The sequence below is a fragment of the Paraburkholderia aromaticivorans genome (assembly GCF_012689525.1).
GTDB classification, from domain to species: domain Bacteria; phylum Pseudomonadota; class Gammaproteobacteria; order Burkholderiales; family Burkholderiaceae; genus Paraburkholderia; species Paraburkholderia aromaticivorans_A.
This window is the reverse complement of sequence record NZ_CP051514.1, coordinates 1,323,563-1,438,905: the sequence shown is the minus strand read 5'-3', so window position 1 is coordinate 1,438,905 and position 115,343 is coordinate 1,323,563. Positions and strand designations below refer to the sequence as shown.

Sequence of the window (115,343 nt, the reverse complement as noted above, 5' to 3'; positions counted from 1 at the left end):
GGATGCTGACGGATAAAGAGGGGCATTCTAGGCAGTAACCATTTTGTGGCGAATGTTGGCACAACTGCCACTTCGAGCGTTGCGCCGTGGCCGCGTTTTGCCATGAGTTCCAATGTATCCCGTTCTACATCATCGAGGCGCGACGCGACTTTGTGGCTATAGATGTGCCCAGCCTCCGTCAGGCTCACGCCGCGTCGATCTCGTCGAAACAATTTGACGCCAAGGAAATCTTCAAGGGAGCCGATCTGCCTACAGATCGCGCTTTGCGTGACGGCGAGTTCGTCCGCGGCCTTAGTGAAGCTTTGATGCCGCGCTGCTGTCTCGAATGCGGATAGCGCGGTCGTCGAGGGGATTTTTCGGCGCATTGCAATTACCAACTTAATTCGGTTGTGATGTGCGATTTTCGCACAGGTCAGTGCGAACAAATCGTTTGTGGAACTGTAGAGGGAGCTTTAGATTAGCGGCACAGTATTTTTCTAGCGAGCCCAGATGAGCTTACAGCACAAGTCACCGTCGCTTCGGTGGGATGATCCTTTGCTGCTGGAGCAGCAGTTGACGGAAGAAGAACGCCTCGTGCGCGATTGTGCCCACGCGTATTGCCAGGAGCGTCTCGCCCCGCGCGTGCTGGAGGCCTTTCGTAACGAATCCGCTGATCCGGGCATATTCCGCGAGATGGGTGAGTTTGGTTTGCTGGGCGCCACGATCCCCGAGACCTGCGGAGGAACAGGACTTAACTCCGTTTGCTATGGATTGGTAGCGCGGGAAGTCGAACGTGTCGATTCCGGATATCGGTCAATGATGAGTGTGCAATCGTCGCGGGTCATGGTGCCTATCAACGAGTTTGGGACAGAACCTACCCGACGGAAATATCTGCCCAAACTGGCGCGGGGCGAGTTGATCGGTTGCTTCGGCTTAACGGAGCCAAACCACGGTTCCGATCCCGGAAGCATGGTAAGTCGTGCGAAAAAGGTTGACGGCAGCTATCTGCTGTCCGGCAGCAAAACGTGGATCACGAACAGCCCGATCGCCGATGTGTTTGTCGTATGGGCAAAAGATGACGAAGGCTCCATTCGGGGCGTTGTGCTCGAGAAGGGCTGGAAGGGACTCTCCGCGCCTGCGATTCACGGCAAGGTTGGCCTGCGTGCGTCCATCACTGGCGAGGTCGTAATGGATGGTATGTTCTGCCCGGAAGAAAACGCATTTCCGGAAGTCCGGGGTTTGAAGGGGCCGTTCACCTGGCTGAACAGTGCGCGATATGGAATTGCGTGGGGCGGACTCGGCGCCGCCGAAGATTGCTGGCATCGCGCGCGACAGTATGTTCTCGATCGAAAGCAGTTTGGTCGGCCACTGGCTGCCAATCAGTTGGTCCAGAAAAAGCTTGCCGATATGCAGACGGAAATCACCCTTGGCCTGCAAGGCTGTCTTAGGCTCGGGTGCATGAAGGATGAAGGCGCCGCTGCGGTGGAGGCGACCTCGATATTGAAGCGCAATTCCTGCGGCAAGGCGCTTGACATCGCACGTGTCGCGCGCGACATGCTCGGCGGCAACGGAATCAGCGACGAGTTCGGGATCGCAAGGCACTTGGTGAACCTTGAAGTGGTGAACACGTACGAGGGTACCCATGACGTTCACGCCCTCATCTTGGGGCGTGCCATTACCGGCATCGCAGCTTTCTAACCAATCATGAACGAGACCTTGCAACAGGGAGCGCTTGATGGCCTGCGCGTTCTCGATCTTTCGCGCGTGTTGGCCGGTCCGTGGGCGAGCCAGTTGCTGGCGGACCTGGGTGCTGACGTAGTCAAAGTCGAACGCCCCGTCATGGGTGACGACACGCGCTCCTGGGGACCTCCATGGCTAGAAGACGAGGAAGGTAAGGCGACGGGCGAGTCGGCTTATTATCTATGCGCCAACCGCAACAAGAGGTCCATGACCATCGACATTAGCACGCCGGAAGGACAGCGACTCGTGAAGCAACTGGCCACCCGGGCGGACGTGCTGATTGAGAATTTCAAGGTCGGCGGACTTAGCCAGTATGGACTGGATTACGCGAGCCTCAAGGAATTGAATCCGCGATTGGTGTATTGCTCAATAACAGGATTTGGTCAGACCGGGCCGTATGCGGGACGAGCGGGTTACGACTTCTTGATCCAAGGCATCGGCGGCCTCATGAGCCTGACGGGGCGAGCGGATGGTACCGAGGGCGAGGGCCCGATGAAGGTGGGCGTCGCACTGACAGATGTCATGACGGGACTCTATGCAACGGTGGCCATTCTCGCTGCACTGACCCGGCGTGAACGCTCCGGGGAGGGACAGCATATTGACCTTGCGTTGCTGGATGTGCAGATTGCCTGCCTCGCAAATCAGGCTACGAATTACCTCGTCAGCGGCGTGATACCTCGTCGCATCGGTAATGCGCATCCGAACATCGTGCCTTATCAGGATTTCCCAACGGCGGACGGTCACATGATTATCGCCGTGGGCAATGACAGTCAGTTCACCAGTCTCTGCGCCGCACTTGGCAGACCGGAATGGGCAAAAGATGAGTGCTTCGCCACAAATCCGCAGCGGGTGAAGCACAGAGAGGCGCTGATCGGCAAAATTCGGGAGGTCACGGCGTGCCGCGCGACTGAGGAATGGATCTCCGTGATGGAAACGGCTGGCGTGCCGTGCGGTCCGATTAACAACCTCGACCAGGTATTCGCGGATCCACAGGTGCTGTCGAGAAAAGTGCGCCTTGAGATGACCCACCCCCTGGCGAAGCATGTCGCATTGGCCGCGAACCCGATCCGGATGTCGGAGTCTCCTGTTCAGTACCGCCAGCCTCCGCCGACGCTTGGAGAGCACACGGGTGAAGTTCTTCAGTCTTGGCTCGATATGTCGGACGCAGAAATCAAGGAATTGCGCAGGACGAATATTGTTTGACGGTTCAGCCAAGGATTGTCATCGCTGGAGCGAGCAATTGGGAAACTTAAGCTTGTTGTCGCGGTTTGCGGCAGGAGGATGCTGGATCGAGTATCACCTCGCACTGGATACGCTCATTGTGGCCAGCTCCTGCAATCTCATCGCGAACCTGAAATGGAATTGCGAGACATGAATTTTCCCGTGAATAGGGGTCCACGCGAGTCGATGGAATACGACGTCGTGATCGTCGGCGGCGGCCCGGCTGGCCTGTCCGCGGCGATCCGCCTGAAGCAGCTGGCGGCGGAAAAAGGCGTCGAACTTGGCGTGTGCGTACTGGAAAAAGGCTCGGAGATCGGGGCTCATATCCTGTCGGGCGCGGTGATGGATCCGCGCGCGATCAACGAACTGATTCCGGACTGGAAGGAAAAAGGCGCGCCGCTGACGGTGGACGTGACCGAGGACAAATTCCTGTTCCTGACCGAAACCGGTTCGAAGAGCGTGCCGACCTGGGCGTTACCGGACAATTTCAAGAATCACGGCAACTACGTGATCAGCCTCGCGAATGTCACGCGCTGGCTGGGTCAGCAGGCCGAGGCGCTGGGCGTAGAGATTTTCCCGGGCTTTCCGGCCGCTGAAGTGCTGTACAACGACGACGGCTCGGTGAAGGGCGTCGCGACCGGCAACCTCGGCATCGGCAAGGACGGCGAGCCGACCGAGAACTTCCAGCTCGGCATGGAGTTGCACGCGAAATACACGCTGTTCTGCGAAGGCGCGCGCGGTCACCTTGGCCGCCAGTTGAACGACAGGTTCAAGCTGCGCGAAGGCGCCGATCCGCAGGTCTACGGGATCGGCATCAAGGAACTGTGGGAAATCGATCCGTCGAAGCACAAGCCGGGTCTGGTCATGCACACGGCCGGCTGGCCGCTGGAAAAAGACACCTACGGCGGCTCGTTCCTCTATCACATGGACAACAACCAGGTGGTGGTCGGCTTCGTGGTAGGCCTCGGTTACACGAATCCGTACCTCTCACCGTTCGAGGAATTCCAGCGCTACAAGACGCATCCCGCGATCCGCGCGATTCTCGAAGGCGGTAAACGCGTGTCGTATGGCGCGCGGGCGATCACGGCCGGTGGCCTGATGTCGCTGCCGAAACTGGTGTTCCCCGGCGGGGCGCTGGTCGGCGACGATGCAGGCTTCCTGAACGCGTCGCGGATCAAGGGTTCGCACGCCGCGATCAAGACCGGCATGCTGGCTGCAGAAGCGGCTTTTGAAGCCGTACAGGCAGGACGCACCAGCGATGAACTGACCGCTTATCCGGAGAGCTTCAAGACCTCGTGGCTGCACACGGAACTGCACCGTGCACGCAACTTCAAGCAGTGGATGAGCAAGAGTCTGTACCTCGGCACGCTGATGGTCGGCATCGAGCAGAAGCTGCTGGGCGGCAATGTGCCCTGGACGCTGCATCACCAGCATTCGGATCACGAGATGCTCAAGCCCGCGTCGCAGTGCAAGCCGATCACGTATCCGAAGCCCGATGGCAAGCTGACGTTCGACCGGTTGTCTTCAGTGTTCATCTCGAACACGAATCACGAGGAAAACCAGCCGGCGCACCTGACGCTGAAGGATCCGTCGGTGCCGGTGAACGTGAACTGGCAGACGTATGCCGGTCCGGAATCGCGTTATTGCCCGGCGGCCGTGTATGAGTTCGTGAAGAACGACGACGGCAGCGAGCGGCTGGTGATCAATGCGCAGAACTGTGTGCACTGCAAGACCTGTGACATCAAGGACCCGACGCAGAATATCGTGTGGGTGACGCCTGAGGGCGGCGGTGGGCCGAACTATTCAAACATGTGATGGACGCATCTGATGCAAACAATTGGAATCGTCGGAGCTGGGCAAATGGGGAGTGGCATTGCGCTCGTTTCTGCCATCGCCGGTCTGGAAATCGTTATTAACGATGTCAATGAAAGTGCCTTGCAGCGCGGGATAAAAGGCACGGCGTCGAATCTGGAGCGCATGGTATCGAAGGGCAAGATTTCAGCAGACAAGGCAGAAGCAGCGCTGCGACGCATCAAGGGCAGCGTCGCGGCGTGTGATTTTGGACAATGCGATCTTGTAATCGAGGCAGCTACAGAGAACATTCGGGTCAAGGAGGAAATCTTGCGGCATCTGGATTCCGTTGTCTCCCCGAGTACGATGATTGCGACCAACACCTCGTCGGTATCCGTAACCAGGTTAGGTGCAGCGCTGGGCAACCCTGGTCGCTTCATAGGCATGCACTTTTTCAACCCGGTGCCTGTCATGTCGCTAGTTGAACTGATTCGCGGCGTCCAGACTAGTGATGCCACGTTTGATGCGGCTGTGCGGTTTGCAAGGCGCGTTGGGAAAACCCCGATCGCTGTAAAAAATGCCCCAGGTTTTGTGGTCAACCGCATTTTGGTCCCAATGATTAACGAAGCAATTTTTGTGTTACAGGAGGGTTTGGCAAGCGCCGAGGAAATTGATGTGGGTATGAACTTGGGCGCGAATCATCCGCTCGGTCCGTTGGCACTTGCCGACCTTATTGGGCTTGACACATTGCTCGCGATCATGGAGGTGTTGCACCGAGAGTTTGGCGATTCGAAGTATCGACCTGCGCCGATGCTCAGGGAGATGGTCGAGGCCAAGTATCTGGGCCGAAAATCCGGTCAGGGTTTTTTCGCTTATTAAGGACCGGAAGTCTTGTCTTTCTTCGATGCCCGAAGTCGAGCCGCATGTTCGTCGGCAGGATTGGGTGCCGTGTGGGGAGTCTGATGTCGAGGCGCCATGGCGTTAATCTGTTCGCATTGAAAGGAGTGAAATTCAAAGTGAAGGTGCTTGTCGCAGTGAAGAGGGTTGTTGATTACAACGTGAAAGTCCGGGTTAAATCGGACGGCACGGGCGCCGACATCGCGAACGTGAAGAGGTCGATGAATCCGTTCGACGAAATCGCGGTTGAAGAGGCGGTGCGTCTGCGCGAAGCGGGTGTGGCGACCGAAGTGATCGCTGTGTCGGCAGGTGTGACGCAGGCGCAGGAAACGCTGCGTACGGCGCTGGCGATCGGCGCGGATCGCGCGATCCTGATCGAGTCGTCTCAAGAACTGCAGCCGTTGGCCGTGGCCAAGCTGCTGAAGGCGCTGGTCGACAAGGAACAGCCTTCGCTTGTCATTCTCGGCAAGCAGGCTATCGACGACGATTCGAACCAGACGGGTCAGATGCTGGCTGCTTTGGCTGGTTTGCCGCAAGCGACCTTTGCTTCGAAGGTTGTCGTCGCTGACGGCAAGGCAACCGTTTCGCGCGAAGTGGACGGCGGCGCGGAAACGCTGTCTTTGAAGCTTCCCGCAGTTATCACGACGGACCTGCGCCTGAACGAGCCGCGCTACGTGACGCTGCCGAACATCATGAAGGCGAAGAAGAAGCCGCTGGAAGTCTTCAAGCCGGAAGATCTCGGCGTCGATGTCACGCCGCGCCTGAAGACGCTGAAGGTCGTCGAGCCGCCCAAGCGCTCCGCCGGCGTGAAGGTGCCGGATGTGAAGACGCTGGTCGAGAAGCTGAAGACCGAAGCCAAGGTGCTGTAAGGGAGACGGACGAAATGACGAATCTGGTAATTGCAGAACACGACAGCGCGTCGATCAAGGCCGCGACGCTGAACACGATTGCAACCGCGCAGAAGATTGGTGGTGATATCCACGTGCTGGTCGCAGGCCATAACGCGCAAGCCGCGGCTGATGCAGCGGCGAAGATTGCAGGCGTGAGCAAAGTGCTGCTGGCCGACGCGCCGCAACTCGAAGCAGGCCTCGCGGAAAACATCGAAGCCACGGTGCTGAACATCGCGAAGGACTACACGCACATCCTCGCGCCGGCAACCGCTTACGGCAAGAACATCACGCCGCGTATCGCCGCAAAGCTCGACGTCGCGCAGATCAGCGATATCACGGCAGTAGACAGCCCGGATACGTTCGAGCGCCCGATCTACGCCGGCAACGCAATCGCAACGGTTCAGTCCCAAGACCCGATCAAGGTCATCACGGTCCGCACGACCGGTTTCGACCCTGTCGCAGCCGAAGGCGGCAGCGCATCGGTGGAAAAAATCGAAGCGGCCGCCGACAGCGGTATCTCGTCATTCGTGAGCCGTGAAGTGACGAAGCTGGACCGTCCGGAACTGACGGCGGCGAAGATCATCGTTTCGGGTGGCCGCGGTCTGGGCAACGGCGAGAACTACACGAAGGTTCTGGAGCCGCTGGCGGACAAACTGAACGCAGCGCTCGGCGCATCGCGCGCAGCGGTCGATGCGGGTTTCGTGCCGAACGACTATCAAGTGGGACAAACCGGCAAGATCGTCGCGCCGCAACTTTACATCGCAGTCGGCATCTCGGGCGCGATCCAGCATCTGGCCGGGATGAAAGACAGCAAAGTCATCGTCGCGATCAATAAAGACGAAGAAGCGCCGATCTTCAGCGTCGCCGATTACGGTCTGGTGGGCGATCTGTTCACACTTGTGCCTGATCTGGTTGAGTCGGCGTGACAGAATCGGGCGCGCAAGTGATGCGTACATCTGGATCTCTTTAACGACCCGCTTTGGTGTGCTTCGCTTGAATCGCCTGCTTCTTCACGGGCTGCAAACCAGTGAGAAAGGTGTATACAGCCTTCACCAATGTGCGCGTGAAGCACCGTCCTTCAGGGCTCAGGTTTACCCACAGTTTTGCGAAGCATGCTATCCGCTTTGCCTGAAGAGCTGATACATCTTCGTAATTTCGTGCAGGACGAGAAATCCGCGCCATATGACCGTCGGTCCTGGTGGCCGGTCATGCTTGCGATTCAGGTAGCCGCCGAGTATGCCTATCCACACGATGGTTTGCTGCAGTGTTGGAACCTGCTCTGGCAGCTGCGTGGTTCGGTGGGTGTGGCAATAGAGCGCCTGCCACTCAACCGGTTGCAGCAATACTTCGCAGCACAGCTCCGTGTCAGTTCGCGCGAGCAGTGTTGCGTAGAGGATGTGCCACGCGATGACGGCAAACAGAGCAGTCGCTCTCACAAACCGGTCGAGCGTGCCGAACTGGCGCGCCTCGATACGGCAGCCGCTTTTGAGCACACGGTGCCACGTCTCAATGGTCCAGCGCCGCGCGTACCAGTCCAGCCGTTCGAGAACTTCATCAAGCGAGGTCGTGGGCACCGAACTCAGCAGCATCCATTCAAGCGGCTCAACGCCATGCGGGGGATTATTCTCAATGGCGTGAATTGCAAAGACGTCGACCTCAGGCAAGCTGCGGCGGCTTGCGCGCGCCCTCGGAGAGCGCAGTCGCACGCTCGCACAACGCAACGTCAGCCGCGCTGTACGCTGAGGAACTTTGCCACTGGCTGGCACCCGCAGTTCAGTATTGCCACGGGGCGTGGTGGCCAGAACAGCTTCCCAAAGGTAGCCTTGCGGATGACGCGCCACGCGGTTGTGTACCGCGCGGATCAGCCAATCCACTCCGGCGGGGCGTTCGGCGGAAAACAGTTCGTAAAGGTCACTCTCGCGGTCTCCAATGCAGACAAACCGCGTCTGTGCACAACGTACCTTGAGTGCCGCGAGATGTTCGATTCCTTCAAGCCATTTGATGCTTTCCTTCAGTTCGATCGGGCGCGTGACCGCAGGGGCCCGCTTGCCAAACTTCTCTTCGAGGCGCACCCAGGTCTTCATCCCCAGCACGCCTAACGGCAAGCCCTCGGGCGTGACTGCCAGCAGGCTGTGCATCATGAAGCCTTGCTCATTGTTGCCGGTGCCGCGCCAACCGAGCCATCAGTCGCGTGCAGATGCGACAGGTTGAACTCCGTTGTGTCCTGAACCGCCAGCACGATCGGCACCTGCCTCAAGCGATCGAGCGTTTGCGCAATATGGGGCGCGAGGATGCCGTCCTTGTCGACCTGCGTATTATCGAAGAAACGGTAGGCTGCCTTCAGTTCGGCTGGCTTGAGTGATTGTGGAAACGAACCTTGCGGACTGCACGCGAGTCGGCGAGCCAGCGCAACAAGACGCTGTGCCAGGCGTGCATCACCCAGATTCGCCTCGCCAAATTCGGCACTTGCCCAGTCATCCGTCTCGTTCTCGTCGACCAATCCCGACTACCGTTGCGAACAGAATGCGCCAAAGTTAACATCGACACCGACTGTTTACAAGCGGCCATTCATCACTTCGCTCACGAAGATGTGGGGAATCCTGAGTCCTTCAGGGCGGTGAGGTAGAGCGCGGGACTTGCCTTTTCGTATTGATCTGGTACTGTATATCCGTACAGCCAAAGTATATCCGTACAGCCAAACCGGAATGAGTCGACCCGTGACACGTTGCAAGGATCCAGTTCGAGTTCTGCGCATAAGAATCAAGGACAGGCATGCTTCGTCGCTTGCCGGGATGGCGCGGGCTGTGAACTTCGTCTGGAACTATTGCAATGACCTGTCGCTCCAGATCTTTCGCCGCGAGCGGCGCTTTGCCTCTGGCATTGAGATCCAGCGTTATCTGAACGGGGCCTCGAAAGAAGGCCTGGCGGTCGGCTCGGCCGTGTTTCAGCAGATCGCCGAAGAGTACGCGACGCGCCGCAAACAGCACCGCAAGGTAAAGCTTCGATGGCGTCGCTCGGCCGAGGCTGTGTCAAAACTCGAAATTACCCGGTTTTCGGGTGTCGCTTTACCCTTGCCGACGTGCTGCGAAGCCGATACAGAGCGTTCTGGAGGGTCGATTTTCGCGCTCGATGTCAGAGTCGCACGTTTTGACACAGCCTCGGCCGGCGCGCGACGCTCGCTGGGATGGATTCCATTCAAAGCCCGCTCGGTCGTATGGCGCCATGGTCAGGCCCACTTTCAGGGCCTGCATCCTGGCGTCTGGGACAGCTATGGCCTCGCCGGCTATGAGTTCGGCGCCGGTTGCATCTCCGAGGACAGCCGCGGCCGCTGGTATCTGAACGTGACGGTCAAGGTGAAGTCTGCCCGGCCCAATGAAGCCAACCTGGATCTGGGAATTGACCTCGGGCTCAAGACCTTTGCCGGCTTCTCGGACGAACGTCTTCCCAATGTCGACGCGCAGCGCTTCTACCGCGACCTCGAACCCGCGCTCGCCACTGCCCAGCGAGCACGCAGGAAGAGCCGGGTGAAGGCGATCCACGCCCGGATCGCGAACCGCAGGAAGGACTTTCTGCATCAACTCAGCAGCCGGCTCGCTTCGGCCCTCGCGAAAGGACAGCACAGCAAGTCTGTGCTCGACGCGGGCTGGTCGACGTTCCGGACCATGCTTCGGTACAAGTGCGATGACGCAGGCGTATGGTTCGATGAAGTCGATGAAGCGTTTTCTACCCAGACCTGTTCGTGCTGCGCGAGCCGCACGGGGCCGAAAGGTGTCGCAGGTCCTGGAATAAGAGAGTGGAAATGCATGCATTGTGAAACGACACATGATCGTGATCGCAATGCTGCCCGCAACATTCTCGCGGTCGGACGTGACCGCCTCGCAGGAGGAATCCCCGCCCTTTCCGCGCAAGCGGCAGTCGGTCACGACTGAGGGCGGGGAGATGGTATGAACACCTCCCTCCCCTCGGGGAAGTGCCAGGGCCGAAAGGGGCTCTCGCTTGACCGATGGCATCGATGTGCCAAAGTGAAAGTTCCACGAGTCACTTGAGGTAAGGAGAGCCCAAATGAATGCTACGACATATGGTCTGGATATCGCAAAGGCCGTGTTTCAAATGTACTGGGTAGATGGACAAAGTGGCGAGATCTGTAGTCGAAAATTCCGTCGTGAACAGCTGATCCGGTTTCTCGCAACCCGGGCACCAGGAAAGGTGGCGCTGGAGGCATGCGGAGGGGCGCACTGGTGGGCGCGAAAAATCCAGAGTCTCGGACATCAGGTGGTGTTGTTGCATGCGAAATACGTGCGTCCGTTCGTCAAAACCAACAAGACGGATGCGGCAGACGCCCAGGCGATCTGGACGGCGGCCCAGCAACCCGGGATGCGAACTGTGGCGATCAAGAGCGTAGACCAGCAAGCCATCCTGAGCCTGCACCGCATCCGGTCGGGCCTGGTGGCGACACGAACCCGCGAAACCAATCAGATTCGCGGGTTGCTTGCGGAATATGGACTGTACTTCCGATATGGCCGCAAGGCGCTCATGAATGAGCTCAAGGCACGTATGGCCGAGATAGAAGAGGTCGTGCCGCAGCTTGTCTGGCGGGCGTTGTTGCGTCAGCTCGAACAGCTCCAGCAGGTCGAGCAGGGGATTGACGAAGCCGAGCGGGAAAATCTGCAGTGGCTGAAATCCAGTCCCCAGGCAAAAACGCTCGATGACATAGCCGGCGTGGGTCCATTGACAGCCACAGCCACTGTTGCGGTCATGGGCTCGCCAAAGGCATTTCGCTCCGGACGCGCATTTGCGGCGAGTATCGGCCTGGTACCCCGTCAGAGTGGGACTGGGGGCAACGTCAGACTCGGCGGCATCAGCAAAAGGGGTGACCCCTATCTGAGACAGCTATTGATCCATGGCGCGCGAATGGTCGTGACCCATTCCAAACAACGTCCCCAGTGGGTAGAAGCGTTGCTGAAACGGCGTCCGGTCAATGTGGTGGTGGTCGCGTTGGCCAACAAGATGGCACGAACGGCGTGGGCGTTGCTCGCGCATAACCGGTCTTATGAGCGGGAATTTGTGAGCGAGCGACCAGCCGTCGCGGTATAGATTGAAACGATGAGTCTTTGAACACAGGAGTTGCGCAGAGCAAGGGTAACGTGTGATGGCAAACCAGGTCGGACCGTGGAAACGCAAACCTGATGACGTCCATGGGCGTGAAGCCCGCCGTGGGAGATGAGGTCGTTTCCAGCAGATTCCATCAAGGCCAGCGGGCACCGTCTCGCAATGAAGGTCGGATATAAGACTGCAACCGCTTCTGCTAGCCAAAACATCAACCCCCTGCCTTGCGGAACGGGAGGTGTTCATATAAGGACGTCAATCCGACTTCCTTCCGCTCAGGTCACCCTGCGACTCGAGTGCAGCAACCATCTCACGCACTGCCGTTTGAAGTTCGGGCACGTAACGCCGTTTCGCTTCCGCGAGCGTGACCGCTCGCGAAAGGAACACCACATTCAGACTCGCCAGCACACGTTCGCGCGATACGATCGCAACGGCAACCGCACCGATCTTGCTTTGCGCAGCCCAGTCGCCGTGATTTGAGCCGAAGCCATCCGTGCGTACCCGTTTGACCAGGCTTTTGATCAGCGCGTCGTTGGAGGCGAGCGCTTTCTGTTCTTCCCCGCCTGCACTCGAGCGCAGCAATTCGAGTATGTCCTCGCGCTCGCCGTCGGGACACATTGCAAAGTATGCGCGCCCCGCGGCGGTCAGCAGAATCGGCAGTCGGCGGCCCACCATCGAACGGTGAAACGAGAGCGGGCTGAAGCGATGCGTCGTCTCGCGGATGATCATCGCGTCGCCGTCCGGCGTGGTCAGGTCCGAAGGCCACGCAACCCGCTGCAGCAACTGTCCCATGATGCGCGGTGCTATGGTCGCAATTCGTTCGTTATCCGTAAAACCTTCGCTTAACGAGCGAACCTGCAGCGTCAAACGAAAACTGTCGTCCGACGCGCTGCGCCGCACGAACCCTTGCTCCATCAACGTCTCCAGCAGCCGGCGCACGGTGGTGCGATGCAGGCCGGTCAGGTCGCTGATCTGCTGGCTGGTGGCGCGGCCGCTTTCCATGGAATTGAGCGCCTGCAGCACTTGCAGGCCGCGCGCGAGACCTCGCACGCTCGTGTATTGGGTCACCGAAAAACCTCATTAAATCAATCCTGTGCATTCTATGCACATTTTCCACAAATTGTTGAGGCTGTACGGCATGCGCCATAGACTGCAAGCAAATCAACGATTCGAGGAGACGCGAGATGCCGCATCCCATGCGCGACTTTTTCGCCATGGCGATACGCAATCGTCACGCCGTGCTCTCCCTGGATATTTCAAACAAGTCCGCTATCTGACGCGGCGGCGCGCTGTGCCGCTCGCGAGCAAGGAGACAGTATGCTCCCACCCAATGATCCGGCGGCCGCGAGCGGCCGCAGCGAAACCGTGTCCGCCGACGTGGCGATTGTCGGCGCCGGCCCGGTCGGGCTGATGATCGCCAATTACCTGGGCTTGCAGGGCGTGCGCGTGGTGCTGCTGGAAAAGCTCGAGCAGATCATCGACTATCCGCGCGCCATCGGCCTCGACGATGAAGCGTTGCGCGTGTTCCAGTCGGTCGGCCTCGCCGACATCCTGTTGCCGCACACCACGCCTGACCACTGGATGCGTTTCGTCACGCGCACCGGTCATTGCTTTGCGTCGATCGAGCCGCGCACGGACGAGTTCGGCTGGTCGCGCCGCAATGCATTCATTCAGCCGCTCGCGGATCGCGTGTTGTACGAGGGGCTGAGCCGTTTTCCGCATGTCGAGGTGCTGTTCGGCACCAGCGTGAGCGCATTCACGCAGGACCAGACGGGTGTGACGATCGAGGCGGAAGTTCAGAAAGGCGGCCGTCGCACGGTGCGCGCGTCGTACATGGTCGGCGCGGACGGCGGCAATAGCTTCGTGCGCCGCGTGCTCGACGTGCCGTTCGAAGGACGCACGAAACCGAATCAATGGATCGTGGTGGATGTGCGCAACGATCCGATCGGCTCGCCGCACGTCTACATGCATTGCGATCCGCAACGGCCATACGTGTCTGCGGCCTTGCCGCACGGCATCCGCCGCTTCGAGTTCATGGTGATGCCGGGCGAAACCGAGGAGGAACTGTCGAAGCCGGAGAACATGGCCGCGCTGATCCGCAAGGTGGTGGCCGATCCGCAGAAGGTGGACTACATCCGCAAGCGCGTCTATACGCACAATGCGCGGCTCGCGAGCCGCTTCCGCGTGGATCGCGTGCTGCTCGCCGGCGACGCCGCGCACATCATGCCAGTTTGGCAAGGGCAGGGCTACAACAGCGGGATTCGCGACGCGAGCAACCTCGGCTGGAAGCTGGCGATGGTGGTCAAGCAACTCGCGAGCGACGCGCTGCTCGACACGTACACGGCGGAGCGCCGCGCGCACGCCCGCTCGATGATCCATCTGTCGGAAGTGGCCGGCGATATCTTCGCGCCGACGAGCCGCTTCGGCATCAAATTCCGCGACGCCTTCGTGCGGACCTTCAACGTGGTGCCCGCCATGAAGCGCTACTTCGTGGAAATGCGTTTCAAGCCGATGCCGCGTTACGAAACGGGCGTCGTCTTGCTGGCGGAGCGCACACGCAAGCATGGCGTGCTGGCTCGCGTGCTGGAACGCTCCGGTCATTCCGCACCCGGCCGGCTACTCGGCCTGATGAGCGAGAAACGTGAGTCTCTGCTCGGCCGCCTCGTGTATGGCGGTGACCCGCAGTGTCATTCGCCCGTCGGCCGCATGTTCATCCAACCTCGTGTGCGTACCGTGGACGGCAGCATCGTGCGCCTGGACGACGCGCTCGGCAATCGCTTCGCGATCATTGGCTGGGGTTCCGATCCCACGTTCGGGATGTCGCCAGCGGCGCGCGAAACGTGGCAGCGCCTCGGCGGCTGCTTCGTGCTCGCGAAACCCGACGCGCAGCTCGCTTTTCATGACGACGTGCCCAATGGCGTGATCGCTCTCGGCGACGTACAAGGGCGGCTGAAGGAATGGTTCGCGCGTGTGCCGGAGTCCGTCGTGTTGCTGCGGCCGGATCGTTTCGTTGCGGGTATGTGTACGCCGCAGCAGGTGTCGGCCTCGATTGAGGAACTGGCAGTCAAGCTGAGCTTTAAGCCTGCTGAACTGCCTGCGGCGGCGGGTGTCCCGAGTGAGCCGGTTGATGTGTCCGAAAGCGCGGCGACCATCGCGGCCGGAGCCTGACATGCCGATCCTGCTCGAATGTCTCTCCCACACGCCGCTCAGCGGATATTACGACCCGGCGCCGGATGTCGTCGCTGACGTCGGGCGGATTCATGCAGCGGCGCGCGCACGCGTTGCCGCCTTCGATCCGCAACTGGTCGTCGTGTTCGCGCCGGACCATTACAACGGATTCTTCTACGACGTGATGCCGCCGTTCTGCATCGGCGCATCGGCGAGCGCGATCGGCGACTTCGGAAGTCTGTCAGGGCAACTTGCCGTCCCCGCCGACAGCGCGCTCGATCTCGCGCAAGCCGCGCTCGCCGCCGATGTCGACGTCGCCGTGTCGTACCGGATGCAGGTCGACCACGGTTGCGCGCAGGCGCTGGAGATTCTCACGGGCGCACTGGATCGTTATCCGGTCGTGCCGGTGTTCATCAATTCGGTCGCACCGCCCATGGCGTCGTGCCGCCGCGCGCGTTTGCTCGGCGACGCACTGGGCCGCCGCCTCGCGCGTTCCAACCAGCGCGTGCTGGTGATCGGCTCCGGCGGCATCTCGCACGAACCTCCCGTGCCTGAACTTGCGGGTGCAACCGACGAAGTCGCCGAGCGCCTGATCGCCGGCCGCAATCCATCGGCCGAATCGCGGGCGGCGCGCCAGGCGCGCACCGTCGCGGCTGCTCGCGCATTCGCGGCGGGCGACAGCCGCCTGCATCCGCTCAATCCCGAGTGGGACCGCGCGTTTCTGAAGCTGCTCGAAGAGGGTGAACTGCCCGCGCTCGATGGCTTCACCGACACCGCGATCACACGCGACGCCGGCAAGTCCGCGCACGAGGTGCGCACGTGGATCGCGGCATTCGGTGCGTTGCAGGCGTACGGACCGTATCGCGCGACGCTCGATTACTACCGGCCGATTCCCGAGTGGATCGCGGGCTTTGGCGCGATGCACGCGCGGCCCATCGCCGAAACCATTTGACGAATCACGGAACCCGCCATGAACCATCGAAGCAACGCTGAAGCGCTCGCCCTGCGGCTGCGCGAATCCGAACGCACGTGTCAGACCATCGCGCCGTTGCGCGACGACGAGTGCTTCGCCCATTTGAACGCGGCCGATGCCGCCGAGCTCGCGTACGCCGTGCAACAGATCAACGTCGAGGCGCGAGTGGCCGCCGGCGAGCGCATCGTCGGCCGCAAGATCGGCTTGACCTCGCCCGCGGTGCAACGCCAGCTCGGCGTCGCGCAACCGGACTTCGGCGCGCTGTTCGCGTCGATGGCGTATGGCGACAGCCAACCCATCCCGCTCGGCGAACTCATCCAGCCGAAGGTTGAAGCTGAAATCGCACTCGTGCTCGAACACGACCTCACGCATGAAAAGCACACCTACGCCGATCTGATTCACGCGACGGCGTACGCGGTCGCCGCCATCGAAGTCGTGGACAGCCGCATCGACGGCTGGAATATCCGCTTCGTTGATACCGTCGCGGACAACGCGTCGAGTGCTCGCTTCGTGCTCGGCAGCCGGCCGGTGTTGCTGCGCGAGGTCGATCTGACGGCATGCGCGATGACCCTCTCGAACGATACCGAAGCGCTCTCGCGCGGCAACGGCGCGGCGTGTCTGGGCAATCCGCTGAACGCCGCCGTGTGGCTCGCGGACCGGATGCAGCAACTCGGCACGCCGCTGCGAGCCGGCGACGTCCTCATGACCGGCGCGCTTGGTCCGATGGTCGCGGTAACGCAGCCCGGCACTTTCAGCGCGCGGATCGAAGGCCTCGGCAGCGTTCGCGCAATTTTCTCCGCATAAGCATTCACCCGATTGAGGACTGACATGGCAAGCGAAAAACTCAAGGCCGCGATCATCGGCTCAGGCAACATCGGCACCGATCTGATGATCAAGATCATGCGGCACAGCGAGCATCTGGAAATGGCGGCGATGGTCGGCATTGACGCGGCGTCCGACGGTCTCGCGCGTGCCGCGCGGCTCGGCGTGGCGACCACGCACGAAGGCGTGGAAGGACTGACGCGTATGCCGGTGTTCAACGACATCGACTTCGTGTTCGACGCCACCTCGGCGGCCGCGCATGTGAAGAACGATGCGTTCCTGCGCGCGCTCAAGCCTGGCATCCGCCTGATCGACCTGACGCCCGCGGCGATCGGTCCGTACTGCGTGCCGGTGGTGAATCTCGACGACCATCTCGACGCGCGCAACGTCAACATGGTGACGTGCGGCGGCCAGGCGACGATTCCGATGGTCGCCGCGGTCTCGCGCGTGGCGAAGGTGCACTACGCCGAAATCGTCGCGTCGATCAGCAGCAAGTCGGCCGGTCCCGGCACACGCGCGAATATCGACGAGTTCACCGAAACCACCTCGAAGGCGATCGAAGTGGTGGGCGGCGCGGCCAAAGGCAAGGCGATTATCGTGCTCAATCCGGCCGAGCCGCCGGTGATGATGCGCGACACCGTCTACGTGCTGTCCGAACTCGCCGATCAGGCGCGCGTGGAAGCCTCGATCGAGGCGATGGCAGCCGCCGTGCATGTCTACGTGCCGGGCTATCGCCTGAAGCAGAAGGTGCAGTTCGACGTCATCCCCGCCGACGCACCGCTGAACATACCGGGCCTTGGCCGCTTCAGCGGCCTGAAAACCTCGGTGTTCATCGAGGTGGAAGGCGCCGCGCATTATCTGCCGGCGTACGCGGGCAATCTCGACATCATGACTTCGGCTGCGCTCGCGACCGCGGAGCGCATGGCGCAATCCCTCGTGCAGGCTTAAGGAGACTCTTCGCATGGACAAGAAACTGTATATCTCCGACGTGACGCTGCGCGACGGCAGCCACGCGATCCGCCATCAGTATTCGATCGACAACGTGCAGCAGATCGCGCGCGCGCTCGACAAGGCGAAGGTGGACAGCATCGAAGTCGCCCATGGCGACGGCCTGCAAGGATCGAGCTTCAATTACGGCTTCGGCGCGCACAGCGACCTCGAATGGATCGAAGCGGTCGCGGACGTGGTCGAGCATGCGCAGATCGCGACGCTGCTGTTGCCCGGCATCGGCACGATTCACGATCTCAAGGCCGCATACCAGGCCGGCGCGCGCATCGTGCGGGTCGCGACGCACTGCACCGAGGCGGACATCTCGAAGCAGCACATCGAATATGCGCGCGAACTCGGCATGGACACAGTCGGCTTCCTGATGATGAGCCACATGACCACACCGGAAAACCTCGCCGTCGAAGCGAAAAAGATGGAGAGCTACGGCGCGACCTGTATTTACGTGGTCGACTCCGGCGGCGCGATGAATATGAACGACGTCCGCGGGCGCTTTCGCGCATTGAAAGCCGTGCTGAAGCCGGAGACGAAGACCGGCATGCACGCGCACCACAACCTGAGCCTCGGCGTCGCGAACTCGCTCGTCGCCGTGGAAGAAGGCTGCGACCGCATCGATGCGAGCCTCGCGGGAATGGGCGCGGGTGCCGGTAATGCACCGCTGGAAGTCTTCATTGCCGCGGCCGAACGCGCCGGTTGGCATCACGGCACCGATCTCTACACGCTGATGGACGCCGCCGACGACATCGTGCGTCCGTTGCAGGACCGTCCGGTGCGCGTGGACCGCGAGACCCTGGCGCTCGGTTATGCCGGCGTGTACTCGAGCTTCTTGCGGCATTCCGAAGTGGCCGCGAAGAAGTACGGCCTGAAAGCCGTCGACATTCTGGTCGAGCTGGGCAAGCGGCGCATGGTCGGCGGCCAGGAAGACATGATCGTCGACGTGGCGCTGGACCTGAAACGCGCGGCCGGTGTTTAGCACATTTTTTCGAAGCCTGCCGGCGGCCCGCGCCGCCGTCGACACCACCCAGCGTTATCGCCGCCAAGAGCGATGCTGAAAACACATTGGAGACTTCTTATGCAGCGATCAACCAACACTCGCGCGAGCGGTGCCGTCACGATCGGCCTATGCCTGATCGTCGCGTTGCTCGAAGGGCTGGATCTGCAATCGACCGGCGTAGCCGCGCCACGCATGGCGCGCGAATTCCATCTCGCGGTTGCGCAGATGGGCTGGGCGTTCAGCATCGGCGCACTCGGCCTGTTACCGGGCGCGGCGATCGGTGGACGGCTTGCCGACAAGCTCGGCCGCAAGCGCGTGCTGATGCTGTCGGTGGCGCTGTTCGGCATCTTCTCGATTGCCACCACGCAGGTGTGGGACCTGAACAGTCTGCTGGCCGCGCGCTTTTTGACGGGGCTCGGTCTGGGTGCCGCGATGCCGAACCTGATCGCACTGTGCTCGGAAGCGGCGTCGCCGGATCAACGCAACACGGCGGTGGGCGCGATGTATTGCGGCATGCCGTTCGGTGCCGCGCTCGCGGCGGTGATCGGCATCGTGAGTCCGGGTGATGCGAGCTGGCGGCATATCTTTTATGTCGGCGGCGTTGGACCGCTGCTGGTGTTGCCGTTGCTGGCGATCTTCATGCGCGAGTCGGCGCACTTCATTGCCGCGCGCTCGGCAGTGGGCGGCTCGCGTGGTTTGGGCGAAGCGCAGTCCAGCATCGCGCAGGCCTTGTGGAGGGAAGGGCGAGCCGGCACGACCGTCGCGTTGTGGATCAGCTATCTGGGCACGCTGATCGTGCTGTACTTCCTGATCAACTGGCTGCCGTCGCTGGTGCTGAGCCGCGGACTCACGCGCGTGCAATCGGGCGTCGTGCAGATGATGTTCAACATCGGCGGCGGCATCGGCGCAATCGTGATCGCGAGCCTGATGGACCGGATCGGTCGGCGTCGCACCGTGACCGGCATGTACTTGGGCATCGCCGCGGCATTGGCGGCGCTTGTCGCGGCGAACGGCGGCGCGTCGATGGCGTGCGGCGGCTTGCTCGCGGGGCTGTTTCTGGTCGGCGGACAGTCGGTGTTGTATGCGCTCGCGAGCAGCATTTATCCGACTCACGTGCGTGGGACAGGAGTGGGCGCCGCGGTGGCGGTGGGGCGCATGGGCTCGATTCTCGGACCTTTGATCGCCGGGCAGTTGCTGGCGATCGGGCAGAGCGCGTCCGTGCTGTTGAGCGCGAGCATTCCGTTGATTGCGATTGCGGCGATCGCGGCGTGGCTCGTCGTCGGCAAGCCGGCGCCTGCGTATGCATCGGCCGCCGCGCAATAGCGCTGGCACGTCACGCAATGCCAATCGCGCGCGACCAGGCGGCGTGCGCGGTCAATCAACTCTCTTAAGATAAAGGAACGCAACATGACCTCGAATGTATCGGCCATCACTGAAACATCGACCAGCAGATTCGTGCGTATCAAGGAAGGCGATCGTGAAGTGCAGTTGCACTACAACGACGCCGGACAGGGCGCGCAAACCGTGGTGATGCTGCACGGCTCGGGCCCCGGTGCGAGCGGCTGGGCGAACTTCAACCGCAATGTCGAGCCGCTCGTGGCGGCGGGTTATCGCGTGATCCTGATGGACTGTCTGGGCTGGAGCAAGAGCGATCCGGTCGTGTGCGACGGCTCGCGCTCCGAACTCAACGCGCGTTCGCTGAAGAGCCTGCTCGACGCACTCGATATCGAACGCGCGCACATCATCGGTAATTCGATGGGCGGTCATAGCGCCGTGGCGTTCGCGCTTGCCAATCCGCAGCGCGTCGGCAAATTGGTCCTGATGGGCGGCGGCACGGGCGGCCCCAGCCAGTTTGTGCCGATGCCAACAGAAGGCATCAAGCTGCTGCAAGGCCTGTATCGCGAACCGACGATCGAAAACCTGAAGCGGATGATGAACGTCTTCGTGTTCGACACCAGCGCGCTGACCGACGATCTGATGCAGGCGCGCCTGGCCAATATGCTGGCACGCCGTGATCATCTGGAAAACTTCGTGAAGAGTCTTGCGGCCAATCCGAAGCAGTTCAACGACTACGGCCCGCGGCTTGGCGAGATCGCGGCGCCGACGCTGGTGATTTGGGGACGCGACGACCGCTTCGTGCCGATGGATGTGGGTTTGCGTCTGGTTGCCGGCATGCAGAATGCCGAAATGCATATTTTCAGCCGTTGCGGGCACTGGGCGCAGTGGGAACATGCGGAGAAATTCAACCGTATGGTGGTGGACTTCCTGGCGCATTGAGGCGCGGCGCGCGCCTGTGTGCGAGACGTGGCTACTCGCGTAGGGTACGGCCTTTTTTGAGGTCGCCGCGTCACGCAGTATCGGGGGCGTGCCGAACCAGTGCATCGCGGCTGCGGCATATTCCAGACAATATCTTCAGGCGGATTAGCGGCAAATAACTAGCTGCTGCTTGCTGCAATCCGGAGGCTCGAGAGCCAATTGGAGCGTGCCGGATCGATGTTCCTGCGCATTGATACACCTGACATTCCTTTCGTGCAACGACGCCTGCCGCAGATATGAACCGGCCGGGCGCGATGGTTGGCGTCAATCATCTGCTCTGAGCCGGTGCGTTGAGGGCAAACATTGCGATAACTGATTCAAGTTAATCGGGAACGCACTTAACGGCGTTTCCGAATCGGGATACGCATTGTGATCTTGAGCCAAACGGTAACCCATCTCCGATGTCGAGAGAGTCAAGTTGCATCAAGTTGCAATTTGAACTGTACGACATGGCGCCTGCGCCGTCGAACGACGTATAGACTCCTGCGTCATAGCGCTTGAGGCCACGGACGGAAATTTTCAAGCTAGATGTCGGTGTGCCAAGAAGGAAAGCGACAGTAAGTCGCTGTACATGCTGTATCCGTGATGAGGGCCGGCCCCTCGGTGTCGCCGATCAGGCGGTGATACCAAACCACCCAGAGCTGCACTCGTTAAGAGCTGTTAAGAGCGGGTGTGGTGAGCGTCTGTGGAAAAGGCGGGATGAATCCCGTCAGGTGTGCAGTAAGGAGGCGAACGAAAGTGAACCGTCGAAGAAGTGTCGATAATTGCAATGATGTCAAAACCGAGGACTCGACAACGCCTCGGGATCAGTCAAACGGCAACCTGAAGGCGGGTTTGACGGCATCCGGCATAGAGGTGGCGCGACCTTCCTGCAGGCGTGGATATGGAACTTGGGAACCTGTCGTCTCGATGTCAAGGGAGAAACTCAAGCGGAGAACCCGTGAGAGTGAGAGTACCGATGCGAGGCACAGGGGCCGAGTCATGCGTAGTAGCGTTGAAGGGGTTGTAATGACTTCCGGAGCGAAGGCATGACCTTGTCTGGTGGAGATCCTGGAACAACCGCGACGCGGGATGATTCCGGGGTTAACGCCAAGTCGTTCGAGATACCCAAGCGATTGATCTGGGAAGCCTGGAAACGCGTGGCTGCCAATCAAGGCGGTCCGGGCGTGGACCGGGAGAGTATTGAAACTTTCCGCAATCGTTTGGCAAGAAATCTGTACGCTCTGTGGATTTGAATGAGTTCGGGGAGCTACTTTCCTCAACCGGTCAAGGAGGTGCTGATTCCGAAGGGGGACGGGTTTCGTCCTCTCGGGGTACCGACAATCTCTGACCGAGTGGCTCAGATGGCGGTCAAGTTACTGGTTGAGCCGGGAATCGATGCGATATTCCATTCATCATCGTTCGGTTATCGTCCTAACAAATCGGCGAAGCAAGCCGTGGCGCAAGCGAGAAGGAACTGTTGGCGCTACGACTGGGTAGTCCGACATTGACTTGAAATCCTTCTTTGACACCCGTCGCGCGATACGCCTCGATCGCCCGCGCATGTTGCGACAAAACACTCCGAATGAATGCCACGTTCAATTATTGGTTGATCGAAAATGTGGGCGGTTTCAAGAGTGAAGCGCAACCGCGGGTTTAATGTTTAGAGCCATGAGGTTGACTTGCAGAAGCAAGGGTCGCAGCGAAGACCTCGAATGGCGAATGGAAGGCGTGAGTCGCGCGAGGCCGGCTGTTCAGGCTGTCGGCAATGGCGTCGAGTTCGTCCTGACTGTAGACCGAAAGGTCTGTGCCTTTGGGCAGATACTGGCGCAGCAGGCCGTTGGTGTTTTCACAAGTGCCGCGTTGCCATGGACTGTGCGGGTCGCAGAAGTAGACCTTCACGCCGGTCGCGGCGGTAAGTTCTTTATGCCGCGACATTTCTTTGCCCTGGTCGTAGGTGAAGCTCTGCCGTAATGGCGCGGCAATCGAATTGAGTTTGGCGGAGAAGCCCGCCAGTGCTGGAGCGGCAGTAGCGTCTTCCATCTTTGCGAGCAGCACCAGTCGGCTGGTCCGTTCGACCAGAACGCCTACCGACGACTGGTTGCCTGCACCCTTGATGAAGTCGCCTTCCCAGTGCCCGGCAGCAATCGGTCTTCGATTTCAGGCGGGCGCACATGGATGCTGACCATGTCCGGAATCTGTCCGCGACGGTCTGTGCCGCGTGTGCGCGGCATGCGCGTGCTGTGGCCATGGCGCAGGCAGGCACGGCGCAGTTCGCCGCGCGGCTGGGCATAGATGGCGGTGTAGATGGTCTCATGCGAGACGTGTTGGGTCGGGTCGGTCGGATACATACGCTTCAGTGTGCCCGATATCTGCTGGGGCGACCATTTCCACTCGAGCAGAGTGAGAACGATGCGCCAGCAGACGCTTTGCAGGCAAAGCTTTGTTGGGCGACGACCCGCACTGCGGCGTGCGGTACTGAGCGCTTCGGCCGGCACGCTCGCGTAGCCGGCAGGCGAACTGTTTCGCGCCAGTTCACGGCTAACGGTGGCTGGCGAGCGTCCGAGTATCCGAGCCATGGCCCGGATACTCGAACCCTGCAAAAGCAGACTCGCAATGGTCAAGCGCTCTTCGGGTTGCAGTTGTTGATACGGAGTTCTTTCGTGCATCGCAACACCTTATACGAAACAGGTGTTGCACTTCAGATTTGAGGCCGCCGTGTCATTCGACAGGTTAGCGAAGACAAGATGAATTGCCGGTGAGAGTGCGGTTTATGCAGACACAAATAAACCCTAAGGGGCAGCGGGGAATAGTGGATCAGTGTGTAGTGGTCGACGCGCCGACGCCGGCAGTTAATGTGGCAATCGTATTGTGCGACGGCTTCTCCCTGCTTGACGTTAGTCTTGTAGCTGAGGTGTTTCGGCAAGTAAATCAGGTTTCAGACATTGCACGCTCGATTGACAATCGTGCTTCAGTCACGATGCTTTCCTCGCGCGGAGGCTACGTTACAAATTCGCTATCGGTTCGTATCAAGACCGACGCAATCGACGAGCACTTATTCGAGCGTTTTGATGGGGTCTTCGTTTTTGGTGGGGACTCCGAGAATGCCGCCTCGATCGACCCAGCGGATCTTCGGGCATTGCGTAAAGTGCTTTTGAACGCGGACCTGGTGAAGTGGAGCGAGCAGGGATGGGAGATCATCGCGGCTTCAGGTTACAACCCCCCTTCGGCAGGTGCGGGGGGCAGGTTCGAATCATGTCGTCGGGAACAAGGTTCTTCGGGAAATAAGAAGTCAATCGTTGGTTGCGGTATGAGCAGTTCGCTTGCCGCCGCACTATCCTTTATTCCAGGGAACCTTTGTATAGAGATCGCACACCGAATTAACCGGCATGTTGTGCCCAGCCTCGATCTGTCCTGTGTCGATGAGGACGCGCTCAATGAGGTGAGCGTGACGGATAGAGTTCATTCGGCGGTGGAATGGCTTCGCAAGAATTGCAGGCGCTCAATCTCAATTGCGCGAGTGGCGGAGGTGGCTGGAATGAGTGAGCGAACTTTTCTGCGGCATTTCAAGCTCGTAACGGGCAAGACTCCATCTGAATATCTTCTGGATGTCCGTTTCGAAATGGTCTGTCGGCTTCTCCAGGAGACAACTCTTCCAGTCGATAAGATTGCACGGCGGTGCGGGATGGGCAGTGGCGAGCATATTTCGCGGGTTTTTCGCAGGCGCTTATCGCAGACGCCGACCGAATACCGGACGGCTCATCGTGCGAATGGGGACCGCCACCCAGTGTCCTGAGTTAAAAATTCATTGAATGATGCCGATCACGTACTAAAGTGTTCTGTGTAGCACTTGATACGCGGAGGCAACGATGAGTGGACGGCCCAAAGGGGAGCTCGTGCCGAGCGATTCGGAGCGCGAAGACCTGCAATCGCTGACGAAGCGACGCAAGACCGCGCAGGCCCTGGCATTGCGGGCGCGCGTCGTCTTGGCCTGTGCCGATGGCATGAACAACAAGACAGTTGCGGCGAAACAGCAGGTCACACAGCAAACGGTTTCGAAGTGGCGGTCGCGGTTCGTGATCCATCGTGTGGACGGCCTGGTCGATGCACCAAGGCCCGGCGCACCGAGGACGATTGATGACACGCGCGTCGATGCGGTCATCGCGAAGACGCTCGAGTCTGTGCCTGTCGGAGCGACTCACTGGAGCACGCGCACGATGGCTCGCGAAATGAAATTGTCGCAGACGGCGGTCACACGAATCTGGCGTGCTTTTGGCTTGCAACCGCATCGGCAGGAAACGTTCAAGCTCTCCAGCGATCCGATGTTCGTCGACAAGGTGCGAGATATCGTCGGGCTTTACCTGGGCCCACCCCTCAAGGCCATGGTGCTGTGCGTGGACGAGAAGAGCCAGATTCAGGCGCTCGATCGCACGCAACCCGTGTTGCCGCTTGCACCCGGCATCCCTGAGCGACGTACCCACAATTACATGCGCCACGGTACGACCACCCTGTTCGCGGCGCTGGACATCGCTACTGGTGAAGTAATCGGCGAGGTACATCGGCGCCATCGCAGCAGCGAATTTGTGCGCTTTCTGCGCACCATCGAAGCCAGCGTGCCGTCTCACCTGGAGGTGCATCTGGTAATGGACAACGATGGCACGCACAAAACGCCCTCGATCAAAGCCTGGTCCAATGGTTCGCGCGGGGTGGCTAACTCAGGAACTGACTTGGACGAATAGGAACCTTTTTGTACCTCGTCGTGAGGCCCGCCTACATCGCGGCAGAATGGGTTCGGTGCAATGACTCGCCAGCAAGCGCCTGAGCTTGGGCCGGGACACATGTTGTTGCTGGAACGACTCGGCCTCGGCCTCGGCTTCGGACGAGATGCGCGAAGCAATGATCCCGCAGTGCTGTGCTTCGTTGCGACCGTCGTCAATCTTGCGCAGATCGAGCGGGGACAGTGCATCCGTAAGCAGCCGCGCATTGATCCAGCCACGGATCACGCTGGCTATCCCGGCCGACGCACAATACAGAGAGACGTTCTGTGCAATGGCTCCACTGTCACAGCGGAAAAACGCTCGCGCTGGTGGACGGACATCGGCAGTAGGCGCGATGCGCGAACCACGTGGACCAGATCGAGCGGCGCCTCTCCGACGAAGTCCTGGTAACCAGTCTGTCCGCGCGCATCGATTGCGCGTTTGAGGACAAGTTGATGGTTCGGCGCGTCGTAACGATAGACACCGTTGGGCAGCGCGGCGTAGATGTCGATTTCGTTGAACGCGTGCGGCGACGATGCGGTGCGGCCGCCTGCCGGCGGCCGGTTGATCCCGTCGGCGGCCCGGAGTAACCCGCCCGGCACTGGGCGGCAATGCCGTCGGCGCGAACGCCCGGCAACTGGCGCGGTGCGCGAGCACGGCCATCAGCGGCGCGCCCGCCGTTCAAATCGGCCTTGGGCAGCGTAATGATGGCGGGCGTCTCGCCCTTGATAGGTGAAAGCCGCAAGACGGGCGCGGCCTGGTACGCGAGAAGTGGCATGTCGGTCATATCGGACTCCCTTATGGTGTGACCGTAAGACGGCCGCGGCGGCGCGTTGCCGAGGACGGTCTTCACTCCACGTTAGCCCCGAATCGCTGTTAGCCATTGATGCAAGTCAGCCGCAGCGCACCTTGGCTTGCGAAAGCGCAGCGCGTCAATAACGCACATACGTCTCACGCAAGGGAGCGAAACCGGTGCTTTCCTGCGTAACGATCGTGTCGATCTGATCGAGTCCAGCGCCTTCGCGCAGCGCCTGCCACACGGCGCTGGACCCGATCACGTCGCGAGTCGCGGAGACATCGAAGCGCGTAGGGTAGAGCGCATGCAGCGCCACGGCAAGTGCCAGGCCGAGGCGGCCGACACGCGACTCCGCGGCATTCGGGTCGCGCACGATCCGCACGCTGTGACACAAACGGCCGTGCCAGCTCGACTCAGATGGAACGAAGTCGACCGGCACAAAGCGGGCGCCGGTATCGAGGGCGTTCAACGCCGCCGCGAGACTCGTACTGTCGATCCACGGCGCGCCGACCAGTTCGAACGGCGTGGTTGTTCCGCGGCCTACGACTGACGTCGGCGCCTTCAATCATCGCGACCTCGGGATACAGATTCAGTTGCGTCAGTGTCCGCAGATTCGGTGACAGCGGCACCCAGCCCAGTCCCGTGTCCGCGAACCGCATGGCGCATAGCCGGTCATCGGAATGATGTGCAGATTCGCGCCGATGTGATGCTCGCGATTGAAGAGCATCGCAAGTTCGCCGACCGTCAGGCCCGGCTGGAGCGGCAAGGCGAAGTAGCCGGTGAACGATTGATGTCCCACATCGAGCACCGGGCCGCCGAATCGCTCCCCGCCCAATGGATTGGGCCGATCGAGTACGAAGAGCGGAATGCCGCAAGCCGCCGCGGCCTCGAGCGCGTAGCCAAGGGTTGTTTCATAGGTAAAAAAGCGCACACCCGCATCCTGTATGTCGAAGACGGGCGCGTCTATTCCGTCGAGCGAGCCAGCGGGAAAATGCTGTGTGCCGCCATAAAGACTGTGCACTGCGAGCCCGGTGGCCGCGTCGCGTGAATCGCCGATGCGTTCATCGACATCGGTATTCAGGCCCTGCCCGGGCGAGAACAGCGCCGCGAGCGTGACACCGGGCGCGTGAGCGAGAACGTCGACCGTGCGGGCGGCCGCTGCATCGAATCCCGTGCGGTTGGTGACAAGCCCGACACGCCGGCCGACCAGCGGCGTGAATTGCTGGTCCTCTAGCACGTCGAGGCCGCTCCTGACCGGGCCCGATGCGGCAGGCAACCGGTTTGCCTTGGTCAACGCAGGCGCAGCAGTGGATAGGGCTGCGCGGATATCGGCGGCAGTGACGTGCGGTGCCTAGCTCGCAATCGCGGCCACGATCTGCGCGCGTAGCGGGCGTGCATCGCCCTGATCGTTCGGGTGGACGCGATTGGTCAGAACGACGGCAAACCGGCGCGTGACGAAATCTACCCAGATAGCGGTGCCGGTATATCCGGTGTGCTCGACTGCGCCGATCGGCGGCAAGCGGTCACGGTTCGTCACCAGAGGGCTCGTGAGCGCCCAGCCGAGGCCTCGCCAGGGTTCGGGCGCGTAAGGGCGACGCGGCGGCCGCCATGACCTGGATGCGGACAGCACGCGTTTTGCCCGCGTCGTGCTGAGCCCGAGTCCCGCGTTTCCTGCAACGCCTTGCATCGAGCTTGCCAACGGGTCATGGACCTGGCCGCGGCGCATGCCGGGCCGCCCCGCTGTCGTGGGGGCGCTGCGAGCGGCGTGTTTCGCGTTGGGAAGAAAGCCGGGGTCCCGCATGCCTAGCGGGGCAAAGATATGCGCGCGGCAATAGCCGTCGAATGGCTGATGCGTCATGTCGCGCAACGTCAGGGAAAACTCTTCTGCGAACTGTCTGAGCGATTGAGCGTCTTCTTCCACAATCCAGAGTGGCGGCCGGTTAACGAGGCGGAAAAGCGCGGCGGGTTCGGGTGCCAGCAGCCTGCGCAGGCGCACCGTCGCGGCGAATGCCACCGAGGCCCGAACGGGTTGGCAGCCTGCCGGCGAGCAGCGTTTCATCCACGTCGTTGGCGGCTTGCGCTGCCGTGCGCACAATGCCAATGAGTACATCAGCCTGTTCCTGCAACAGATGAATCAGGAGCGCCATCGGACCGCGAAAGGTATCCCCTGCCTCGACTGCCTGTCTCAACTGACCGACTGAACGCAGCGGGGAGCTGCGCACGCTTAGCAGACAGCGAGCGCCGACGTTCACCCAGAGCGTCGCGACCTTGAGCGGCTTATTCCGCTCAAAGTCGCATTCGACATCGTTAAGCACTGCGATGAGGGTCTGGTAGACGTGCGTAATTCGTGTAGAGCGCGAGCCCTCCCTAAGGGTATCGCCGAACGCCTCGGGTAGTTGCATATGTTGCAACGGCCAACCCTCGAGTACGGTAGGGATGTCGTGAAAATGCAGCCAGATGAATTCCGTACTACAGTCGTCACGATGTTTCAACCATTCGATGGCTGTGTTTGCGTCAATCTCGCGGCTCGCGCCGTTTCCCGAGAACAGATAAACGCGATCCAAAGGGAAATGATCGGTGTTGTGCGCCGACAGAAGTTCGGTGGCCATTCAATCCTCCATCCTGCCGGACTTGTAACGTGTGAAGTGGTTAAAGTGGTTCTTGAGCCGCAGGCGTCAGTGCCAGGCAATATCCACACATCGTACGTTGACCGTGCCTCTACAAAATCTACCGGACGCTCGAATGCGGGGTTATCGGAAGCTGGTGCGACGGTCGTCTGCAGCCGCCACTGACGTTACGGCGGACGTAGCCATAGGCGAATCTTGTTGTGCGTTTAGTGTCCAAACTCTGAACTGAACCGATTCACGGAGCCCAGCATGAGATTCCACCGTCCGATAACGGACAGCCCAACATTGCGTCAGACGAGGTGCAGGTGCAGGTGCAGCGGGCTGGCCTGCGCGGCGCTGCTCGCGTTGGGCGCCTGTGCGCAGCCCTGGCAGGGTTTCGAGGTGGGCGAACCGGAATCTAATGTCATTGCAAAACTCGGCCAGCCGCGAGAGGTGTACGACCTGCCCAACGGCGCGAAGCGTCTGATGTGGCCGACGCAGCCGATGGGCGAAGTGACCACGGCTGCGGACATTGATGCGGCGGGCAAGGTGATCAGTGTCCGCCAGGTGCTCCAGCCGAGCGAATTCTATCGCGCGGAGGTCGGCAAGTGGACGAAGAAAGACGTGCTCGTCAACTTCGGACGGCCCGAGGAAACCGCGTATTTCCCGCTGATGAAGCGCGAGGTATGGAGCTATCGATATCTGGAAGACGGTGTGTGGTATCAGTTGTTTCATTTCTATTTCGACGACACCGGCATGCTCCGCTCAACCCAGAAGAGCCCTGACCCGCTCCACGAGCAAAACGACAATGACCATCCGTCCTGACAAGCAGAGGCTGTATGTCACCGGCGGCGTGCAGGGGCGCTGCCCTTCGTTCATCGGCTTGCCGTGAGCGAGGGATTGGGTGGCCTTGTACACGACGCAGCGCGTGGCAATCTCACGATCCGTCGCCCCATCCTGGTTGAAACGATGCGTGCGAATCGCATACCTAAGCGATCGCTAAGCCTACGACGGCAGTGCTTTCGTATAGAGTCTGTCAGGACATTGGAAGATTCGTCGTTGTGCTGGACGACCTGCGGGCGCCACGTCGCGTCTCGATCAACGGCGTCGTAAAGCGAACAGACCTTTCAACGAATGTCTGCCATACATGCCCGTCGCAATGAAGCCGCGTACCGAACGTGCAACTTTGCCGGCCTATCCGGATTGGTATAAAGTCAATCCTTGACCGCCACGCGATGGATGCGCATTGCCGCATCCGTTCCTCATGGGTGTGCCGCCTGTATGAAATACAAAGACTATTACGAGACCCTGGGTCTCGAACGCAGTGCGTCTCAGGAGGACGTCAAACGTTCGTATCGGAAGCTCGCGCGCAAGTACCACCCGGACCTCAGCAAGCACACCGACGCCGAAGATCGCTTCAAGGAACTGGGCGAAGCCTATGAGGTGCTCAAGGACCCGGAGAAGCGCGCAGCCTACGACCGCATGGGCAGCGAATGGCGCAACGGCCAGGACTTCCAGCCGTCGCCGAACTGGGACGAGGGCTTCGAATTCCGCGGCGCGGGCAACGAGACCGGCGAGCAAGCCGATCTCCACGATCTCTTCGAGAAGATGTTCGGCGGCGCGCGTGGCGCGCATCCGCGGCAGCAGCCTTTCAACGTGCGCGGCGTAGACCATCACGCGAAGGTACTGATTGATCTCGGAGACGCCTATCACGGCGCCCAGCGTTCGATTTCGCTGCAAATGCCGGTGATTGATGAACAAGGCCATGTTTCGCTAGAAACACGTACGCTCAATGTATCCATCCCCCAGGGGATTCGCGCGGGCCAGCATCTGCGGCTGAGCGGGCAGGGAGCCGCAGGCGCCACTCCCGGAACCGCCGGGGACCTCTACCTGGAAATCGCTTTTCGGGAACACCCGCGCTTTCGCGTGGATGGGCACGACGTCTCGCTCGAGTTGCCGGTGGCGCCGTGGGAAGCGGGCCTCGGCGCGCAGGTTACCGTGCCGACGCCTGACGGTTCGGTCGAGATGACGGTGCCGGCGGATTCTGCCGGTGGCAGGCGCTTGCGGCTCAAAGGCAAAGGCATTCCAGGCGACCCGCCGGGTGATCTGTATGTGATTCTGAACATCGTGCTGCCGCCGGCGAATAGCGACACTGCGAAGGCCGCCTACGATGCGATGCGGCGGGCGTTTAACTTCAATCCTCGCGCGAACTTCTATCGGTGATCATCGTGAAAGAGACGAGTACGACGACCTATTTGCAAGGGGAGATTGTCGATGAGAACGTCGAGTTCACTCTGGTTGAATTGAGCCGGGTGAGCGGAGCATCGGCGGAGGAATTGACGCTCTGGGTGTCTGAAGGCGTGTTTGAGCCGAGGGGCGAGCGGCCGCAGGAGTGGCGCTTCAGTGGCGCGGCGCTGCGGCGCGTGCGGACCGCGCAGCGGCTGGCGCACGACCTTCAGATTAACCCTCCGGGAGTCGCGCTAGTCCTCGATCTGCTCGATGAAATCGACGCACTGCGCTCGCCTGTGAGGCGCCCCCGTGTAAGCTAGTTTCCCGAGTTAGAAATTCATTGCCTTATTTGCGGTGTGTACTAACCTGGGTTGCAGGGCTCGCAAATAAGCGATGCGACGACGAGAGGAAGACCGAAGGCGCCACTGGTGTTGAGTGAAGGGGAACGCGAACAGCTCCCGGCGCTCACGATGCGGCGCAAGACCGCGCAGGCGCTGGCCTTGGCGAGCACGCATTGTGCTGGCCTGCGCCGAGGGCATCGACAACAAGGCGGTCGCGACAAGACAGCGTGTTACCTCGCATACGGTTTCGAAGTGGCGCTCGCGATTCATCAGTCACCGCGTGGACGGGTTGCTCGATGCACCGCGCCCGGGAGCGCCGAGGACGATCGAGGACTCCCAGGTAGATGCGCTCATTGCGTGCACGCTTGAGTCCGTGCCCACGGGCGCGACTCACTGGAGCACGCGCACAATGGCCCGCGAAATGGGGCTGTCGCAGACGGCCGTGACGCGCATATGGCGTGCCTTCGGATTGCAGCCGCATCGGCAGGAGACCTTCAAACTCTCCACTGATCCATTGTTTGTGGACAAGGTGCGCGATATCGTTGGGCTGTATCTGGACCCGCCGCTCAGGGCCATGGTGCTGTGCGTAGACGAGAAGAGCCAGATCCAGGCGCTGGACCGCACGCAGCCTATGCTGCCGCTGGCCCTGGCCATCCCTGAGCGACGCACGCATGACTATATGCGCCACGGCACGACCACACTTTTCGCGGCGCCGGACATTTCCACGGGTGAAGTCATTGGCGAACTGCATCGACGTCATCGTAGCAGTGAATTCCTGCAATTCCTGCGCACCATCGAGGCCAACGTGCCCCCGCAACTGGACGTGCATCTGGTGATGGACAGCTACGGTACGCACAAGACCTCCTCGATCAATACCTGGCTGGCTCGCCATCCGCGTTTCCATGCGCATTTCACCCCGACCTCGGCTTTCTGGACTAACCAGGTCGAACGATGGTTTGCCACGCTCGGCGAGACATACATCCGCCGTGGCACTCATCGCTCCACCCGGCAACTCGAGCAGGCCATTCGCCAATACATCCAGATTAACAATACTGATCCGAGACCTTTCAACTGGACCAAATCGGCCGACGACATCCTCGCCAGCGTCAAGCGATTTTGTCTACGAATTTCTAACTCGGAACACTAGGTGAGCGTGCGTCTGATGTTCTGCTGCACCGCCGTCAGGCGATCTGCTGTGATTCCGTTAGGGCCAAATTGCATACAGTCTCCGCAAAGGAGGGCGAGCGCTCCACTGCGACAGATAACCTCGGGAGATCGGCCTGCAAGGCCTGAGCAATGGATAGCCGTTCACGCTCTAGGGACGTCTCCGCCTTGTGGCGCGAATTACGAAAAGGCCTGAAGTTCCGCGGGGCGAGTGGCCGCACGTCCGGCTATGGCGATCATTCCATCGACGGCGGATCCATCGGTCCAGCAAACAGTGCGCGGTCGAAGAACGGGTCGTCCAGTTCCAATATTTCATCGTCGCCGAGAAGGACCACGACCAACTGCCGTGAACCGTTCCCGGGCACGTCTGCGATCTCCCCGATTGTTTGCTTCGGCGACCGGTCGTCCGTAAATCGCACCCAGTAGTATCCTGGCACTACGGGTCGTGTGTCCGTCCATTCCATAGCTGCTACCTCCTGAAATTCCGTGTAGTCGAGCGCTACCGCATCGTCGATTTTATCGCCGCGGCGTCGACGGCAGTTGCACGGCACGGTCAGCCAGGAATCATTGCGGTCTACGGGCGCTGACCCGATGGACACCATGTCAGTACCACCGTTGATCTCCATCAAGGCAGCGGCGAGTGCCTCTCCGAGCCGCAGCTATGCCTGCGGCTTCTTTTTGGGTGTCAGATATGAAAAAGCCCCGCGCGGGGCTTAATGCCGTTCAGTTAAGAGCTGAACGGCATTGTTGTTTTTGACGTGGAAAGTGGTTGTAAACGGTGCGCCGAGCTGCTAACTTTTCGGCACGATGCTGTCCAGCCACCTCACTTACTTGACCGAGGCGCAGCAGCCAGCCGACCTGCGGCGGTTAGCTGAGCATCTGCCCTACGAGTGGATCGAACGTGCGCTCCAGGCAACGGGCACAGCGCGCATCCGGCGCCGGCGCTTGCCGGTTGAACAGGTGGTGTGGCTGGTAATCGTACTGGCGATGTACCGTCACTGGTCGATCAGCGAGGTGCTCGACAGTCTCGATCTGGCGTTGCCCAACGAGGCCGCGCCATTTGTCAGCAAGAGCGCAGTGGCGCAGGCGCGCCAGCGCATCGGTGAGGCGCCGATGGCTTGGCTGTTTGAGCAGACAGCACGTGCGTGGACGACGCAGGACGCGGCTCACCATGCGTTCAAAGGGTTAAGTCTGTGGGCGATGGACGGCACCACGCTGCGCACGGCCGACAGCCCGGCCAACCGCGAGCACTTCGGCGCACAAGGTTACGCCAGCGGCAAGGTGGCCAGTTATCCGCAGGTGCGCGCAGTGACGCTCACCGCGATCCCGACGCATCTGGTCGCCGATATCAATTTCGGTCGCTACGACACCAACGAAATGGTGTACGCCAAAAGCCTGCTGCCGCAGATACCGGAAGACTCGCTGACCGTGTTCGACAAGGGCTTTCTGGCCGCTGAGATTCTGTGTGGCCTGACGATGGGAGCACGCAATCGCCACTTCCTGATTCCAGCCAAATCCAATACCTGCTGGGAAGTGATCGCCGGTACCGCTGACGATGCGACGGTGCGCATGCGCGTCTCGCCGCAGGCGCGCAGGAAGTGCCCGGCTTTGCCCGAATTCTGGAATGCGCGTGCGATCCGGACCATCGACGCGCGAGGACGCGAACGCGTGCTGCTGACTTCGCTGGGGGATCGCCGGCGCTTCAAACCCGCCGATATCGTTGCCTGCTACGAGCGCCGCTGGCAGATCGAAACCAGCTACCGGGAACTTAAGCAATCGATGCTTGGCTCGGAGTTGAGCTTGCGCAGTCGCACGGTCGAAGGGGTGTACCAGGAGATATGGGGTGCGTTGATCGCCTACAACCTGATTCGCCGTGAGATCGCCAGCGCCGCATGGGAGGCGAAACTCGCGCCGACCGATATCAGCTTCGTGCGCGCCCTCCACACGATCCAGCACGAAATGATGTGGGCCGCCCTCACTCCGGCCTATGCAAAATTGCCCGCATGCCTGCAGCGTCTGCGTGAACGGCTCAAGGCTTTACCCAACGGAAAACGACCCGGTCGCGCATGCGAGCGGGTCGTCAAATCTCGACCTAAACGTTACACCGTTCGATACTTGAAGAAGAACCTTAACTGAACGGCATTACCGCGCGGGGCTGGGCTTTGATCGGCGCCCAGAGCCTTCCGGACCGCTGCCGCACTTTCGCACGCAACACGAGCGGACTTCCCAATCGTCGCGCACCACGCAAGTTCTTGATCAATATGGATTTCAGCATCAAAGCGCCAGATTTTGTACGGAAAGTACGACAACCCCTGATACCGAGAGCTTGAGAGCCCGAGGGCCGGTGTCGAGTGCAATCTTTAGCTGTCCGCCATTGCAACAGGAGTCGCTCCTGGACGCGACGACGTATGAGCTGACCGGAAGGGGCGCCTACGGCGCGATGATCCGGGCAGGAGAGGGCGGCTACCTTGGCGCGTGTGCGCTGACAGGTCGATGCGGACGCAACGCCGGCCACGCGAGCAGTCAGGCCGTGGGCAGTCGAATCGTCATCCGCGGGTAAGCGGAATCAACGAGAGAGCCGAACTCTTCATTGACCGCCAGCTTTTCGTCGAAAGTCGGAACAGCGGCGACCGGGCGTCTCCATGTGTGTCGTTGCGGAACTCGACAATGAAAACCGCTCCTTTGGAATTGCGCTCCAGGTGTGCCGATGGCGGCAGCCGGGTAAAGGAGCCCCGTCCTCGAAATAGCGTTGCGAACCGCGATTCAGCATGGTAGAAGCACCGCACGAACGCGCCCGTTTGCGGCACGAAGAACACGACAGGAGTATGGGTGAAAAGGACCGCCGAAAATAAGCTGGAGGTAGTCGCGGTACGCGTCAACCCGCAAATCGAGCAAAGGTTGAGACTATTGGCAGAATTAACGGGACGCAGCCAGTCGTTTTTCCTGCAGCAGATGATCGAGAGCGGCATGGGCGCGATGGAGAATACCTGGCTGCCGCCGGATGTTCTCTCGCAGGTTCGGAGCGGCACGATGCCGCTGCGGCAACAGGCGAGCGACGCGATTTCAGACCTCTTTGGCGGCTCATTCCCCGACCAGGCGAGCCAATAGGGGTAGCGTTTGCGCAGAAAAGGGCGGCAGTAGGTCTGCGAAGACGCGCAGCAAGGGTTTGCGGTTCCGTGAATGTCGAGCCATTCGTTGATGTGTTGGATATTACTCGTGCGAACCACCAGAATTTTCACGACCAGTGTCTGTGCGGCGTGGAGGTGGGGCAGGCAAGTTCCGCAAGCCCAACGGGCCTGAACTGTCCACGAACGCCACGCCTGCGGGCGGCACATCGAATGCGATTGGGCATTGCGCTTGGCACAGTTGGACGCCTGCGGGCGTCCAGTTCAACATGTTTAGGGAACCTGACCAGACGCTGGGGGTTTACCGTGTACACGCGACGAGGGCCGGTCGGAAAATTCGAGCGGGTTGAACGGAAACTCTGACGGCCAACTTACTCCCGTCGCGGTTTGCCGCACCTTTTTCAATCCCGCAAAAGCTCACCGTTCGGCCGGATAGTACGAGATTAAAAGGCAACTAACTGTCCGCCGCTATTCTGTACGTGACAACGTCAAATCCAGCTTTCCAGACTGCCCGGCAGGGCAAGCGAGGCAATCTGGCTTGCCCACGCCAGATTGCCGGTCGCCGACGCGGCCTCGCGAAGGATTTGTCCGTTTGCAAAGAAAACTGGCCTCATTCACAGCGTAAGTCTGTTCAGCCACGCTCCATGGTCACCCAGTGTGCGGAGCAGTTGCCGATCGGGTTACGAAATCGTGTGCGTTGCGTATTGGCGGGACAGTTTTGTGCGCAACACGCGAGGCGGGACTTGTTCTTTCGTTAGTCTCGACGCCTTGCCGTGCCCGAGATGGCGGGAGCAACATTATGCAATTCATTGGTGGGGTAATATTATTCGCAATCCTATGCAATTTGACAAAAAAATGATCGATTTCATTGGTTGTAGATGCTAAGTTGTAGTCTATGGCCAGCCCGAATTTTGCAACCTCCGGTTTTGACGTTCGCGTGGCTTGCGCAAATCTATCCGGAATCCATGTTCCGCGATGAAAACCGCACCGGTCGATCCTTAGAATGTCGGCAGCTGCTTTGAGCTGTACAACTTGTCAGGTTCTTCGTCCGGTCGCTGTGCCGTTGGACCATCAAATTTCCAGCAGTCGCAAAACCTTGTTGGTGAAACGAAATTCAGACCTCGCACTCAAGACGCGATGCATCGTATGCGGTGTGCTTTGTCAGCACGGCCCTGGCGATGCGTGCAAGTTTGTTGGCGACGGCACAGGCGACAACGTTTGAGTGACGTCGCGTCAGCATCGACCGGATCCACGCGCCGAGCCTGTCAGTGCGCTGATCTGCACGCTGTATGACGGCTCGCGCGCCCTGGACAAGCAGATGGCGTAAATGCTTGTCGCAGCGCTTGCTGATTCCACACAAGGTACTTCGGCCCCCGGTGCTGTGCTGCCTTGGCACCAGACCTATCGACGCGGCGAAGTTTCGACCACACGCGAACTGCGCCACGTTACCCACCTCTGAAGCCAGCAGGCTCGCCGTAATGGTCCCGATTCCGGGAATCGATAGCAGCCGGGCCGCGTTCTCGTCTTCGCGCAACTGTGCGGTCAGGTCCCGCTCGACATCGGCAACCTGCTGATCGAGATAGCGATAGTGCTCATGAAGCCGGTGAATGATCTGGATCAGCCGCGGCGCCAGGTCGTGTACCGCTAGCGCGTCGGGCAGCCGCCGTAGCGTAATCTTCGACAGAGGAATCACGATTCCAAACTCAAGCAGTATTCCGTGAATGCGGTTGATGGTAGCCGTGCGTTCGATCACCAGACTTTCGCGCACTCGGTGCAACGCCGCCAGAAGCTGCTGCGCTTCCGTTCGAGGCTCGACGAAGCGCATCGAAGGCCGTGATGCGGCTTCGCAGATCGCTTCCGCGTCGACGAAATCGTTCTTGTTGCTCTTCACAAAAGGCCGCACATACTGCGGCGAAACCAGCTTGGCAACGTGCCCCATCGCGTTGAGTTTGCGAGCCAGCCAGTGCGAACCAGCGCAAGCCTCCATGACCACGGTGACCGCCTTGAGATTGCTGAAGAACGGGAGCAGTTGCGAGCGCGGAGGCTTCTTGCGGAACACCTCGCTACCCTTTGCATCCTGCGCGTGCAAATGAAAGACGTGCTTGCCCAGATCAATGCCGATCAGCGTGACCTCGTTCATGGCGCTCTCCTCTACCTTGGACAACTACCTATCGTAGACCGGTCGCTGGGATCGGGCTGGCCATTTTATTATGTCCGCTTTTTCGCAGCGTAAGCTGACCGGCTGCCGGCGTTTTGGCGCGGGAGGCTTTGATGGCTGCGACCGAACGGATAGCGATGACGATGCGCGAACTGGACAGGTTCAAGGTCATTCAGGACGTCGCCGAGGGCAAGCTCAAGCCGTGGCGCGCGGCGGAACGGCTTAGGCTGAAGCCGCGCCATATATCGGAATTGAGCGGAGGCGCATCATGCGGCAACGGCCGTAGCTTGCGCGGCGAGAGAGCTTTGGTACCGCGTGAGGTGACGGGTGAACGTTATGGGGCGGCGAGGAGCGTGGGACAGATCAGTCAGAAGTGTGAGCAGCAAAGTGATTGGGGTCCGGCTCGACACCTAATGCGCTGAATCAAAATGTGGAGTCGCGCAGGCGCGCATGTCCGGTGCGAAAGTCGGGCAACGTGTCAAAGTTGGTTACCCACCACGGCTGGATTGATAGTACGCACGATAAGGTGTATTCTTACCTCTAGCATATCGATCGACTTGGAGTAAAAATGACAGCGCTTGCCACGTTATCCAGCAAGTTTCAAATTTCCATCCCCAAGGAAGTTCGCGACGAACAGCATTGGGAAGCGGGCCAGGAATTCGTTTTTATTCCCAAAGGCAAGGGCGTGCTGCTAATGCCCGTGCCTGAGTTGGGGCAACTCGCTGGAATGGCGAAGGGGGCCGACACGAGTGATTACCGTGACCGGCAGGACCGGTACTGATGACGGCTCCGTTTCGAGTAGTGGACACGTCGGCCTGGATCGAATGGCTGACGGGTAGCGTGCTTGGCAAAAGGCTCAGCGACGTGCTGCCGGACAAGCGCTACTGCGTCGTGCCAACAATCGTGCAGCTCGAACTGTCAAAGTGGTTGGTACGGGAAGTCGGGGAGGAGAAAGCCGACGAAGTTATCGCCTACACACAAAAATGTCGGGTCGTCCCGCTGGACACGACGATCGCGTTGCTGGCCGCTGACCTGCATCGGGAATACAAGCTGGCGACGGCAGACGCGATCGTCTACGCAACGGCGCGACATCAAGACGCGGATTTACTGACCTGCGACCGGCATTTCGAGGGCTTGCCAAACGTCGTGTTCTTTCCGAAGACCAGCAACACCTAAGCGAGAAGTAATGCCGGGTTGCGTGGCGCATGCTTCGCTGATGCCGCAGTAGTGTCAGAAATCGATGACAAGTGGCGTCTGCAATTTACAACGCTTTTTGCTTATCGGTTAGGCAAATTCAACCCATGTGCGGTAAAAGCGAGACGTGCAAACAGACCGGTACTGCCAATGCCCAAGGCTGCGCCTATCGTTTTTGCAAGGGGCTCGGCGGCGAACGTGGCCGCTGCGAGCGATGTATTTGCGTCCGATCACTCAGCTTACTTCTGCGTTGTCTGCGGCAAAGAACTGCAGCGCACAGTCCCCGAAAACGGCTTTCCATATTTCAGACACGCACACCGGGCAACATGCCGACTATCGGCACACTATGCGTTGCGCGCAGCGGCCCAGCACATCCTTCTGGAAAGCAGGTTCATCAAAGCGCCGCTTGCCGGCGGGGAGCCGGGCGCAGGTCGCGTTCCGAGCTTCCTCATCCAGTGGACCGACTCCATAGCTGACATCGAGGTCGTTCATGTTCCGGTCGACTTTGTGGCTGAGACAGCGGACGGTCAGCTTATCGTTGAAATCGCCATCCCTGGATTGCCTCATACGGTGCCTCTCGATCGCGTTGGGAAGCTCAAGGTGCCGGCGCTTATTGTAAGCCTACCGGAACCCGCCCGGATCCACGGATGGGCTGACTTACGCCAGTACGTGCTTCACTCGATTGAGAACAAGAGTTGGCTCGCCCCTTTTGAGAAAGCTCCGCGACGCTCGGCGTCGTTGCCGGCCGGAGAGTGGCACGCCCCTTCTATTCCGGGCGCCGCTGACAAGGCGTCTTCGGCGTGGACGTCGCCTCTCGTTTTTGCCGACAATGCTTTCTTCCGACAGTTGAGCCGCGCGCAACAGCTGGAGGTGCTGCAGAAGCAAATGGCACTGCATTGTGACCAGTGGCCTGCCGAAGTCGATATCGAAGTTTGCGGGGAGGACGCGTTCGGCATGGACCGCCGCGGCTGGCAGGCTGATGCGTTTAGTCGCTTCATCGTGTCAACCAGCACTGGTGCAGCGGTGCGCGAAGTTGCGTTTTCCGATGTGCTGCGATATCTCAGCGAACGTTACTGGGTCGAGGCGGGCCAGAAAAGTGCGGCAAGAATCGCGGTCTTTTATTATCTGCAAGGCTTGGCCGAGCGTGGTGCTCTGTTGCCCTTTATCGAGGATATGGAGGAGCCGACTTATCTCGTGACGGGCATCAAGGCGTCTGTTGCCGCCGACGACCTTACGTGGGTGACGAATGCCACGCTGTCGGCGAGCCAGTTACGCGTGCTGTCTGTACAAGCGGGGCTTAAGGTTCCAATCGAACTTGCCCAGGAACTTCTCGAATCGTTCGATGACTGTCATCCGGCCTTTCCGGTTGGCGAGTATGCTTCGATGCTCGCCCGGAAACTGCATGCGCCTCCACGAAGCGTGCTCGCGTTCTTGAGGGACGCCGGTCTCGTAGTTGAAGGCCCGCTAAGGTCGGTTTCTGCGGCGCAGGAGACCTTGTTTTGACACTATCCATCGAACGAATTGGGGAGCCGGCGATGGCTATCCTGTAGCAGATTCAGCCGCGTCATGAAGTTGCCGACGAGGTCGAATCGATAATCGCGAAGCGCGCACGGGCGCTACTTGATGACATCAGTTTTGCTTCATTGAGCGCGCATACGCTCACGGCAAATGTCGGCCCTGGATTGTTGTCAAACGAACTAAGGTTGGTACGATTTAGTGGGACTGTTAAAAAGCGTGAGGTTTTCGACTGCGCTAGCATCGAACCTCGCCAGTGCCTACGTCGAGGTCGCGATGAAAATCGTCGTTCGCGTCGAACTGACTACCGATTGGGGTGATGTAAATGCGATCGAGGTGGGCCGCATCGAGCGGCCAAGCCAAACGCTCGATACCGAATCTGTAGGACTGTCATGGGCGGACGGAAAGCAATTGCTGCATAACTTGCAACAGGCGGTGATCCCAGCCCGGGCGGACGAGATCTGCGCCTTACGGTGCATCTGTCGACGATGTCTTTGGCCATTCCCTTTGTCGCGCAGCAGCTCGCCGTAGGTGCCAGGAATGGCTCTGTGCAAATAGCGCGGGGGCGAATCGGTTAAGGTGTCGGTCTGAACGAATTGAGAACCGCCGATGTGCAAGCTGAAGAGTCTGGAGGAACTGTTCGCGGGCCGTCATTTTGACCGCGATGTGATCATTCTGTGTGTTCGCTGGTACCTGCGCTACAAGCTTAGCCTGCGCGATCTGTTCGAAATGATGGCGAAACGGGGTCTGTCGTTGGCGCGCACGACGATCCTTCGCTGGGTGCGTCGCTTTGCGCCGGAATTCGTCAAACAGTGGAACCGCTTTTGCAGGTCCACCGGCCAGTCGTGGCGTGTCGACGAGACTTACCTCAGCTGCGCGGCAAGTGGGTCTATCTTTATCGGGCGGTGGATCGGGCTGGTCAGACGGTCGACTTCATGCTCAGCGCCAGGCGCGACGTGAAGGCGGCAAAGGCGTTTTTCAGGAAGGCAATCAAACATCAAGGCCAGCCACCGAAGACCATCACGCTTGATGGCTACGCCGCCTCGCACCGCGCCGTGCGCGTGATGAAGGCCTGAGGTTGACCCGGTTAGACGGATAGATTTGCAGTTGAGTTTAATGCGGTGTGGCACCTCCCGACAAGGTTGAATCGCGGGTTGTCCACGGCCGGGCGGTTTTCGAACTCGAGCGGCGAACAGTAGCCGATGCTGCTGTGCAGGCCGCGTATGTTGTACCAGCTCTCCAGAAACGAGAACAGACGCCGCCGTGCCTGTTCGTGGGTCGCGAAATGTTCGCGACAGAGCAGTTCTGCTTCGAGTGTGCCGAAGAACGACTCGCACATGGCGTTGTCATAGGCATCGCCGGCCGTGCCCATCGACGGCTGTACGCCTGCTTCGCGGCAGCGCCGTCCAAAGGCAATGGACGTGTATTGCTTAGGTTCAAGGAGTCGTTGCAACACCACAATTCATGCTGCGAATAGTAACTCTTCAAGCGCTTCCGTTGGTGTCTTCCACCCGAGGGTTTTGCGGGGTCTGCAATTAAGCGCATTCGCGACCGCATCAAGTTCACGCTCGGAGTATCTGCTCATGTCAGTGCCTTTAGGAAAGTACTGGCGTAGCAGACCGTTGGTGTTTTCATCAGTCCCACGCTGCCACGGACTTTGTGGGTCGCAGAAATAGATTGCCAGTCCTGTATCGATCTGTAGCTGCGCGTGTTGCGCCATCTCTGCACCCTGGTCCCACGTCAGCGATTTGCGCAAATGTTCGGGCAACTGGATGATCTTCGCAGCTATGGCATTGCGTACAGCCTCGGCGCCGTGACCGGACAACGCGGGCCCGTTCTTTACCCGAGCGCCAGGACCGTGGCCCGGCATCGGCGGGAGATGTAGCAGCATTGTGAACCGCGTTGTTCGTTCAACCAGGGTACCGATCGCAGTGCTGTTAAGGCCAATTATCAGATCGCCCTCCCAATGACCGGGCACGGCGCGATCGGCAACCTCGGCCGGGCGCTCACTGATCATCACCTCGGGGGTGATAAAGCCTTTACCTCGTTGTCGCGTTCTGGCGCGTGGCACACGGAGCGCCCGGCCGGTGCGCAAACACGCAGACAGTTCGCGTCGCAAAGCGCCGCGCCCCTGAATGTAAAGCGCCTGATAGATGGCTTCGTAGGAAATCCGCATAGACTCATCATCAGGAAAGTCCACCCACAATCGGCGACTGATTTGTTCTGGACTCCAGCAAGTGCCCCAGCGCCGGTCTGCCCGACGGCCATGCCGCCGCCCCTTCCACGGTACGTTGGGCCCCGGAATCGGCCTGCCTCGCGGTGCGCGCGTCAGTTCTCGACCCTACCTGGGAGGGCCTGCGGGTGCGATTCCCGTGGGCTACTCACCTAGACATAATTAAGTGATCAATCTTCGTGAACTTTTTAGTTCAAATCGTCCGCTGTCGGTAGCCGCTCGCTTGTCTGTTGGTTTCGCACTTGACCTCTGGGTTCACCGACCGGCGCGCTGCATCGCCCGCGATGCGCAACTGGACGAAGCCGCGTGCGGCGAATTCAGGGCGACGGACAAACGTTGTGAACTGCAGCGTATCTGGCAGTGGGCAAATCGACCATCCTGTTGACAAATCACGAGTAGCCGCGTTTTCAGACAAGCACTTTGCATAAAACCGAATTTGGTCTATATTCGGTCTAAGCGAAGCAACGAACGGAGGGTCACACATGCGTCTGTCAGACCACGTAAAGCCAATCAGCTACCTGAAAAGCGATGCAGCGCAGATTGTCAAGGATCTGACGGCTTCCGGCGAGCCTCTGCTCATCACGCAGAACGGTGAAGCCAGGCTCGTCGTTCAGGATGTGCAAAGCTATGAGGACACACAGCAAACGCTGGCGTTGCTCAAGATTCTGGCCTTGGGTCAGAAAGACATCGAACAGGGGAAATTCAAGAACGCGGATGCGTTTCTCGCGGAGCTCGACGACCTTGACCGGAAGGAACAGATCGGCTGATGGCGCAGACGACGTTTAAACTCCTCATACTTGAAGAGGCGCAGGAGGATATGAAGGATCTCCGCCGGTACATTCTCAGGAGCTTCGGTGCCGAGACGTGGAACCAGACATCGTCGCAGCTTGCGGTTACATTTCAAAACATCAAGCAAATCCCGCAGAGCGGTTACGTTCCAACGGAGCTTTCAGATTTTGGCGGTCTGAACTTTCGCGAAGCGTTGAGCGGTCAGAACCGGGTTATCTATGAGGTGCGCGGCGACACGATTTATATTCACGTCGTCACCGATACGCGCCGCGATTTACGCACGCTTCTTCAGAAGCGGCTACTGCGTTCGCGCTGATTTGACCGTGTTTCCGAGGTGCCATGCCGGGGTGCTCGCCCGGGATCGGCACACGGCGTCTCCCGAGAAGGCTCACCGTCATGAAGAATGTCGACTTTCAATATGAGACTACCGTCAATTCCGGCTGAGCACGCTATAGAACAAAAAGCCACTTGGCAACCAGGGCCAAAGGCGCTGGATATCCAAGCAAATGCGCTATGGATAAGCGACCACGGACGGCGGCCGCGCGCCAGATCGTTACGTCGTTGGCGATCGATGGGCTAGTGACTTCTGATAGATTTATCGCGGCGCGGCGCAGCACAAATACAAAGACCGCGAATGATATCGTCGAGGTGTGTCATGGAAGTTCTTGATCGCGCGCCCGCCGTTCGCCGGACGGACGCACCGTGGTTTCGTGCTGCCGGCCCGCGGCCGCGACGTCGGGAGGCATTCATTCCAATTCACGTGTCAATGGGATCGGTTTTCTGCTTCTCGAGTCAGGCGCCGCTTGATGACAATCCGGTCCGCTTCAGCGCGGACCACGAGCGCGATATTGTTGCTGTGCAGGATTGATTCCACTCAATTTATCCACGCGGGCCTCGTGGGCATTAAGTCAGTATCGGAAACTCTCGCTCTACGCCTGCAGTGCTACCGCAACGGCGGGAAGCCGGCTATATGATTGCCGGAATCACATTTCTCGCGTCCCGCCCGTGCGCTACGCAAGAAGAAAATATGCCTCAGTTCGCCTTTCAATTATCCAGATAGCGCCTATATTTCTAGGAATATCCCTGATATAAAAGGCCTTGCCATGAACTCCCTTCCGCGTGTAGCGCTCGGCGTCCTTGCCGCGGCGTGCTGTTTCGCGTCGGCTGCGGCGCAGGCTCAACCGTACGATACGTCGGTGCCGCTGACGCGGGCTCAGGTGCGCGCCGACCTGATCGAATGGCTACAGGCGGGCTACGATCCGCTCGACTGGATCAACTACCCGGAAAACGCGCAACGCGCGGGCGCCATCGTGGCGCAGCGGCGTGCGGCGGCCGGCGCTCCCACAGATCAGATGACCCAGTAGTAACGAACCGCAACACCGCATTCATCCGGCATCGGGCGCTGCAAGGGCCGACGCCTGTGACAGATCGTGTCCATCCCGATGGGCTTTGTGGTTGTGTTACGGTAAAGAAGATGGGACGGGCAAACACGCAAAATGACTAAGAGTAATATTTTGGGCTCTGTTGCAGTAAGGAAAACCGATCGAACAACGGCGATATGCGTAGGACAGCTTATGAAACAAACGAGTAAAATTGCTGGGCGACAGACAGCGCAGTCTTGCCCGAATCTTTCAACTGTCCTTTCTTGATCATGCGCATCAATTCGATGCCACTTAGAATGGTTCTGTCGCAATAACGATGTCACGGTAACGTTCGGGTTGCACTAACGTTGCTTCGGCCCACGATGAAGAAGACTGCGACACCACGAACGGCCCTTGCTGCAGGCGAGCTTTCGAACAATGTCTGACGATCGAAATCGGCAGACGGTACCACAAAAAAGCCCCCATCGCGGCCTGTCTGAACTTCCTCCGGCCGAGAAGTGGCGCGAACTTTCCAGGTCAGCCGAGTCCCGATATTTGCCGAGTGCACCGGATGCAGAACTGCAGTTTTTGATAAGGTTCCTGCCAGCCGAGCCACGAACAATACAGGCGGACGGCCTCAACTTATTTCGGATCCGGTACTGGCATCCGTTGTTCGCCGCGTGGCGGGAGCCACGCCGAGCTGTGACTGTTCGTTACCATCCCGAAGACCCGTCGCGGGTATTCGTAAGTGCGGGAAAGAAGAGCTACATAGAGGTACGTCACGCGGACTTGCGACGGCGTCCCATCTCGCTCTTTGAACAGCGGGCAGCCTTAAAATCGATCAGGGCGAGAGGACAGCGAACGATCTCCGAAAGGGAAATTTTTGAGACGGTCATGCAGCAGCGAGGCGGGATCGTGAATGCGACGCGACTATAGGGTCGGTAGCGGCCCTGACTGCGGCTCGGCGTGAGCAGGCCACGCTCCTCGTAATACTTGAGAGTCCGGGTGTCACGTCGAGCCGTTTGGCGGCATTACGAACCGTGATGAGGGGGTAGTTTCGGTTGGCATGGACAGGCGAACATCCGGAACCAATTGCCCATTATACTTAATCCTGTACGTTCACGGCCACGTTTGAAGGCAGCACTCCGGATCCAGGGACGCGGCAAAGGCAGGCGCGGAATTCGCCAGTTTGGCGATTATATTAGGTCCGAATTCGGCGATCAGACGAGTGCTAAAGCGGCTGCACTATCCGTTGGACGTGATGTTGCTATGCGTGCGCTGGTACGTCTCTTACCCTCTTAGCCGGCGCAATCTGGAAGAGATGATATGCGAGCGGGGTTTGTCCGTCGATCATTCGACGGTTCATCAATGGGCACTGAAACTGGTGCCCATACTGGAAAAGTGCTTTTGGCGGAAACGAACGCGGCAAATAAGGACTGCTTCTAGTTACAGGAGTCTCTGTCCGGAACGCATTACTGTAACGCGACAAAACCTGCCGATCCGATACAAGCGAACCATTCTGCTTATAGGTGATTCTTGTCAATTGATTCGTTTCGGCAGTGCTGCAATGAGCCCACCACCGATCGCCACGGCAGCCAGAAAATAGAACCCGTCCAGTATCGCAAGGAAGTTCGCCTGCTGCAGCACCACGCGATCGATCAAGGCAATAGCGATCGCGTGAGACTGGGACGTACCCCTGCTCGCGACAGCGGCGAGGGCCTCCAGCTTGTCCATTGTTTGCGAGAGGGCGGGGTTGAATGAATTGACAGATTCCGCCAAGCGTGTGTAATGGAGTGCTTCGCGATGCCGCTCAATGACGATCAGGGAACTGGTTGCGAAGGATACGACGAGCTGACGCACGATATTTTTCAGCCTGTAGGTGTGGGCGAACTCGTCAATCGAAAAGAGTCGGAACTTCAGGTCGGCAACCGGCACCGCGATGAACATGACAAGCGCACCTGCAGAACGAGGGGAACGAGGAGTGCTGGCTGGCTCGCGTCTGGTGGCATGCGCGTCATGATCCAGGCTGCGGCCGCCGCGATACCGAATCCCGGAACGATAAGCCATTTCTTGTGCACCACGCGCGACGAGTAGCGGAAATAGGCAGACAGCATTAGCACGGAGAAAAGTGATGTGACTCCTACAAACCAGCCTGCGTTTTCAACGGGTATGACAGACCGTGCTCGAGAAAACGCAAGGTCAGGTAACCAAAGCCGGTCGTCAAAAAATAATAAAACCGTACAGTGCCAATCCCACCAGAAACATTCTTTCCCGCAGGCCTTGGAGCTGCATGAGGGGGCGTGGGTGATGCCACTGTGATACACAAAATAGCCCAGCCCGGCGAGGCTCGTCAGCAGGAGCCCGCCAAGGACGGCCGACGAACTGAAGAGTTGGAAATGCAACTGCTGCAGGACGATCTGCTGTGCACCCTGTGAAACGGCAAAATCCAGATATGCCAAAAGTTGGAATTGGGGTCGATGCCGGTCTCGGCACGAACCTCGGCCTTTCCGAAGTCAGGCACTGCATACAGGACAAAACCGGCAAGCAATAGGGCTGGTGGTGCCGTGCAGACAAACAGCGCCTGCCATTCGAAGTGTGACAGCAGCACGCCTCCGACTATTTGGCGCCAGCGAATTGGCCATAACAATGGCTTTGAGAAAGAGACGTCGGCCGCTGGGGAGTTTGTTCCGGCAGAAAGCCGCCGTCCTGAAGCAGGATGCGGCAGGTTCCCATCATGGGGCCGACAGGATAGCCCTGTGCGGCGCGCGTCAGCATCAGTCGAAACGACGTTTGTGCCAAGGCAGACAGACTAGCCGCCGCAGCATAAAGGATCATGCATGCGGCAATATAACGCCTGTTTCCCAGCCGCTCCGCCCACCATTGCTGTTGCAGTATTCCGAGCACAGCACCGATCGCGTACGAACTGGAGGACCAGACGAGTTCATCCGGCGAAGCGTTGATTCCCCCGGCGATAAAGCTGGCAAAGTAGGAGAATAGCATTGTCGAAATAGTCGAGGGCGGTCACAAGTGACAGCGCCCATGCATAGGACGCCGGCCTGAGCGGCCGCACGGCTGTATTTGTCGACGGTCGTGCCGGAACTGGTGCGTTCATTATTGCCGCACCTGTTTTATCGGTCCGCCTTCCGGCATCGTCTGATCAGTGTCTGCGAAGCTCCCGCTGGTCGATTTTCCACTTGCTGCGAGCAATTTGGTCACGTCACTGCCAGCAAGCCTCGCTTCAACGTAGTCCAGATCGAAGCACAAGTCCTTGCGCAACTCTCGGACTTCGGCCAGTCCGCGCCGGACTGCCACAAGCCGGTTATCAATGAGTTCCAGCTGCTTCTGGAGTTCGTTGTGTATTTCCCGGAAGGTCGAATCCTCAGCCCATGCGATGCTTGCGTGACTGGCGCATCAGGTGGCTGTGAGTCTCTTCAAGGTAGATGCGCATGGTCGCGGCAGCGCCATCTGCGTCGCGCATTCGGATCTGCTCGATCAGCTTACGCCGCAAAGGCACAACGGAATCAATCGGCCGAGGGCCCGCAAGCACGATGAGATGACGCAGCACCTCGCTGAGTCCTTCGACGAGCGCGCCAAGGATGTAGTTGCGGGTAGCATCCGCCAAAAGCTTGTTGAATGTGATGGCGGTGAAGGTTCTGTCCTCAAATCGTCCAGCTTCGGTCAGGATTTCAGTCGTCTCCAGGTTAGCTTCCATCGCGCGGATGTCCGCTGCCGTGGCCCTTTCGCTTGCAAGGCGAACCACCATGTCCATGACCATAAAACGTGCTTCCATAAGCATCGGCAGTGAAGCACGGCCAAGGTCTATCATGTCGCGAATCTGTTGCGTGACCAGCTTTGCACTCGACTCGTTGACGAAGGCACCTCCGTGTCGTCCCTTTTTAAGAATGATGAGGCCGGCGACTTCGAGATTGCGCATGCCTTCGCGAACAGCCATCCGGCTGACCGCGAATTGCTCGGACAGCTCGCGCTCGGTGGGCAGGCGTGCGCCAGGCGGCAGCATGCCCGCCGCAATCTGCTCGCGGATACGCGCGCCGATTTCCTCGGAGATCCGGCGCGTTGTAATCGGACCGAATGGCGTGACCGTTTCGGCTGAAACGGTGGTTTCATCGTTGCCCGATCGGGATTGGCGCCCCGTGGCCGAGCTTGGCCGACTCTCGGAGGCTTCAGTTTTGGGACGGGCATTCCGTCGCGCGATTCGAGGTGTGTTCATGTCGTTCACTGTCGGTCGATCGAACCTGAAATACTAACGCATACGGCCCCGTACCATGCCGACCGGGGCGATACGCCAGGCAGAGTTGCACGTTATCGCCAAGGCGCAGCGACCATGTGCGGGCAAAATCTTGTAATGGACCGTCCATTAGCTTATTATAGGCCAAGTGGCCGGCACTGTCGAATCGTCACTGGACAGCCGCGCGGCGGTTGCATGTCTGACAGGGATTTTCTGTGCTCGCGAATGGACGCGAAACCTGATTGGCCGAAGAACCCCAAAGGCGCCGGTATTCGGCGTCACCGGTAATGGTCTCGTGCCCGATCTTTTCTCGTCCTTCCCGGAGCCGTCGCTGCAGTCCGTCCGAACTTGCAGCCGGCCGCGCAAATGTGTCAGAGGCAAAAGCAGAGGCCATACAGGTCGAGTTTGGAGAAATCGGTGGGGACACGGGAAAGGTCATTGCGCGCCCTGGTCGAAAAGTGGCTCGGACCGGATTCGGCGAGTAAAGCTCTCATAAGGCGGTTCAACCATCCCCGGGAGAGAGCGTGACGCTTCGTGCACGTGAAAACCTCCCATCCGTCTGGCGAGCTCGAGATTGTGTTCTTCCGGCACCAGGACGGTTCGTGGTTTGCGTTTCCGGCTGATAACAATCGCCCGACGATGAGCGTTGGTCAACCCGTGATCACGGGCGACGAGCTGAGGTTCGAAGGTGAAGAAGGCGCACAGACCAATCGTGTTTAGCCGGTTTTGACAAGAGTGGAGACGTTATTCTGTGTGCATTTCAACAGTCCTTGATGATGATTTCGCCGTCGAACGGGAGGCAATGGAATATGACGTGGTGATCGTCGTTGGCGGCCCTGCCGGCCTGTCGGCGGCCATTCGTCTGAAGCAGCGCGTGGCGGAAGAAGGCGTCGAAATCGGCGTCTGCGTGCTCGAAAAAGGCTCGGAAATTGGGGCGCATATCCTCTCGGGCGCGGTGATGGACCCGCGCGCGCTGAATGAACTGGTCCCGGGCTGGAAGGAAAAAAGCGCGCCGCTGGACGTCGAGGTGACGGAAGACCGCTTCCTGTTCCTCTCCGAGACGGGCGCGAAGGCCGCGCCGAACTGGGCGCTGCCGGAGAACTTCAAAAATCACGGCAACTACGTGATCAGTCTCGCGGACGTCACGCGCTGGCTGGGGCAGCAGGCCGAAGCGCTGGGCGTGGAGATTTTTCCAGGCTTTCCGGCCGCGGAAGTGCTGTACAACGATGACGGTTCCGTGAAGGGCGTCGCGACGGGCAACCTCGGCATCGGCAAGGACGGCGAGCCCACCGAGAACTTCCAGCCCGGCATGGAACTAGACGCGAAGTACAGGCTCTTCTGCGAGGGCGCGCGCGGGCATCTCGGACGGCAGCTGTCCGAGCGGTACAGGCTGCGCGACGGCGCCGATCCGCAGGTGTATGGCATCGGCATCAAGGAGCTGTGGGAAATCGATCCGTCAAAGCACAAGCTGGGTCTCGTGATCCACACTGCAGGCTGGCCGCTCGATACACAGACCTATGGCGGCTCGTTCCTCTATCACATCGACAACAACCAGGTGATGGTCGGCTTTGTGGTCGGACTCGGCTACTCGAATCCGTATCTGTCACCATTCGAGGAATTCCAGCGCTACAAGACGCACCCGGAGATCCGCAAGTTCCTCGAAGGCGGCCAACGCCTGTCGTATGGCGCACGTGCGATCACGGCCGGCGGCCTGATGTCGCTGCCGAAGCTCGTATTCCCGGGCGGCGCACTCGTGGGCGATGACGCGGGCTTCCTGAATGCGTCGCGGATCAAAGGTTCGCATGCGGCGATCAAGACGGGCATGCTCGCCGCCGATGCGGCCTTCGATGCGGTTCAGGCCGGTCGCCAGTCGGATGAACTCGCCGCGTATCCCGAATCGTTCAGGACCTCATGGCTGCACACGGAGTTGCACAAGGCACGCAACTTCAAGCAGTGGATGAGCAAGGGTCTGTACCTGGGCACCCTGATGGTCGGTATCGAGCAGAAGGTGTTCGGTGGCAACGTGCCGTGGACACTGCATCACCAGCGCTGGGACCATGAGATGCTCAAACCGGCCTCGCAATTCAAGCCGATCGTGTATCCGAAGCCCGATGGCAAGCTGACCTTCGACCGTCTCTCATCGGTGTTCATCTCGAACACGAACCATGAAGAGAACCAGCCTGCGCACCTGACGCTCCGGGACCCAGGTGTTCCCATCACCGTCAACCTAAGGACATACGCAGGCCCGGAAGCACGCTTCTGCCCGGCGGGCGTCTATGAATTCGTCAAGGACGACCAGGACGAAGACCGTCTGCAGATCAACGCGCAAAACTGTGTGCACTGCAAGACCTGCGACATCAAGGACCCGACCCAGAACATCGTGTGGGTCACGCCCGAAGGCGGGGGTGGTCCGAACTATCCGAACATGTAATCCATGCGATTCTTAACTCATGATGTGCGCGCGGCCTTCGCCGATCATGTCCCGGATCTGCAGGGTGTGATGACTGCGTCCGCCAATGAAATGGCACTTCCATTGTATTGTTATCGTGCGAGGAGCCTCCGCTGCTCAAACCGGCACAACGGCGACAGGAATCGCGTGCTTTTTTACCGCCGCGTGACCTGGTACGTTGCACGGCGCCATGAGCAGCACGCGGGCTTGACGGGCATAACGTAATGAACGCAGCCACGAACACTGCAACTGACGAAACTGTGCTGGAGCGCTTGCTTCAATTGCGTCACAGCTGCCGCGCTTTCCTGTCCGATGCAGTGGACAGGACGATCATCGAGCGGATTCTCGTAACGGCGCAGCGCGTGCCTTCGTGGTGTAACGCGCAGCCATGGAAACTGATCATCACAAGCGGCGATGCGACAGAAGATTTTCGCCGTGAGCTGCTAGAACACACCGCCGTATCGAAGCCTGACCCGGATATTGCCTTTCCCCGCGAATATCGGGGCGCCTATCTCGAACGCCGGCGAGCGTGCGGTTTGCAGCTATACGATACGGTCGGCATCACGCGCGGCGATCGTGAGGCATCGGGCAGACAGGCTCGGGAGAATTTCCGCTTCTTCGGTGCACCGCACGTCGCAATCGTCACGGCCGATTCGGGGCTGGGCACGTATGGCGCGATTGATTGCGGCGCATACGTGACGACGTTTCTACTCGCTGCCGCGTCGCACGGCGTCGCGTGCATCGCGCAGGCGGCGCTTGCGTCTCATTCGCCTTTCGTGCGCGAGCATTTCGACATCCCCGAAGACCGGGTCATCGTGTGCGGTATTTCGTTCGGTTACGAAGACCACGGACATCCGGCAAACCGGTTTCGTACGATGCGCGCAGCGCTCAATGAGGTCGTCGACTGGCGCAGCTAGTCATCCTCACTTTTCAGATGGAGAGTTCATTTCATGAAGCAAGGTCCGTTGGCGGGACTGAAGGTACTCGAATTGGGCGCGATCGGCCCGGTACCCTTTTGCGCAATGATGCTTGCGGACATGGGAGCCGACGTTGTCCATCTCGCGCGGCCACGCATGCAGCCTGATCCGGACGACATCCTGTTGCGTGGGCGACGGATCGTTCCGCTGGATCTGAAAACGTCACGGGATCGCGCGACTGCGCTCGAACTGGTTGCGCGTGCGGACATCCTGCTGGAGGGCAACCGGCCGGGCGTCATGGAAAAGCTCGGCCTCGGCCCGGATGTCTGTCTCGAACGCAATCCGCGCCTCGTCTACGGACGCATGACGGGCTGGGGGCAGCAGGGCCCACTCGCGTTGAAGGCGGGGCACGACATCAACTACATTTCGCTCACCGGCGCGCTCGATGCAATCGGCAGTGCGGGCGGTGCGCCCGTGCCGCCGCTCAATCTGGTGGGCGACTATGGTGGCGGCGCAATGTTCCTGGCGTTCGGCGTGCTGTGCGCGCATCTGGAAGCGCTCAACAGCGACAGGGGGCAGGTGGTCGATGCTGCAATGGTCGATGGATCGGCGATGCTCATGTCACTTTATTGCCGGATGTATGCGCAGGGGCGCTGGACGGATCAGCGTGGCGCGAACATGCTCGATGGCGGCGCGCCGTGGTATACGACGTACCCAACGTCCGATGGCCGTTATATCGCGGTGGGTGCGCTCGAGGAACCTTTCTGGCAAGAGCTGCTTGATCGCCTCGATATCGTCTCCGACGCGTTGCCGCCGAGAACTGATCGCGCCGGCTGGGACACGATCCGCGCCGTTCTCGCGCAGCGCTTCCTTCAGCGCACCCGTGACGAATGGGCGACGCTGTTCGCTGATTCGGATGCGTGCGTGAGCCCGGTGCTGGGCTTGCTGGACGCACCGGCACACGAGCATGTCGCGAGCCGGGGCACCTTCATCGATCTCGGCGGCGTGACGCAGCCCGCACCGGCACCGCGCTTTAGCCGGACGCCGGGCTGCGCGCGGCTTGCCAGATCGGGACCGGATGAGGTGGAGGCGGTTTTCGATTCCTGGGGCGTGCAACGCCCTTCACCGTATGATCGCGGCCATACGGCATAGCCACACGCAACCATTGCCCGCGCGCACGAGGCAGCGAACAGCTTTCGTCGCGCGCGGCATCTATCAATAGGGAGTCAACGAACCATGCCAAAGGGCTACATCATTGCGCGCATTGACGTGACGGATGAGAACGCGTACGCACATTACGCGAAATTGGCAACACCGGTCATCGAGCAATACGGCGGACGCGTGCTCGTGCGTGGCGGCACTTGCCATGTTCTGGAAGGCGAAGGACGGGCGCGGAACGTAGTGATCGAGTTCGATTCGCTGGAGCTGGCCGAACGCTATTACCATTCGCGGGAATATGGAGCCGCACGTGCCGCACGCAGCGGTGCGGCGATCGCCGATTTCATTGCCGTAGAGGGGGCTTAAGCGTTCACATGGCTCTTGGCGTTAACGAGACCAGGAGCCGGATTGCGCGGCCACGCTCACATCGGGCACAGCTCATCGAAAAGCCAGCCGCAGCCGGTCTCGTGCTCAAGCTGCATGAAGCGCGCCGCGTACGCGGCACTCGCTTCTGCCGACATCCGGTGGCCGGCGAGCCGCTGAAATTTCGCTATCACCTCTGCATCGACCAATGGATTCTGCGGTGATCCACGTGGGCTATCGGAGCGCGCGTGATGCACATCCGCGCCGTGCTTCGAAACCGTGACCCGACACTGGTGATAGTGCGTCAGTTCCGGATCCGAGACCACTTCGATATTGGCAATCATTGCGCGCACCTCGGGGCGGCGCAGATGCGCGTCGAAGTCCACGCTATGCTGCGGAACGATCACGTCGGCGCCGCACGCGGCGAGCGCTGTGCAATATTCCAGGTGAAAGCGTGCTTCGTTCGCGGTGCGAGGCAAGTCCCGCTTCGATACCGCCGGGATCACATAAGCCGGCAGTGCCACTTGCAGCGTACTGCCCTCGAGCACATTCGCACCCAGTTGCTGACGCAGGTCGACAACCAGATCGACTGCGGAATGCGTATAGCCGCAGCACGCATGCAACTTTCGACGCGGCTCGGCGAGGAACCAGCGGCTGTCATCCGCGATCACGCGTGGATCGTATTCGCGGCACAGCGTCGCGAACAGACCAATGCGACTCTCCAGCAGGCGGCCGGGTCCCGTCATCCCATGCTTCGCGTAGCCGGCTGCGCGCAGGCCGGTCGCCGCCGGCCATGCGCCAAACAGCATTGGCTTGACCGTGCCGCCCTCACCGAAGATAGTCTCGGCCGGGCACCATGTGGTCAACGCGCCAGCGATTGCGAGCGCTTCGCGGGTCTCATCGCGCGACATTCCGTGTAAGGAGGCCGCGACAGCTGCTGCACCGAACGCGGACACGAGGCCAGGTGTCACCATCGCGACGTCCGTGTAGGGCTTGAGCGCCGGATAGACACTCGCGTAGAGGCGAGACGTGACCTCGATGCCGGCGATAACCGCTTTGGTCAGCGCGGCGCCCGACGCCCCGCATCCCTCAACCAGTGCGAGTGCAGCTGCGACATTGCCGATGCCGGCGTGGCCCCCAATAAGATCGTTCAGCTCGAAGATATCGCCCCAGTAACCATGTACGCGGGCCGCTGCCTCGACTGGCAGGGCCTGCGTGTGACCGATGACGCGTGCGAGCGGTCCGCCGCCGCCAGACGCGCTTTCGGCATCAAGCAACATGGCACCTTCCGGCGTGTCGGCGCCGGCAAGCATGCAGCCGATCGTGTCGAGCACGCACAGCCCGGCCTGTTGCCGCACGATATCTGGCACATGTTCCAGATCGAGCGTCGTCACGAAGCGGGCGAGTGAATCGAGAAGCGATGTGCTATCGGCAGATGACTGGTCGGAAGATGTCTGCATAGGATTTTCCTTAATCAATAAAGCGTTGTTCGCACGCGCATGTTTTTTTGCTGAATCACCACCTGCACGAGGAGCGGTTCATCTATCGCTCAAACGACGGCTGCTAGCGAGGCAGATGGACAGCTCGCGCAGCGAACAGCGGCCCGTCGTCATGCCGCAATGCGATGATTTCGACGGCTTCGTCGAGTGCGAGTGGGGCATCGCCCCAGAGGCTGACCGCGATACGGGGACCCTCGTCGAGGTCGACGATGCCGACGCGATAGGGCGCGTCGGCCCGAAACGCGGCTGGCGCTGCGTGAATGGTTGTCGCCGAGTAAAGTGTGCCGCGTCCCGACAGGTCGGTCCAGCTTACCTGCTGTGACCAGCAATGCGGACAAAACGGCTTGGGCGGAAACGTGTACGCATGACAAACGTCGCAGCGTGTCGTGCGAAACTGGCCGTCGCGCAGCGCGTCCCAGAAGGCGCGCGTGAAAGGCGTTACACGTGGCGGATAGGCACGAGGACCGGCAACGTTGAGAGTTTCGAGCATTAGTGGACCCCCTCCATGATGTGAACGAGCGCTGCGTTGTAGTTACCGAGTTCGGCGCTCGTCATCGCGAGTTCCGCATTAGGAACCTGACGCGCGCCCGCGCGACCCCGCAGTTGGTCGGCGATTTCCACGAAACTGTAGAACGGCGTTACATATGCGGGATGCCCACGCGATTGCAGTCCGCCGGATGTGCAGATCGGAATGCGTCCGCCGAGGCTTGTCACACCTTCGGCCGCGCAACGCGCGCCACGGCCGCGCGGCACGAGACCGAGTGCTTCGCTCGCCAATACCTCGACGATCGTGCACGGCGCATACAGTTCGGCGACGTCGATATCCGCCGGCGTAACGCCAGCCGCCTCGTAGGCGACGCGTCCGGCAGTCTGCGCCGCGATGAAAGCGGTCATATCATTGGGCACTTCGCTGATCTGATGTGCACCTTCATGAAAGAAACCGCGGGAGCGGATCCGCACATAAGGACGCCCGAGCGAGCGTGCGACATCTTCTTCGGCAAGCACGAGGCACACTGCGCCGTCGCTGCGCGGCGGCACTTCATAAAGTCCCAGCGGCTCGACGATCATCGGCTGCGCGAGCACATCGTCCAGCGTGATCGGCTTGCGGAACTGCGCGAGCGGATTAAGCGCCGCGTGCGCGCGGTTCTTGACCGCGACGCTGGCCAGTTCTTCGCGCGACGAGCCGTGCTCGTAGATGTAGCGTGCGGCATCCATCGCATACCACGCGATCGGGGTGATGCCGAACGGCCCCTGAAAATCGACGTCGCCGACTGCGCGCATCGAACTCATCATGTGCTCCGCGGCTGACGTTGCAGTCTCGAAGTTTACGCCGAGCGCGAGCGCCACTTTCGAGCGCCCGAGCAGGATGTCGTTCGCGGCGTTCTCGAACGCGAGGCCTGCTGTCATGCCGTTGCCAAGAATCTCCGCGACGCTGCCAGTGCATGGCAGCCGCAGATGATGTGCCATGAATGTCGCGAAGTACTTCTGCAACGTATAAGGCCTGCATTGCGCCAGTGAAAGTGTGCCGATATCCGCCTTCTCCACGCCTGCGTCCTTGACCGCATCGAGCACGAGCCTGACGAGCACCTCATGTTCGAGCGTCTGTTCCGCAGCGCCCGGTGGCGACTGCCATTTGCCGACGGGCAATGCCGCAGTACCTACGATCGTCACTGTCCTACCCATACTGTCCAGCCTCCTCGTGCGCCGAAATACGGACCGTGCGGCCCGCGAAAGCCACCGCGTCTGCGGCAACGATTAACTAAAATATCAACGATCTAATGGACGGTCCATTGGGGTAATTGCCCGGTGGACGAGCCGTGCGAACGTGATGCTTAATTGAGTCAATGGACGGTCCAATAGATTTGGCTGAAATACGAAGCAAAGGAGAGTGACGGATGCATAACGAAAGAGCCGTGTACCGGATGAACGATCTTCGCCGGCTGATCGATCCACGAACGATTGCTGTCGTCGGCGCGTCGGAAACGCCGGGTTCATTCGGTCAGCGCACGCTCGCGAATCTGGCTGCCTTCGGTGGGAAGGTGTTCGGGGTCAATCCCAAGTACCGCGAGACCGTTGGCTTCCCATGCGTGCCGACGCTGGCTGATCTGCCCGAGTCGCCGGACTGTGTTGTGATGTGCGTGTCGCAGTCGCTCGTCGAACCGACGCTCGAGGAAGCGATTGCGATCGGCGCGGGCGGCGCGATTGTCTACGCGTCGGGGTATGCCGAGACCGGACGTCCCGATCGCGTCGCGGCGCAGGAGCGTCTCGTCGACATCGCGCGCCGCGGCGGCATCCGGATCGCAGGGCCCAACTGCGTTGGCCTCGCGAACGTGCGTTCCGGTGCGGCCATGAACTTCATGTCGGACTGCGGCAAGATGATGAAGGGACACGCGGGCCGCGTTGCCATCGTGTCGCAGAGCGGTGCGCTTGGGTACACGGTGTTGCAGGGGATGGCGCGGGGCGTGGGAATGAGCCACTACCTCGCGGCAGGCAATTCGTCCGATGTGGACGTCGCCGACTTCGTCGCAGCGCTCGCCGACGATCCGGAGGTCGGCGCGATCGTCTGCCTGTTCGAAGGCGTGAAGAGTGGAGCGCGTTTTCTGGAAGCGGCACGGCTTGCCGATGCGGCCGGCAAGCCGCTGATCGTCTACAAGGCTGGCAACACGGCCACGAGCGGCAAGGCCGCTCTGTCGCACACGGGCACGCTGGTCGGCTCCGTCGCCGCCTACCGCGCTGCTCTGGAAGAGGTGGGAGCCATCCAGACCGACGACCTCGAGGCCGTACTCGAACTGGCGAACTTCTTCGCGCGCAATGGAGCGCCGCGCAATGGCCGCGGCGTCGGCATCATGGCGACTTCCGGCGGCGCTGGTGTCATCAATGCGGACAAAGCCGAGCAAAAAGGGCTTGAGCTCCCGGCGCTCTCGCCGGCGACGCGCGAAGCACTCGTGTCCGTTGTGCCCGATTTTGGCTCGATTGCGAATCCGGCCGATCTGACCGCCGAAGTGCTCAAGACGTCGTCGACCTTTTCGCACTGCCTGAATGCGTTTGTCGATGATCCCGCATTCAGCGCGGTTGTCGTGCCGCTTGTGTTCGCACACGATGCAGCGACGGGTGCGCGCGCGCCGATCATCTGCGAGTCCGCTGCCCGGAAAAAGAGCGCAATCGCGGCCGTCTGGATGAACGACTGGCTCGAAGGGCCAGGAAGCGCGGTACTGGACGCCGACCCGAATGTGACGCTGTTCCGTTCCGCCGATCGCTGCTTCTCCGCAATACGCGCATGGTGCGACTGGCACGCGCGCCGTGCGTCGCGTTCGGATGCGGCACCGAGACGGTCGGCCGCCGACGCGCGCGATAACGCGCAGGCGATAGTGACGGCAGCGCACGAACGGGGCAAGGTGTTGAGCGAACAGGACTCGAAAAGGGTGCTTGCCGCGTACGGGATCAAGGTGCCGCGCGAAAGCGTCGCCTCAACGCCGGACGAAGCCGTGCAGGCAGCACAAGCTCTGCGTTTCCCACTCGTCGTCAAGATCGCCTCCCCCGATATTCCGCACAAAACCGAGGTATCCGGCATTCGTCTGAACCTGAAAGACACGCAGGCGGTGCGGGACGCTGCGCGCGATGTGCTGGCCTCTGCCGCGAAACATAAGCCGCAGGCGCGGGTCGATGGCGTGAGCGTCCAGGAAATGGCGCCGCCTGGTGTGGAGCTCGTGCTTGGCATCCAGCGCGACGCGCAATTCGGCACGCTGGTCGTCGTGGGTCTCGGGGGCGTGCTGGTTGAACTGCTTGGCGACGTGTCGATTGCGCTCGCACCGGTGACGCCGGACAAAGCGGCCGCGATGCTGTCGTCGCTGAAGGGCTACCGGCTGCTGACCGGCTACCGCGGACAGCCTCGCCTCGACATCGACAGCGCGATCGACGCAATCTGCCGCTTCTCCGAGTTCGCCGCCGACATGGGCGACGCGCTTGCCGAGGCGGACGTGAACCCGGTCATCGTAGGACAGGACGGCGTCGTGGCTGCCGACGCGCTGCTTGTCCTCTCATAAGAGGGGGTCCATTCAATGACTGGCAAATGTATCGAGGAGTTCGCCGAGGGCCAGGTCGATCTGAGCCCCGGACGCACGATCACCGAAACCGACGTGGTCACGTTTTCGTGGGTGTCAGGTGACGTCAATCCGATGCACACCGATGCGGAATACAGCGCAAAGTCCGCCCTTGGTCAGCGCATTGCGCACGGGGCACTCGGGCTGTCCGTGGTCACGGGGATGAGCGCACAGATGGGCCATCTGATCGGAACCGCTATCGCCGCGTTGGGCGTCGACGAATGGCGTTTCCTCGCCCCGATATTCCTCGGCGACACAGTGCATCTGCGCACGACCGTCATGTCGGCGCGAGCAACGTCGAAGCCCGATCGTGGCGTTCTCAAACGCCGCATGGAACTGATCAACCAGCGGGGTGAAATCGTGCAGACAGGGGTGATGACCACGATGGTACTGACGCGTTCGGGTCTGGACGCCCTCAGCGCCCGCCGCAATACAACCAGAATCGCAGAGGAACAGAAATGACCTTGATGAACACGTTTGGCCTGAATGAAGAACAGAAAATGATGCGTGAGAGCATTCTCACGCTGCTTGAGCGCCACTTGCCGTGGGATCGCGTGCGCAAGATGGACGAGACGAAGGAGTACCCGCACGAGGCGCATGCGGCGCTCGCCGAAGCGGGCTTTCTGAGCCTCTTCTATCCTGAGGAACTCGGCGGCAGTGGCGGCAGCTACAAGGACATTACGGTTCTGCTGGAGACGCTTGGCTACTACTACACGGGAATCGCGCAGGGCATCACGACGACCGCCATCTACGCGGGCATGCACGTGGCAAAGTTCGGCTCGGATGCGTTGAAGCAGGAAATCGTGCCGAAGATCATTTCAGGCAAGGCAAAGCTGTCGCTTGCGATGTCCGAACCGGGTACCGGCTCAGACGTCGCGGGCATCCGGACCACGGCCGTGCGCGACGGCGACGAGTATGTGCTGAACGGCAGCAAGGTCTGGATCACCTGCGCGCACGTCGCGGACTATATCGTCGTGATCGCAAAGACCGATCGCAATGCGCCTCGACATCAAGGCATCAGCACGATCCTCGTCGACGCGAAGGCGCCTGGCGTCACGATTCGTCCGCTGAACATGCTCGGCCGCCGCACGACGCATGCGAATGAGGTGTTCTTCGACAACGTGCGTGTGCCCGCATCGAACCTCTTCGGCGGCGAGGGGCAGGCGTGGAAAAACATCATGAAGTGTCTCGGCCTCGAGCGGATGGCGCTGGCCGCGATTTCCGCAGGCCACTGCTTCCGGATCACCGAGTATGCGCGCGACTATGCGCAGCAGCGCATCCAGTTCGACCAACCGATCTCGAGCTTTCAGGTGATCCAGCACAAGCTGGTCAACATGGCGATCATGGCCGAGACATCGCGTCAGTCGGTGTATCGGGTGGCGGAGCTGCTCGATGGCGGCGACCCGGCCATCAACGAGACGTCGATAGCGAAAATCGTCTGCACCGATAACAACTTCCGCTGCGCGGACGAAGGACTGCAGATTCTCGGCGGGGCAGGCTATTCGATGGAATATGACATGCAGATGTTCTTCCGCGATTCGCGCGTCGGCCCGATCGGCGGGGGCAGCAATGAGATCCAGCGCAACGTGCTCGCGAAGCGCATGGGACTGTGAGTGCGAGCGGCAACCAGGAATGCACGTTATGACTAACACGATGCTCTCACCGGAGCGGACCTGCGATGTGCTCGTCATCGGCTCGGGCGCAGGCGGTCTGTCCACCGCCATCACGGCGCGCAAACAGGGACTCGACGTCGTCGTCATCGAGAAAGAGCCGTGGTTCGGCGGCACCACGGCCTATTCGGGTGGCGTGCTGTGGATTCCCGGCAACCGGCACGCCGCGGCGAATCACGTCGAGGACACGACCGGGGCCGCGCGTCGCTACATGCGCAATGAAACCGGTGCGTTTTATGACGAGGTGGCGGTCGACGCATTTCTGCGCGTCGGTCCGGAAATGCTCGATTTCTTCGAGCGCGAAACGGAAGTCAAATTCCTGCCAACGCTGTATCCGGACTATCACCCGGATGTCGATGGCGGCGTCGACATCGGCCGGTCGGTGGTCGCCGCGCCGTACGATGCCCGGCGGCTGGGCGCGGACATCATGCGGCTACGGCCGCCACTGAAGACCATCACGTTCATCGGCATGATGTTCAACTCATCGAACGCCGATCTGAAGCACTTCTTCAACGCGACGAAGTCGCTGAAGTCGGCCTGGTATGTGACGCGACGCCTCGCGAGCCACTTGAAGGATCTCGCGCTATATCGCCGCGGCGTACAGATCACGAGCGGTAACGCACTCGCGGCGCGCCTCGCGAAGTCAGCGCTCGATCTTGACATTCCGATCCTGACGAACACGGCCGCACTGGAGCTTATCGTCAAAGGCACACGCGTATGCGGCGTCGTCGCACGAACCGCGAACGGGACGGTGAACATCGCGGCGCGGCACGCGGTCGTACTGGCATGCGGCGGCTTCTCGCACGATGTCGAGCGTATTCGCAAAGCGTATCCGCACGTTGCGCGCGGAGGTCAGCATGTGTCGCCGGTTCCGGTCGGCAATACGGGCGACGGCGGCCGGCTGGCCGAGCAGGTCGGCGGACGTGTCGACCTCCGGTATCCGCAGCCGGCGGCCTGGATGCCGGTATCGCGCGTGCCGATGAGCGACGGCAAGTTCGGCGTGTTCCCGCATCTCGTCGATCGCTACAAGCCGGGGATTATCGGCGTCACGCGTGGCGGCCGCCGCTTCACAAACGAATCCCATTCGTACCACGACGTCGGCGTCGCGATGATCGAAGCGTGCAAGAGCGAACATGAAACAGCGATGTGGCTCATCTGCAATCGACGAACGATTCGCAAATACGGCCTCGGTTACGCGAAGCCCGCGCCGGTGCCGCTCGGGCCGCTGGTGCGCAACGGCTACCTGGTGAAGGGGCGCACGCTGGCCGAACTGGCGACGCGCGCGGGTATCGACGCGCGTCAGCTCGAAGAGACCGTGCGCCGCTACGATGGAGACGCCGCGCGCGGCGTTGACACAGAGTTCGGGCGCGGTAGCACGTCGTTCAACCGGTACCTTGGCGACCCCGATCACTTGCCGAATCCATGCGTCGCACCGGTCGGTCCTGGTCCGTACTACGCGCTGAAGGTGGAGATGGGCGATCTTGGGACCTTCGATGGCATCGCAACCAATGTCTCCGGTCAGGTGCTGGCGAACGGGCTGACGGTTGAGGGTCTGTACGCAGTCGGCAACGACCGCGCGAGCGTGATGGGCGGCAATTACCCGGGTGCGGGGATCACGCTGGGGCCGATCATGACGTTCGGATTCATTGCGGGGCGGCACATCGCCGAGCAGGCAAGGGCGCCAGCGCGTGAGCCAGACCTGCGAATGGCTTCATAGCTGAACGGGCGGCGTATGCCGCGCCTGATTTTTGTTATCTAGCGTAACTGATTATTAGAGTGGAGGCAGACGAAAATGGAAAGAGGCAATGGCGGCTTGCGGCGCTTTCAGGCGACGCACTGTGCGATCAGCAACGGAGGCGATCGATGAGAGAGCCAATCAACAGGGGGCGCACGGTCGATGTGCAGGAGTTCATCGACGGACAGCGCTTCTCCGTGTTTCACAGTGTGCTGTTCGTGCTGTGTTTTCTGATTGTCGCGCTCGACGGATTCGATACGGGCGCAATGGGATTCATCGCCCCGTCTCTCGTTCAGGACTGGAAGGTGCCGCGCGAATCGCTGGGGCCGGTGTTGAGCGCCGCACTGGTCGGCGCCGGTATCGGCGCGCTTCTGGTGGGCCCGTTCGCCGACAGGATCGGCCGCAAGGCAGTGCTGGTGGCATCGGTATTCTTCTTTGGGGCGTTGAGTTGTGCGACCGCATTATCCAATTCGATGGACGCGCTCACGGCGATGCGGTTTCTCACCGGACTCGGGCTCGGCGCTGCCGTGCCCAACGCCGTTACGTTGATGTCGGAATACGTACCGGCGCGCATCCGGGGCTTCGTCGTCAACGCGATGTTCATGGGGTTTGCGGCCGGAATCGCGCTGGGCGGCGTGCTGTCCGCGTGGCTGATCCCCGTGTTTGGCTGGAAGAGCGTGTTGATGACGGGCGGCGTTGCTCCGCTCGTCCTTGCGGCGATGTTGATTCCGTTCTTGCCGGAATCCGTCAAGTTCATGGTCGCGAACGGGCGATCGCGCGAACGCGTCGCACGAATCCTGCAACGGCTCGCGCCGCAGGCCCGACTCGATGGCTGCACATTCATCTGCGAAGCCAAGGATCCGGCTGATACAACCAGGACGTCACCAGTATTGCAACTGCTGTCGAAGCGCTATCTGCTCGGCACGATGATGCTGTGGCTCAGCTATTTCATGTGCCTGACGGTTTTCTACCTGTTGACCAACTGGCTGCCGACCCTGTTCAAGGCATCGGGCTTCACGCTCCACGGATCCGCGATGGCGTCTTCGCTGTTCCATGTCGGCGGTTGCGTGGGCATTCTGCTCGCCGGCTGGCTGATGGATCGCTTCAGCGCCATTCGCTTAGTCGCGTTCTTCTACGTGCTGACGGCGGCGATTGTCTTCGTGATCGGCCGTAACGTCGCGCACGACGCGTGGCTTACCGCGCTGATCGCGATGACGGGCGTCGCGCTTTCCGGTGCGGCTGCATCGATGGCGCCGCTGGCAGCGGAATTCTATCCGACGACGAGCCGCGTTACAGGCGTCGCGTGGATGTTGGCGATCGGGCGGGTCGGCGCGGTGGTGGGCGCGCTCGGCGGCGCGATCTTAATGGGGTTGAGCTGGCAGTTTGCGTCGATTTTCAGTCTGCTTGCTATGCCGTCGCTGGTTGCTGCGTTTGCGCTCGTGGTAATGGGACGCAGTGCCGCGCATAACGAGCGCACGTCGACGGGCACCGCGCCTGTGGTGGCGACGAGGTCGTAGTGGGGGGCTGCACAGCACGTTGCATTGGCAGGAAGCGTGCTAATGCGCTGTGCACAAGAGCCGGTTGATTGGTTAGAGAGAGATTCGACTATGAAGATTCTAGTTGCAGTGAAGCGGGTGGTCGACTCCAACGTAAAGGTTGGGGCGAGGTCAGACGGTACGGGCATCGACATGGCGAATGTGAAGATGTCGATGAACCCGTTCGACGAGATCGCGGTGGAGGAAGCGGTGCGTCTGAAGGAAGCGGGCGTCGCGACTGAGGTGATTGCAGTGTCGGCGGGTGTCACGCAGTGTCACGAAACGCTGCGCACGGCGCTGGCGATCGGTGCGGACCGTGCAATCCTGATCGAATCGAATGAGGAGCTGCAGCCGCTGGCGGTTGCGAAGCTGCTGAAGGCGCTGGTCGACAGGGAGCAGCCGCAGCTGGTGATTCTGGGCAAACAGGCCATCGACGATGACTCGAACCAGACCGGGCAGATGCTTGCTGCGCTGGCGAACCTTCCGCAGGCGACGTTTGCGTCGAAGGTGACCATCGCCGACAGCGAAGGACAAATGCGGGCGACCGTCGCCCGTGAAGTGGATGGCGGCGCGGAAACCCTGTCACTGACGCTGCCGGCGGTGATCACCACTGACCTGCGTCTCAATGAGCCGCGCTACGTGACGCTGCCCAACATCATCAAGGCGAAGAAGAAGCCGGTGGAAACGCTCAAGCCTGAAGACCTTGGCGTTGACGTGAAGCCGCGCCTGAAGACGCTGAAGGTTGCCGAGCCGCCGAAGCGCTCCGCCGGTGTGAAGGTGCCGGATGTGAAGACGCTGGTCGAGAAGCTGAAGACCGAAGCCAGGGTGCTTTAAGTAAAACGCGGAGAAAGAGCAAATGACGACTCTGGTAATAGCTGAACACGACAACGCGTCGATCAAGGCGGCGACGCTCAATACGGTGGCTGCTGCGCACGCGGTTGGCAAATTCGTGGGCGGTGACATTCACGTGCTGGTGGCAGGTCACAACGCGCAGGGTGCAGCGGATGCGGCAGCGAAGATCGCAGGTGTTTCGAAAGTCCTGCTGGCCAACGCGCCGCACCTGGAAGCCGGTCTCGCGGAAAACGTCGAAAGGACGGTGCTGACGGTTGTGCAAGACCCGGCGAAGGACTACACGCACATCCTCGCGCCGGCGACCGCGTATGGCAAGAACATCGCCCCGCGCATTGCAGCGAAGCTCGACGTCGCGCAGATCAGCGACATCATCGCAGTGGGTAGCGCCGACACGTTCGAGCGCCCGATCTACGCCGGCAACGCGATCGCGACGGTTCAATCCCAGGATCCGATCAAGGTGATCACGGTGCGTACGACCGGTTTCGACCCGGTTGCAGCAGAAGGCGGCAGCGCAGCGGTGGAAAAGATCGAGGCGGCGACGGACACAGGTCTCTCGCAGTTCGTCAGCCGTGAAGTGACGAAGCTGGACCGTCCGGAACTGACGTCGGCGAACATCATCGTGTCGGGCGGCCGGGGGCTGGGCAGCGGGGAAAATTTCGCGGTGGTGCTGGAGCCGCTGGCGGACAAGCTCGGCGCGGCGCTCGGCGCGTCGCGCGCAGCGGTGGACGCCGGCTTTGTGCCGAACGACTATCAGGTCGGCCAGACAGGCAAGATCGTCGCGCCGCAGCTGTATGTGGCTGTTGGCATTTCGGGTGCGATCCAGCATCTGGCCGGGATGAAAGACTCAAAGGTGATCGTGGCGATCAACAAGGACCCGGAAGCGCCGATCTTTAGCGTCGCCGATTACGGACTGGTCGGCGATCTGTTTTCGCTAACACCCGAGTTGGTTTCAGCGTTGAACTGGCAAAACATCGGTGCAGCGAGGCTTGTTGAGCAACTCTTTTCGGACAGGGGATTATGTAAATCTCATTGATATATTTCGGTATACGAATCATTAAAAAGACCATGCCGTCAGACCGGGCGGCAGAAAAAACAGTGGAGACGTCATGAAGAAACAGCTTTATTGGCTTGGTCCAGCGGTCCTTCTCGCAACCGGTAACGCTTACGCACAAAGTTCCGTCACGCTGTATGGATTGATTGACGTCGGCCTGAACTACGTAAGCAACGCGCAGGTTGGCCGTAATGCGGATGGCAGTCTCGCCGGCAAGCAACTGGTTTCGATGAGCGACGGAGGCGCGCGCGGAATTACTGGCAGTCGCTGGGGTTTGAAGGGTTCCGAGGACCTTGGAGGGGGGTTATCGACGATCTTCACGCTGGAAAATGGCTTTAGCCTGAATAACGGCACGCTCTCCCAGGGCGGCGCGGAATTCGGGCGACAGGCTTTTGTCGGATTGAGCGGTCCGTTCGGTACGGTGACAGCCGGCCGTCAGTACGATACGGAGTCGGACTTCGTCGCGCCGTATTCGCCGAGCCTGATCGTCGGTATCTCCGGCTCGCTTCCCGGCGATGTGGATGGCCTCGGACATACGCGACGCACCAACAACGCGATCAAGTACGTCAGCACATCCTATGGTGGAGTGACGTATGGCGGCATGTACTCGCTCGGCGGCCGCGCAGGGAACTTCACCGCAAGCCAGATCTGGGCGCTGGGCGCAAGCTACTCCGCGAACAGCTTCTCGATCGGTGTCGGCTATTACAACGGACGCGACCCGAATCTCGCTTCATTCGGCAACAACCCGAATTCCGGTCCGGCGACCTCGAACAACCTGGGCTCGTTCGGGTCCGCAGAATTGGCACAATCGAATCCGATCTACGCCGGATACGCTTCCGCTCACACGTTCGAGATCTATTCCGGGGGCGCGAGCTACAAGATCGGTCAGGCAACCCTCGCGCTGTCGCTGAGCCACTCGGCATTCAAGGGAATCGGCGACCTGGAGGCCGGACCGAATCCGCGTGGCTATCATGGCACTGCGGTATTCAACAATGGCACCGCAACCGCTTCATACTGGGTGAGCCCCGCGCTGCAGGTGGGTGGTGCGTACACATATACGCGAGGCGGCGGCGTTAGCGGGCAGGATGGGGCGACTTACCAGCAGGGGATTCTGGGCGTGCAGTATTTTCTGTCGAAGCGGACGGAGATTTATCTCTTCGGCGTCTACCAGGTCGCAAGTGGGACGGATTCGCTCGGCCAGCGAGCCGTCGCGAACATCGAGTTGATGACGCCGTCGAGCAACAATCGCCAGTTTGTCGGGCGGGCGGGGATCGTGCAGCGGTTCTGAAGACGCTTGCGACGTGATGATGTGGCGACATACGTCACGTGGGCATGTCAACTTACCGACGGTGGGACGGCACACGGCAGCTGCGACGACCGTTCAGAAGGTAGTCGGCGGATTTTGGGCGAGTTCGGCCAATTCACGGCGAGGCCGACGTCCATATGCGGGAACCTGCCCGGGCGGCTTCGCGATGTACCGGATAGGCACGCCTTCCATCGCGGCGACACAGTCGCACAGCCTGATGAAGCAGCCGACCGGGCAGCCGCCACAATCCGCGATACGCGGCGCCGCCATGAGGAAACAGGGCGGCCGCCCCTGCACGAGGAGATGCTGAATCGCGCGGTTGAAGATCTCCTGGTGCGTCAGGAAGTTAAGGCTTTTCTTGTTCATTCACCCGCGCGTCTGCGCAGCGGCCATAGGTTGGGTCGTTCGAGCAATCTGCACTTACGGCGCCGGATCAGCGGCGTCGTCGCAAAAATGCGGCTGACGCGCAACCCGTCCCGCCGGCATCTGCGCATCAAAACATTATGGGTGGCTGTACATCGCGTCCGAGTCGGCCTTCGAAACGGCCGGGCGTCCCGCGTCGGACGAGCCACTCCCGACGCCGCCGACGCCTGTTGCGCCGTTCTGTGCAGCGACCTTGGCCAGGGCGGCCCGGATGTCGTCCGGATAATGCGGATCGGCACCGGCAGCGGGACGCCAGCCAGTCTGCTCAAGCTGAACGAGTTCAGCACGCACCTGCGCACGGGTGAGAGGCTGGTTCGATTGAGCGAACGCGGCAAGCGGAGCAGCAAGGGCAACTGCAACGACAACAGCTTGAATTAGGGACTTCATGGTACTTACCTCCAGATTCTGTTTGGTCCTGCTACGAACAGCCCTGTTCGCGATCAGTGGCTATAGTCTAGGTAGGCAGAAGCTTTAGAATAAGGACCATCTCTGGAGGGGACTGTTGCAAGATTCGGGAACAACGCTCAGTTATGTTGTGCTGCGGGGGTATGGTGCTATTGCGGCGCGTCAGTCTGTTACCCTTGAGCTTTTGACAACCACGAGCCAATGCGCAAGCTGAAAGATCTCGAATGGCAGTTCAACGCGCGTCATTTCGACCGCGAAGTCATCGCCCTTTGCGGGCGTTGGTATCTGCGCTACAAGCTCGGTACCACTGGCGACGCTTCGTCGCTTGGACCAAGTAAACGATCGATGCCGAGATCGGGAAACTGCTCGACGGCTATGGCCCAGATTTGAAATCCGTTTGAACACTGAGCCGGTTGTTACTCTCGACAAGCGACATCCTCGGCTAGCCGTCTATGGCGGCCGGACCTATCCGTCTACCGATGATCAGCCTGCGACACTAATGCTGACTGTCGTCGCAGGTTCTGCCGTACGCCTTGTGGCGCACAGCGTCAGGCATCCGCGCATCCATTCAATTCGAATGCCTTGCACGACATCATTAAAATTCATTGAATGATGCCGATCACGTACTAAAGTGTTCTGTGTAGCACTTGATACGCGGAGGCAACGATGAGTGGACGGTCCAAAGGGGAGCTCGTGCTGAGCGATTCGGAGCGCGAAGACCTGCAGTCGCTGACGGAGCGACGCAAGACCGCGCAGGCCCTGGCATTGCGGGCGCGCATCGTCTTGGCGGGTCACACAGCAAACGGTTTCGAAGTGGCGGTCGCGGTTCGTGATCTATCGTGTGGACGGCCTGCTCGATGCACGCGCTGACCCGATGGGCACCATGTCCGTACCACCGTTGATATCCATCAAGGTAGTGGCGTTGCTCGCTTTGATGTCCATGGGCCGATGGCTAGCATTAATGTATCGGCGCAGCTTCCTGCTCATCCCGCTGGGATGAGCAGCAAATCGGTTCGTCGATGCCTTTCATATTCTGCCGCGGAGTTTGATATGCAGTCTCAGGGACCGCGTAGTGCCATAGCCGTCATCCTTCATGAACACCAGCAGATGTCGACCGTGGTAGAGGGCATGCGGCGCTTCGTGCATCTGCTGGCAGCAGGCACGCCCACTCCGGGCCTTATGGTGTTACGGGGCGATGCTTTATTACATCCGCGAGTACCCCCAGCAGGTGCATCACCCTAAAGAGGATCGTTACCTGTCCACACCGCTGCGCGATCGGACTGATGAATACGCGCCGCGATTTGAGTACGCTTCTTCAGAAGCGACTACTGCGTTCGCGCTGATAAACACAGGATCGGCTATGTTTTCAAGGTGCCATGCCGGGGTGCTCGCCAGGGATCGGTCACACGGCGTCCCCGAGAAGCTCGCCGTCATGAGGAATGTCGACTTTCAAGTGGAGACTACCCGTCAATGCCGGCTGAGTGCGCAGTAATCCAAAAAACCGGTTACGACAGAGGGGTTACGGGGGGCCGGGGCGCGCAACGAACACTCCATGATAGTCTTCGTTACCGACGCCGGGCCGAGCTGAATCGTGAAACCGGCGACGACCGCACTGCTTGCCACTTCTGGTAAATTTATCGTTACGCGGCGCGGTACAAATACAAAGACCGCGAATGATCTCGTTGAGGTGTGTCATGGAAGTTCTTAATCGCGCGCCCGCCGTCTCGCCGGACGGACGCGCTGTGGTTTTCATCTTGTCCGCCCGCGGACGCGACTTTGAAGGCACGGTTGCCCGTGCCGCTCTCGAAGAACATTTCTGGCTTCCGCCTGACGCCGACGCGGCACGCCTGCTCAAGACTTTCGCGAACGGTCGCGACCGGATTGTCGCGGTAGCACAAAGAAAGCTGCTTGCGCGACCGGTCGAGCCGTTGTGGTTGACCGCCAGCGACTTCGTGACGCGGTGACCGAACGTCACCGGACAACGACTGCCAGATCGATGCACGATTGCCATATAAAAAAGCATGATCGCTCAAATGTTGGTCACTTCTTTTCTGTCAAATTCGGAATGACGCGGATGAGCCAATGAGCGGATGCGCGGGCAGGTAACGCGGTGACCCCGCCGGGGCACGCTGTATAGGCATGCGCAGTTACGCACGAAAAGCGCACCCTGGCTTTTGACAGATCCGGTCGTGCAATCAATTTGTGCCACGGCTGCAGCCTCCCACGCTTTGTACGCGGTCCTTTTGATTCCCGGCGGCGCCGCGCTTCGCCGCGAAAGCTTTTAGCCGGACTTATCCACTTTCCTGGTAAGGGTCGATCTGGCTACGCTGCCGCCTCGAGGCGGCGGTGCGTCACTTTGGGTGACCGTCACGAAGCAAATCGAGCGAGCTAGCTAGAGTCACGACACGGCACCATTCAACGACCACCGACCAAAATGGCTGCTCCTCTAAGCCCCGTTCCTGCGCAAACTGCAGTATGGCATCCAACTGTTGGCCGGAGCATCGAAAGGCTTCACGCGAGGCGAGGGAGGCGGTTCGCGTAGGCATGGCAATCCTTTGTTTATGATTTCACGCGGCGGCGAGTTGCGCTTGCCGACTAAATTATTTCCGCGTGCAAACGGATTACGCCATGCGACCATTGAAGCGACTGCGCGACACCGAACATATTAGACAGACATCGGGCAGCGCGAAGATACATTTATGATCGGCGACAGAGTAGCGGATGGGCATGCTGGTAATCCGATTCTGTATATCGTCTACGTGAGCGAAAGCTTCTGCGAGTACTTCCTGGAATGACAAATGTATATTGAGGAGTAAGCCGTCGCGCGGCCGCCGCCGATCCCGCGGATCGTCGACGTGTTTGCGGCGATTACGCTGATTGCGCCAACCTGGCCGCGCAAACTTCGTGGATGCCACAAACGACCGGCGACGCATAGTCGAGCATCCCGCCGTCAATGAAGAGCGGCACCAACGATTGCTCCATACTGAGCCCGAACGTCTCCATAACTTGCGGCGCAAGGTCTGCCGCTCTCTGTCCAAGCGGGATGCGTTCCTCCCAATCAAAAAGAGCGCTCCATTTGCCTTGCACCAGATGCGTCCTGATTCAACCAGGTGGTCGTGCGCAGCCATTCGCCAGTACGTGTCACCGCGACGAGCTGAGCGATAACGAGGTAGCACAGTAGCTCGACGCGGGCGTCGTCATCCGAGCTGGTCGAATAAGTTGTGTCGGCGGGTCCCAGTTCTGCCGCATCCTGTTCGCCTCATTAAGTACTGCCGAGGCATCTACGAGTTATCGTCAGAAGTGGTGTACGGGGATGAGTCGGGGATTTGAGAAGGCGGCGGCGGTTAGCTGAGAATGTTGCTTGTCGAGAGTAACGAACCAGCGAACCGGAATCCACCACCATGAAGAAGTTTACGGAAGAAACGAACGACGGTAAAGCAGCAGCAAGCGTTGGTAGCCTTGATGAGCTGATCCAGCAAGGCGCGCGACAGATCATCCAGCAGGCGATCGAGGCAGAATTGGCAACATTGCTCGAACAGTACGGGAACGTGAAGACACTCGACGGCCGGCGCGCCGTGGTGCGCAACGGCTATCTGCCGGAGCGTGAGGTCGTCACGGCGATCGGTCCGGTCCCAGTCAAAGTGCCGAAGGTACGCGACCGCTCAGGCTCGGGCGTGAAGTTCAATTCGAACATTGTGCCGCCCTACATCCGCAAGTCACCACGGGTGTCGGCGGCGCTGCCGTGGCTCTACCTGCGCGGCGTGTCGACCGGCAACATGAGTGAGGCGCTCAGCGTGCTGCTGGGCGAGCAGGCGAAAGGGCTTTCGCCGAACGTAGTCAGCCGCCTGAAGGCGCAATGGGCCGAGGAGCACCTGTTATGGAACCGACGCGACCTAGCAGACGCGCGCTGGGTCTACTGGTGGGCTGACGGCATTCATACCGGACTGCGCAGCGACGATTCCGAGGGCCAGTGCCTGCTGGTGATCATCGGCGTGAAGCCGGACGGAACGAAGGAGCGCGTGGCGATCGCCGACGGCTATCGCGAATCGAAGGACGCGTGGCGCGACGTGTTGCTTGATCTGAAGGCGCGTGGCCTGCAAGGCGGCCCGATGCTGGCAAGCGGGGACGGTGCCATGGGGTTGTGGGCAGCATTGGCCGAAGTGTTCCCGCAGACGCGGCACCAGCGCTGCTGGTTTCACAAGACCGGCAACGTGCTCAACGCATTACCGAAATCGCAGCACAGCCGGGCCAAGGAAGGACTACAGGAAATCTGGCAAGCCGCCACGCGCGAAGACGCGCTCGCGGCCTTCAACCGTTTCGTCGACGTCTATTCGGCCAAATATCCGAAAGCCGCCGGGAAGCTCACAAACGATCGCAATGAGTTGCTGGCCTTCTACGATTTTCCCGGGGAGCACTGGCAGCACTTGCGGACCACAAACCCCATTGAATCGACGTTTGCAACCGTCCGGCATCGCACGACGCGCACGCGCAATTGTGTTTCGCGAGCGACCTTTCTCGGTCTGGCATTCAAGCTGATCGAGTCGGCCGAGCAATCGTGGCGACGCATTCGCGCACCAGAGAAGATCGCCTCGCTGCTTGAAGGAATCCCTTTCAAGGATGGCGTACCGGTGACCGACAGCACACCGGCCCAGCAACCGTTGGCCGCCTGATCATGCCTGCCGCCCGTACACCACATTTGACTTTAACTCGGCATCTACACGGAGCCGCAAGATGGCTTCCCGAATCTCACACAGTTCGTCATATGCGTCGATGGTGTCGGCCGCATCCATCATGGTGGCGCAAAAGCGGATTGCGGGCTACGTCCTTCGTCAATTACGGCCGCTGCCTGACAGCGGTCCTCAGCGGATCATTCAGCGTGATTTTCCGTCACTGTAACCTCCGACGAGCGTGTGGTACGTGACCGTCACTTTCCTGCCACGGTATCCTTGCACCCGAACGTGAGCTCAGCCTCCTGCGGCGTCCACCCGCGAACACCATGCGTCTGCATCTCGACCTGATGCATTTGCTTGCCCTGTTGTGTGCAGTATTCATCGGCACGTTTGAGGCTTGACGCCTTGACTTCTCCCCATGGCGTCATCCCGCCGCGGATGTGTGTTGTAACAGTGTAGTGTCCGTCGCCGGCAGGTGTAACTTCGGAGACTGTTGTGCATGCAGCGAGGATGGTCAGTCCAACGAACGCTATTTTTGTTTTCATGTGCTTTTTACTTTTTCGAATTGTGTGAGGGACAGTTTATCGCAACACTGCGACTGGTCTATTCGTGCATGAGTTGCACCCGTGTGTTTGCCGGTCACCATTCCGCGAATGTCCAAAGTGCTTCCTGGATTTCAGCGGCGATCTGGGGCGCAGACCGCGCCGGCGGGAAGCGGGACGAATGGGTTGGATTGATGCGGTGCAGCAATCGGTGTTATAGTGTCAGACTGTAGTTTCCATGCGCTGTTTCTCGCGCTGTTCCAACCGGTCCGCCCATTCAGGCAGGCCGCGTCTTTTGCTCGCTGCGATCTATCATTCGTGTTCGCCTTCAGCCATCCATGTCGTGGCTCGCCGGCCGCAGTGCGGGTAGCCGCTGGTCTCGCTATCGCTGGGCAAGTCTGTCAAGAAAAATTTATTGACACGTTCTGATCGGGAAGATTCCAGGCTAAACACCGTCGCATCCGCGCCGAAAGCTGCGGGTCGACGCGCAATGAAGGGCAAGGCTACCGCGGCCTTGCTGTCGATCGACACAGTGTCTGTCGCGTTGCAGGACGAAGAGCGGCAGCGTCAGATGCGCGCACTCATCCAGTTAGGAAAGGAGCGCGGCTACCTGACTCACGCCGAATCAACGATCACTTGCCGGACAACTTCGCGCAGACCGCGGCCATCGAGACCATTGTCGTCACCTTCAATGACATGGGCGTAGCGGTCTACGAGCAGGCGCCCAATGCGGAGACGCTGTTCCTGAACGATGCTGCGCCGGCAGCCGTGTCGGACGACCAGGCCGATGAGGAAGCGGAAGTCGCGCTTTCCACGGTCGATTCCGAATCGGGCGCACCACCGATCCCGTACGGATGTACATGCGTGAAATGGGCGCGACCGGATTGTTGACGCGCGCGGGTGAGGTTGAGATCGCAAAGCGCATCGAAGACGGCCTTCACGAAATGATCCAGGCGATTGCGGCCAGCCCGGCGACTGTCTCCGCGATCCTTGCGAGTGCGAACCAGATCGAAGCCGGCGAACTGCGCATCGACGAACTGGTCGACGGCCTCAACGACGACTCCGCAGAGGCCGGGCTGTCGGTGCCGGACTCAGATGATGCACCGGATATCGACGCGGACACCGCCGCCGACGACGGGCAGGGCGATGACGACAGCGGGGTCGAGGAGGGGAACCCGGCGAAGGCCAACGAGGCGCGTCTGAAACAGCTCACGAGCGACAGCCTCGCGATATTTGCTCGAGTGTGCGAGTTGTTCGCTCAGATTCCGCGTGGTGACGCCGCGCAAGGCAAGGGGCAGGTCGCCTTCGCACGCATATGCGAAGCAATCCAGCGCGAACTGGCGCCAATTCGCTTCACAGCACGAGCCATCGATCGGCTGTGTGCCGGCGTTCAGCAAGAGCTGGCGCAGGTGCGCGCGGTCGAGCGGCGTATTTTGCAGATTGCCGTTAACCGTTGCGCGATGCCGCGCGAGAAGTTCATCGAGTCGTTTCCGGGGCACGAAACCGATCCCGGCTGGACCAACCGAGCCGCCGCGGTGTCGCGCAAGTATGGAGCCGCGCTCGAACGCAGTCTGCCCGCCATTCAGGCCGAACAGCAAAAGCTGATCGATATCGAAGCGAATGTGGGACTGCCGCTGCAACAGTTGAAGAAGATCAACCGGCGGATGATGGCGGCCGAGTCGAAAATGCGGCAGGCGAAGCGCGAGTTGATCGAGGCCAACCTGCGTCTCGTGATCTCCATCGCGAAGAAGTACGTGAACCGCGGCATGCATCTTCTCGATCTGATTCAGGAAGGCAACATCGGCCTGATGAAAGCCGTCGACAAATTCGAATATCGACGCGGCTTGAAGTTTTCAACCTACGCGACGTGGTGGGTGCGACAAGCCGTCACGCGTTCGCTTGCAGATCAGGCGCGCACGATTCGCGTGCCCGTGCATATGATCGAGTCGATCAACAAGCTCAACCGGATTTCGCGCGAGATTCTGCAACAGACCGGACGCGAGGCTCACCCCGCGGCACTCGCCCAGCGCATGGAACTGCCGGAAGGGAAGGTTCGCAGTATGTTGAAGGTCGCGAGGCAACCCGTGTCGCTCGAAACGCCGGTGGGCGAGGACGCCGACGCGACGCTTGGCGACATGATCGAAGATCCAATGGCGGCATCGCCCGCGGACGCGGCCGTGCATGCGAACCTGCGCGCCGCGATCGATGACGTGCTGGATGCGCTGTCGCCACGTGAGGCGAAGGTGCTGCGGATGCGTTTTGGGATCGATACCGCGTCGGACCATACGCTCGAGGAGCTGGGCAAACAGTTCGACGTGACGCGCGAACGGATCCGGCAGCTCGAAAGCAAGGCGATGCGAAAACTGATGCACCCGAGTCGCGCCGAGAAGCTACGGCAATTTCTCGAACATTGAGCCATAGACCCGCGCGTCGGCGCGTTGTGTTTGCCCCAGCGGAGCTCGCCCGTCCCGCGGCGGCCTTAGAGGGTAGCCACATTCCCTCTCGGAAACGCGGCCCCCGAAGAACGCAGCATGCGACTTTCACCGCACTGTATGTGCTTACCCACATACAGTGCGGAATGTGGCGGTCGTCCATATGTGGCGCCGATCCTCGGTACACCGTTGAAATGGGCAGAATGTCGGATCGGCCACCACATATATTTCCCGCTATAGTCCACGCAGGAACTCCATCAATCCTGGCTGTTCTCGCCAGGGCTTTCTGGATTTGCCGCTATCGGCGGGAGCACAAGTCGCCAACGCTCTCGCTTTGGTTTCCAGATCAATTTCGGCGTAGATGTTCGTCGTGTTAAGTGAGACGTGGCCCAGCCAGCCGCGGATCGTGTTGATATCGACGCCCGCCCGTAGCAGCGCCGTCGCGGTGGTGTGACGCTTATCTACTCGGCGATATAAGCGGCATACCTACGCGACTCATACCCTAGTCGCGCTTCAGCGATCGCGAGATCGCTACCGAATCGAACCTCTGGTGTTCCTACAGCGACAACTCGGGCATGCATCGGTGCAGACCACGATGGTGTACCTGCACTTGGTCAACGAGTTGGCGGATGACGCCGTGCTGACATATGACGACGAGCTTAATGATCTGGCAGACAAATTGAATGGGCAAGCGGAAGATCTTCACCAAGACTGACCTGACAACGCCTCAGGTGGACTACGAGCGCGACGCCAAGGGAGAGATCGTCATCGCTGCGGTGATGCCGCCGGCCTGCACCGAAGTAAAGTTCGGTCGGAACACCACCAAACACCGAACCTTCGACTTCGCACCCTGGTATGGGTTCGGTAGAGTTATCGTCAGAAGTGGTGTACGGGGATGAGTCGGGGATTTGAGAAGGCGGCGGCGGTTAGCTGAGAATGTTGCTTGTCGAGAGTAACGAACCAGCGAACCGGAATCCACCACCATGAAGAAGTTTACGGAAGAAACGAACGACGGTAAAGCAGCAGCAAGCGTTGGTAGCCTTGATGAGCTGATCCAGCAAGGCGCGCGACAGATCATCCAGCAGGCGATCGAGGCAGAATTGGCAACATTGCTCGAACAGTACGGGAACGTGAAGACACTCGACGGCCGGCGCGCCGTGGTGCGCAACGGCTATCTGCCGGAGCGTGAGGTCGTCACGGCGATCGGTCCGGTCCCAGTCAAAGTGCCGAAGGTACGCGACCGCTCAGGCTCGGGCGTGAAGTTCAATTCGAACATTGTGCCGCCCTACATCCGCAAGTCACCACGGGTGTCGGCGGCGCTGCCGTGGCTCTACCTGCGCGGCGTGTCGACCGGCAACATGAGTGAGGCGCTCAGCGTGCTGCTGGGCGAGCAGGCGAAAGGGCTTTCGCCGAACGTAGTCAGCCGCCTGAAGGCGCAATGGGCCGAGGAGCACCTGTTATGGAACCGACGCGACCTAGCAGACGCGCGCTGGGTCTACTGGTGGGCTGACGGCATTCATACCGGACTGCGCAGCGACGATTCCGAGGGCCAGTGCCTGCTGGTGATCATCGGCGTGAAGCCGGACGGAACGAAGGAGCGCGTGGCGATCGCCGACGGCTATCGCGAATCGAAGGACGCGTGGCGCGACGTGTTGCTTGATCTGAAGGCGCGTGGCCTGCAAGGCGGCCCGATGCTGGCAAGCGGGGACGGTGCCATGGGGTTGTGGGCAGCATTGGCCGAAGTGTTCCCGCAGACGCGGCACCAGCGCTGCTGGTTTCACAAGACCGGCAACGTGCTCAACGCATTACCGAAATCGCAGCACAGCCGGGCCAAGGAAGGACTACAGGAAATCTGGCAAGCCGCCACGCGCGAAGACGCGCTCGCGGCCTTCAACCGTTTCGTCGACGTCTATTCGGCCAAATATCCGAAAGCCGCCGGGAAGCTCACAAACGATCGCAATGAGTTGCTGGCCTTCTACGATTTTCCCGGGGAGCACTGGCAGCACTTGCGGACCACAAACCCCATTGAATCGACGTTTGCAACCGTCCGGCATCGCACGACGCGCACGCGCAATTGTGTTTCGCGAGCGACCTTTCTCGGTCTGGCATTCAAGCTGATCGAGTCGGCCGAGCAATCGTGGCGACGCATTCGCGCACCAGAGAAGATCGCCTCGCTGCTTGAAGGAATCCCTTTCAAGGATGGCGTACCGGTGACCGACAGCACACCGGCCCAGCAACCGTTGGCCGCCTGATCATGCCTGCCGCCCGTACACCACATTTGACTTTAACTCGGTTCGGTATTGATCCGCTCACATACGTATGCCAGCGGCAGATTGAACGCTTTCTCGACAAGCAAGACGCCGATGTGCAGCCGACGACTGTGGTGGGGTACTGCACGCAAGGTCTCGCGAAATTCTTGACGCACATGACCATGCTCAGTGCTGCAGTCGGCCGACCGATGCATCTCAACGACGTCACTCGCGAAACCATAGACAGCTATCTGCTTTTCCTGCGCGACCAAGGGATCGCCACAGACTCGCAGCGAACGGCTTACAGCTACACGAAGTCTGTCCTGCAAGCGTTGGGACGAAGGGGTCTACTTCACGTGATCGAGCGCGGCAGTGAAGCCACTTTCCCCAGGAACCCCTTTCCAGGTTCGCCCCGCCATGACAAGGGGGTGCGACCACTCTCTGTCACTGAGAAGAGGGCCTTCACGTTTGCCGTGAGAGCGGCGGTGCGACCACTGCTTGGAACGGACGAGGAACCCTCAGCGACGCTAGCGGCATACGCCCTACTGGTCGTGGCTTTGCATACTGGCCGGAACACCACCCCGCTGCTGGAGATGCGAACGGACTGCCTTCGCGCTCATCCAAAGGAGGGAATCGAATTCCTGGTGGTGTTCAAGCGCAGAGGCTTTACCTCAAGCAAAGTGGCTCTTCGGACTTCCAGCTCCGTGAATCCTATCGTGGAATCCATGCCAACACTGCGCGCCACAGTGGCACAACTGATACGTCGTGTTGTCGATCTGACGGCTGACTTGCGCCGTGAGGCGCCGGCCGACATTCGTGATCGGATATGGCTGTATCGGCGAAGCAGAGACAGTGAGCGCCGGGTCAGTGCACTGACATATGGCACGCTCGAGGAGGCGATTAAGAAGCTGGTCAAAACTTACGATCTGCGCGGCGATAACGGCGATCCGATGCGGGTCAACGTTAGCCGGCTGCGCAAGACCTTCGTCAACCGAGTGTACGAGATCCTGGACGGCGACGTTGTCGCCACTGCGACGGCAGCCGGGAATTCCGCTGTCGTAACTATGCGAAATTACTTGCGACCCAGCGAGGAGACCCGCAAAAACTGGCGTTTTATGGGTATCTTGCTCGTAGAGGAACTGCTGACGAACACGCTCGGGGCATCTGAGCGAACACCGGTTGGCCGATGCTCGGACACCACAGCCGGCGAGTATGCTCCCAAGCGAAATGGCGATATTTGCCAGAGTTTTTTGAACTGTCTTCGCTGCCGAAGTTATGCGGTGACCGGTGACGACCTGTGGCGGCTGTTCTCGTTTTACTTCCGCATCTTGCGCGAGCGGCCGCGCGTGGACAAGCGCCGGTGGGATCGCCATCTCGCCCACATTCCTCGCCTGATCGAGCGGGATGTCGTGCAGGCTGGCCTTCGCCGAAAGCTCTTCAAGCCTGAGCAGGTGAACGCAGCCAGGGAACGGGCGCGGCTCGATCCTCATCCCTTTTGGGCAAGTACCACCATCATTGACGAACTGAACTCACTGGCATGAAGTCCGTACCCTTGCGTGCACCAGCGCAGCAGCCTGATGACCATCCTGTCCTCGCCCACAAGAATCTCGCGACCACCATCATCTCGCCGCGCAAGATCAATGGTCAGATCGTCATTCTTAGTCGATACGGCGACCCGACGTGGCGTCTCGTCGGGCAGCCCACGAACAAAGGGGCATCCGAACATTGCGTGGACTTCAATCCGATACCGACCTGCTGGCAGACAACGATGAAGGCGCTCTTGTAGCACTACATGCTCCGCGGACGCGAGGGAAAGAAGCGGCCGTCGTGTCGCGCGGTGGTAAAGCTACTTGGCGACGCCAACCATTCCTGCAGCACCTGGGACGATTGAACATCACCAGACTGGCCGATGTCACGCCCTTCGTGTGTGCGTCGTTCGTCGACTTCTGCAGACAACACCGGCAGCGGGGCTCCGCCAGAGCGGGCAAGCCGCTGCAAGCAGCGTCGCTCGGACACCTGTTCGGCGCTGTCGAGGCGCTCCACGAGCTGAGTCAGTACACGGACGATCCAATGCTCGTGCATCCCTGGCCCGGTACGTCAGCTACTCACTTGGCCGGCTTGACGGGCCACGGAACTGGATATCGGGGAGGCAAAACTCCGCTTATGCCTGACGAGGTGCTCATCACTCTCTTTCAGCGCGCGTGGTCGTTGGTTGAAGCAGCAGATGATGTCCTTGATGTTCGTGATGAGATCCTCATACTCCGCCGTGCCGCCGGTGGAAAGACTTCTGCCGAAGCCGTCTACGTACGGAGTCGAGGATGGGCAAACATGTTCGAGTTCAACAAAGCAGTGCTCGAGTTGCGAACGGCTTGCTACATCGTCGCGGCGGCCCTTTCTGGGTGCCGCAACCATGAACTTGGTTTCGTACAAAGGGGGGCTTGCTATTGCACGGAAGAAGCCGTGGATAACGATGACGAGACAAATACCTACTGGTGGATGCGTTCGCAGTCTACGAAGACAGGCGAAGGGAATACAGAGTGGGTGGTTCCTGAAGCTGTGGCGGTTGCGCTGAAGGTCATGGAGCGGTGGTCGTCCCCCTATCGAGCCCTGATCGAGGCCGAGATCGAAACCCGTGTCGCCGAGAACCCGTCGGATCCGGAGATTGCCGAGGCGCAACTTCACCTAAACGCGGTTTTCCTAGCGATGACGCCGAACAAGGGCAACCAAGTGCGCACGATGTCGGGTCAAATGTGGAACAAGGCGTTGAAGACATTTACCTGGAACTGCGGATTGCAGTGGGACCTTGCCAGCCATCACTTTCGCCGTAAGTTTGCGAACTATGCCGCTCGTAGTCACTTCGGAGATCTTCGGTACTTGCGCTCTCACTTCAAACACTGGTCGATGGACATGACCTTGGGTTACGCTTTGAACGCCTCGCAGGAGGTTGCGCTTTACGCCGATATCCAGATAGAACTCGACGATATCAAAGAAGAGGTGGTAGACGGCTGGCTACAACCCGGAGCCGCCTTAGCCGGCGGCTATGGCGAAAACATTGCGAAGTGGCGCGGCAGCCATGCCGTGACGATCTTCAAGGATCATCGACAGATGGTGCGGTCCCTGGCAGAGAGCGCATCCATTCGTAGCAATGGTCATGCGTGGTGCACGGCCGAGGACAACAATTGTATCGGTAACGACCTTGAGCGCACGCGTTGCAGCGGCTGCGACAACGCAGTCATCGGGCCTCAGCACGCGCCACTCTATCATGGGCTTCATGACCATCTGCACGAGGTGTTAGCCTGCGATGACATCGGTGAAGGCGGGCGAAACCTGGTTCGTCGAGACATGCAGCGTTGCCGCGATGTCCTGGTGATGCTGGGCCACAATGCTTCGGAAGAGCCCACGACAGTATGAGCAAACAACGGAAACCAGCCGACCAACGAGAGAAGGACCTGCGTCTGGCGATGTTCCGAATCCAGCGAGGCCGGGCGCACACCGACGTGGAGAAGCTTAGTATCTCCTCCGTTGCCAGGGAGGCTGGGATCTCTGCTTCCTTGATCCACAACCATTATCCAGACATCGCCGAGGCAATCCGCCTCGCCCAGGGGCGCGGCAGCCCGGCACAGCGGGACGCAAAGCGACTGGAACTCAAGACAGAGCGCGATAAGACCCGCGACCTTCGCCAGGAGACCGCGAGCCTCCGCTCCGATGTGAGTCGACTCGCGTCGATCAATGAGGTTTTGCTGGCTGAGAACGCCGTGCTGCGAGCTAGGTTAGGCGACCCTCAGGTGGTGCCGATACACGAACGAAGCTGAAGGGTTCAGCATTTTCTGATTGATGTCGGACGTTCTCTGCCGCGTTGCAAAAGATGGGCGCGCTAAGCTGGATCGTTCGGCAGGCACATTTTGCAGAGGGTTTTTTGATTACCGCTCGCGGACTGGCCCCGACCGGCCTGCTCACGCGTGAGGGGCCGCGATCGCCAATCAAAAAACCCTCTGCACTATGTAAAGCTTTGCATAGCGACCCATCTCGGACGATTGCAGATCACGTTGGAACGTCCGCTTGCCGAGCAAGCCGGTTGCTCCGCCCGAAAGGAGCATCAATCTAATTTGCTTGCTCCCTGAATCAGTCGGGGCGATAAAGCAATATGTGTCACCCGTCGTTAAAGGAATACACGGAACGCGCCGTTAATGCATGGAGGTCGAATGCGGGACGGGTACGAAGGCGCGTGATTCGTTCAACGCATACGATTGTCGATCTTATCCGGTCGCAACCGCCCAGGGATTAATATCTTGCACAAGGTTATGTCGATAGCTTGGTTGGCCGCTTTGCTCGCCTGCATAGCTGTCCTCGAACACAAATGCTCGGTGGCAACACGCATGCCGTTCGAACGTATCGTCAAAGGGTCGAAAAGCTCATCGTTTTGTATTCCGCCAAAACTATATCCAGAGCCTGCGGGAGGCGACGCCGTGCGGTTTGCAATACCGTATTCCGAATTGGCATTGCATGCCAATTCGGCTCTCAAGGCGCCCGCAATTCCCGTTTGGCTCAGCCCTTCACCACGTCCGCCACGAAGCACTAGAGCGCAAGCTCTGCTCTCAGGAATGTTTAGAAACTACGTCTTTCAATCAGCGTTGGGAGGCTCGCAAACCTTTGTTGATTTCGATACGAAGACGGGGAATGTTGATACCGTGCGGCTGTTCACCGATTCCAACAATAATGTAGTGTGGTTCGAAGACGCGGGGAGTTGGGCTCATTCCTATCGTATCGAGGTAGCAGATTTTGCTCGTGGTTATTCAATAGTGGCATTGGCTGATAAGAGTTTTCAGGAATCTAGCACCGTTATCGAGAAGCGTCTCACTGCCTACATTGTTTCTCTAGCGTGCGACGAAAACGCGTCTGGCGTTGAGAGGACAATTATCAAGCTTGCGGATCATTAGCACTTTGAGCATCAAACGAAGAATTCATTACCTCTCCCGCTGATCTCGAGACATCACTGCCTTTCAGTAGACGATGCCACGACCGGCCATTCGGCAGCGCTTGGCGACTGTCGCCTTCTGGCCGCACTTGCCGTACTGCGACACCTGGCAGCCCGTTGCATCACGGATGCTTTCAATGCTGCAAGATGACAAGTCAACGATGAAATGCCAAAAAAGACTTAGCTGGCTTATGTGCCTGATATGAAGGGAAATTTACGGCCCTAACTGTTAGTAACGTTCTCAAAGCATTGTAGGTGCCCGGGTACTTCACATCATGGCTCGCAGGCTTGCCAGCAACGCGGCACTGATATCGCAGGCCTGACAACGCGCTGTCCGTTTTCCACGACCATCACAGGCGCGTAGTGACCCGGAAAAATGCGCGAGTCGCGTGGCTTGGGCACGGTTCGCTGCATGTCCTCGAGCTTGCCGAGACTCCAGGCAATCTTGTCGGTTGCGATTCGCTGATTTTCTGTGGCCGCTTTTGTGACCTTCGTTTGAAGCGCGCGTTCAGCGTCGGCCAGTCGCTTACGTTGTTTGAACAGATCCTGCTCAAGCTTCGAACTCTGAATTGCATTGAACCGGTCGATGGTGGCTTTGATTTCCCGTTCGGCGTCAGATTGCGGGTCGGCAAACGCATCTTCCATTGCCTTGGGCTCCTTCGCCTTGCTGACACCCTCGGCACGCTCAAAAAATAGCCGCGCGAATTCGTCCAAGTCGATAATGGCGCCGAAGGTACGCACTAATTTCCGGTAGTCAGCTTGGATCTGGGCCGAGTAGCACATGCATGCCTCCGTTTGGTGTTCCGATGATACGCAGTTCTTCTGCCTGGTTAGCAAAAGTCCCTGCTCGCTGTGATCAGACCGCCCAGAAGGTGTGACATATCCACAAGCCGCTGTGCCACGAGATGCCGGACCTCTCCCTGACACTGCCATGTTCCATAAACGGCTAGCAGGGAAGCCCCAAGCGCCTCTTTTCGCTGCTTCTCAAGCAGACTCGGCCAGATGATGACGTTGACGTTGCCAGTCTCATCTTCGAGCGTCATAAACATGACGCCTTTGGCCGTTCCTGGGCGCTGACGGACCGTCACCAGTCCGCAGCCTCGGGCAAGGCGCCCATCGCGATAGGTGCGCAATGTCGACGCCGGCATCAGCCGATTCGAGTTTAGCCGAGGCCTGAGCAGTTCAAGGGGGTGTCGGCCAAGCGTTAGCCCGACCGAACGGTAGTCGGCGACGATGTCGTGTGCTTCAGTCGGCGCGCCAAGCTCGGGCGTTTCGTCCTGGATAGCCGCTGGCGCAAGCATGTCCCTGTCGGGTACGGCTGCGACAGACTGCCAGAGTGCCTCGCGGCGGTTCCCCGCGAGTGACACCATCGCGTTGGCATCCGCCAGTACCTGCAGGTCCTTCCTGTCGAGTTGCGCCCGGCGTGCGAGATCATTCACGCTATCGAACTGCCGCACGGCCCGGGCGTTCTCGATCCTTTCTGCAGCACCATCCTTCATGCCGCGAAGCAGCGATAGGCCGAGCCGGACGGCGGGTCGGCGCGAATCAGTGTTCCGTTCAAGTGCCGAATCCCATCCGCTGATCGTCACATCGACGGGCATTACCTTGACATCGTGCCGCGTCGCGTCCTGCACCAGTTGCGAGGGTGAATAAAAACCCATTGGCTGGCTATTGAGCATTGCCGCCAGGAACGCCTCGGGCTCGTGACATTTGAGCCAACTGCTGGCGTAGACGAGCAGGGCAAAACTGGCCGCATGACTCTCCGGAAAACCATATTCACCGAAACCTTTAATCTGCTCGAAGATGGCCTCTGCGAACGACAGATGGTAGCCGCGCTCCTGCATGCCGAGCACGATCCGGTCATAGTATTTTTCAAGGCCGCCCTTGCGTTTCCATGCAGCCATGGCTCGGCGCAACTGGTCTGCCTCGCCGGCAGTGAACCCGGCGGCCAGGATGGCCACCTGCATCACCTGCTCCTGGAAGATCGGCACACCCAGCGTTCGTCCCAAGGCAGTTTTGAGTGCGTCGCTCGGGTAGGTCACCGGTTCGAATCCCTGCCGACGTTGCAGATAGGGATGGACGGCTCCGCCCTGAATCGGACCAGGCCGCACGATGGCAACTTCGATGACCAGGTCGTAGAAAGTCCGTGGCCGCATCCTCGGCAACATGCTCATCTGCGCGCGCGATTCGATCTGGAAGACGCCGACGGTATCCGCCGCCGAAATCATGTCGTACGTGGCCTCGTCTTCGGCGGGGATGTCCTGCATTTCGAAGCGCTCTCCACGCTGTTCCGAAACAAGGTCGAGCGTGCGTCGGATGGCCGACAGCATGCCAAGTGCGAGCACGTCAATCTTGAGCAGACCCAGTGATTCAAGGTCGTCCTTGTCCCACTCGATAACTGAGCGGTCTGCCATCGCCGCGTTTTCAACGGGCACCAGCCGTGTGAGCTTGCCGCGGCTGATGACGAAACCGCCGGAGTGTTGCGACAGGTGGCGTGGGAAGTTCAGCAACTGCGAGGCGAGCCTGGCCCAGGCCTGAATCAGCGGCTTCTCCGGGTCAAGGCCGGATTCCGCGAAGCGCTTGAGCAGGTCCTGGCTTGTGTCGAACCAGTGATGCGACTTCGCCACCAAGTCGACGATCTGCGGATCGACGCCCAGCGCCTTGCCCGTCTCCCGCAGCGCGCCCCGTGGCCGATAGGTCGACACGGCCGCCGCAATGGCTGCCCGGTCCCGGCCATATTTGCGGTAGATGTACTGGATGACTTCTTCACGCCGCTGGTGCTCGAAGTCAACGTCGATGTCCGGTGGTTCTCCCCGTTCCTTTGAAATGAAGCGCTCGAACAGCATATTGCCGCGTGCGGGGTCGACCTCCGTGACTCCAAGGCAATAGCAGACCGCGCTATTGGCCGCCGAGCCGCGCCCCTGACAGAGGATGTGCTGACCGCGGGCAAAGCGCACGATGTCATACACCGTCAGAAAATATGGCTCGTACTGCAGCTCCGCTATCAACTCCAGTTCGTGTTCAATCTGTTCCTGGACCTTGTGCGGAATACCGGATGGGAAACGGCGCTGTGCACCAATGTACGTTTCCTGGCGAAGATACGCAGCGGGCGTGAAGCCCGCCGGCACCAGTTCGTCAGGATATTCGTAGCGCAGTTCATCCAGCGAGAACGTGCAGCGGGCGGCGATGTCGACGGTAGCGTCGAGCGCGTCGTCCGGGTACAGGTTGGCGAGTCTGAGTCGCGAGCGAAGGTGCTGTTCAGCATTGGGCGCGAGATCATAGCCACACTCGTGAACCGGTCTGCCGACCCGGATCGCGGTCATGGTGTCCTGCAGCGGCTTGCGCGAGCGCACATGCATGACGACATTGCCAAGCGCAACCACCGGCACCTCACGGTTACGCGCGATAAATTCGACCGCGCCGCGATGAATGTCGTCCATGGCCCGTTGATGCAACACCAGACCGACCCATGCCCGACCTGTGAACGTGTCATCGAGCCAGTCGACCTGTGCGTCCAGCACCTCCTCTCTGGCGGGGAAGTCGGGCACCAGGATCGCGAGACAGTCCGGCATGCCGAGCAGATGGCGATACTCCCTTTCAGGGCGGGATAGGTCCTGTGGTGTCAGCCGGTATTCGCCTTTCGGCGCACGCGTGCGAGCGAGCGTGATAAGTTCGGACAGGTTGCCGTACCCCTCGCGATTCCTGGCGAGCAGGATCAGTCCGAACGCGGGCAAGCCGTCGGCGTTCACCAGTCTGAAGTATGAACCGACGATAAACGGAAGCTTGACCTTTTTTGCCGCGACGTGCGCGCGCACGACACCAGCGAGAGAACATTCGTCCGTGACCGCGAGCGCTGAATAACCCAGTTGTGCTGAGCGCTCAGCGAGCTCCTCCGCATGCGAGGCGCCGTGCAGAAACGTGAAATTTGAAAAGCAGAACAGCTCGGCGTAATCCGGCAGCGTGGAGAAGGTGGCGTCCATCGCGCATCATCCAAACAGGCCGTGGAGGAACCACCTCTGGTCGTCCTCAGCGTCCCGACTGCTGACTCGCTCGCGGTAGATCCAGACGCAGCTCTGGTCTTCACCCTGTGCGACGAAGTAGTCGCGCGTCACCAGTTCACCATCAAACCAGCCGGCTTCAATCCGTTCGCCCGGCGACACCATACGCAGCGGCGAGCCGTAAAACGGCCGATGCTTGCGCATCAGGAGCCGCACAGGTTTCTCCAGCAGCCAGGTCGGTCGCGGAAGTCTCTCAGGCAGCACGGTGCTTTTCGACGCACTCGCGACCGGCAACCAGCGATTTGCGATCTCAGGGCGATAATCCGCGGTCGGGGCAGGGCGTAGAACGTTTCCTTCGCCGAGCCGGGCGACAAGCAGTTCAAGCAGACGCGCGTGGTCTTCGACAGTTCCGCCGGGTTCCGGGAACAGCGTGTCAGATGCGGGGGTTGCTGGCTGGACGTTAGTCGCATCAAGTCGCAACGCGATGACAGGCGCGGTCAGCTCGATCCGGCCAAGCCGCTCCCTGACGAGACGCACAAGGTGCTCTTCCCGCCATGTCGCCTCGCCCAGAGCAATGAGAATGGCGGTCGGCTCGATGGCGAGCCTGCCGCGCTCGTGTTCGAGCGAGAGGGTTGCGCCTGTCAGCGCCAATTGTCTCGCACACAGCCAACCGCATAGCTGCACGATGAGACGGTGGGCACCAAAGAGCGCTGCATCCGCGTGCTCAACGCGATCCGGCATTTCGATACGCGCGGAAAATGTCGCCGGCAGTTCCAGCCAGTCGAAAAGCTCGGGCGCCGTACCAAACGCCCGGTCCAGTGAATCGAGCAGGTGCTCGCCGCACCGGCGCTGGAGTCCGGCCCTTGGCAGCCGCCGGATGTCGGCAATCGTCTCGCAGCCAAGCCCCGTGAACCAGTCGGCGAATCGCCGGACTTCCGGTACGGATAGCAAGGGCAATACTGACAATTGTCGCTCGAGTGAATCAAGCTTGAGTACGCGCCGGCTACGATTTTTCGCCAGCAGCCACGCACCCTGGCCAGTTGGGGCGGCGCTTATCCGCGCGGTGAGTCCAATCGCCTTGAGGATTCCTTTGGCCTGACGGCAAATTCCGAGCAGTCCGCCAAAGAGCCGCAGGCTGGCGCCGATGTCCGCCACCACGACGGCCTCATCCAGCAAGGCAACGTCCGGTGAGAATTGCATGAGCGCCACCGCAACCTCGCGTTGCGTTGCGTCTTCACGCCCGGCATCCCGCTCATACATCTCAATCTCGGGTGCCAGCGTCAGGACGCCGCCGCGCTTCATGCCAACCCGCACGCCGGCGGCTTTTGCGACTCCGTCCGCGATGAGTACCTTGTCCCTGTCGAGGACGACGCTGCCGTGCGCGGGTTCAGGCAGCCACCCTGGCCGGAAGACCTCGAGTTGCAACCGGGGCAGGTGGACGGCGAGAAATACGCGCATGGTGCGAAAACAGGACAGGTGTCGGTTGAAGGGGAATGGACAGAGGTTCTGCGCGTGCTGGACCTCGTCGCTTCGCAATGTCGACGGTTAAGCCGTCGCGCTCTGGTCGTAGCGCCAGCCGCAAGACGGCAGGCGATGCATCCTGTGCCGCAGCCAGCGGCCGCACCATGAAAAACAGTGTCTCGGACGACTGCGCGGCCAGATGGAGCCGTCGCAGTGAGGACGCCTGGACGTACTGGGACCAGAAGAGCAGGGCGCCGCAGCTGCCGGCTCGCAAAATCTGCTCTGCGGACCACAATGCATCCGCGGTCTTCAGAGCGCGGACGTGGAGCAATTGTTCCGGAGCCAGCCCGATGTACTCAAGACCGAGCCCGTTTGGAACATGCGGCGGCTGCACCATGGCAACCGGCCGTTTGCCTAACGTGCCGAGCGCGGGTCGCAGCAGGCGCATCTCTCCCACGCCGGCCTGCTGCACCAGCAGGTCGACCAGCGCGCCAACCGGCCAGCCACCACCTGGCAGTTCCTCTGACAGGGCCGGATAGCCCGTATCGACGACACGTCCCCGGCCGCGGGCAAGCTGCGACGCCCGCCACAGGGACGGGTGAATGGCTTCCGGAGGTGGTGCGGCGGAGTTCATGTTTGTGGAAATACCTGTACATATATACAGTATCCTACACGGTTTTCCGTAGCGATGAACAGACACTTATTTACAGGTGGGCGGAATGCAAGTACGCGTGCGAAAGCCTGTGGGGCATCCCATGCCAGAGATTGCGGAGTTTGTCGCGGATATGAAGGCGGCGTTTGGCGCAAGAGAAATTGACGACGCAATTCGCCGCGGCAAGGCGGGGGAACCGACGTCTACGCGCGTGAAAACGGCCTTACCGTGGGGACGCTAACGCCTCATCGGACCAACATCTGGCCAGTTGATTGTTCTTTACGTGACCGGCACTATTGCGCCGGCTGCGATGGCTCGTGCGTAGGCACAGCGAATTCGTGCAAGACGTAACTCGAACGACAACTCTGGAGAATGCATGCGTCGATTTCTGGGAGCGGGGGCAGTTCTGCTGATGTTTGCTTCGTCGGTGATGGCTGGTGAGCGCTATATTAAAGTCTGGAATCCGCCTGAAGCGCGGGGTGCCGGGCAGCACGCCGCACCGTTGCGTAGAAGATCAATGCCCCGTGCCGCTTCGCCGCGGCCGATCCGGTTTCACACGCGACGGCATGCTGTACCGTTGCCGAAACTGACAGCGTGACACGGCAAGGTTGAAGACCGGTTGCAAACGACCGAACCCGAGGTGACAGATATTCCGCGACAGATAACTCCCGAGGGAAATATTCTGCGTGTCGGCGCACGTGAAGCACCCGTCCACGTAGCCCGGTAGAAGGTCCGGAACCTATCGCGACAAGGCAGGGAGTATGACCGGATACCCGGCAACGGTCTGAGGACCCAACGCAACGACGCCCAAGCCCGTGCGCAAGGTCCGTGGGCGGACCTATCTTCTGGCTCCTCAGGAAAACAGGACGCCGATTTTTACTCGTAGTGCTGGGAGACGTAGCCGATTGCAACAACGATTCGCGCGGCAATCCCGCGAAGTACACCCTCGATCTCAAATGCGGTCCCACCGTCGGCGGCTGGCATCGCTAATGTCACTTCGATGTTGTCGGCGATCGTCGTCAGTCTGTAGGTGTGAGGCGTTGACTGGCTGAAAGTCCAGACGACGGAACCAAGCGACGGCACGATTGCGTCCAGCATGTCGACGCTCAACGTGTCTCCTTCCTCAAGAAAAAGAAGAGGTGAAGAATGCGAACGCTCATCGCCCGGTTCCTGCAGCGACAGCGTAATCGGCCTGCCTGGCAATGCTACCGCGCGCATGCGCCGCTTTGCATAAGCCTCGATGGTTCCGAACCTGACCTGTGTGATCTCGCGGTGATTCATGGTTGCGGCCGAAAGCGAATCGGATTATCCGGAGATAACCCGGGCTAGATGTCAAAAAAAATGACACAGAAGGGCGGCGCTTGACCTCGCGGATAAACTGCGAACCGTATGATTGCGGCTCCGAAAGGTGCCGCGTCCGGACGCGCATCTTCGCACAGTACGTCTCACGCGCGCTGGTTTTCGCGAGCGCACCGTTCGACCGCGGCTTCCACATGCTGGGGGAACACGACAGTGCCGCGGTTTTGTGTTGCTATCAGGTTCGGGCGAAACCTTGCCAGATGCATTCGAAGGCACGCCTGGTTGACTCCGCAGTCGGATAACGGTCAGTCCCGACTCGGCGACTCATAACAGATTGATTGCAGCTGTTCGTCAGTTGAACGCTGAACCGGTTTCCTGGCGAGTGAGCAAAAATTCAACCGCAGCAATTTCCGCACGGGCTAGCACTAAATAGACGCCACAGCAAATGCTCGTGGCCTCAGGTATTGATCGTGGCCTCGGCTCGCTCAGCGCTCGCGAGGACGTCGGTTAATGCGGGCACGTCGTTGAAAACCATCCCGGCCATGGCCGTATAGTCGCGCCTCAATGCGTCAAGCATCGTGAGCGAGGGCATCAGGGTAAAGGTTTCAGGTTTGGCCAGATCCAGTCCAAGGTCCGTGCTGCCAAAGAACAACCGCGCGTGGCGCGCACAATCTTCAGCCAACGCCCTGTTCGCCAACCAGTCGGCTGCGTTTGCGCTAAGCAGTAGTTGATGAACGTCGTAGTAATGCCTTGAAACCCGTTGGCCACCGTGACGCAGCTCGCCGCGCCGCTCGTACCATTGGCGCAACCCGTGCAGGATGATCAGTTTGTCCCACAAGGTTCTTTCGGGCTGGACAGTTGTGACATTCCTGACCCGCAAGTCCAGATGAGGCAAGTCGTCCGCCAGGTAGGGTGTGACGATTGCTGCTGTATGCGGGTCAAGCGCCGACTTCGCACCAGACTCAATCTTGACGGCAGACCGGATGTACTCATCAGCCCGTGCCGTAGCGGTTGGATACCATAGCAGAAGGCTCTGACCATCTGCGTCGTCAGGATCGCTTTCGAGCCTGAAACCTTGCGGGATACATTCGCTCGCGCACGCCCTCAGCCTGGTAGTGAATTCGCCCTGAATGAACGCTGAACAGGCGTTTCGTATTGCGTCGAGCCGACCGCGGCGTTTCTTGCCGGTTAGTGCTTCCAGTTCAGCGGGCTCTGCGTGCTGGCCGAGGTCGTCACGAAAGACCGTGATATCGACGTCTTCCGAAAAACGGGAGATCAGTCCGAACGCCTTGGACAGGGAAGTCCCGCCCTTGAAGAGAAGGCGGGGCCCCTCTGGAGGCAGTCCGTTGAACAGTGCGTCGAGGGTCCAGCAGACCCAGAAGTCTTTCTCGACGTTCTGCACGGCCGTACCGAGGCGTGCGGCGGTCGCAACGAAGAGGTCACGCCGATCGCTCTCCCTGGCTTCAATGACCTCCCTGAAAGCGTCGTTCTGTCCGCGCCGACTGAATTTTGAGCCACCGCGCCGATCGAGTTTTGAGCCGGGGTGGAGACCGGTCTGCAGCAGGACCGGGTGTGGATAAGTGTATGGGTTTCGAGAGTGCTTGTCCTCCTTCGTGTGAGGCCTCATTGCGCGGCGGAAGCTGCGAAGGGCGTAGCCCGTAGCTGCTTCCGCCGCGCGGCAAGCGACGATCAGGCCGATTCGTTCGCGCTCGCACCGTCGACTCTGCGCGCTGCTTCGCGCGTGCGAATACGCTTTTTTGCACTGGCGCTGCTATGGCGGAAACGGTAGCTTTCGTTGCCGGTTTCCACGATGTGGCAGTGATGCGTCAGCCGGTCCAGCAATGCCGTGGTCATCTTCGCGTCGCCGAACACACTGGACCATTCGGCAAAGTCCAGATTCGTTGTCACCGCAACGCTTGTATGCTCGTACAGGCGACTCAGCAGGTGGAATAGCAACGCCCCGCCGGCCTGGCTGAAGGGCAGATATCCGAGTTCGTCCAGAATGACCAGGTCGAGGCGAAGCAGGCTCGCCGCGATCCTCCCGGCGCGTCCCTGCGCCTTCTCCTGCTCCAGTGCGTTGGCCAGATCCACGGTCGAGTAGAAGCGCACCCGCTTGCCGTGGTGCATGATGCCGGACACGCCTATGGCGGTCGCCAGATGCGTCTTGCCCGAGCCCGGGCCGCCGACCAGAACCAGGTTGTGCGCGCCCTCGGTGAACGTCATGCCGGCCAGTTGCGTGACGAGCTGACGGTCGACCGGCGAGCCATCGAAGTCGAAGCCCGCGATGTCGCGATGCACCGGGAACTTCGCCGCGTTCATCTGGTGGCTGACCGAACGCGCGGCCCGATCCGCGACCTCGGCCTGCAACAGCCGTTCGAGCAGCCATTGCGAAGACGCCGCCTCGACATTCACCTGTTCGAGCAGTTCGGCCCAGCCGGCAGCCATGCCGTGCAGCCGCAAGTGTTTGAGTTCGACAATCAGATCACGCATGACCGGCCTCCGGCTGTTGCAGTGCCGGGCGCAGCCCGTCGTAGCGCGAGGTGTCGGCCAGCGGCGGTGTCGTCAGTTGTAGCGCAGTATCGATCTTCGGCGGCATCTGCACGCTGCGCATGCGCGACAGCACGTTCACCACATGCTCGACGCTCACGCGCCCGGAGGGCGGCGCCTGCTCCAATGCGAGTTCGACTGCAACCACTACGGCATCCAGACCGCTTTCCGGGACCAGCGCCAGAACCTTCGCCATTACCCGGTCACCACCTGGCTCGCGTAGTAACGCCCGACGCAGCCGTTGCAGCGGCTCGGGCATATCCTGGAACGGCGCACCGTTGCGCAGGGCTCCTGGCTTGCGCTGGATCAGCGGGATGTAATGCTGCCACTCGTATCGCACCTGTCCTTCGTCGGCCAGTCGATCGTGTTCGGCCACCACGGCATCGTCGGCAACCACCACGACACGGCCAGGATAGAGCCGCGTGCTGAGCATCTGGCCGGCAAATTCGCATGGCACGGAGTAGCGGTTGCGTCCGATCACCACCAGGCAGGTCGACGACACCCGGGCCGCACGCTCAACATAACCGTCAAACGGTGTTGGCATCGGCATCAGATGGGCGCGTTCCTGCTCGAACACGTCGGCGACACTCAGCTCACGATAGTCCGGATGCTTCACCTGATCCCACAACGACCGGCACCGGCTCGCCAGCCATGCATTCAGATCAGCGAAACTGCCGAAGCGTTGCCCACGCGCCTCAATCCAGATACGCAGGCGGCTGTCCTGCACGTTCTTCTCGACGACGCCTTTCTCCCAGCCACTGGCGACATTGCAGAAGTCCGGATCGAACAGGTAGTGCGAACACATCACTGCGAAACGCGGATTGACTGTGCGACCCTTGCCTTTGTGCACCTTGTCTACGGCCGTTTTCATATTGTCATAGATGCCCCGGCGGGCCACCCCGCCGAAGGCCGTGAACGAGCGCGTATGGGCGTCGAACAGCATCTCGTGACCCTGGCTTGGGTAGGCCACGAGCCAGAACGCCCGCGACGCGCACAGCTTCATGTGCGACACCTGGAGCTTGCGGTAAATGCCGCCGACAACCAGTCCTTCCTCGGACCAGTCAAACTGGAATGCCTCGCCCAGCTCGAATCGCAACGGCACAAACGCCGACTTCGAAACCGCCTTGCCTTCGCCTTGCCGCCAGGCCCGGATGAAATCGGTCACCCGCGAGTAACAGCCGTCGTAGCCGCCAGCCTTGATCTCCTGGAACAGCATCCAGGCGGTGCGGCGTTCCTTCTTCGGTCGCCGCGCGTCGACACTGAGCGCCTGCACCAGCACCTCATGAAACGGCGTCAACCGCGTCGGCTGCGAGCGCCGCTGATACTTCGGCTCCTCCTGAACATCCATGTTCAGATATTTACTAATCGTGTTGCGCGACAGGCTTGTGAGACGCGCTATCTCGCGTACCGACTTGTTCTGGCGGTGGAACATCCGCCGCACCTTGCCAATCATCGTCATCGGGATCATCCCCAAACACCCTGCCAGAAAAACTAGCAGGATAGGTTGATTGCCCGGCTCAATTTTCAGTCGGCGCGATCCCTACAAGTGGCTTAATTTTCGGTCGGCGTAAACAGTCGTTCATCGTGATCTCCGTCCCGGTTGGCTTTTGAGCACACCCATGTCAGTCCCCGCGACGCTTTTGAACCGGCGCGGAGTATCTGTATCGACAACGCTTGGGTCAAACCCCGGAATAGTGCGCAGGAACGCCTGCATCCAGATCGGCAGGTGCGAAAAACCCTGGATCAGGTCCTCGATAATGGCGGATCCCTGGTTCGGGTCGGTCAGTACATTGTGGAGACGCTGGCGGATCCGGTCTGCGTCCCCCGGCAATGTGTCCTTGAGCCAGTGAAGAGCCTGGACGACACGCATGGCGGGTCGCCCCGCCCAGTAAAGACGGCTCGGCGCAGTCTGCCTGAACTCGATCAGGAGATTTTCCAGCTGGATCGAGCGGCGTCGCGCATCGGTATGGATGGTGACCCGTGCTGGCACTGCGTCAGTCAGACCAAGATCGTTGGCGGCAGTTATGCCGTCGACCAGGAGCCGCAATTGATCGCGTCGGGCGAGGGCATCGATCACGGCGCGGTAATCGGGCACGGTCGGCCGCCGCGTCAGGCGGTTGATCGCTGGCAGGTCGTAAAGGCCACGATCAATCCGGCGCAGTTTTCCGCTTGAGACGAGTCGCTGCAATGTCTTGTCGATCACATCGCGCGAGCCAAGATGGGCAAAATCGGTGGGTACCCAGACGACGGCTGGCCCGGCGGCGGAAATGAGCGACATGATGCGGGCGCTTGCGTCGGACATAAAGAACTCCTTGTCCGATATTTGTATATGCTTTTCGGACAAATTGCAAACGATTTGTGTCCGAAAAATGTTAACAAATTTCGGACAATTTTGATCGAACCACTTGATGCGCAGGGGCAACGTATTTCGCTGGCCTGTCTGGGGGCATTAATGGCTGCACGCAGGCAATGCTCCAGCCGTTGCATAACGCTTTGTGCCAACATCGACCGCGCCTATGACTGCGTCTTCTCCCGTTTGATCGCAATCACCGCATCCATCACGTGAACGAACCGCTCGAAGGGATCTGCGGGATCCATCTGCAAGGACTGGCGCCGGGCGACTCATCCAGGGAAATGTCCAGGGGCCGCCAGGTGCCACTGACCGCGATCGCCGAAGCAGCTATGAGAAATTCGCCCGGTGCAGGTCGTTTACCCGTCATTGATTTCGATTCAAACATAGGTTTGTCGTTCACCTGCCGGATACCAATCTCCCTGATCCTGCGCATGCCAAGAGCAGACGCCGTTGCAATTTCCCCGAGAACAATCAGGAGTGGCGTGTGTGCCTCGCCTATAATTCCTGCGTCATTCAACAACTTTCATCAATTCCACATCTGTGTCGTCCAGACAAAGCAAATCGCGCAGCGGACGCCCTTTCAGGCCGCTAACCAAGACACTTTTACTGCCGATGGACCGGACGACGGCTCGCGATCAATCTCTCGCAAATCATCTCACGCTGGTCGCGTGTCGCAGTGGCCATGGCAGCGGACATCTCATCAACGAATTGATGCGCGTGGTGTATGTCAGCTGGTTTTTGCAGCGCGCCGGTTACGGGTCGTGTCCGGTCGAGCAATTCAAGATCGCCGAGTGCGCGGTCGAAGCGACATTGATGCACGCTCACGAATCTGGGCAGTGGACGCTGCCAGCCGACACGGTCGCCGATTTTGAGGCATTGCTGGCACTTTACGATCTACAGCTTGCCAATGCCCCACTGCATGCAGTTCTCGATGCAGAGCAAAGGCTCGCTGCCTTCCTGAGGGGAACGTCGAGTTCTCCCATTCCGTAACATCCAATTTTGGCAACCACGGTTGACGACAAACAAGAACAAACCCAACGATCGATCCGTAGTATGGATGCTTGACTGGCGGCGCGCATAGCGGAAAGCGATCAAAAAACCTACCAGGCGGTCGCTGATGTGTCCCGGTCCCGCGCCGAACTTTGTGGTCGTCAACGTTCAGCCAGAACAGCACGTTCCCCGGATGGACTACCGGCCTTGCAGCGTCGGACAAACGGGACCCAGTTCGATCAGAATATTCCGGATGATGCCGTCGCGGTTCCATTCAAGCCACTTTGCATAACAGGGCTGACTCGGGCGAAACGTGGACTGAAGTCGATGCTATTTTTAGCGAATAGCGATGATCCAGAGAATTGCGTCCGGCACCGGGCGCGGATGCCTGCGAGGTTGCGCAGAACCAGGCGTTGAGCAGACTCGAACAGAAGACAGACTTTCTGCTATCCCTCTTCGAGCAGGGGACTCGCAACATGGAACATTCATGGGTAGAGCAGACACATTAATTGTCCTGCCCTGAACCGATGCCAACGCAAAATCCAGCGATTTTATAAAGATACCTAATTATTTTCCTATTTGTCGGGCGGGGCCTGGTGTCGCGGACGCCAATTTACGAGGCCAGGCGGGCAGCGACCCGCACGAGACAGGCATCAGATTTCGCACGTTTGGCCTGATGAAGACTGATCCATGCAAGGCATGGCGCGAGGCTCTGGCCACTCGCCACACAGTCTCATTTTGATGGCAACGGAAGCGAGAGTCGCGTGGCTAGACCAGTCTACCGGCTAGAGCCGCAACAATGCGCTTCATCTGTTTGTCCGAAACGTCAGATGCTCGAGCCACGTTATCGCGCCACAGGTCAGACTCGCGGATGGCAAGCTGGGCCTTGACTGGCTTACGGGCGGACGCCATGGCCAGCAGGCGTAGCATTACCTCAAAGTGGGGCGCACCTTCTTGATTCGCTGTCGCAGCCCTTAGTGCACTCAATTCTGCCTCGAGCTTCGCAAGTTGCTTTCGCAGCGCCGAAACCTGGCGCGCGTGCGGTTCGCGCAGGCTCTCTGCCTTCTCTGTGTAGTCGCTATTTTCCGCTACGGTGACTTTTATCGATTCGACGAGCTTACGCTGCCGGTAAGCTGCTTGCCGCTGCGCGCCGGTCAACGCATTTTCTTTCCTTGGCCGTCCCCGGCCGCGCTTGCCCTGCTGGACTTCGGCCGTTGGGGGATGATTATTTTCTCTCTGCCCAGTTGAACGATTGCCCAGAGCAGCAACCGCTCGACTTCCTAGCGGTAATTCTCAAACGTGGTCTTTCTTTCGCCAACCAGCGCGAGTCATGCGCGTAATGCGGCGATGCGTCACGAGCAGCAACCGGAAGATGGGCCAGATGACGTCATCCATAAATAGATGACAATGCATCCGGTCCTGCGCCCGTCTCAAAGATGGTCGCCCACGCGGGCGCGCTACGCAGAGCCGACTGAATCGGCCGAGTTACGCCACACAATTCCGCTGTCGTGATAGGAAGGATCTTAATGGCCATGTTTTTGCGGGTGTTGCGCAACGCAGAGTACGCAGCGCCTTCTCTACAATACTAAAGATCGACGGTGACCACCGCACCGTCGTGACATTCAGCCATGTTGCTGGTGCGTCGTTCGTTAGATTCTTCTTCACCACCAGGCGCCTGCGTCACCAGGCTTCATCATCGTCAGGCCGGAGCAGCCCTATTTATAGTATTGGGCACGCTTCGCGGCCGCTGCGGCCAACGCTTCGCGATAGGCTGCCCTCTTCGCTTTTGTTTCTTCCGTCGGTGGCTTCCGGTCTTGACGTGAGAGATGGTACGTCTTTGATTCGACAAAAAGACGCAGACTGCCGCTCGATGCGGGTCCGAGATTGCGCTGAACCGGTGGCTTGCTCGGGTCGACCCAGAGAATCTGCTGCATCATGTCAGTACTCGGGTCGATCCAACTGATATACCCGCCAGGCAAGATCTCGCGCGGTTTTTTGACCGCGCCCGTGAAGCTGTAGCGCGCATCGGCGGTGACCTGCGGGTCGTAGAAGTGCGGGGTGATGAAATCGGACACCGATATCCCGTCGATCGTATAGGTATAGGGATCGGCTTCGCACGGGTCACAGGCCTCGATCAGGTATTCGAAGCGGCCTGTGCCGTCCTGGATCCGGCCGTCCACGATCCCGATCGAGGTCGAGGTTTGGAGCCGGTTGCCGTTCGGGTCGACCAGCATTTCTATGATTTCATGGCTTGCGTCGACGGCCCATTCTTCACTGTTCGGGGTGGCGATCACTTTTGCGTAGGGCTGGTTATGACGCGTCATATGGAAGCCGCCCTCGCCTGGCGGCAGGGACTTGACGAGCTGAACCGGCCATACGCCCTGCGGGATTTTTCTGGGGTCGGTGAGATACGAGACCGTCGCGTTCACCGACCAGAATTGCGGCAAGTCCCTCGTCACCTGGACATTGATGGCCGCGGCCACCGCCGCCATCGTTTGTGAATCCACCTCGCCCGTCGTATCGACGAGTCCAACTTTTGTTGCCAACATAAGTGCCTCCTGTTTATCAACGTTACGACAAGCACGCGGCACCACGGCGGGATGCTCCCGTTGTGCGGCACCAACGAGTTGGATATCTGCAGCATGATGGATTTGGGGACTGTCTACGATGTACCGCAGGCGAATACGCTCTGCGACGCCTGTCTCGCAGCGAGTCAGTCACGGATGGATTGCTTCATGTGGGTTGCCGCATGGCCAGTGCAGCGGGGTGCCGCACTCCTTTAGACAAGACGGCGCGGGCTGTGGATTTTGAATAGGAGAGGTCGCGCCGTCTGAGGTGGCTGTCGAAGGCCGTTCCCGTTTCGAAACCCGGGCGCGCAAGTGCGGAAAATCCTTCTTTGCGCATTGTATTCGTTGCGTCGGAGAAGAGGCTCGCCGCCGGGAAAGGAGGGCTATGAAGCTTCCGGCGTCCGCAACCAGATACGAGACTCGCGCCCGAGCGCAGCGTTTGCCCGCCCACTGTATCATTCAACGCAGTGCTGCCCGAAGGCAGCACATTCTGCGTGCGATTGCCGTTGCCCGGCAAGTTCTCCCACGTCACGCTGCCGACCGCATTCTTGCGGTAGTACTTGTATTGGACACTGCCGCTCGCCGGTAGATTGACCGTGTTGTTCCACACCAGATAGTTGGCGGAGTCCACTGGCAAGCCAAGATCGGTGTTCCAGTTGCCGAGGGCGTCGGTGCTACCTATCACATACATGTACTGCCCGGGCTGCGTCTTTGCGTTGACGCTGATCGTGACGCCGACCTGCCCGGCGGCAGGTTTTATCACGCAGTTGCTATAACGCGCGCACACGATGGACGGAATATCGACCACCTTGCCCGCCTGGGTCGACGCCAGCAGACTGATGTACTCGCCCATCGCCCAGTTTAGCGGCGCCATCGATTTGGTCGGCGTACCGAAAGTGAAGGGTGGCGGAGTCACGACTTGCCAGCTGTCGGGCAACGTGGTGGTCGGAGTCCAGATCTGCTCGGGGATGAAGCCCTCCGGCGTCGCGTAAGTCTTGATGGCAGCGAGGTAAGGGGCGCCGCTGTTGCCCGGCCGCTCTTCGCAATGCTGTACATGCCCCGCTCGGCGGTAAAGATCGGCCATGCGCGGCCAACACCGGTGCCGTCGAAGTTGCTCCCGTCATTGTGTTCGCCGTGGCCGTCGTAGTTGTAGCGGAACCAGGCCTAATTGCCGTTCTTGATAGTCGTCGCGAGGATGGTGTCGTAGGCGGCTATCGTATCGGCGACTGTGGGTCGTCGGCCCTTTTCACGCCCATGCGCACCAGTTCAAGCAACCCGCCGTCGACTACCGCCCGCTCGTCCTGGGTCCCGCCGCCGTTTTTCACCGGAAAGCTCTGTCCCGAATCCGGATAGCTGCTCGGATCGTACACTTGCGGACCGCTTCCCGATTGGCTCATGTTCGCCGGATTGATGCAGACATAGGAGGCCGATGCGACGCCGTCTCCGCATTGCGCCTATTAGGCTTAAGCGGGATGGTACGCTGATCGCAAACCCTTGATGTTTTGCGAATCGGAGGATGGATAGGGCCACACATCCACAGCCCGTTGGGGATGCGCCGAGCCCTTGATGTGACCGTTCTCGCTTGAGTGCGGTCTTCTGGCAGGGCGAAAAGCTGGAATTCGAAGTAACAGGTCGTCCAACGACCGCAATGGCCGAATCGTGCGCGGAGCTCGTCCGTCAGGTTCCGGAGTAATGCAGCCATTCCAACGGCCGGTTTCCCCGCTCGCTGAACGGCAGGTTGTGGCCGATAGCACCAGTTCGATGAACGTGCTACAGAGCGCACGGTGGAGTCTTCAACGGCAGCTTTCCGGCGGGTTGGGTGAACGCGTATTGCCGGCCAACAGGCGACATTCGATCGATGCTCAGGAATTGGTAACAAGTGCGCGGTTGGCGTATCGGGCTGAAGATAATCTAACGACTTGTATACATGGTGCCCAGCATAACCTGTCCGAAAATGATCAGCACAAGCACCATGGAGGCCAGGATTACTGCCAAAAATCCGAGGATGAACCCCCCAGATGGAGCCGGCCAATTGAGCGGGGCCGAGGCGAACCACGACTAATACGCTGATAGTCGCTCCGCCGACGGCATATAGATAGAGCAGCCAGTCGTCTGCGTGCTGAAACCGCAACGCACACAGTGCTAGAAGACATGCGAGAGCTGTCGATGCGCCGCTCGTCACGGCCCATTGGCTCCTCTGCGAAACGAAAACACCAATCGCAAACGCCTGAGGCAGCCAATAAATTAGAAAATTCTGCAAAAAAAATAGTTCGCTGCGATGTGCCATCCATATCGATATCGCCGCGCTCACCAGTAAAGAAGTGGCCGGACATGCGGCATGCCTCATGCGCAAATAAAAATATTGTTCAGATGGCAGGTTTGTCATTGTTCGTATCGTCACCAAGCGATTGCACCTATCATTTGTCGACGTCCACCAGTCAGTTTTCGTCCACCGGTTCACTGCCTGACGCGCCGCTGCCGTTGAACCGAACCAAGTGGTTTCGGTGAAAATAGCCGGTGGGGACGATCTTATGTCTATAGATAGGATATCTTATTGAGAAGAGAGGACGGCATTCCAGACATCGGGAGCAGCCGTATCTTTGAGTCGCAAGCTGGCAAGACCAAATTGTCCTTTGCGAATGCGATGCATCAACTCTATCCCTGAAATCGTGCTCGCAGCGTTCCCGAAACGTTTGCAGCCGAGCATGACGTTCGTTCTGGACTTGACGTTACGATGATCTTGTTCGATCACATTGTTCAAATACTTCGAGGATCGTATCGCGGTATCACCTGGCAGCAGGCCGTCGACTTTCATTTCGCGCACCGCGCGGTGCGAGGCTGCATAACCATCGAGCGTGATGGTCTTCGCAGGTCGGCCCTGATGTTTGATGGCCTTGCTGAAAAAGGCTTTGGCCGCCTTCACGTCGCGCTTCGCGCGCAGCATGAAGTCCACCGTCTGACCAGCCCGGTCAACCGCCCTGTAGAGGGCGCCCACTCGCCGCGAATCTTCAGGTAGGTCTCGTCGACGCGCCACGACTGTCCCGTAGACGTGCCAAAACGATTCCAGCGCTTGACGAACTCTGGCGCATAGCGCGGCACCCAGCGCAGGATCGTCGTGTGTGCGGGCGACAATCCGCGTTCAGCCATCATCTCGACAAGATCCCGCAGACTGAGTTTGTAGCGCAGGTACCAGCGGACACTCAGAATGATGATCTCGCGATCAAAGTGTCGCCCATCGAACAACTCGTCAAGACTCTTCAGCTTACTCATCGGCGACCATCAGTTCGTTCAGTCCTACACCTTAACTGATTTCACATCGCCATTCGCACCAGAGCCGGCAGAAGCTTGATGGCCCACCGGTGCACGGTCGAATGATCGACTGTGATCCCGCGTTCGGCCATCATTTCCTCGAGATTGCGCAAGTTCCGCGGGTAGGCAACGTACCAACGCACGCACACCAACATTATCTCCAGCGGATAGTGCAACCGCTTCAGCACTTTAGCTACCGTCGGACTCAACGTTTCATTGTCGTTCACATCATTTTGTAAGGTATCGCAGCATACCAGCCTCCGCTATTGCAACAGAACCGACGAAAATCCCCTTGGAATCGACGCGCGCTTTCCTATACTTTGGGACATTCCCACAATAGAAAAACCTTCAATAAATTGAATCCAGATCGCCCCGACTTGTACGTCAAAGGCAACGTCGCAACGGCGAGTCACGGATCATCGCGATCAGGGGGAGAACCCGTCGCATTGCTCAATGCACGTCGTGTCACTGATGACGCAGGAGAGGGTTTCGACGCGAATTCGTCGATAACCCGGTATGTGTTCGGACGTCCGTTTTTCGCTCCAGGCCGAAAACGGGCGTGAATACGGAGAGCTGCGATGAGCACAGGTGCGAAGAATGAAGTCCCTCCCGATGAACCCCTTGCCGACACCACCCCTTACGGGTACGGTCCGGACGATTCGATCAGCGATGCCACTGAAAACGCCGCGACCACGCACCACACACTGAATTTCAATGGAAAGTCGATTGCGTACACGGCGCGGGCCGGTCACCTTGTGACGACCGATACCTACAGCTCGCGATCAGGCGCGAAACTGTTCTACGTGTCGTTCACGGCCGACGATGCGACGCCATCGACGCGACCGGTAACCTTTTTCTATAACGGCGGCCCAGGCTCGTCGTCAGTTTTTCTGCTGTTGGGTTCTTTCGGACCGAGGCGGATCAAAACGAGCATGCCGGACTTCACGCCGCCAGCGCCTTACACGCTGGAAGACAACCCGGACAGCCTGCTCGATCACACTGACCTGGTGTTCATCGATCCCGTTGGCACGGGCTACTCGACCGCGATCGAGCCACACACCAACAAGGATTTCTGGGGCGTCGATGAAGACGCAGGCTGTATCAAGCAGTTCATCAAGCGTTATCTGACTGTCTTCAACCGGTGGAATTCTCCGAAGTACCTGTTTGGGGAATCGTATGGAACACCGCGTACCTGCGTGCTCACATGGATGCTGCACGAAGACGGCGTAGATCTGAACGGAATCGTCCTGCAATCGTCGATTCTCGATTATTCGCAGGCGAGCAACCCGATTGGCGTCCTGCCGACGTTTGCAGCCGATGCCTTGTTCCACAAAAAGGTAACCGTGTCGCCCGCTCCGGCGGATCTGCCCGGCTTCATGGAGCAGGTAGGGGCATTCGCGACGGGGCCTTATGTTAATGCGTTGAATGACTTCCCCAATGTCGCGCCTGACGTCCTCCAGCAGATGAGTGACATGCTTGGCATTCCACCAATGGTTCTGAAGTACTGGCAGCTCAATCCGTCAATGGGAAATGGCTCGGCGTTCCTGACGAGTCTGCTGCTGGACGAAGGATTGGCCGTCGGCGCTTATGACGGACGCGTGACGGGCGAAGACACGGGCATTGCCGAGTTCATCGCGCCCGACTCCGGCGGTAACGATCCCACGATGGCGGCCGTGAGTGGCGTCTATACGGCGATGTGGAACGTGTACCTCAACGACGAACTGCAATACACATCGATTTCGCCGTTCATGGACCTGAATGACCAGGCTTTCGAAAACTGGGACTTCAGCCACGTCGATCCAACGGGCGCGGAACGGGGCGGTGCCGGAAGTCTCTATACCGCCGGCGATCTGGCCGCTGCGATGGCCGTCAATCCTTACCTGAGGGTGTTTTCGGCGAATGGCTATTACGATGCGGTGACGCCATTCTTCCAGACCCTGATCAATTTCCAGAACATGCCGCTCGATAGCGCACAGATCCAGAGCAATCTGACCTTCAACAAATATCCCTCAGGCCATATGGTCTATCTCGACAATGCATCACGAACGGCCATGAAGGCCGATCTCTCGTCGTTCTATGGGAATGCGCAGGCGCATGTAGAGGCGATCAAGGCAAAAATCAAGCCTGAGCAGAAGGCCATAACGGGCGCAGCAAAATATCGCAAACGTTCGAGCCGCACGCCGTACTGAACCTTTCACAGAACAGTCAGCAGCATCGCAGGGTGAGGCAATCATGAACGTATCGCATCGTAAGCTGCCCGGCAGCCTGAGACGCGCCATGCCGGGTGCAAAAGTACTGGGGCAGGCCAATCTGCACGGTGTCATCGAAGTGACACTGAAGCTCCGACGCAAGCAGGCGCTGCCGGAACTGGAAGCGCGCCCAACGAACCCGCTGACCCGGGACGAACTCGCGGCTCGCTACGGTGCGTCCCAGGACGACATCGACAAGGTGACGCGGGTCATGTCGGGCTTCGGCATCAAGACGGTCAGTTCAAGCGCTGGCGCGCGCGCGGTCCGATTGTCGGGACCGGTCAGCGCGATGGAGTCCGCATTCAACGTCAAGCTTTTTAATTACTCGCACGCGAGCGGGAATTATCGCGGGCGCGTCGGCTATCTGTTCGTCCCCGACGAACTGAAGGATGTGGTGCAGGGCGTGTTCGGACTCGACAATCGACGCACCCTGAGGCGTCGTCGTCAGCCGGTTCGCGACACGGGCGAGCGGCAGGCGCTTTCGTCGTCGACGCCGAAGTGGTATCTGCCTCAGCAGTTTGGCGCGCACTATCACTTTCCATCTGGCGACGGCTCGGGCCAGACGGTCGGCATACTCGAATTTGGCGGTGGGTATTTCCCGAACGATCTGACCAAATTCTGCGCCAAGGCCGAAGTGACTGCACCGCAGGTCACGGCAATCAGCACGGACGGGACATCGACCGAGAGCAAGGACGGCGCCGAAGGCGAAGTAATGCTCGACATCGAAGTCGTGGCGGGTTTGTGTCCGCGCGCCAGCATCGTGGTCTATTTCGCCGCGTGGACAGAGCAGGGGATGATTGGCGCGCTGGACGCCGCGATGCAGGACAAGACCAACAATCCCGGCGTGCTGTCGATCAGTTGGGGCGCGCCCGAGGGCACTGATATCTGGTCCGATCAGGCGATGTCGCAGATCAACGAAACGCTGAAAGAGGCGGCATACCTCGGCATTACGGTATGCGTCGCCGCGGGCGACGATGGTTCGAGCGATGGACTCGCCGATGGCCACGCGCACGCCGATTTTCCGTCCTCGAGTCCCTACGTCCTCTCTGTGGGCGGAACGACGATCGTCGATATTGAGGGCACGAAGGCGGACGTCGTATGGATGGAGGGAGACGGCTTGCGGGCCGACTCCGGTGGAAGCACGGGTGGCGCGGTCAGCGACGTATTTCAGCGCCCTGACTGGCAAAGCACTATCACGATCCAGTCAGTCAATCCGGGCGCGATCACTGGCCGGTGCATACCCGACGTCGCTGCCAACGCGGACTGGGTTGCCTCGCCTTATCTGCTCGTCGTGGATAACCACGCCGAGCCCAATGGCGGAACCAGCGCGGCGAGCCCGCTGTGGGCGGCGTTGATCGCATTGATGAACGGCCAGCTCGGCAGCGGGCAGCGCGTCGGTTATCTGACGCCCATGCTGTATCAGGCGTCGGGTTCTGCGGCGGGACAAACGGTCGGTGCGGTTGGCTGTACCGACGTGACCTCGGGCAACAACAATACGGCGGCTGTAGGCGGTTATAGCGCCGGCCCCAGATACGATGCGGTATCGGGTTGGGGCACGCCTGATGGGCAGGCCCTGCTCGATGCGATCATGGCAACCCTGTCGCCGTCGACAGGTGCACCATCGCCTGTAGCGTCCGTGTCCTCTGCATCGCCTGTGGCGACTTCATGACTGTCATCATCAACCGTCAGGAGGAAAACATGGCAAGTGCGCAAAAAATCATGGTGGTTCGCCACGGCGAAAAGCCTCAAGGTGCGATACCGCCATACGGCGTCACGGTCGACGGTGAGCAGGACGTCAATTCGTTGCTCGTTGCGGGCTGGACCCGCGCCGGCGCGCTTGCCGTGCTGTTCGCGCCGAGCCGCGGCGCACTGCAAAGCCCGGAGCTAGCACAGCCACAAACCGTCTTTGCAGCATCGGACGATGCGGGCAAGTCGAGCAAACGGCCAGAAGAGACAGTGAGCGTCGTCGCGCAGAAGTTGAAGCTTCAGGTCGACACGACCTATTCGGTCGGTCAGGAGCCACAACTCGCGGCGGCCGCAATGTCATGCAGCGGCGTGGTGCTGATAGGTTGGGAGCACAAGCATATTCCGCTGATCGCCAACGCCATACTCGGCAATACAAGCGCACCGCAAACGTGGCCCGTTGACCGGTTCGACGTGGTATGGGTGTTCGATCTGAACGCGACCAGCGACGCCTATCGATTCAGCCAGGTGTGCGAACTGCTGCTTCCCGGTGACAGTCCCGAACCGATTCCGGTGATTTCCGGCTGAGGGGCACGCGATGAACGCTGCATTAGAGCGTGTTAGGCACTTTGTGTGAGACCTGGTATCCTGGCGGGATGAGAAGAGCAGACCGCAAAGGGTATCCGACCGATGTATCCGGCGAAGAATGGAGCTTCGCGGCTCCCTATTTGACGCTGATGGACGTCACGGCGCCGCAGCGCAAATACGAACTGCGCGACATGTTCGATGCGTTGCGCTGGATGGCTCAGGCCGGCGCGCCCTGGAGGATGCTGCCCCATGATTTCCCACCTTGGGAGCTGGTGTATCAGCAAACTCAACGCTGGTTACAGGCAGGCTGCTTTGAGCACATGGTCTGCGACTTGCGCTCGGTGATACGCGTGGCGCAGGGTCGGCAAGGACAACCCGGCGCCGTGATTCTGGACGGTCGCACGCTACAGTCAACCTGCGAGAGTGGTCCACGCGCGGGCTATGACGGTTATAAGCGCAAACGCGGTAGCAAAGTCCACATTGCGGTGGACACCCTGGGGCAGTTGCTGGCGGTGCACGTAACACCGGCCAATGAACAGGAGCGCGCGCAAGTAGCAGAGCTTGCACGTCAGGTTCAGCAGGTAACGGGACACACCGTCAAGATAGCATTTGCGGATCAGGGATACACGGGCAAGGACCCAGCGCAGGCCGCACTCGACGAAGGCATTGAACTGCAGGTGATCAAGCTGGAGGAAGCGAAAAAGGGCTTTGTACTGCTACCCCGGCGGTGGGTGGTCGAGCGCAGCTTCGGCTGGCTCAACTGTTTCCGTCGTCTCGCACGTGATTATGAGCGGCTACCCGAAACCCTTGCCGGGCTTCATTTCGTGGTCTTCGCAATGCTCATGCTCGTTCACGCGGTGCCAGTACTTCAGAGTTCCTAACACGCTCTAACCGTGGCCTGGGGTACGGCACCGAGGACCCGCGCTCGTGCCACGTCAGATTGTTGCTGCTGAAAACTCAGGTCAATTCGTCTCTTTTCCCTGAGACCGGAAATCCGCGACCGCAAGTGTGAGACCGCCTGGTAAGCAATCCATCACAGCCCGAAGAACGCCGATAGCGGAATGGTTGCAATCACCGATGCCCGCTCGAAATAATGTCTTCAGCAGCCCCATGGATGGATCTGCAGCACGCAACTTGGACCGAGGGACCGTAACGCCAAAGAGCACCTCACTTGCGTGGCCAGAGATAGCAGTACTTCTGGCTAGCTTCGAGGTTCGGTCCGACAGTCCCGCCCGGTTGTATGATCTTGAGCCATCCATTTGGATCCGATGCAGTCGGCGCGTCCCCGCAGTTATTGTGAACCCAATGAATGCCGCCGCTGAACGGTATGCCGCAGAGTTCGAGTTTGTCGCCGACCGCGATTGCGTTCAGTGGTGCGGGTACACCTTTCGTGTTGCGCTGGTAGCCGGAAGCGAAGACGTTATCAATCGCGACGTCGTACGTGTTCCCGTCTTCACCCTTCAGCGACAACTGCGTGTGCGATAGCTCTACACCCTTCCGGAACATGCCGTCCTTGAAGCTCGGAGCGGAAACAACCTGGCCGACGAGCATTTTCCCGCCAGCTGCAGAACAGTTCTGCGCGTCGTCCGCGAATGACGGCGCTGACATGAGACTGAGCAGAACTGAAAGGCCGACGATGACCTGTGTTCGGCCTTGGCTGCGCGGATATGCACACATGTATATAAATGGCATTGCCGTCCTCCAGTTGTAACGATGCTCACGCATCGCGTTTGCGCGCTTTGCCACTCTCATCAGCGCATTTGATGCGCGCATGCCGACAAGTCTACGGCATCTCGAATACGCAGGACATGCTCACGATGAGGAAAGCGATATCCAGATGCGGACTGGGATTCGACCGCGTGTGGTCGCTCAGCCGCTCTTCTTTACAAGAAGCAGGGGTCACGCTCGAGGGGCCCTTTTCTAGCCTCAGCCCGACGCGGAGACAAAAAGTTCGAAATAGCCCTGTGACAGGTGTACCGGTGACTGATAGAACAAATGGTCAACGGACCACCTTGGGCGGGAGAGTCAATGTCAGCAGCGCGGCCGACGGTCAGGGGCAGACAAGGGATATCGACCATCAACTTCAATTGAACGGTTTTGTCGCATTAGCGATGCTGCAGTAAAGTTCGGGTTGCCAAAACTTTGCTTGGGCCCACGATGAAGAAGACTGCAACACCACGAACGGCCCTTGCTGCTGGCGTTGCCAAGGTGCTGCAGCGGTTGCACTATCCGCTGGACGTGATGTCGTTGTGCGTGCGGTGGTATGTGGCCTATTCGCTAAGTCTTCGGAATCTTGCGGAGATGATGGCTGAGCGCGGCATTGGCGTGGATCATTCAACAGTGCATCGTTGGGTCATCAAGTTGGTGCCGTTGTTCGAGAAGATGTTTCGCAAGCACAAGCGCCCGGTGGGCAGGAGTTGGCGCATGGATGAAACCTATATCAAGGTCAAGGGCTCGTGGAAATATCTCTATCGCGCCGTGGACAAGGCTGGCAACACCATCGACTTTCTATTCAGAGCCAAGCGCGACAAGGCTGCTGCCTGGCGGTTTTTTGAGAAGGCAATCGGTCAGAACGGCTCGCCCGAGACGGTGACCATCGACAAGAGCGGTTCCAATCTGGCCGCGCTTCATACGGTGAATGCCGAGCGCGAGACGCCCATCAAGATTCGCCAAGTCAAGTATTTGAACAACGTGGTCGAAGTGCGACACGAGGTCGCTTACAGAAGTTGTTCTCCCTTCTCGCCGTATCGAAGGAGAGAACCACCGGTGTCACCCGGTGAATCTAGGGGCCTGAATCAAGAGCGGCTCTGACAACGTAACGAAGCGCCGCAAGGCGCGGGGTATCAATCGCGAGAGGCGTACCCTTCTGGCAGCCATACGCCGGATGAGTGCCAGATAGTCGGTATGGTGAAAACATTTGAATCTGCAGTAGGGTCGTTACGTTGAACGAGCGGAAATGGCTATTGCGCTCGAACCAAACGGTACTGGAGGTGGGAACAGCGTCTTTCGATTACGCGTTCGTGACCCGCATACCTCCCGGCCCAGAGCAGGCACCTAACCCGACGTACTTCCATAAGCGGAACGTGGAAACCCCGTATCGCTCCCTTCGGGACAGCAGGCTGCGAGGTCTGCCCATGGCGGTGCGGGCACAGGATCGGGGAAAAAGCGAATGCCCGGCTGTAATGGACGGGATACGGGTTGCAACATCACCCGACGCGACAGCGGGCAGACTTCCTCGTGGTCTCTCCTCACCAGAGAGTTTGCAGAACCATCCAAACGGAAGGAAAGCAAATGAGCGCAGCAACACGGGCGCGTGCACCTTCGGGCGTGGCGTGGAACGGCATCAATTGGGCCGATGTTCAACGTCAGGTAAGGAGGCTGCAATCGCGTATGGTGAAGGCGGTACAGGCCGGCCGCCATAACAGGGTGAAAGCACTGCAATGGCTGCTGACCCATTCGTTCAGCGGCCGTGCATTAGCCGTGAAGCGGGTGACTGAAAACAAAGGCAGGAACACCCCCGGTGTGGACAAGGTAACGTGGAAAACACCGGCGGCAAAGGCCAACGCGATTGCGTCGTTGAAGAGGCGGGATTATTCGCCCCTTCCACTTCGGAGAGTTTTTATTCTGAAGAAAAACGGCAAGACGAGGCCGCTCGGCATACCGACGGTGGTTTCATAATGCACTCTCACAGTTAAGTGTTGGAATGTTGCGGCTTCAGATGCGCTGAAGTACGCACCCAGTCTCGAAGTTCTTGTTCCTTGGTGCTGTCCAGCGCAATCCACCACCCCCTCCGATCATCAAGCTTACGTGCTTCGACGATACGGCGCTCGATCCAGTAATAGACGACGTGCATGCTGACCCGCAAGCGCCCGGCGAGTTGCTGCACGGTGAGTTCGTCAGGGCGTATCAGGCAAGTCGCTGGAATGGCGTACTTGTAGCGGATCCATTTGATCATGGCGAGCGTAAAAGGCTTGCCATGGGGGCTGCGCAGCCCTTCCTGATTGAGGTGTGCGACGATTTGCAGATCGGACAGCTGCTGAGACAGTCTGCGGACCTGCTCGACGATTTCCGCCGGACAACGTATCGCTTCGGGAGCCGGCCTGGGCAGATTGACAGTGATGTCGGTGCAGGCACCGCCTTGCCAGCGCACATGCAGAACGAGCTGCCGTTGGTCGAGCAATTTCTCCACCGTGATGTCCTTGATGAGGAGTCGCAGCATACGTTTGCGCTCCTTCGCCGGGGTGGTCGGAGCTCGCCACAGGCGTGGCAGATCGCGCGCCAATGCGAGGACCTGGGCCTTCTGCTCCGCCGTGACGACGCGCGCCTTCTGGCTCTGGAATTGGGTGGCTTCCGTCCTGATCGATTCGAGACGAAGCAACGCGTCGTTCCAGCGTCGTTCGAGGGTGCCTGCGACCAACCGGTTGGCGGGGTCGCACTCCTGGTAGCGCCGTTCGGCGAGGGCAGTCTCGTATTCGGCGCGCTCGATGCGCATGTGCCACTGACGCATGATGGCGAGGTCGCGTTGCTCAAGCTCCTGCAGGGCCGTGACGGCGAGTTCGAGTTCGGCCGGGCGCAGCGCCGTGAGCACCGCTTCGCCGATCACGTTGTCGAGCAGGTCGCTGCGCACATACACGCAATCCCTGGTCGCCAAACCTTGGTGGCGCTGCTTGCTGCACAGATAGATCGGGCGGATGCCGCCGTGACCCTGGTAGCGTACCGTGATTGCCCGGCCACAGCGTGCGCACACCAGCAGTCCCTGCAGCAACGCGAGCCCTTCGCGCGCCGGGCCACTCAACAGGTACCTTCACCGTTCGTCCGGTTGCGCGCCAGGCGGGCCTGATTCTGCTCAAACTCCTCCGGGGTAATGTACCCTTCGTGGTGCCCGGGCAGATGGACGCGCCAGTCGGTCTTCGGAACCGGCTGCACGCGCTTGAGCACCTCTCCCTGTGGTGTGATGCGCTGGCGGTACTGATAGCGCCCAAAGACGTAGACGCCTGCATACGACGGATTCATGATCAATCCGAGCACACGTCCGTGACTCAGTCGTCCCCAGATGAGTTTGCCCGCCCAGGCTCCTCCGTAGGCGCGCTTCGGAAAGCGTAGCCCGTCTTCGGCAAACCGCTTGACGACAGCGTACGCACTACCGGTTTCGCGGAACAGACGGAATACCAGTTGCACGGCGCCGCGCACTTCGTCATCAGGATCCAGGACGATGCGGTCTTCACCGTCATAGCACAGGCCGACTGGTAGCGGAAAGCGCAACTCTCCCTTCTGCGCCTTGTTGAGCTTGCCGCCCTGGAGGCGCCCGCGCAGAAAATGGAGTTCGGCCTGAGCCATCGTGCCTTTGAGACCGAGAAGCAGGCCGTCGTTGAAGTCGCCCGGGTCGTACGAGGACACATCTTGGTACCCCTGTTCGGCTGCCAACAGGGCGGCTGGAACAGGTAACTGTCACTGATCCCGCCCATCCGCTGTATGGCCGCACCTTTGCTGTCGTGGCATCGGCGGCCACGGTCGGCGCATATGGTCAAGTCACCGTCGCTTATCGGGACGACGTCCTGTTAAAAATTCCGGTGGTGGCGACTTCTCTCCGTCCGACGTCTGAGCGTCTACCATCGAGCAAACTATCGGCCGATAGCGTCCGGGAACTGGTTCGTGTGGCCAGAGAGCTGGAGTCACCAGAAAATCATGGATCAGTCTTCTATTTAAATAAGGAGTGCTTGATAATAGATGGGAATTGCGATTTACAGAATACGGTTGCTGCCTCGAGGGACAAGCCATGACATCGGAACTTGTAACGGCCCGACATCTGTGCCGTAAGGCAATAATCTATATCAGGCAATCCACTCCGAACCAGGTAGTAACCAATCAGGAAAGCCTGCGATTGCAGTATGCGCTGCGCCAGCGGGCAAGCGATCTGGGCTGGGATGATGCGAATATCGAGGTGGTCGACATGGATCTTGGCCTAAGTGGCTCGACGCTTTCGCATCGTGAGGGCTTCAAGGATGTGATTGCCCGCGTGACCCTGGGCGAGGTCGGCATCATCCTCTCGTACGAAGTAACCCGGCTTGCACGTAATTGCACGGACTGGTATCCCTTGCTGGATCTGTGTGGGTTTCGCCAATGTCTTATCGGCGATCGCGATGGCGTATATGATCCGGGTTCTGCGAACGGACGCCTTTTGCTGGGTTTGAAGGGCACGATTTCCGAGGTCGAGTTGCACACCCTGCGTGGCCGCCTGACGGCCGGACTGCTGAACAAGGCAAAGCGCGGTGAACTGGCGTTGCTGCTACCCGCAGGACTCGAGCGCGACACCAACGGCATGGTGCATAAAGATCCGAACCAGGAGGTGCAGGATCGGGTATCGCTGATCTTTACGACGTTTCTGGGTCTTGGGTCGGTGGGCAAAGTAATGCGCCGCTTCCGCGATCACGCGCTGACCTTGCCGCGGCGCGACCGGTTTGGCGACATCATCTGGCGTTCACCAACGGCCAATATGCTCACGGCGATTCTGAAGAATCCTGCCTACGCGGGTGCGTTCGTCTATGGTCGAACCCGGTCGTGCCATTCGACTTATGCCAACGGCAAGCTCATCACAGAACGCTGTCCTATGTCAGAATGGAAAATCGTCGTGAAAGACCGTTATCCTGTCTACCTCGACTGGGAACGTTTCGAACAGGTCCAGGCCATGTTGCGCGATAACCATGCGGAATATCAGCGAAACCAGACGCGCGGGATACCCCGCGACGGTGCAGCCGTGCTCCAGGGCATCGTCTGGTGCGGGCAATGCGGTCACAAGATGGCGGTGCAGTACAAGAATGCGAACAGGTACGTCTGTAACTATCTGCTGCGTAGTCAGGGTGGCCAACTATGCCAGCACCTCCCTGCTGACCTTATTGATGCGCGGGTCGTGGAGGCCTTCCTCGCGGCAGTTGGACCCGCGGAGCTCGAAACGTGGGCGGGTGCAAACCATGCAAGACAGCAGACCCGTGATGCCGCCAACCGGGCAGAGGTGCAGCAGGTCGAACGGCTACGCTATCAGGCGCTCCTGGCCGAGCGCCAATACAATCGCGTCGATCCGGATAACCGTCTGATTGCTGCCGAGCTTGAACGGCGGTGGGAAACGGCGCTGCGCGAACTGCGACAGGCGGAGGATGCGCTTGCCCGTCATCAGGTTGAGGCATGCAAACCGGAGGCGCTCAGTGCTGAAGAGCAAAATGACTTTCTTGCGCTCGGTACCCAGCTACCGGAAATCTGGCAGCGACCGCAAGTCAATCGCGAGAGCAAGAAGGCCCTGCTGCGTTCCCTGATTGATAAAGTGATCCTGCACCGGGTAACGCGTGATCGGATCGCAATCCGTGTTGTCTGGCGAGGTGGTGAGATCTCCCAACTGGAGGTCGAGCCGCGTGTGCATGCCGCGCGGGCACTCACCAGGGGCGCCGAGATGGAAGCCCGCGTGCTTGAACTTGCCCGGCAGGGCATCGACGATGCCACAATAGCCGGAATACTGTCCCAGGAGGGGTATCACTCGGCCCGATGCAGCCATGTCCCGGCACGGACCGTACAGCTCATCCGGCAGCGTCATCGTGTATTGCACGACGCCAGATCAATGCGTGCGCGGCACATCTCTGGATGGTTGACCGTTGCCGATGTCGCGCAATCCCTGCAGGTTTCGACCTCGTGGATCAAGCGACGCATCCGCGACGGCGTCATCTGTGTCCAGCGCGATTCGCATGACAAACGTTTCCTGTTTCCCAATACCCCGGAGAGCATATCCGCTCTCCATGAGCTCAAATCGGGCGTGCGAAACCATCTCGTTATCGCCCCGCGAGCAAACACATGAGGGCATCAACATGACCGATCGTAGCAACCATCGGAATCGATCACGAGGGTATGAGTGAGCGCACACAGTTCGAGCAGGCGA

The 115,343-nt window shown here is 59.9% G+C and carries 92 protein-coding genes and 19 pseudogenes (2 of these 111 running past the window's edge); 67 read left to right on the top strand and 44 right to left on the bottom strand.

From position 1 onward, the window contains the following. On the bottom strand, nucleotides 1-365 hold the 5' end (the start) of the coding sequence (locus HF916_RS06785) for a LysR family transcriptional regulator (protein WP_168789041.1). 547 nt of this gene lie to the left of the window's left edge; only the first 365 of its 912 coding nucleotides appear in the window; it begins with the start codon at nucleotides 363-365; the stop codon falls past the left edge of the window. 124 nt (nucleotides 366-489) lie between these two features. Here HF916_RS06785 and HF916_RS06780 point away from each other — a divergent pair, with 124 nt between their 5' ends. The 6 genes from HF916_RS06780 (at nucleotide 490) to HF916_RS06755 (ending at nucleotide 7,444) form a co-directional block, all read left to right on the top strand. Next, a complete protein-coding gene (locus HF916_RS06780; RefSeq protein WP_168788253.1) occupies nucleotides 490-1,677 on the top strand; it encodes an acyl-CoA dehydrogenase in 1,188 nt (395 codons plus the stop codon). Nucleotides 1,678-1,683: 6 nt separating this feature from the next. Beyond that, on the top strand, nucleotides 1,684-2,922 hold the full coding sequence (locus tag HF916_RS06775; protein WP_168788252.1) for a CaiB/BaiF CoA transferase family protein: 1,239 nt from the start codon (nucleotides 1,684-1,686) through the stop codon (nucleotides 2,920-2,922). Between the two features lie 204 nt (nucleotides 2,923-3,126). Further along, nucleotides 3,127-4,755, top strand: coding sequence for an electron transfer flavoprotein-ubiquinone oxidoreductase (locus tag HF916_RS06770; protein WP_168788251.1), 1,629 nt, complete (start codon nucleotides 3,127-3,129; stop codon nucleotides 4,753-4,755). A gap of 12 nt (nucleotides 4,756-4,767) precedes the next feature. Further along, nucleotides 4,768-5,610, top strand: a complete 843-nt coding sequence (locus HF916_RS06765) for a 3-hydroxybutyryl-CoA dehydrogenase (protein ID WP_206001701.1) — start codon at nucleotides 4,768-4,770, stop codon at nucleotides 5,608-5,610. A gap of 137 nt (nucleotides 5,611-5,747) precedes the next feature. Continuing rightward, the gene (locus tag HF916_RS06760; RefSeq protein WP_168788250.1) at nucleotides 5,748-6,497 is read left to right on the top strand and encodes an electron transfer flavoprotein subunit beta/FixA family protein; all 750 of its coding nucleotides are present in this window, start codon (nucleotides 5,748-5,750) and stop codon (nucleotides 6,495-6,497) included. 14 nt (nucleotides 6,498-6,511) lie between these two features. Next, nucleotides 6,512-7,444, top strand: a complete 933-nt coding sequence (locus HF916_RS06755; protein ID WP_168788249.1) for an electron transfer flavoprotein subunit alpha/FixB family protein — start codon at nucleotides 6,512-6,514, stop codon at nucleotides 7,442-7,444. Nucleotides 7,445-7,633: 189 nt separating this feature from the next. On the opposite strand, the gene HF916_RS06750 is transcribed toward HF916_RS06755, so the two are convergent. After that, nucleotides 7,634-8,659 carry an IS4 family transposase gene (locus HF916_RS06750; RefSeq protein ID WP_240975147.1) on the bottom strand — a complete coding sequence of 342 codons (1,026 nt, stop codon included), beginning with the start codon at nucleotides 8,657-8,659 and terminating at the stop codon, nucleotides 7,634-7,636. After that, complete coding sequence (locus HF916_RS50595; protein WP_240975145.1) at nucleotides 8,656-9,018, bottom strand: IS4/Tn5 family transposase DNA-binding protein; 363 nt, start codon at nucleotides 9,016-9,018, stop codon at nucleotides 8,656-8,658. Before HF916_RS50595 ends, HF916_RS06750 begins: the two co-directional genes overlap by 4 nt. 304 nt (nucleotides 9,019-9,322) lie before the next feature. Here HF916_RS50595 and HF916_RS06740 point away from each other — a divergent pair, with 304 nt between their 5' ends. Together HF916_RS06740 and HF916_RS06735 are read left to right on the top strand one after the other, a co-directional pair. Beyond that, the gene (locus HF916_RS06740) at nucleotides 9,323-10,447 is read left to right on the top strand and encodes an RNA-guided endonuclease InsQ/TnpB family protein (RefSeq protein WP_240975144.1); all 1,125 of its coding nucleotides are present in this window, start codon (nucleotides 9,323-9,325) and stop codon (nucleotides 10,445-10,447) included. Between the two features lie 133 nt (nucleotides 10,448-10,580). After that, nucleotides 10,581-11,612 (top strand): IS110 family transposase, encoded by a 1,032-nt coding sequence (locus tag HF916_RS06735; RefSeq protein WP_168787386.1) that lies wholly within the window; start codon nucleotides 10,581-10,583, stop codon nucleotides 11,610-11,612. 267 nt (nucleotides 11,613-11,879) lie between these two features. On the opposite strand, the gene HF916_RS06730 is transcribed toward HF916_RS06735, so the two are convergent. Continuing rightward, a complete protein-coding gene (locus HF916_RS06730) occupies nucleotides 11,880-12,692 on the bottom strand; it encodes a DNA-binding transcriptional regulator (RefSeq protein ID WP_168788248.1) in 813 nt (270 codons plus the stop codon). 249 nt (nucleotides 12,693-12,941) lie between these two features. On the opposite strand from HF916_RS06730, the gene HF916_RS06725 reads away from it, so the two are divergent. The 8 genes from HF916_RS06725 to HF916_RS49830 all read left to right on the top strand — a co-directional run bounded on the left by HF916_RS06725 (nucleotide 12,942) and on the right by HF916_RS49830 (nucleotide 22,137). Then, nucleotides 12,942-14,792 (top strand): bifunctional 3-(3-hydroxy-phenyl)propionate/3-hydroxycinnamic acid hydroxylase, encoded by a 1,851-nt coding sequence (locus HF916_RS06725; RefSeq protein WP_168788247.1) that lies wholly within the window; start codon nucleotides 12,942-12,944, stop codon nucleotides 14,790-14,792. Nucleotide 14,793: 1 nt separating this feature from the next. Beyond that, on the top strand, nucleotides 14,794-15,744 hold the full coding sequence (locus tag HF916_RS06720) for a 3-carboxyethylcatechol 2,3-dioxygenase (protein ID WP_168788246.1): 951 nt from the start codon (nucleotides 14,794-14,796) through the stop codon (nucleotides 15,742-15,744). An 18-nt stretch (nucleotides 15,745-15,762) separates the two neighbouring features. Next, nucleotides 15,763-16,569 (top strand): fumarylacetoacetate hydrolase family protein, encoded by an 807-nt coding sequence (locus tag HF916_RS06715; RefSeq protein WP_168788245.1) that lies wholly within the window; start codon nucleotides 15,763-15,765, stop codon nucleotides 16,567-16,569. A 24-nt stretch (nucleotides 16,570-16,593) separates the two neighbouring features. Then, on the top strand, nucleotides 16,594-17,535 hold the full coding sequence (locus tag HF916_RS06710; RefSeq protein ID WP_168788244.1) for an acetaldehyde dehydrogenase (acetylating): 942 nt from the start codon (nucleotides 16,594-16,596) through the stop codon (nucleotides 17,533-17,535). A 13-nt stretch (nucleotides 17,536-17,548) separates the two neighbouring features. Continuing rightward, on the top strand, nucleotides 17,549-18,565 hold the full coding sequence (mhpE, locus tag HF916_RS06705; protein WP_168788243.1) for a 4-hydroxy-2-oxovalerate aldolase: 1,017 nt from the start codon (nucleotides 17,549-17,551) through the stop codon (nucleotides 18,563-18,565). A 99-nt stretch (nucleotides 18,566-18,664) separates the two neighbouring features. Then, entirely contained in the window at nucleotides 18,665-19,909 is a 1,245-nt protein-coding gene (gene mhpT, locus HF916_RS06700; protein WP_168788242.1) for a 3-(3-hydroxy-phenyl)propionate transporter MhpT, read from the top strand. Between the two features lie 84 nt (nucleotides 19,910-19,993). Beyond that, nucleotides 19,994-20,863: an alpha/beta fold hydrolase gene (locus HF916_RS06695; RefSeq protein ID WP_168788241.1), complete on the top strand. Its 870-nt coding sequence runs from the start codon at nucleotides 19,994-19,996 to the stop codon at nucleotides 20,861-20,863. Between the two features lie 1,067 nt (nucleotides 20,864-21,930). Next, on the top strand, nucleotides 21,931-22,137 hold the full coding sequence (locus HF916_RS49830; protein WP_206001700.1) for a hypothetical protein: 207 nt from the start codon (nucleotides 21,931-21,933) through the stop codon (nucleotides 22,135-22,137). A gap of 400 nt (nucleotides 22,138-22,537) precedes the next feature. Here HF916_RS49830 and HF916_RS06685 read toward each other — a convergent pair. Continuing rightward, nucleotides 22,538-23,550, bottom strand: a pseudogene (locus HF916_RS06685) (IS30 family transposase). 188 nt (nucleotides 23,551-23,738) lie between these two features. On the opposite strand from HF916_RS06685, the gene HF916_RS06680 reads away from it, so the two are divergent. Both HF916_RS06680 and HF916_RS06675 read left to right on the top strand, forming a co-directional pair. Then, complete coding sequence (locus tag HF916_RS06680; protein WP_206001698.1) at nucleotides 23,739-24,677, top strand: helix-turn-helix domain-containing protein; 939 nt, start codon at nucleotides 23,739-23,741, stop codon at nucleotides 24,675-24,677. Between the two features lie 73 nt (nucleotides 24,678-24,750). Continuing rightward, nucleotides 24,751-25,569: pseudogene (locus tag HF916_RS06675) on the top strand (IS630 family transposase); the annotation flags it as partial. 267 nt (nucleotides 25,570-25,836) lie between these two features. Here HF916_RS06675 and HF916_RS50590 read toward each other — a convergent pair. From HF916_RS50590 to HF916_RS06655, 5 genes and pseudogenes are all read right to left on the bottom strand, one after another. Continuing rightward, nucleotides 25,837-26,425, bottom strand: a pseudogene (locus HF916_RS50590) (nitroreductase family protein); the annotation flags it as partial. Between the two features lie 145 nt (nucleotides 26,426-26,570). Further along, nucleotides 26,571-26,999 carry an exo-beta-N-acetylmuramidase NamZ domain-containing protein gene (locus HF916_RS51435; protein ID WP_168787329.1) on the bottom strand — a complete coding sequence of 143 codons (429 nt, stop codon included), beginning with the start codon at nucleotides 26,997-26,999 and terminating at the stop codon, nucleotides 26,571-26,573. A 33-nt stretch (nucleotides 27,000-27,032) separates the two neighbouring features. Beyond that, nucleotides 27,033-27,710: an exo-beta-N-acetylmuramidase NamZ domain-containing protein gene (locus tag HF916_RS51430; RefSeq protein WP_346777695.1), complete on the bottom strand. Its 678-nt coding sequence runs from the start codon at nucleotides 27,708-27,710 to the stop codon at nucleotides 27,033-27,035. A gap of 75 nt (nucleotides 27,711-27,785) precedes the next feature. After that, nucleotides 27,786-28,292 (bottom strand): beta-lactamase family protein, encoded by a 507-nt coding sequence (locus HF916_RS50580; protein ID WP_240975143.1) that lies wholly within the window; start codon nucleotides 28,290-28,292, stop codon nucleotides 27,786-27,788. Between the two features lie 82 nt (nucleotides 28,293-28,374). Then, complete coding sequence (locus tag HF916_RS06655) at nucleotides 28,375-29,043, bottom strand: CorA family divalent cation transporter (protein ID WP_240975142.1); 669 nt, start codon at nucleotides 29,041-29,043, stop codon at nucleotides 28,375-28,377. A gap of 267 nt (nucleotides 29,044-29,310) precedes the next feature. Here HF916_RS06655 and HF916_RS06650 point away from each other — a divergent pair, with 267 nt between their 5' ends. The 4 genes and pseudogenes from HF916_RS06650 (at nucleotide 29,311) to HF916_RS06635 (ending at nucleotide 32,757) form a co-directional block, all read left to right on the top strand. Beyond that, complete coding sequence (locus HF916_RS06650; RefSeq protein WP_168788238.1) at nucleotides 29,311-29,865, top strand: hypothetical protein; 555 nt, start codon at nucleotides 29,311-29,313, stop codon at nucleotides 29,863-29,865. Nucleotides 29,866-30,321: 456 nt separating this feature from the next. Continuing rightward, on the top strand, nucleotides 30,322-31,263 hold the full coding sequence (locus HF916_RS06645; protein ID WP_168788237.1) for a DnaJ C-terminal domain-containing protein: 942 nt from the start codon (nucleotides 30,322-30,324) through the stop codon (nucleotides 31,261-31,263). Then, nucleotides 31,260-31,589: a chaperone modulator CbpM gene (locus tag HF916_RS06640; protein ID WP_168788236.1), complete on the top strand. Its 330-nt coding sequence runs from the start codon at nucleotides 31,260-31,262 to the stop codon at nucleotides 31,587-31,589. Before HF916_RS06645 ends, HF916_RS06640 begins: the two co-directional genes overlap by 4 nt. Nucleotides 31,590-31,655: 66 nt before the next feature. Next, a pseudogene (locus tag HF916_RS06635) lies at nucleotides 31,656-32,757 on the top strand (IS630 family transposase). Nucleotides 32,758-33,010: 253 nt separating this feature from the next. Here HF916_RS06635 and HF916_RS06630 read toward each other — a convergent pair. Next, a complete protein-coding gene (locus HF916_RS06630) occupies nucleotides 33,011-33,400 on the bottom strand; it encodes a hypothetical protein (protein WP_168788235.1) in 390 nt (129 codons plus the stop codon). A gap of 181 nt (nucleotides 33,401-33,581) precedes the next feature. Here HF916_RS06630 and HF916_RS06625 point away from each other — a divergent pair, with 181 nt between their 5' ends. Together HF916_RS06625 and HF916_RS06620 are read left to right on the top strand one after the other, a co-directional pair. Beyond that, the gene (locus HF916_RS06625; RefSeq protein ID WP_168788234.1) at nucleotides 33,582-34,910 is read left to right on the top strand and encodes an IS4 family transposase; all 1,329 of its coding nucleotides are present in this window, start codon (nucleotides 33,582-33,584) and stop codon (nucleotides 34,908-34,910) included. A gap of 693 nt (nucleotides 34,911-35,603) precedes the next feature. Next, nucleotides 35,604-35,882: a hypothetical protein gene (locus tag HF916_RS06620; RefSeq protein ID WP_168788233.1), complete on the top strand. Its 279-nt coding sequence runs from the start codon at nucleotides 35,604-35,606 to the stop codon at nucleotides 35,880-35,882. A 1,131-nt stretch (nucleotides 35,883-37,013) separates the two neighbouring features. Here the strand turns inward: HF916_RS06620 and HF916_RS06615 are convergent. Beyond that, on the bottom strand, nucleotides 37,014-38,039 hold the full coding sequence (locus HF916_RS06615) for an IS110 family transposase (protein WP_168788232.1): 1,026 nt from the start codon (nucleotides 38,037-38,039) through the stop codon (nucleotides 37,014-37,016). A gap of 131 nt (nucleotides 38,040-38,170) precedes the next feature. On the opposite strand from HF916_RS06615, the gene HF916_RS06610 reads away from it, so the two are divergent. The 6 genes and pseudogenes from HF916_RS06610 to HF916_RS06585 form a co-directional block, all read left to right on the top strand. Next, nucleotides 38,171-38,479 carry a hypothetical protein gene (locus tag HF916_RS06610; protein WP_168787327.1) on the top strand — a complete coding sequence of 103 codons (309 nt, stop codon included), beginning with the start codon at nucleotides 38,171-38,173 and terminating at the stop codon, nucleotides 38,477-38,479. Nucleotides 38,480-38,625: 146 nt separating this feature from the next. Beyond that, complete coding sequence (locus HF916_RS06605; protein WP_168788231.1) at nucleotides 38,626-38,838, top strand: AbrB/MazE/SpoVT family DNA-binding domain-containing protein; 213 nt, start codon at nucleotides 38,626-38,628, stop codon at nucleotides 38,836-38,838. Continuing rightward, nucleotides 38,838-39,233 (top strand): type II toxin-antitoxin system VapC family toxin, encoded by a 396-nt coding sequence (locus HF916_RS06600; protein WP_168788230.1) that lies wholly within the window; start codon nucleotides 38,838-38,840, stop codon nucleotides 39,231-39,233. The genes HF916_RS06605 and HF916_RS06600 overlap by 1 nt, the downstream gene beginning before the upstream one ends. Nucleotides 39,234-39,284: 51 nt before the next feature. After that, entirely contained in the window at nucleotides 39,285-40,754 is a 1,470-nt protein-coding gene (locus HF916_RS06595) for a hypothetical protein (protein ID WP_168788229.1), read from the top strand. A 288-nt stretch (nucleotides 40,755-41,042) separates the two neighbouring features. Beyond that, nucleotides 41,043-41,297 (top strand): hypothetical protein, encoded by a 255-nt coding sequence (locus HF916_RS06590; protein WP_168788228.1) that lies wholly within the window; start codon nucleotides 41,043-41,045, stop codon nucleotides 41,295-41,297. Nucleotides 41,298-41,375: 78 nt separating this feature from the next. Further along, nucleotides 41,376-41,836: pseudogene (locus HF916_RS06585) on the top strand (IS6 family transposase); the annotation flags it as partial. Between the two features lie 98 nt (nucleotides 41,837-41,934). Here HF916_RS06585 and HF916_RS06580 read toward each other — a convergent pair. Further along, nucleotides 41,935-42,195: pseudogene (locus HF916_RS06580) on the bottom strand (transposase); the annotation flags it as partial. 7 nt (nucleotides 42,196-42,202) lie between these two features. Then, nucleotides 42,203-43,086 (bottom strand): annotated as a pseudogene (locus HF916_RS06575) (IS30 family transposase); the annotation flags it as partial. Between the two features lie 395 nt (nucleotides 43,087-43,481). On the opposite strand from HF916_RS06575, the gene HF916_RS06570 reads away from it, so the two are divergent. From HF916_RS06570 to HF916_RS06555, 4 genes are all read left to right on the top strand, one after another. After that, nucleotides 43,482-43,766, top strand: a complete 285-nt coding sequence (locus HF916_RS06570) for a type II toxin-antitoxin system Phd/YefM family antitoxin (protein WP_168788226.1) — start codon at nucleotides 43,482-43,484, stop codon at nucleotides 43,764-43,766. Then, on the top strand, nucleotides 43,766-44,104 hold the full coding sequence (locus HF916_RS06565) for a type II toxin-antitoxin system RelE/ParE family toxin (protein WP_168788225.1): 339 nt from the start codon (nucleotides 43,766-43,768) through the stop codon (nucleotides 44,102-44,104). Before HF916_RS06570 ends, HF916_RS06565 begins: the two co-directional genes overlap by 1 nt. A 339-nt stretch (nucleotides 44,105-44,443) precedes the next feature. Beyond that, a complete protein-coding gene (locus HF916_RS06560) occupies nucleotides 44,444-44,656 on the top strand; it encodes a hypothetical protein (RefSeq protein ID WP_168788224.1) in 213 nt (70 codons plus the stop codon). A gap of 235 nt (nucleotides 44,657-44,891) precedes the next feature. Then, nucleotides 44,892-45,152, top strand: a complete 261-nt coding sequence (locus tag HF916_RS06555) for a DUF4148 domain-containing protein (protein WP_168788223.1) — start codon at nucleotides 44,892-44,894, stop codon at nucleotides 45,150-45,152. 208 nt (nucleotides 45,153-45,360) lie between these two features. Here the strand turns inward: HF916_RS06555 and HF916_RS49815 are convergent. After that, nucleotides 45,361-45,480 (bottom strand): annotated as a pseudogene (locus HF916_RS49815) (IS6 family transposase); the annotation flags it as partial. Between the two features lie 107 nt (nucleotides 45,481-45,587). Between HF916_RS49815 and HF916_RS06550 the strand changes: the two are divergent. Continuing rightward, nucleotides 45,588-46,085 (top strand): Mu transposase C-terminal domain-containing protein, encoded by a 498-nt coding sequence (locus HF916_RS06550; RefSeq protein WP_240975418.1) that lies wholly within the window; start codon nucleotides 45,588-45,590, stop codon nucleotides 46,083-46,085. Here the strand turns inward: HF916_RS06550 and HF916_RS06545 are convergent. Beyond that, nucleotides 46,082-46,242 (bottom strand): annotated as a pseudogene (locus HF916_RS06545) (MerR family DNA-binding transcriptional regulator); the annotation flags it as partial. The gene HF916_RS06550 and the pseudogene HF916_RS06545 overlap by 4 nt on opposite strands. Nucleotides 46,243-46,410: 168 nt before the next feature. Between HF916_RS06545 and HF916_RS49810 the strand changes: the two are divergent. Beyond that, nucleotides 46,411-46,563, top strand: a pseudogene (locus HF916_RS49810) (IS6 family transposase); the annotation flags it as partial. 125 nt (nucleotides 46,564-46,688) lie between these two features. On the opposite strand, the pseudogene HF916_RS51955 reads toward HF916_RS49810, so the two are convergent. Then, nucleotides 46,689-48,261, bottom strand: a pseudogene (locus HF916_RS51955) (MFS transporter). A 267-nt stretch (nucleotides 48,262-48,528) separates the two neighbouring features. Beyond that, the gene (locus HF916_RS06535) at nucleotides 48,529-49,377 is read right to left on the bottom strand and encodes a FadR/GntR family transcriptional regulator (protein ID WP_240975417.1); all 849 of its coding nucleotides are present in this window, start codon (nucleotides 49,375-49,377) and stop codon (nucleotides 48,529-48,531) included. A gap of 820 nt (nucleotides 49,378-50,197) precedes the next feature. On the opposite strand from HF916_RS06535, the gene HF916_RS06530 reads away from it, so the two are divergent. The 4 genes from HF916_RS06530 to HF916_RS06515 all read left to right on the top strand — a co-directional run bounded on the left by HF916_RS06530 (nucleotide 50,198) and on the right by HF916_RS06515 (nucleotide 54,285). Beyond that, entirely contained in the window at nucleotides 50,198-51,826 is a 1,629-nt protein-coding gene (locus tag HF916_RS06530) for an electron transfer flavoprotein-ubiquinone oxidoreductase (RefSeq protein ID WP_168788221.1), read from the top strand. Between the two features lie 242 nt (nucleotides 51,827-52,068). Next, nucleotides 52,069-52,761, top strand: coding sequence for a nitroreductase family protein (locus HF916_RS06525; protein WP_168788220.1), 693 nt, complete (start codon nucleotides 52,069-52,071; stop codon nucleotides 52,759-52,761). Nucleotides 52,762-52,794: 33 nt separating this feature from the next. Continuing rightward, on the top strand, nucleotides 52,795-53,913 hold the full coding sequence (locus HF916_RS06520) for a CaiB/BaiF CoA transferase family protein (protein WP_168788219.1): 1,119 nt from the start codon (nucleotides 52,795-52,797) through the stop codon (nucleotides 53,911-53,913). A gap of 84 nt (nucleotides 53,914-53,997) precedes the next feature. Beyond that, nucleotides 53,998-54,285 (top strand): DUF1330 domain-containing protein, encoded by a 288-nt coding sequence (locus tag HF916_RS06515; RefSeq protein WP_168788218.1) that lies wholly within the window; start codon nucleotides 53,998-54,000, stop codon nucleotides 54,283-54,285. 56 nt (nucleotides 54,286-54,341) lie between these two features. Here the strand turns inward: HF916_RS06515 and HF916_RS06510 are convergent, their stop codons facing one another. The 3 genes from HF916_RS06510 to HF916_RS06500 all read right to left on the bottom strand — a co-directional run bounded on the left by HF916_RS06510 (nucleotide 54,342) and on the right by HF916_RS06500 (nucleotide 57,464). Further along, on the bottom strand, nucleotides 54,342-55,742 hold the full coding sequence (locus tag HF916_RS06510; protein ID WP_168788217.1) for an MmgE/PrpD family protein: 1,401 nt from the start codon (nucleotides 55,740-55,742) through the stop codon (nucleotides 54,342-54,344). A gap of 103 nt (nucleotides 55,743-55,845) precedes the next feature. Then, nucleotides 55,846-56,271, bottom strand: a complete 426-nt coding sequence (locus tag HF916_RS06505) for a Zn-ribbon domain-containing OB-fold protein (RefSeq protein ID WP_168788216.1) — start codon at nucleotides 56,269-56,271, stop codon at nucleotides 55,846-55,848. Then, on the bottom strand, nucleotides 56,271-57,464 hold the full coding sequence (locus HF916_RS06500; protein WP_168788215.1) for a thiolase family protein: 1,194 nt from the start codon (nucleotides 57,462-57,464) through the stop codon (nucleotides 56,271-56,273). Before HF916_RS06500 ends, HF916_RS06505 begins: the two co-directional genes overlap by 1 nt. A 212-nt stretch (nucleotides 57,465-57,676) precedes the next feature. Here HF916_RS06500 and HF916_RS06495 point away from each other — a divergent pair, with 212 nt between their 5' ends. From HF916_RS06495 to HF916_RS06460, 8 genes and pseudogenes are all read left to right on the top strand, one after another. Next, entirely contained in the window at nucleotides 57,677-59,824 is a 2,148-nt protein-coding gene (locus tag HF916_RS06495) for an acetate--CoA ligase family protein (RefSeq protein ID WP_168788214.1), read from the top strand. Nucleotides 59,825-59,839: 15 nt separating this feature from the next. Then, nucleotides 59,840-60,343 (top strand): MaoC/PaaZ C-terminal domain-containing protein, encoded by a 504-nt coding sequence (locus HF916_RS06490; protein WP_168788213.1) that lies wholly within the window; start codon nucleotides 59,840-59,842, stop codon nucleotides 60,341-60,343. Continuing rightward, the gene (locus HF916_RS06485) at nucleotides 60,340-61,494 is read left to right on the top strand and encodes an acyl-CoA dehydrogenase family protein (protein WP_168788212.1); all 1,155 of its coding nucleotides are present in this window, start codon (nucleotides 60,340-60,342) and stop codon (nucleotides 61,492-61,494) included. Before HF916_RS06490 ends, HF916_RS06485 begins: the two co-directional genes overlap by 4 nt. Before the next feature lie 28 nt (nucleotides 61,495-61,522). Continuing rightward, nucleotides 61,523-63,268, top strand: a complete 1,746-nt coding sequence (locus HF916_RS06480) for an FAD-dependent oxidoreductase (protein WP_168788211.1) — start codon at nucleotides 61,523-61,525, stop codon at nucleotides 63,266-63,268. A 146-nt stretch (nucleotides 63,269-63,414) separates the two neighbouring features. Continuing rightward, the gene (locus tag HF916_RS06475) at nucleotides 63,415-64,803 is read left to right on the top strand and encodes an MFS transporter (protein ID WP_168788210.1); all 1,389 of its coding nucleotides are present in this window, start codon (nucleotides 63,415-63,417) and stop codon (nucleotides 64,801-64,803) included. A gap of 90 nt (nucleotides 64,804-64,893) precedes the next feature. Continuing rightward, nucleotides 64,894-65,655, top strand: a complete 762-nt coding sequence (locus HF916_RS06470; protein WP_168788209.1) for an electron transfer flavoprotein subunit beta/FixA family protein — start codon at nucleotides 64,894-64,896, stop codon at nucleotides 65,653-65,655. Nucleotides 65,656-65,677: 22 nt separating this feature from the next. Further along, nucleotides 65,678-66,631 (top strand): annotated as a pseudogene (locus HF916_RS06465) (electron transfer flavoprotein subunit alpha/FixB family protein); the annotation flags it as partial. Between the two features lie 148 nt (nucleotides 66,632-66,779). Further along, nucleotides 66,780-68,012 (top strand): porin, encoded by a 1,233-nt coding sequence (locus tag HF916_RS06460; RefSeq protein ID WP_168788208.1) that lies wholly within the window; start codon nucleotides 66,780-66,782, stop codon nucleotides 68,010-68,012. Between the two features lie 153 nt (nucleotides 68,013-68,165). On the opposite strand, the pseudogene HF916_RS06455 reads toward HF916_RS06460, so the two are convergent. Continuing rightward, nucleotides 68,166-68,396 (bottom strand): annotated as a pseudogene (locus HF916_RS06455) (hypothetical protein); the annotation flags it as partial. A gap of 135 nt (nucleotides 68,397-68,531) precedes the next feature. Continuing rightward, entirely contained in the window at nucleotides 68,532-68,840 is a 309-nt protein-coding gene (locus tag HF916_RS06450; protein WP_168788207.1) for a DUF4148 domain-containing protein, read from the bottom strand. Nucleotides 68,841-69,059: 219 nt separating this feature from the next. Between HF916_RS06450 and HF916_RS51685 the strand changes: the two genes are divergently transcribed. Further along, complete coding sequence (locus HF916_RS51685) at nucleotides 69,060-69,248, top strand: hypothetical protein (protein WP_346777694.1); 189 nt, start codon at nucleotides 69,060-69,062, stop codon at nucleotides 69,246-69,248. 1,304 nt (nucleotides 69,249-70,552) lie between these two features. Then, nucleotides 70,553-70,822, top strand: a complete 270-nt coding sequence (locus HF916_RS06440) for a DUF1488 family protein (RefSeq protein WP_168788206.1) — start codon at nucleotides 70,553-70,555, stop codon at nucleotides 70,820-70,822. A gap of 904 nt (nucleotides 70,823-71,726) precedes the next feature. Here the strand turns inward: HF916_RS06440 and HF916_RS06435 are convergent. Continuing rightward, nucleotides 71,727-71,945 (bottom strand): hypothetical protein, encoded by a 219-nt coding sequence (locus HF916_RS06435; protein WP_168788205.1) that lies wholly within the window; start codon nucleotides 71,943-71,945, stop codon nucleotides 71,727-71,729. A 314-nt stretch (nucleotides 71,946-72,259) separates the two neighbouring features. Here HF916_RS06435 and HF916_RS06430 point away from each other — a divergent pair, with 314 nt between their 5' ends. Next, complete coding sequence (locus HF916_RS06430) at nucleotides 72,260-73,528, top strand: IS256 family transposase (protein WP_168787787.1); 1,269 nt, start codon at nucleotides 72,260-72,262, stop codon at nucleotides 73,526-73,528. Nucleotides 73,529-73,782: 254 nt separating this feature from the next. Here the strand turns inward: HF916_RS06430 and HF916_RS06425 are convergent, their stop codons facing one another. Then, a complete protein-coding gene (locus HF916_RS06425) occupies nucleotides 73,783-74,073 on the bottom strand; it encodes a hypothetical protein (protein WP_168788204.1) in 291 nt (96 codons plus the stop codon). A gap of 412 nt (nucleotides 74,074-74,485) precedes the next feature. Here HF916_RS06425 and rpoD point away from each other — a divergent pair. Beyond that, nucleotides 74,486-76,484 (top strand): annotated as a pseudogene (gene rpoD / locus HF916_RS06420) (RNA polymerase sigma factor RpoD). Between the two features lie 252 nt (nucleotides 76,485-76,736). Here rpoD and HF916_RS06415 read toward each other — a convergent pair. After that, nucleotides 76,737-76,907: a hypothetical protein gene (locus HF916_RS06415; protein ID WP_240975415.1), complete on the bottom strand. Its 171-nt coding sequence runs from the start codon at nucleotides 76,905-76,907 to the stop codon at nucleotides 76,737-76,739. Nucleotides 76,908-77,485: 578 nt separating this feature from the next. Here HF916_RS06415 and HF916_RS06405 point away from each other — a divergent pair. The 6 genes from HF916_RS06405 to HF916_RS06380 all read left to right on the top strand — a co-directional run bounded on the left by HF916_RS06405 (nucleotide 77,486) and on the right by HF916_RS06380 (nucleotide 83,688). Further along, entirely contained in the window at nucleotides 77,486-78,754 is a 1,269-nt protein-coding gene (locus HF916_RS06405; protein WP_168787787.1) for an IS256 family transposase, read from the top strand. Between the two features lie 2 nt (nucleotides 78,755-78,756). Beyond that, complete coding sequence (locus HF916_RS06400) at nucleotides 78,757-80,292, top strand: hypothetical protein (RefSeq protein ID WP_168788202.1); 1,536 nt, start codon at nucleotides 78,757-78,759, stop codon at nucleotides 80,290-80,292. Beyond that, nucleotides 80,289-80,537, top strand: coding sequence for a hypothetical protein (locus HF916_RS06395; RefSeq protein WP_168788201.1), 249 nt, complete (start codon nucleotides 80,289-80,291; stop codon nucleotides 80,535-80,537). The genes HF916_RS06400 and HF916_RS06395 overlap by 4 nt, the downstream gene beginning before the upstream one ends. A 101-nt stretch (nucleotides 80,538-80,638) precedes the next feature. After that, nucleotides 80,639-82,162, top strand: coding sequence for an integrase (locus HF916_RS06390; RefSeq protein ID WP_168788200.1), 1,524 nt, complete (start codon nucleotides 80,639-80,641; stop codon nucleotides 82,160-82,162). Continuing rightward, nucleotides 82,159-82,563, top strand: a complete 405-nt coding sequence (locus tag HF916_RS06385) for a TetR family transcriptional regulator (RefSeq protein WP_168788199.1) — start codon at nucleotides 82,159-82,161, stop codon at nucleotides 82,561-82,563. Before HF916_RS06390 ends, HF916_RS06385 begins: the two co-directional genes overlap by 4 nt. Nucleotides 82,564-83,127: 564 nt before the next feature. After that, complete coding sequence (locus HF916_RS06380) at nucleotides 83,128-83,688, top strand: hypothetical protein (protein WP_168788198.1); 561 nt, start codon at nucleotides 83,128-83,130, stop codon at nucleotides 83,686-83,688. A 268-nt stretch (nucleotides 83,689-83,956) separates the two neighbouring features. Here the strand turns inward: HF916_RS06380 and HF916_RS06375 are convergent. The 4 genes and pseudogenes from HF916_RS06375 to imuA all read right to left on the bottom strand — a co-directional run. Then, a pseudogene (locus HF916_RS06375) lies at nucleotides 83,957-84,509 on the bottom strand (SOS response-associated peptidase family protein); the annotation flags it as partial. A 47-nt stretch (nucleotides 84,510-84,556) separates the two neighbouring features. After that, on the bottom strand, nucleotides 84,557-87,706 hold the full coding sequence (locus tag HF916_RS06370) for an error-prone DNA polymerase (protein WP_168788197.1): 3,150 nt from the start codon (nucleotides 87,704-87,706) through the stop codon (nucleotides 84,557-84,559). Nucleotides 87,707-87,712: 6 nt separating this feature from the next. Beyond that, nucleotides 87,713-89,182 carry a Y-family DNA polymerase gene (locus HF916_RS06365; protein WP_206001697.1) on the bottom strand — a complete coding sequence of 490 codons (1,470 nt, stop codon included), beginning with the start codon at nucleotides 89,180-89,182 and terminating at the stop codon, nucleotides 87,713-87,715. Continuing rightward, nucleotides 89,112-89,819: a translesion DNA synthesis-associated protein ImuA gene (gene imuA, locus HF916_RS06360; RefSeq protein WP_168788196.1), complete on the bottom strand. Its 708-nt coding sequence runs from the start codon at nucleotides 89,817-89,819 to the stop codon at nucleotides 89,112-89,114. The genes HF916_RS06365 and imuA overlap by 71 nt, the downstream gene beginning before the upstream one ends. 85 nt (nucleotides 89,820-89,904) lie before the next feature. On the opposite strand from imuA, the pseudogene HF916_RS50555 reads away from it, so the two are divergent. Next, nucleotides 89,905-90,188, top strand: a pseudogene (locus HF916_RS50555) (hypothetical protein). A gap of 525 nt (nucleotides 90,189-90,713) precedes the next feature. Here the strand turns inward: HF916_RS50555 and HF916_RS06350 are convergent. From HF916_RS06350 to HF916_RS06330, 5 genes are all read right to left on the bottom strand, one after another. Continuing rightward, on the bottom strand, nucleotides 90,714-91,118 hold the full coding sequence (locus HF916_RS06350) for a hypothetical protein (RefSeq protein WP_168788195.1): 405 nt from the start codon (nucleotides 91,116-91,118) through the stop codon (nucleotides 90,714-90,716). A 475-nt stretch (nucleotides 91,119-91,593) separates the two neighbouring features. Beyond that, nucleotides 91,594-92,538: a nucleotidyl transferase AbiEii/AbiGii toxin family protein gene (locus HF916_RS06345; protein WP_240975137.1), complete on the bottom strand. Its 945-nt coding sequence runs from the start codon at nucleotides 92,536-92,538 to the stop codon at nucleotides 91,594-91,596. A 287-nt stretch (nucleotides 92,539-92,825) separates the two neighbouring features. After that, a complete protein-coding gene (gene istB / locus HF916_RS06340; RefSeq protein WP_168788193.1) occupies nucleotides 92,826-93,626 on the bottom strand; it encodes an IS21-like element helper ATPase IstB in 801 nt (266 codons plus the stop codon). Further along, nucleotides 93,619-95,142 carry an IS21 family transposase gene (istA, locus tag HF916_RS06335; RefSeq protein WP_168789037.1) on the bottom strand — a complete coding sequence of 508 codons (1,524 nt, stop codon included), beginning with the start codon at nucleotides 95,140-95,142 and terminating at the stop codon, nucleotides 93,619-93,621. The genes istB and istA overlap by 8 nt, the downstream gene beginning before the upstream one ends. A 120-nt stretch (nucleotides 95,143-95,262) precedes the next feature. Beyond that, entirely contained in the window at nucleotides 95,263-95,985 is a 723-nt protein-coding gene (locus HF916_RS06330) for a DUF6088 family protein (protein WP_240975136.1), read from the bottom strand. A 663-nt stretch (nucleotides 95,986-96,648) separates the two neighbouring features. Here HF916_RS06330 and HF916_RS06325 point away from each other — a divergent pair. Further along, nucleotides 96,649-97,026: a hypothetical protein gene (locus tag HF916_RS06325; protein ID WP_168788192.1), complete on the top strand. Its 378-nt coding sequence runs from the start codon at nucleotides 96,649-96,651 to the stop codon at nucleotides 97,024-97,026. A gap of 768 nt (nucleotides 97,027-97,794) precedes the next feature. Here the strand turns inward: HF916_RS06325 and HF916_RS06320 are convergent. The 5 genes and pseudogenes from HF916_RS06320 to HF916_RS06300 all read right to left on the bottom strand — a co-directional run. Continuing rightward, nucleotides 97,795-98,184, bottom strand: a complete 390-nt coding sequence (locus HF916_RS06320; RefSeq protein WP_168788191.1) for a hypothetical protein — start codon at nucleotides 98,182-98,184, stop codon at nucleotides 97,795-97,797. Between the two features lie 557 nt (nucleotides 98,185-98,741). Next, nucleotides 98,742-99,620 carry a hypothetical protein gene (locus tag HF916_RS06315; RefSeq protein ID WP_240975135.1) on the bottom strand — a complete coding sequence of 293 codons (879 nt, stop codon included), beginning with the start codon at nucleotides 99,618-99,620 and terminating at the stop codon, nucleotides 98,742-98,744. A 415-nt stretch (nucleotides 99,621-100,035) separates the two neighbouring features. Next, nucleotides 100,036-101,014 (bottom strand): annotated as a pseudogene (locus HF916_RS06310) (carbohydrate-binding module family 20 domain-containing protein); the annotation flags it as partial. Between the two features lie 1,130 nt (nucleotides 101,015-102,144). Next, nucleotides 102,145-102,863 (bottom strand): IS6 family transposase gene (locus tag HF916_RS06305; RefSeq protein WP_240975134.1). Its coding sequence is split into 2 segments (ribosomal slippage): nucleotides 102,145-102,581 and nucleotides 102,581-102,863, totalling 720 coding nucleotides; the frame shifts between segments, so codons are not numbered across the junction. Nucleotides 102,864-102,922: 59 nt separating this feature from the next. Then, nucleotides 102,923-103,057 (bottom strand): annotated as a pseudogene (locus HF916_RS06300) (IS6 family transposase); the annotation flags it as partial. A gap of 423 nt (nucleotides 103,058-103,480) precedes the next feature. Here HF916_RS06300 and HF916_RS06295 point away from each other — a divergent pair. The 4 genes from HF916_RS06295 to HF916_RS06280 all read left to right on the top strand — a co-directional run bounded on the left by HF916_RS06295 (nucleotide 103,481) and on the right by HF916_RS06280 (nucleotide 108,303). Further along, on the top strand, nucleotides 103,481-105,091 hold the full coding sequence (locus tag HF916_RS06295; RefSeq protein ID WP_168788190.1) for a S10 family peptidase: 1,611 nt from the start codon (nucleotides 103,481-103,483) through the stop codon (nucleotides 105,089-105,091). Nucleotides 105,092-105,134: 43 nt separating this feature from the next. Then, a complete protein-coding gene (locus HF916_RS06290) occupies nucleotides 105,135-106,820 on the top strand; it encodes a S53 family peptidase (RefSeq protein ID WP_168788189.1) in 1,686 nt (561 codons plus the stop codon). Continuing rightward, on the top strand, nucleotides 106,817-107,422 hold the full coding sequence (locus HF916_RS06285) for a hypothetical protein (RefSeq protein WP_431311360.1): 606 nt from the start codon (nucleotides 106,817-106,819) through the stop codon (nucleotides 107,420-107,422). Before HF916_RS06290 ends, HF916_RS06285 begins: the two co-directional genes overlap by 4 nt. A gap of 68 nt (nucleotides 107,423-107,490) precedes the next feature. Further along, nucleotides 107,491-108,303 carry an IS5 family transposase gene (locus HF916_RS06280; RefSeq protein WP_168788188.1) on the top strand — a complete coding sequence of 271 codons (813 nt, stop codon included), beginning with the start codon at nucleotides 107,491-107,493 and terminating at the stop codon, nucleotides 108,301-108,303. Between the two features lie 286 nt (nucleotides 108,304-108,589). On the opposite strand, the gene HF916_RS06275 is transcribed toward HF916_RS06280, so the two are convergent. After that, complete coding sequence (locus HF916_RS06275) at nucleotides 108,590-109,195, bottom strand: hypothetical protein (RefSeq protein WP_240975133.1); 606 nt, start codon at nucleotides 109,193-109,195, stop codon at nucleotides 108,590-108,592. A 384-nt stretch (nucleotides 109,196-109,579) separates the two neighbouring features. On the opposite strand from HF916_RS06275, the pseudogene HF916_RS06270 reads away from it, so the two are divergent. Further along, nucleotides 109,580-110,173, top strand: a pseudogene (locus tag HF916_RS06270) (IS6 family transposase); the annotation flags it as partial. Between the two features lie 540 nt (nucleotides 110,174-110,713). Next, complete coding sequence (locus HF916_RS06265) at nucleotides 110,714-111,100, top strand: reverse transcriptase N-terminal domain-containing protein (protein ID WP_168788187.1); 387 nt, start codon at nucleotides 110,714-110,716, stop codon at nucleotides 111,098-111,100. A 13-nt stretch (nucleotides 111,101-111,113) separates the two neighbouring features. On the opposite strand, the gene HF916_RS06260 is transcribed toward HF916_RS06265, so the two are convergent. Both HF916_RS06260 and HF916_RS50550 read right to left on the bottom strand, forming a co-directional pair. Next, nucleotides 111,114-112,217 carry a zinc ribbon domain-containing protein gene (locus HF916_RS06260; RefSeq protein ID WP_240975132.1) on the bottom strand — a complete coding sequence of 368 codons (1,104 nt, stop codon included), beginning with the start codon at nucleotides 112,215-112,217 and terminating at the stop codon, nucleotides 111,114-111,116. After that, nucleotides 112,214-112,819 carry a recombinase family protein gene (locus HF916_RS50550; protein WP_240975131.1) on the bottom strand — a complete coding sequence of 202 codons (606 nt, stop codon included), beginning with the start codon at nucleotides 112,817-112,819 and terminating at the stop codon, nucleotides 112,214-112,216. Before HF916_RS50550 ends, HF916_RS06260 begins: the two co-directional genes overlap by 4 nt. Nucleotides 112,820-113,198: 379 nt before the next feature. On the opposite strand from HF916_RS50550, the gene HF916_RS06255 reads away from it, so the two are divergent. After that, complete coding sequence (locus tag HF916_RS06255; RefSeq protein WP_168787656.1) at nucleotides 113,199-115,262, top strand: recombinase family protein; 2,064 nt, start codon at nucleotides 113,199-113,201, stop codon at nucleotides 115,260-115,262. A gap of 5 nt (nucleotides 115,263-115,267) precedes the next feature. On the opposite strand, the gene HF916_RS06250 is transcribed toward HF916_RS06255, so the two are convergent. Continuing rightward, nucleotides 115,268-115,343, bottom strand: partial view of a recombinase family protein gene (locus HF916_RS06250; protein WP_240975130.1) — the end only. The gene runs 311 nt beyond the window's last position; the window shows 76 of its 387 coding nt (coding positions 312-387); its start codon lies off the right edge, out of view; the stop codon is at nucleotides 115,268-115,270.

What these genes read in the sequence shown, in the direction of transcription:
- HF916_RS06780 (WP_168788253.1), top strand. Translation starts at nt 490, where the DNA reads ATGAGCTTACAGCACAAGTCACCGTCGCTTCGGTGGGATGATCCTTTG.
- HF916_RS06775 (WP_168788252.1), top strand. Translation starts at nt 1,684, where the DNA reads ATGAACGAGACCTTGCAACAGGGAGCGCTTGATGGCCTGCGCGTTCTC.
- HF916_RS06770 (WP_168788251.1), top strand. Translation starts at nt 3,127, where the DNA reads ATGGAATACGACGTCGTGATCGTCGGCGGCGGCCCGGCTGGCCTGTCC.
- HF916_RS06765 (WP_206001701.1), top strand. Translation starts at nt 4,768, where the DNA reads ATGCAAACAATTGGAATCGTCGGAGCTGGGCAAATGGGGAGTGGCATT.
- HF916_RS06755 (WP_168788249.1), top strand. Translation starts at nt 6,512, where the DNA reads ATGACGAATCTGGTAATTGCAGAACACGACAGCGCGTCGATCAAGGCC.
- HF916_RS06750 (WP_240975147.1), bottom strand. Translation starts at nt 8,659, where the DNA reads ATGATGCACAGCCTGCTGGCAGTCACGCCCGAGGGCTTGCCGTTAGGC.
- HF916_RS06735 (WP_168787386.1), top strand. Translation starts at nt 10,581, where the DNA reads ATGAATGCTACGACATATGGTCTGGATATCGCAAAGGCCGTGTTTCAA.
- HF916_RS06725 (WP_168788247.1), top strand. Translation starts at nt 12,942, where the DNA reads ATGCTCCCACCCAATGATCCGGCGGCCGCGAGCGGCCGCAGCGAAACC.
- HF916_RS06720 (WP_168788246.1), top strand. Translation starts at nt 14,794, where the DNA reads ATGCCGATCCTGCTCGAATGTCTCTCCCACACGCCGCTCAGCGGATAT.
- HF916_RS06715 (WP_168788245.1), top strand. Translation starts at nt 15,763, where the DNA reads ATGAACCATCGAAGCAACGCTGAAGCGCTCGCCCTGCGGCTGCGCGAA.
- HF916_RS06710 (WP_168788244.1), top strand. Translation starts at nt 16,594, where the DNA reads ATGGCAAGCGAAAAACTCAAGGCCGCGATCATCGGCTCAGGCAACATC.
- mhpE (WP_168788243.1), top strand. Translation starts at nt 17,549, where the DNA reads ATGGACAAGAAACTGTATATCTCCGACGTGACGCTGCGCGACGGCAGC.
- mhpT (WP_168788242.1), top strand. Translation starts at nt 18,665, where the DNA reads ATGCAGCGATCAACCAACACTCGCGCGAGCGGTGCCGTCACGATCGGC.
- HF916_RS06695 (WP_168788241.1), top strand. Translation starts at nt 19,994, where the DNA reads ATGACCTCGAATGTATCGGCCATCACTGAAACATCGACCAGCAGATTC.
- HF916_RS49830 (WP_206001700.1), top strand. Translation starts at nt 21,931, where the DNA reads ATGACCTTGTCTGGTGGAGATCCTGGAACAACCGCGACGCGGGATGAT.
- HF916_RS50580 (WP_240975143.1), bottom strand. Translation starts at nt 28,292, where the DNA reads ATGACGCATCAGCCATTCGACGGCTATTGCCGCGCGCATATCTTTGCC.
- HF916_RS06655 (WP_240975142.1), bottom strand. Translation starts at nt 29,043, where the DNA reads ATGGCCACCGAACTTCTGTCGGCGCACAACACCGATCATTTCCCTTTG.
- HF916_RS06650 (WP_168788238.1), top strand. Translation starts at nt 29,311, where the DNA reads ATGAGATTCCACCGTCCGATAACGGACAGCCCAACATTGCGTCAGACG.
- HF916_RS06645 (WP_168788237.1), top strand. Translation starts at nt 30,322, where the DNA reads ATGAAATACAAAGACTATTACGAGACCCTGGGTCTCGAACGCAGTGCG.
- HF916_RS06630 (WP_168788235.1), bottom strand. Translation starts at nt 33,400, where the DNA reads ATGGAGATCAACGGTGGTACTGACATGGTGTCCATCGGGTCAGCGCCC.
- HF916_RS06625 (WP_168788234.1), top strand. Translation starts at nt 33,582, where the DNA reads ATGCTGTCCAGCCACCTCACTTACTTGACCGAGGCGCAGCAGCCAGCC.
- HF916_RS06615 (WP_168788232.1), bottom strand. Translation starts at nt 38,039, where the DNA reads ATGAACGAGGTCACGCTGATCGGCATTGATCTGGGCAAGCACGTCTTT.
- HF916_RS06610 (WP_168787327.1), top strand. Translation starts at nt 38,171, where the DNA reads ATGGCTGCGACCGAACGGATAGCGATGACGATGCGCGAACTGGACAGG.
- HF916_RS06605 (WP_168788231.1), top strand. Translation starts at nt 38,626, where the DNA reads ATGACAGCGCTTGCCACGTTATCCAGCAAGTTTCAAATTTCCATCCCC.
- HF916_RS06600 (WP_168788230.1), top strand. Translation starts at nt 38,838, where the DNA reads ATGACGGCTCCGTTTCGAGTAGTGGACACGTCGGCCTGGATCGAATGG.
- HF916_RS06590 (WP_168788228.1), top strand. Translation starts at nt 41,043, where the DNA reads ATGAAAATCGTCGTTCGCGTCGAACTGACTACCGATTGGGGTGATGTA.
- HF916_RS06570 (WP_168788226.1), top strand. Translation starts at nt 43,482, where the DNA reads ATGCGTCTGTCAGACCACGTAAAGCCAATCAGCTACCTGAAAAGCGAT.
- HF916_RS06565 (WP_168788225.1), top strand. Translation starts at nt 43,766, where the DNA reads ATGGCGCAGACGACGTTTAAACTCCTCATACTTGAAGAGGCGCAGGAG.
- HF916_RS06560 (WP_168788224.1), top strand. Translation starts at nt 44,444, where the DNA reads ATGGAAGTTCTTGATCGCGCGCCCGCCGTTCGCCGGACGGACGCACCG.
- HF916_RS06555 (WP_168788223.1), top strand. Translation starts at nt 44,892, where the DNA reads ATGAACTCCCTTCCGCGTGTAGCGCTCGGCGTCCTTGCCGCGGCGTGC.
- HF916_RS06550 (WP_240975418.1), top strand. Translation starts at nt 45,588, where the DNA reads ATGTCTGACGATCGAAATCGGCAGACGGTACCACAAAAAAGCCCCCAT.
- HF916_RS06535 (WP_240975417.1), bottom strand. Translation starts at nt 49,377, where the DNA reads ATGAACACACCTCGAATCGCGCGACGGAATGCCCGTCCCAAAACTGAA.
- HF916_RS06530 (WP_168788221.1), top strand. Translation starts at nt 50,198, where the DNA reads ATGGAATATGACGTGGTGATCGTCGTTGGCGGCCCTGCCGGCCTGTCG.
- HF916_RS06525 (WP_168788220.1), top strand. Translation starts at nt 52,069, where the DNA reads ATGAACGCAGCCACGAACACTGCAACTGACGAAACTGTGCTGGAGCGC.
- HF916_RS06520 (WP_168788219.1), top strand. Translation starts at nt 52,795, where the DNA reads ATGAAGCAAGGTCCGTTGGCGGGACTGAAGGTACTCGAATTGGGCGCG.
- HF916_RS06515 (WP_168788218.1), top strand. Translation starts at nt 53,998, where the DNA reads ATGCCAAAGGGCTACATCATTGCGCGCATTGACGTGACGGATGAGAAC.
- HF916_RS06510 (WP_168788217.1), bottom strand. Translation starts at nt 55,742, where the DNA reads ATGCAGACATCTTCCGACCAGTCATCTGCCGATAGCACATCGCTTCTC.
- HF916_RS06505 (WP_168788216.1), bottom strand. Translation starts at nt 56,271, where the DNA reads ATGCTCGAAACTCTCAACGTTGCCGGTCCTCGTGCCTATCCGCCACGT.
- HF916_RS06500 (WP_168788215.1), bottom strand. Translation starts at nt 57,464, where the DNA reads ATGGGTAGGACAGTGACGATCGTAGGTACTGCGGCATTGCCCGTCGGC.
- HF916_RS06495 (WP_168788214.1), top strand. Translation starts at nt 57,677, where the DNA reads ATGCATAACGAAAGAGCCGTGTACCGGATGAACGATCTTCGCCGGCTG.
- HF916_RS06490 (WP_168788213.1), top strand. Translation starts at nt 59,840, where the DNA reads ATGACTGGCAAATGTATCGAGGAGTTCGCCGAGGGCCAGGTCGATCTG.
- HF916_RS06485 (WP_168788212.1), top strand. Translation starts at nt 60,340, where the DNA reads ATGACCTTGATGAACACGTTTGGCCTGAATGAAGAACAGAAAATGATG.
- HF916_RS06480 (WP_168788211.1), top strand. Translation starts at nt 61,523, where the DNA reads ATGACTAACACGATGCTCTCACCGGAGCGGACCTGCGATGTGCTCGTC.
- HF916_RS06475 (WP_168788210.1), top strand. Translation starts at nt 63,415, where the DNA reads ATGAGAGAGCCAATCAACAGGGGGCGCACGGTCGATGTGCAGGAGTTC.
- HF916_RS06470 (WP_168788209.1), top strand. Translation starts at nt 64,894, where the DNA reads ATGAAGATTCTAGTTGCAGTGAAGCGGGTGGTCGACTCCAACGTAAAG.
- HF916_RS06460 (WP_168788208.1), top strand. Translation starts at nt 66,780, where the DNA reads ATGAAGAAACAGCTTTATTGGCTTGGTCCAGCGGTCCTTCTCGCAACC.
- HF916_RS06450 (WP_168788207.1), bottom strand. Translation starts at nt 68,840, where the DNA reads ATGAAGTCCCTAATTCAAGCTGTTGTCGTTGCAGTTGCCCTTGCTGCT.
- HF916_RS51685 (WP_346777694.1), top strand. Translation starts at nt 69,060, where the DNA reads ATGCGCAAGCTGAAAGATCTCGAATGGCAGTTCAACGCGCGTCATTTC.
- HF916_RS06440 (WP_168788206.1), top strand. Translation starts at nt 70,553, where the DNA reads ATGGAAGTTCTTAATCGCGCGCCCGCCGTCTCGCCGGACGGACGCGCT.
- HF916_RS06430 (WP_168787787.1), top strand. Translation starts at nt 72,260, where the DNA reads ATGAAGAAGTTTACGGAAGAAACGAACGACGGTAAAGCAGCAGCAAGC.
- HF916_RS06425 (WP_168788204.1), bottom strand. Translation starts at nt 74,073, where the DNA reads ATGAAAACAAAAATAGCGTTCGTTGGACTGACCATCCTCGCTGCATGC.
- HF916_RS06405 (WP_168787787.1), top strand. Translation starts at nt 77,486, where the DNA reads ATGAAGAAGTTTACGGAAGAAACGAACGACGGTAAAGCAGCAGCAAGC.
- HF916_RS06400 (WP_168788202.1), top strand. Translation starts at nt 78,757, where the DNA reads ATGCCTGCCGCCCGTACACCACATTTGACTTTAACTCGGTTCGGTATT.
- HF916_RS06395 (WP_168788201.1), top strand. Translation starts at nt 80,289, where the DNA reads ATGAAGTCCGTACCCTTGCGTGCACCAGCGCAGCAGCCTGATGACCAT.
- HF916_RS06385 (WP_168788199.1), top strand. Translation starts at nt 82,159, where the DNA reads ATGAGCAAACAACGGAAACCAGCCGACCAACGAGAGAAGGACCTGCGT.
- HF916_RS06380 (WP_168788198.1), top strand. Translation starts at nt 83,128, where the DNA reads ATGCCGTTCGAACGTATCGTCAAAGGGTCGAAAAGCTCATCGTTTTGT.
- HF916_RS06370 (WP_168788197.1), bottom strand. Translation starts at nt 87,706, where the DNA reads ATGGACGCCACCTTCTCCACGCTGCCGGATTACGCCGAGCTGTTCTGC.
- HF916_RS06365 (WP_206001697.1), bottom strand. Translation starts at nt 89,182, where the DNA reads ATGCGCGTATTTCTCGCCGTCCACCTGCCCCGGTTGCAACTCGAGGTC.
- imuA (WP_168788196.1), bottom strand. Translation starts at nt 89,819, where the DNA reads ATGAACTCCGCCGCACCACCTCCGGAAGCCATTCACCCGTCCCTGTGG.
- HF916_RS06350 (WP_168788195.1), bottom strand. Translation starts at nt 91,118, where the DNA reads ATGAATCACCGCGAGATCACACAGGTCAGGTTCGGAACCATCGAGGCT.
- istB (WP_168788193.1), bottom strand. Translation starts at nt 93,626, where the DNA reads ATGCGTGATCTGATTGTCGAACTCAAACACTTGCGGCTGCACGGCATG.
- istA (WP_168789037.1), bottom strand. Translation starts at nt 95,142, where the DNA reads ATGACGATGATTGGCAAGGTGCGGCGGATGTTCCACCGCCAGAACAAG.
- HF916_RS06330 (WP_240975136.1), bottom strand. Translation starts at nt 95,985, where the DNA reads ATGTCCGACGCAAGCGCCCGCATCATGTCGCTCATTTCCGCCGCCGGG.
- HF916_RS06325 (WP_168788192.1), top strand. Translation starts at nt 96,649, where the DNA reads ATGGACCGGACGACGGCTCGCGATCAATCTCTCGCAAATCATCTCACG.
- HF916_RS06295 (WP_168788190.1), top strand. Translation starts at nt 103,481, where the DNA reads ATGAGCACAGGTGCGAAGAATGAAGTCCCTCCCGATGAACCCCTTGCC.
- HF916_RS06290 (WP_168788189.1), top strand. Translation starts at nt 105,135, where the DNA reads ATGAACGTATCGCATCGTAAGCTGCCCGGCAGCCTGAGACGCGCCATG.
- HF916_RS06285 (WP_431311360.1), top strand. Translation starts at nt 106,817, where the DNA reads ATGACTGTCATCATCAACCGTCAGGAGGAAAACATGGCAAGTGCGCAA.
- HF916_RS06280 (WP_168788188.1), top strand. Translation starts at nt 107,491, where the DNA reads ATGAGAAGAGCAGACCGCAAAGGGTATCCGACCGATGTATCCGGCGAA.
- HF916_RS06275 (WP_240975133.1), bottom strand. Translation starts at nt 109,195, where the DNA reads ATGCGCGCATCAAATGCGCTGATGAGAGTGGCAAAGCGCGCAAACGCG.
- HF916_RS06265 (WP_168788187.1), top strand. Translation starts at nt 110,714, where the DNA reads ATGAGCGCAGCAACACGGGCGCGTGCACCTTCGGGCGTGGCGTGGAAC.
- HF916_RS06255 (WP_168787656.1), top strand. Translation starts at nt 113,199, where the DNA reads ATGACATCGGAACTTGTAACGGCCCGACATCTGTGCCGTAAGGCAATA.